Consider the following 100584-nt stretch of genomic DNA (forward strand, 5'->3'; position numbering starts at 1 on the left):
TGATTTGAATCATCAAGCCAATGACTTCCAAGGCAATGTGGCATTGAATGTTTCGGGCACAACAGTTGTTGCTGATGCGAATGTGCTGAATGTGTCGGGTCAATTGAATGGCGCAGCGGAGTTGCGTGCACAGTCGATTGAACAAGACGGTACCCTGACCGCCAATTCCAGTGTCTTGCTGCAAGCCAATCATGTTGATCTGGGTAAGCAGGGCAACAGCTTCAACAGTCTGCTTCGTGTGGAAGATGCAAGCCAGGCAACTTTGAGCAGTGCCGGTACCTTGCGGGTACAAGGTGCAAATTTGGGTAATTTGAATCTGCAAGCACAAGAGGCCAGTTTGGGAGAGCTTGGTGAGTTGCAGCAGCTGGATATAGCGGCTGCTGAAGTTCGCCAAACAGCAGCTTTGAATGTGAAGGGTGATACACACCTGCGCAGTGACCGGGTAGATCTGAACAATTCAGAGAACGATTTTATCGGGAAAATTACGGTTCAAAATCCGGATTCCGCCAACGCAAGCGTGTCGATTACAGACAAAAATGATTTGTCCATGCAGGCTGAAAACCTCGCCCTGGCCGCACGCGTGTTAGGCAACTTTGAATTACAAGCCAACAATGTGGAGCTTGGTAGCACGCAAGTGGATGGTGCAAGCCAGATCGAATTGACTGGTGCATTAACCCAAAGCAGGTCGGTCATGTTGAATGATGCAAGCTTGACAGCAGCCCAAATCAGTTTGACCAATTCCGGCAACCGGTTCAATGGCAACACGCAAGTACAGTCAGGTGGTTCGGTTGCACTGGGAACCAGCGGCAACTTGAATGTCAATACCACCTCATCGACTGGTACTTTGGCCCTGAATGTAGGGGGTAATGCGGAAGTCAGCGGCATGCAGGTGCAGTTCGCGGATTCCCAGTTCGATGGTGATCTTGTTGTGTCTGCCAATCAGATTTCCCAGGTAGGGCGTTTGCAGGTTGGGGGCGATGCCAGGCTTGAATCAATCGGTGGCGAAATTGATTTGCAGCATGCAGACAACCGCTTTCGGGGCACGGTCAGTGCCAGTGCGGAGCAAACCCGTTTGTCGACCTTGGGCGACATGCAGTTGTTGAACCTGAACAGTCGGGGCGGGCAGTTGACCGCCGATGGCCGCATGCTTCTGCTGGGCACAATTGAGCAAACGGGTGGTGCTTTGACCTTCACTGCGAAAGGCGTGTCGCGACCATTGTCTTCTGCCGACATTGCTCTGGTCTTGCCACCTTCGCTGGATGTATTCTCCAGCAAAGAAGCGGTGAATCCATTCACAGGACTCGGTCGCATTACTGTGGCCAGCCCGATGATTCATCAACGTTCAGGGCAATTGCTCACCACTGCTGGTGCCACAACCCAGTTCGATTCACCTGAAAACGGTTCAATTGTCCTGACGCAGAATAACCAGATCAATGGTCAGGTCGGCGTACTGGCCGGGCGAAGCCACAATCAATCTTTCTCTTATGTGGCAGATCGTGGCGCGAGTCTGTTTGCAGTTAACAACGACGTGCGGTTGAATATTGGAGGGCAGGGTGCCGAGGCAGACTTGATTGCTGTTCGAGCGCGTGGCCTGGCCACACAGGGCAGTGAGGCGGTGATCCGTGCTCGGATGCCTTACAACGACCTTGCTGTGGGTACAGCGCGCTCTTACGCAGGCCTGACACTTTCGATACCCTTGGGGGGAGTGAATGGGCAACCGGGTGGTTTGGCCACATTTGGCGAATCGTCTGGTTCAGGTCAGTCGGCAGGTGCCGGTGCCATCCGGGTTGAAGTTGGTGACATCAATCGTCCGGGCTTGGGTGGTTTCCTCACAGTACTACCCTTTGAGGGAAGTAATCTGTTGCCTGGGCAAGTGGTTTACCTGGCGGGCCCGGAGCGCAAGGGCACTCAAGCGTTTTTCTACGATGGGGCACGCAGTCTGGATCGCATTCCCGTGGTTTACAACGGCACCTTGCTGTTGTCACCACAAGAAGCTGCCGCCTTGACGACTGCCCAAGGCGCTGTGGTATTGGCTCGCCAGGAGCAAACCCGTTCCGTGGTTCGCACTGAAAACGTGGCTGGCAAAATTATCAATGGTGTGGTGGCGGAAGTGGGCCCGGGCAGGCCTGCAACCGAGGGCGAGGGTGGTCCAACAAAGCCGGCCACTTGTGATGCAGAAGACTCAGGCCTAAGCTGCGCACCCTGATAATTTTGCATTAGGGACTTCCTGTGTAGCCACCACAGGGAGTCTGCCGCATACTTCGCTTTGACATTTTTAATTCAAAACCGGAGTAAGTTCATGAAAACCAAAGCCGTCTTGTCTGTAGATGACGTACAAGCCATTTTGACTGCCGCTCGTGCGGAAGCCGAAGCCAACAACTGGGGCGTAACCATTGCTGTGGCCGACGATGGTGGTCATTTGTTGGGCATGCTGCGTTTGGACGGCGCACCTCCCATGAGCGCACACATTGGCCCTTCCAAGGCCAAGTCTGCTGCCATGGCCCGCAAAGACACCAAAATTCTGGAAGACGTCATCAACAACGGCCGTACTGCCTTTGTAACCGCTCCCTACGTAGACGGGCTGCTGGAAGGCGGCGTAACCATTGTGGTCGATGGCCAGGTGGTGGGCGCTGTGGGTGTTTCTGGCGTGAAATCGGATCAAGACGCCCAAGTGGCGCGTGCCGGTATTGCAGCACTGAAGCTGTAATAGTTGCCATTCATGCAGTACAGAAAACCCCGGGCATTTGCCTCGGGGTTTTTTTATGCCGGTGCGCTCGTCTAAAATGGGCAGGTACTTACCGACACTGGAGCGCTATGAGCTATCAACCTAATCCGGTTCCCAATCAGGAAGAGTCCAACCGCACCATTGTTTTGGTGGCCTATGTGTTGGGTGCTGTGGGTATATTCACGGCGTTTATTCCAATCCTGATTGCTCTCATTATTTGTTATGTGAAGCGTGGCGAATCAGCGGGCACTATTTATTACAGCCATTACGACTGGCTTATTTCAACCTTCTGGATTGGCATGTTCTGGTTTGTGGTGGCCATGATCACCATGGTGTTTGGCGTGGGCTTTATTGTTTACGGCATTTTAAGTTTGTGGTTGCTTTACCGCTTCGTGAAGGGTTTGCTCCGGTTTAGTGAAAGGAAGGCGGTTGTTTAATCAAGCTGTTGCTGTGTTTGGCCGGTTTGCTGGCGTGTGCCTGCTGCTGTTGTTGCAGGCCTGTGCAGGTTTGCAAGAAGGTGGTTCGGACGCCTTGGTACTTGAAGATGGCACCGTATTTACCGGCTTCGAAACCGAAAAACCTGAGGTTCAAAAAGCGTTGCTGGCCCAGTTTCGCGAGTGGCGCGGCACACCTTACAAATTGGGCGGCAATTCAAAAGCGGGCATTGATTGTTCGGCCTTTGTGCAACAAACTTTGAATACCCATTTCAACATTACAGCGCCGCGCAGCACCACCCAACAAGTCAATATGGGTGTAGATGTAGGCCGCGATGCCATGCAGGTAGGCGACCTTGTATTTTTCCGAACAGGGTACACCACCAAGCACGTGGGCTTTTACTTGGGCGATGGCAAGTTTTTACACGCCTCCACCAAGGTGGGTGTCACCATCAGCCGGCTTGATGATTTGTATTGGCGTAAAACATTCTGGAAGGTACGCAGGGTGATGTGAAACACCTGCCAACAAAAAACCCGCCAAACTTCGGCGGGTTTTTTGATGAGCGCACAGCGGGTTTATCGCTGCTGGGCCAGTGCTTCAATGCGCTGCTCAATGGGTGGGTGGCTGCTGAACAAGGCCATTACACCACCTTTGCCTGAAATACCGGATGCAGCCATGTTCGAGGGCAGTTCACCAGCCTGCATGCCGCCCAAACGCTTCAAAGCGGAAATCATGGGCTGCTTGTTGCCCATTAACCAGGCTGCGCCCGAGTCGGCACGGAATTCACGCTGACGCGAGAAGTACATCACGATGATGGAGGCCAAGATACCCAGCGTAATTTCCATCACGATAACGGTGATGAAGTAACCCATGCCCTGGCCACTGGATTCAGAATCGTCTTTGCGCAAAAACTGATCCACCAGAAAGCCCACCACGCGGGCCAGGAAAAACACAAAGGTGTTCACCACGCCTTGAATCAGCGTGAGTGTAACCATGTCGCCGTTGGCAATGTGAGCCACTTCGTGCGCCAACACAGCTTCGGCCTCTTCGCGGCTCATGCTTTGCAGCAAACCCGTGCTAACCGCGACCAGTGAGTTGCTTTTGCTGGGGCCAGTGGCAAATGCGTTGGGAGCACCTTCGTAAATGGCCACTTCCGGCATGGGAATGCCGGCTTTGTCTGCAAAGCGCTGAACTGTGCTGACCAGCCATTGCTCGGTGGGGTTACGTGGTGTTTCAATGACCTGCGCGCCGGTGCTCCACTTGGCTACTTTTTTGCTGATCAACAGGCTGATGAATGAACCACCAAAGCCCAATACAGCACTGAATGCCAGCAGCATGGTCAGGTTAAGCTGACCCCCGGCCATGAACTGGTTCAAGCCCAGCACATGCACGGTAATGCCCAGTACCACCATAATGGCGACGTTGGTGGCTAAAAATAAAACAATGCGTTTCATGATGCGTGATGTCCTTTCAACAATTGCAAGGGGGTCACCTGGTGAAGGGTGTGTTTCAGTTGGCGGCGAACAGCACGTGCTGCTGATTCAACCGCCTGGTCAATTGCGCTGAGCCAATGCGGCCCGGCGCTGTCTACGATCAAGGGCGCTTGCCCGTCGATTCGAATTTCAATCACACAGTTGCGCTGGTCGGCCTGTTTTGCGGAGTGCCTGTCCAGTTTCACGGTGATGTTTTTAATCTGGGTCGAAAGTCGATTGATGGCCGAGCGCACGCGGCGAAGTACGTACCTGCGCAGGGTTTCATCGATCTCGGGATGCCGAGCCACAATTTCAGTTTTCATGGTTGCGTCCTCCTTTCGGGGAAATAGACAGTTGAAGTGTACGCCGGTTCAATGTAAGAATAAATGGAACAATTGCTTAGTAAATATTCGAATAAATCGAAGGGTTAATGAAACTTACCGACCTGAACTTCCACCACTTGCGCTATTTCTGGATGGTGGCCAACACCGGAAGCCTGACAGCGGCGGCCGAGCGGCTTGGGCTGCGCGCGCAAACGCTTTCAAGCCAAATTACCCAGTTGGAACAAACTTTGGGGCGGGCTTTGTTTCAGCCGGTGGGGCGGGGTTTGGGGCTGACCGAGGCCGGGCGAATTGCTTTGCGCTATGCCGATCAAATTTTTCAGCTGGGCGAGCAAATGGCCGAAAGCCTGGGCGACGAGCAACTGGATTACACACTGCGTTTGTCGGTGGGCATTGCCGATGCCTTGCCCAAAACCGTGTCGTTTCACATGATTGAACCCATATTGGGCATGCAGCGCCCTGTGCGGCTGGTGTGCCACGAAGGTCGGTTCGAGGCCCTGTGTTCGGAGCTTGTGCAACACAGCGTGGATGTGGTGTTGGCTGAGCGCCCAGGCGGGCAGGGCACTGCACACTTGCAGGTGGCCAAGTTGCTGACTTACCCGGTGCGAATTTTTGCAAGCCCGGATTTGAAACAGAAGTACGAGGCGAACTTTCCACAAAGCTTGCAACACGCGCCTTTCCTGATGCCATCGCGCAACAACGTGTTGCGGCTGAAGCTGGAGCACTGGCTGGAAAGTGTGGGCGTGGAGGTGACGGTGGTAGGGGAGTTCGACGACCTCGCCTTGCTGGAAACGTTTGGCCGGGCTGGCTTGGGATTATTTGCCGTACCCGCCATGCTGATTGAAGACGTGGTGCGCGACCACACCGTGCTACACATGGGCGATGCGCAAGGTGTGGTCGAAGATTTTTTTGCATTCACCCACCCGCGCAACTTGAACCACCCTGCCTTGAAGCTGCTATTTAACGTCAACCCCAATACAAACCCGAATCGCCCCGATTAAACGCTTGCAGTACACTTCGACCTTCCCTGTCACTTCCCAGTCATTTTCCTGTACGGCGGCCTTCTATGTTTTTGCGCATTGTTGCGGTTATTTTTCCGGTGTTTGCGGTGGTGGCCCTTGGGTATTGGTATGGGCGGGTGAAAAAACCCGACATGAAATTTGCCAACCAGCTGAACATGGAAATTTTTGTGCCGGCGCTGGTGTTCTCGGCCTTGGCCAGCAAGTCGTTTGAAATTGAATCGTATTGGTTGCTGGCTGTGGGTGGTACCATTGTGGTGTTGGGTTCAGGTTTGTTGGCATGGCCTGTGGGCCGTTTGTTGGGAATTGATAGCCGAATTTTTGTGCCTCCCATGATGTTCAACAACTCCGGCAACATGGGCTTGCCACTGGCCATTCTGGCATTTGGTGAGGAGGCCTTGCCCGCTGCGGTGATGCTGTTTTTGGTGGGCAATACGCTGCATTACTCGTTGGGAACCTGGATGATGAGCCCCAATGCGCGCATTTTGATGTTGTGGAAAGAGCCCGTGATTGCTGCATCCATTGCGGGTTTGCTGGTCAGTGTGCTGAAAATTGAAGTGTGGGCGCCCCTGTATTTTGCGATCGACATGGTGGGCGATGTGTCCATTCCACTGCTGTTGTTCTCATTGGGGGTTCGCTTGACCCAAGCCGACTTTTCGGATGTGAAGCTGGGTGTCATTGGCGGTGTGTTGTGCCCACTCACCGGGCTTATTTTCGCAGCCTTGTGCGTGTGGTTGCTGCCTTTAAGCCCAGAACACACGGCGATGCTGATTGTGTTCGGTGCCCTGCCACCAGCGGTGCTCAGTTTTGTGTTTGCTGAAAAATACGGCCTTCAGCCTCAACGGGTGGCTTCACTGGTGATGATGGGGAACCTGATGAGCCTCATCTTCGTGCCGATGGCCCTGTATTGGGTACTGTGAACCATTGCCCGGGCTGGGCATGCTCACCCAAACCCGTTCACTTCTCGGCAGGCGCAAGGTGGCATTGGCGAGCAGGTCCGGGTATTGGGCCAGGTCAATGACCAGCCTTTCCTTTCGTGGGTCGTTGTAAACATGGCCCAGTGTGGGCCCGGTTCGCATGCCCAAGGCGGTGAACTCGGGTGTTTTCATCCACAGGCCCAGTGGCAACAATTCCATGGTGTTGTAAATTTCGCCAATTTTTTCAGCTGGCAATGTGCCCACATGCACTTGCAGGTAAGGCCCCAGCGGCGAACGCAGTACGGTTTTAATGGCTCGCAGTTCGGTGCTTAATTGCAGTGGGGGCAGTGCGCTGCCCAAGGCAATGCGAATGGTGTTGTCTTGCAGCTTGACTGCGGTCTCGTCAATTTTGATAAAGCTGCTGAGTTTTAACCCGGCGTAATCAATCAGCGGCAACATGGACAGGCCAAACATGCGCACTTCGGCGGGTGTGAATTCCAGGTGCTGTTTGTCGCTTGAAATAAGCAACGGGCCGCTGAGTTTGGCAGGCAACCAGAACAGTGGAATGCCAAAAATTTCAGGTTTCACTTGCAGCGAAAGCTGCAAATGAGGCTCGCCAATTGTGGTGTTGACTTGTCGAATTGGGCTGCCCTCGAAGTTGAACAATGCTTTGTTCATCAGGGTATTCATGGCGGCTTCGCTCAGCGAAATCTCGCCCACATGCACGGTTTGTTTGGCGATCGGCAGTTGGCCAAGGTCGGTGGATTGAGTGCTGGCCAACAGTTTTTCAACACGCAGTTCAATCCCCTCGCGGGACAGCAGCGTGGCATGGTGCACCGCCAGGGTCACAGCCTCTAGCCCGGAATTCAAACCTTCAAGTTGGGCAATCGCAGCCTCTCCAGTGTTGAGCAAGGCCGTTTCAGCGGGGTTGAGCAGCCCTTCCTGGGCACTGATCCACAGGGCACCGTCGGTGCGAAGCTGCACGGTGCTGGTGCTGATTAAACTGTTCAAATCGTGCAGTGCAATGGGCAAGCTGCCATTGCTGATGCCTGTGACCAAGGTGGGCTGGCCCGCCAGCACCATGCCTGCAGCACGTAATTCGCCGCCGTGTGTGTACACAAAATTGGCGGGACAATCGGCTTTGCAATAAAAGGGGGGTGCCGGGTTGGCCTGGCCCAATAACACGGTGACTTCCCCTTGCCCCAATTGCACGGCATTCAGTTCGAAAGAAAGTTTGGGGGCGGGTAGCACTTGATCAAGCCGAAGCACCATGGCCTGACCTTGCAAAGCCACGGCCTTTGATTTCATGTCGATCAGCGATTGCAACTGAATATTGGTGGCCAGCAAGGCTTTGTACAGGGGTACGCCTGCTACCTTCAAGGTGCGCGGAGTTAAGGTAATTTCTCGCGCGTTGGCCACGGCGGGTGTGCCTTCCATGGTGAATGGAATCCACAACCCCAGCCTTTTAATATCGCCGGTAATCAGCATGCCGTCGGTTTGCGTGGTCACCTGCCTGATTCGCAAGGGCGCCTCGCTGGCTTGCAGTTCTGCCTGCACAAGTGCCTGCAATACGCTGTCGGCAATTCGAAGGTGCGCATGGTCCACGTTCACTTCATAGGCCGCCAGGTTTTCGAGCGAAACAGGGGTGTTGGGCTGTGCGGCGGCAAGCGTGCAGTGCAAGCTTTGAATATCGAATCGAATGTTGTTGGCCAAGGCCAGCCGGCTGTTGCGCACCTGTACCAAGGCCTGTTCGCTGGGCTGCCAGGTGTTTGGAAGCGAAATGCGCCAGTCCTGAACTTTTTCCAGTGTGTCGGCCCACGCATTGGGGGCCTTGTACAGGGTGAATGCAGCAAATGCGAGGGTCGCCAACAGGCGTGCTTGACGCTTCATCACGGTCGGTTAGAGTGAATTTGGGGTGGAGTGTAGCCGGATGTGGCTGTTTTTACTGGAATTGTAGTTCTAGGTGTTGTTATTTGGGTTTGTAGCCCCAAACCTCGTTCAAGCGGTTTTCGCGGCCACAGGTGGTTTTGTAATACTGATAGCGCAAGGGGTTTTTGCGATAAAAGTCTTGGTGATATTCCTCGGCCACATAAAAGGTTTGGGCGGCTTCAACCGTGGTGTAAATGGTTTTGAATTTGCCGGTACCCAGCAATTGTTCCTTGCTTTGTTTGGCCTCGCGGTGCTGTTGTTCGTTCAGGTAAAAAATAGCCGATCGGTATTGTTCGCCCACATCGCAGAATTGCCGGTTTTCAACAGTGGGGTCAATATTGGTCCAAAAGGCTTTCAACAGGGTGCTGTAGCTGATTTGCCGGGGGTCGTATTGCACCCGCACCACTTCAACATGGCCGGTGTTGCCTTGGCTCACCTGCTCGTAGGTGGGGGAGGCAGTGCGCCCGCCGGTATAACCGGAATCAACCGATTTCACGCCCCTGATTTTTTCAAATGCTTCCTCCATGCACCAAAAGCAGCCGCCTGCGAATATGGCCTGTTCAAGTTGCTTGGCGTGCGCCAGGGGCAAAAAGCCTGAAAGCCCCAACAACAAAGTTGCAGTGTTACGCGACCAAACCACCCAAGCCATGCAAGTACTCCTTGTGCAACATTCAAACTGATTGTGATGCCAACCACGGTTTTGCTTTCAATCAGACCCGCTTTTTGAAATAATGTTCACCCCTTGCCAGAAATATCAGTGAAATCATGAGTTTGTTGCCACACGAGTTGGAATTGCTAGCCCCCGCACGCGACGTTGAAATTGGTCGCCAGGCTATTCTGCACGGCGCAGACGCGGTTTACCTTGGTGGGCCAGTGTTCGGCGCGCGGGCCAATGCGGCCAACTCGGTGGCTGATATTGCAAAGCTGGTGGAGTTTGCCCACCGCTACCACGCACGTATTTTCACCACCATCAACACCATTCTTCACGATGCAGAGCTTGAAGAAGCCCGCAAACTGGTGTGGCAGTTGTACGACGCAGGTGTGGATGCGCTGATTATTCAGGACATGGGTTTGCTCGAGATGGATTTGCCCCCCATTCAACTGCATGCCAGCACGCAGTGCGACATTCGCACGGTGGAAAAAGCAAAGTTTTTGGCTGACAGCGGATTTTCGCAATTGGTATTGGCGCGCGAGTTGACCGTTGAAGAAATTACCGCCGTGCATGCGGCGGTGGGCAATTCCGCCACCATCGAATATTTCATTCACGGCGCCTTGTGCGTGGCTTTTTCGGGGCAGTGTTACATTAGTCATGCTGAAACTGGCCGCAGTGCCAACCGTGGAGATTGTTCGCAGGCCTGCCGCCTGCCCTACACGCTGACCGATCAAAGCGGTGCGGTGGTGGCCTTTGACAAACATTTGTTGTCGATGAAAGACAACAACCAAAGTGGCAATCTGGAGCATTTGATTGATGCGGGTGTGCGTTCTTTCAAAATTGAAGGCCGTTACAAAGACATGGCCTATGTGAAAAACATCACGGCCCACTACCGAATTTTGCTGGATGAAATCATGGAGCAGCGCGGCGAGTTTACCCGCGCGTCCAGTGGCACCACCCGCCACTATTTCAGGCCCGACCCCGACCGCAACTTTCACCGTGGCTCAACCGATTACTTTGCCAGCGGCCGGAAAATTGACATTGGCGCGTTCGATTCACCCAAGTTCATTGGCCAGCCGATTGGCCATGTGGTGGCCGTGAACGACAAAAGTATTGATATACAAACCAGCGACGAACTGAACAACGGCGATGGCCTGAATTTCATGCGCAAACGGGAAGTGGTGGGCTTGCATGTGAACCGCGCCGAGAAGGTGTTTAGCAAGGGCGTGCACAGCAAAGGCGACGGACAGGCCGTTTACCGCGTTTTCCCGAAAGACCCGATCAGCAGTTATGGTGGCCTGAAAGCAGGTTTGCCCATGCACCGCAACCGCGACCATGCCTGGGACATGGCGTTGACCAAGGAAAGTGCCGAACGCCGCATTGGTGTGTGGCTAACCTTGACCGAGTGGATGGAGGGCGATGTACTGAAGGGCTTGCAATTGAGCTTGACCGACGAAGATGGGATTGCCACCACCGCGCAAGTTGACATGAAGCTGGAACAGGCCAAGCAGCCCGACACTGCCGTGGACAGCATTAAAACCCACCTGGGCAAGTTGGGCGGCACCGATTATTCGGCTTTGGGTTTGAATGTGCATTTAAGCCAACCCTGGTTTGTGCCCGCCAGTACCTTGAATGGCATGCGCCGTGAGGCGATTGAAGCCTTGAATGCCGCGCGAATTGCTGCCTGGCAACGCCCGCTGCGCAAGGATCCTGTGCAGCCCTATGTGGAATACCCGGAAAAGTCGTTAAGCTTCCTGGCCAATGTTTACAACGACAAAGCGCGCGAATTTTACAAAAAACATGGTGTGCAGATGATTGCTGCTGCTTATGAGGCGCATGAGGAAGCTGGTGAGGTTCCTGTCATGATCACCAAGCATTGTCTGCGATTTTCGTTTAATTTGTGCCCAAAACAAGCCAAAGGCGTAAAAGGTGTTCAGGGTCAGGTGAAGGCCGAGCCCATGGTGCTGGTCAATGGTGATCAAAAGTACACCCTGAAATTCGATTGTAAACCCTGTGAAATGCACATCATAGGTAAAATGCGCAAAGACATTTTCAACAGCCCGCCCCCCTCGGTGGTGCCGATCACTTTCATGAAGCGCAAGCCAGCGTGAGCGTTTAACCACGTTTCCGTGCCGTGATATTCGATTTCACGGGTACGTCAAATTTTTGTCATTTATTTGTCATAATTCTTGGATAACCTTGTAATTCTGCGTGAAACTTTCTGCTGGATTAATTACTTATTAATATGTCCGATACTTCGACGATCAAGGCCCCGGCCAAACGGGGCGACGCCATCTTCGGCGTGTTAACCAGCGGTGCATCTGTTTTCACATTGTTGATGCTGGGTGGAATCATTGCCTCTTTGGTGGTCGCTTCATGGCCCACCATCACCGCATTTGGTTTTGACTTCCTGTTCACCGCCAACTGGGACCCCCCCATCGACGAGTACGGTGCCCTGGTTCCCATTTACGGTACTTTGGTTACTTCGTTTATCGCATTGATCATCGCTGTGCCCATCAGTTTTGGTATTGCATTGTTCCTCACCGAACTGTCCCCGCCTTGGTTGCGTCGCCCATTGGGAACAGCGATTGAGTTGCTGGCTGCGGTGCCTTCAATTGTTTACGGCATGTGGGGCTTATTGGTTTTTGCGCCTATTTTTGCGAAATACGTTCAGGCGCCCTTGAATGCAACCGTGGGCGAGATCCCTGTGATCGGCGCACTGTTCTCAGGCCCGCCAATCGGCATTGGCTTGCTCACTGCTGGTGTTGTTCTTGCGATCATGATCATCCCCTACATTGCCGCTGTGATGCGCGATGTGTTTGAGGTTACCCCGGTCATGTTGAAGGAAGCCGGTTATGGCATGGGTTGCACTACCTGGGAAGTGGTCTGGAAAATTGTGCTTCCCCACACCAAAGTGGGTGTGATTGGCGGCATCATGTTGGGCTTGGGTCGTGCGCTGGGTGAAACCATGGCTGTGACTTTCGTGATTGGTAACACCAACTATTTGAATGACATTTCCCTGTTCTCTCCCGGCAACAGCATTACCTCCGCCTTGGCCAACGAGTTCGCTGAAGCAGATGCAGGCTTGCACACTTCCGCCTTGATGGAATTGGGCTTGGTGTTGTTTGTGATCACGTTCTTTGTGTTGGTGGCATCGAAGTTGTTGCTGGCCAAACTGTCGAGCAACGGGAGATAAACCATGAGTAGCATTTACACCGACCCGACCTCCATGCCAAAAGAAAACGCAGTCACCACAGTGGCCACCGATGAGAAAATGCGCATCAAAATGCAGTCCAAGCGAAAGCTGCTGAACACCGTGGCATTGACCTTGTCTTTGGCGGCAATGGCCTTTGGATTGTTCTGGTTGATCTGGATTCTGTACACCACTGTAACATTGGGTATTAGTGGCTTGTCTGCACAGTTGTTTACCGAGATGACGCCACCGCCCAATGCGGAGGGTGGTGGTTTGGCCAATGCCATTATGGGCACCTTGCTGATGGTGGGTTTTGCCACATTGTTTGCTACACCCTTGGGTATTCTGGCGGGTGTTCATCTGGCGGAATCCAGGAAAGACAACAAACTGGCAATATCGGTGCGCTTCTTCAACGACATTTTGTTGTCGGCGCCTTCAATCGTGATTGGTCTGTTTGTTTACGCCGTGATGGTTCGACCCATGGGGCATTTTTCAGCTTGGGCGGGTGTAGTTGCACTGGGCTTAATTCAGATTCCAATCGTGATTCGCACCACCGAGAACATGTTGCGCCTGGTGCCAGATGCTTTGCGCGAAGCGGCTTTCGCCTTGGGTACGCCCAAGTGGAAAATGGTGATGGCTATTACTGTGAAGGCAAGCTATGCGGGTATTTTGACGGGCATTTTGTTGGGTGTTGCGCGTATTGCCGGTGAAACTGCACCGTTGTTGTTTACAGCACTGTCGAACCAGTTCTGGAACAGCGACATGATGAAGCCTATGGCGAACCTGCCTGTGATTATTTTCAACTTTGCACTTAGCCCGTTTACAAACTGGCAAGAGCTTGCGTGGGCGGGCGTGTTCCTGATCACCGCAGGTGTGCTGGTGTTGAACATTATCGCGCGTTCGCTGCTGAAGAACTCGAAATAACTGACCTTTGAAGGCCCAGACCATGTCTACGATTGACGTTGAAGAAAAGATCAAACTTGAAGTAAAAAACCTGAATTTCTATTACGGCGCATTTCATGCATTGAAATCGGTCAATTTGAGCATCCCTGAAAAGAAGGTGACCGCTTTCATCGGCCCTTCTGGATGCGGCAAGTCTACTTTGCTTCGAGTGTTCAACAAGATGTTCGCTTTGTACCCGGAACAGCGCGCTGAAGGTGAAATCTTGATGGATGGTGAAAACCTGCTGACCAGCAAGAAAGACATCGCCTTGATTCGCTCCAAGATTGGCATGGTGTTCCAAAAACCCACCCCGTTCCCAATGTCGATTTATGAAAACATTGCTTTCGGTGTTCGCCTGTTTGAGAAATTGTCCAAAGGCGAGATGGAAGAGCGCGTGGAGTGGGCGTTGACCAAAGCTGCTTTGTGGAAAGAAGTGAAAGACAAATTGCATCAAAGCGGCAATGGTTTGTCAGGCGGTCAGCAGCAGCGTTTGTGCATAGCCCGTGGTATCGCGATCAAGCCTGAAATTTTGTTGCTGGATGAGCCCTGCTCAGCCCTGGACCCGATCTCTACGGCCAGTATTGAAGAGTTGATTACCGAGCTGAAAGAAGACTATACCGTGGTGATCGTGACCCACAATATGCAGCAGGCGGCACGGGTTTCTGATTACACGGCCTATATGTATCTTGGTGAACTGATTGAGTTTGGCGTGACTGATCAAATTTTCTTGAAACCCAAAAAGCAGGAAACCGAGAACTACATTACAGGCCGATTTGGCTAAGTAACTTGCGGACCGGCTAGTTGCCAAGTATTTGAATTGTTTACAAGAAAACCACATTTGGCATCTCAAATGTGGTTTTTTGGCATTTATGTGATTGCCTTATTTCTGTCATGATTCTGAAATATTTGTTAGGCACTATAGCTTTACTTTAATAAGTGAGGTGAAAAATGTTCAATATTAAAACGATCGCTTCGGTGATTTCCGCAGGTGCCTTGGCCCTGAGCATGACTTCTGTGAACGCCGCTGAGATTACTGGCGCTGGCGCTTCTTTCCCAGCCCCTGTGTATTCAAAGTGGGCTGACGCTTACAACAAAGAAACTGGCAACAAGGTGAACTACCAGTCCATCGGTTCCGGTGGTGGTATCAAGCAAATTACTGCGAAAACCGTAGATTTCGGTGCTTCCGACATGCCTTTGGTACCTGAAGACCTGAAGGCCAAGGGTTTGATGCAGTTCCCAACCGTGATCGGTGGTGTTGTGCCCGTGGTTAACCTGCAAGGTGTTGCTCCCGGCCAGATGAAATTGTCTGCTGAAGTGTTGGCTAACATTTATTTGAACAAGATTACCAAGTGGAACGACAAGGCAATTGCTGCTTTGAACCCTGGTGTGAACTTGCCTGATATGGATATCAGCGTGATTCGTCGTGCTGATGGTTCAGGTACAACTTTCATCTTCACAAACTACCTGAGCAAAGTAAGTGCTGACTGGAAGAGCACCGTTGGCGAAGGTACAGCAGTGAAGTGGCCAGTAGGTTTGGGTGGCAAGGGCAACGAAGGTGTATCAGCTTTCGTGCAGCGTGTACCCGGTTCAATCGGCTATGTTGAGTATGCCTACGCAAAGCAAAACAAGCTGACACACACACAGTTGAACAACGCTGATGGCGTGTACGTACAACCTTCTGAAGAGTCATTCAAGGCAGCTGCTGCTGGTGCCGATTGGTCCAACAGCTTCTATGAAATCTTGACTCAGCAGCCTGGCAAAGCCGCATGGCCCATCACCGGTGCTACTTTCATCTTGTTCCACACTGAGCAAGCAGATGCGGCCAAGGCTTCTGAAGTACTGAAGTTCTTCAACTGGGCCTACGCAAAGGGTGACAAGTTGAGCTCTGACCTGGACTACGTTCCACTGCCAGACGAAACAGTGAAGAAGATTGAAGCTGCCTGGAAGACTGTAAAAGCAACTGACGGCAAGACAATCGTAATGAAGTAAATTTCAACTTCGGTTGATTTGGGAAAGGCCCCGGTTTAAACAAACCGGGGCCTTTTTCTTTTGGAGATGTCGGCAAAGTTGGTATTGAGCGCTCACGGATGCAAGGTTACGATACGTTGCAATAAATGCATTTGTTGTAATGTGCGGTTTTGTGAGTGCGCCAATGACTTTGCCCGATTATGAACAATGGACCCTGTTACTTTACTTGGTCGCCATTCCTTACTTTTTTGCAGCCATGGCCATTGAAGGCTGGGCCATGCGCAAAAAGCCTCAGGGCTTTTATGCTGGCTATGAACTGAAAGACTCCTTGTGTTCGATTGCCATGGGCGCCTTGAAGCTGGTAACCATGGGGCTGAGTGTGTTTTGGGCCTACCCCATCATGCTTTGGCTGTTTGAATACCGGGTGATGGATTGGAACATATCCACCTGGTGGTTCATCCCCGTGTTGTTGCTGGCTGATGACTTTTGTTATTACTGGTACCACCGCGTGGCCCACCGTTGCGCAGCATTTTGGGCAGAGCATTCCAACCACCACACCAGCGAGCGCTACAACCTGAGTACCGCATTACGCCAGTCTGTGTTGGGCCCCTTTTATACCTTTGTATTCTGGTTGCCTTTGCCCCTGCTGGGCATGGACCCTTTGGTGGTGACTTTTGCACACACGATAAATTTGCTCTACCAATACTGGATACACACTGAAACCTTCGAGGTGCATGGCTGGTTTGAAAAAGTGTTCAACTGCCCGCAGCACCATCGCTTGCACCATGCCAAGAATGAGGAGTACCACGACTGCAATTACGGCGGAATTTTGATTGTGTGGGATCGCTGGTTTGGTACTTACCGTGAATTCGTGCCGGGCGTGAAGCCAGTTTACGGCACACTGACCCCGGTGTTAACCACCAACCCGCTGAAGCAGGCGGTGGCCGGTTGGGGGCATTTGATTGGGAAAATGAAGGCAGCACCCGATTTCAAGAACCGGGTGCTTTGCTTGATCAAGCCGCCGGGTTGGGTGCCTGAGAAGTAACAGTCGAATTGTTTGAGCCAAAGGCCTTGTACAGAACCAGGGCCAACAGGCCGCCAATCACCTCAAACACCACATAAGCGGGTACATCGCCCGGTGCAATGCCGGCAAAGCTGTTAGAGAACTGCCTGCCAAAAGCGGCGGCGGGGTTGGCAAAAGAGGTACTGGAGGTGAACCAGTACGCCGCGCCGATATAACAGGCCACCATGCCAGAAACCCGTTCTGCCTTGGCCATTAAAATAACCAGCAACAGCCCAGCGGTGGCCACAATTTCACCGGTCCAGATTCCCCAGCCAGTGCGGGCTTTCTCGGAAAATTGCAAAAGCTCCATGTCAAACATTTGGTGAACCAGGATGGCGCCGAAGAAGGCGCCAGCCAGTTGCACGACGATGTAGGGCAACAGTTCAGAACCCGGTTGGCGTTTCAGTAAAACCATGCTGAGTGTGACCACCGGGTTGAAGTGCGCACCGCTGATGGGGCCAAATACTTCAATCAAAATGTAAAGGCCGAACACGGTTGCCAATGTGTTGGCGATCAATGCCACGCCGTTGTTGCCCTCGGACAGGTTTTCGGCCATGACGCCCGAGCCAATGACGATGGCCAGCAGCAGTAGGGTACCCAAGAATTCGGCACCCAAACGTTTGGGTAAGGAGTACATAATTTGATTAGCTCCGTGCGATCGCGGCCAGTGCGGCGTTTAGTTCTGCCGCGTTCATGCTGCCAAGGGGCAGATGAATAAGCTGCATCATCTTGAAGGCAATGGCTTGGCGTGTCAGCTCGAATGCGCGAGGCTTGTTTTCCTCAAGCTCATTGGATGGGTCGGGGTAGCCCCAGTGTGTTTTTACAGGGCTGCCTGGCCAATAGGGGCATTGCTCAGAGGCTGCGCTGTCGCACACGGTAATCACAATATCGATTTTCGGTGCGCCGGGTTCGGTGAATACATCCCAGCTTTTACTGGTGTATTGGCTGGTGTCAATGCCTACATTGGCCAAAGCCTGCAAGGCGTAAGGGTTCACGCGGCCGCTTGGTGCGCTGCCTGCGCTGAAGGCTTTGATGTTTTTGCCGTACTGCTGGGCAAGGTGGTTGAGCATGCCTTCAGACAGCACACTGCGCGCAGAATTGTGGGTGCAAAGAATGAGTACGTTGGTGCTCATGAAGTTACTTTTCCTATGTGTTCGACTTCGTGTTGGATGGCCAGTTTTTCAAGTTTTGCAATCGGCAATGCCAGCATCAATTCAATGCGCTTGCGCAGCAGCAGGCCCACATTGCGAAATTCTTGCAAGATGTGTTCATGGTTGCCTTCGGCTTTGGCAGGGTCGGGGGCACCCCAGTGGGCCACAATGGGTTGGCCTGGCCACACAGGGCATACTTCGCCAGCGGCCTGATCGCACACGGTGAATACGAAATCCATTTGCGGCGCGCCAGGTGCGGCAAATTCATCCCAGCTTTTGCTGCGCAAATTGCTGGTGTCCATTTCCCATCGTTGCAAAAGCTCAATGGTGTATGGGTTTACACGGCCTGCCGGAAAACTGCCTGCCGAATAGGCTTTGAACTGCCCATGGCCAAGTTGGTTCAGGATGGCCTCGGCCAGAATGGAGCGGGCGGAGTTGCCGGTACAAATAAACAGCACATTGAATTTCTTATCACTCATGGTGAGCCTCGTTGTGGTGTGGTGCAGTAACAGGTGTGCAATTTTGGCCTTCGCAGCAGTTCTCGGTGAGGTAGGAAATTACCCCATTCATGTGGGCAAACTGCGCGCTGTAAATCAGGTTGCGCCCGTCGCGAATGGGTTGAACCAAACCGGCGTTGCTGAGTTCTTTCAAATGGAAAGACATGGTGGCTGCAGGAATGTCCAGGCGCTCGCAGAGTTGCCCGGGTGTAAGGCCTGTGGGGCCAGTGACAACCAGGGCTCGAAACACGCGCAAACGAGAGGTGTGTGAGAGTGCCGCCAGTGCTTTGATGATGTCATTTTCTTCCATAATTCGATAATAATGGAAATATCGAATTATTGTGTGAAGGTTTTGTGACAAATGTAAAAAAGAGGCTGCTTTAAAGCGCCCGACCCAAGCGGGCTTGCTTGGCTCAGGCGGCCTTTTTGACTGCTGTGCTTTTTGCCGAGGTGTTCCGGGGCCTGCGGGTTTTGGGTGCTGGCGCTTCTACTTGTGAGTGGCCGCGTAGCCAGTCGGCCGCCTGTTTCCAAACATGTTCCCGAGCCTGGCTACCCAGAATAACCCCCATGTGCCCGCCGGGGGCGAGCAAAAAGGACTTGTCTTTCGAGGCCACCATTTTCAGGCTTTTCTTGGCCATGCTGGCAGGCACCAGGTGATCGGTTTCACCTGCAAACACGAGCATGTTGGCGGTGATGTTCCCCAGATCGGAAATTTGATCCCCAATTTTTACTTTGCCATGCGCCAGTTTGTTGTCCACCGCAAAACGAATCATGAAGTCGCGCACCACACCGCCGGGATACAGCATCATGTTGTTCAGGTAATCGGCCGTGGTGGTGTGCTGCTCTACGAAATCACGGTCATTCAGGCGGGTCAGCAGGTCCCAGTAGGTGGTGATGCTGGCCACCGGGGCTGTGAGTTTGAAACCAAGGCTGACCATCCAGCCGGGCGGGCTGAACAGGGTTGGGTTGATTCGGTCCAGTCTGAATTCGCTGTACTTGCGAATGAAACGTGCTGTGACGTTCAGTGTGTTGGATGCAAAGGCCATGATGTTTTTGCCGTCGCGCAGATCGATCGGGCTGGCCACCGTGACCAGGTTGCGAATGTGCTTGTCGTGCCCGTAGCCGGCGTACAGCAGGCACAGCAAACCGCCCATGCACCAGCCGAACATGGACAGTTCTTTGGAGCCACTGTGCTCGCGCACTGCTTGCAAAGCCTGACCCATCATGATGTTGCTGTAGTCGAACAGGCCCAGGTGGCCGTCTTTGCGCTCCGGTTTGCCCCAATCGACCAGGTACACGCGAAACCCCGCCTCTACCATGGCTTTCACCAGGCTGCGGTCGGGCATCAGGTCGAATGTTTCCGTGGTTACGCCCAGCGGGGGTACCAAGACCAATGGCACCGCGTGCTGGCGATTCGTAGGTGCCTCGATTTCGCCTTCGGCAAGGCTGGCTGAGGGGGTACTTGCTGTGGGGGCGTAGTAGCGTACGCGCATGGGCAAGTGTTCGGCAATCACTTCATATTCAGTTTTTCCTGACTGGATCAGGATCTCCTTGCGAAAAAACCAGTCCGCCGCATTGGTCGCGGTGTTGACGGCCAACTCGTTGATTTTCAGGGCGGTTTTGAATAGTTTTTTCACGGTTGCTGCGGTGCAAGGTTGGGATGGTCGAAGTTTATACGCACAGTGGGGCGTTTCGGATGAGGGTTTACTCTAAATACAGATTTCTGATCCCAACTTGAAGGTATGCCGCTGCTGTTTGTAGCCTACTCGGCATAGGTTGCTTGTGTCTCACAGTACAGGTTTATTGGGAACTGAACTTGAATGGTCACCGCTGCCCGAAAACTTGGCATTTCGGCTTGTTGGCTTGAGCCTGCACTAAGCCAAGCCCTCCAAAAGTAACGGTCGGGTCTTGGCTTTCGCGCCATGGCGCGATCGTTAGTCTCTGCACGCCAAGCCGGCAAGTTTTCTGACTGGTCATCGTGCGACCCATTGCAAGTTCAGCTCCCAGCACTCCCGTGCAGCGCTTCGCCATCACCACGCAACGAGAGATCGGAACCCAAGCCGATTGGGCCAAGCAAACCAGCAAGAGAGCAATCAGCCTTCCATGCTCGCCCAAAGCCCGCTCCAGATCCGCATGCCAGCCTGGTCCACTTCATCCACTGCACTTAAAAAACGCTCACGGGCCTGAACATTGACCCATTCTGCGGGTAAAAACGGGTCGTACACCACGTGCTTGATTGCGGTGCCGCCCAGCAAAAATGATTCACGGGCGGCCACTTCTGGCTCAAGGCTACCCGAGCGTTCGAGCCAGGTCCGCATTTTCTTTTCCAGCTGCGCGTAGTTGCCCTCCAGTTCGCGTGGGTTCCACAGGGTGGTAATTCGACGCTGAAGGTCGGTGTCGAAATCACGGGCTTCAAACACCGGCGCGTCTTTCTCCAGGCCCAGTTTGTACAGGCGATAGCGCACGCTTTGCAATGTGTCTTCAATGTTGTTGGGGCGTATGAACAGGTGTTCGTTCAACGGTTGAAAACCCAGCATCAGCAAGGCACGTGCACGCGCGCGTTGTTGTTTGGCCTCGCTGCGCGACAGTTTTTCGGCTTGCACCACAATGTAGCTGCCATCCCAGGGGCGAACCCGGGTACTGCGGGTGCGCCAGGCAGCCACATCGTCGGCCAGGGTGTGCGCATCGTCTGTGAGCTGGTAAAGGGCGCGGCCCGCCGATTCAATCAGGCCTTCGGCAGAAAGCCGCACCAGGGCTACGCGGGTGTTGTTCACACTGATGTCGAAAATACCGCAGGCGGCAATGGCCTGTTTGGCTGAAAGGGGGCGACCTTTGGATGCAAGCAACAGGTCGAGAATGAGGCTTTTGGCGGTGGGTTTGCGCACGGCGTGGTTGTTCTTTTAAGGCAAACCTGAAGTGTATGCAAGGCAGGCCCGACACGCAAATTTGGTGGCCTGTTTGTGCGATCATTGCCTCACCCAGAATAAGGAGACGAAATGATCAGGGCATGGATTTCCCGGACGGCCGAGCAAGCGCAGGCCGAGCTGGAAACTCTCGATGAGTCTGAGTTTGCCGGGCAGGATGTGGTGCTGAAGCTGCATTACAGTTGCCTGAACTACAAAGATGCGTTGGCGCTTACCCACACCGCGCCGATTGCGCGCAAGTACCCCATGGTGCATGGCATTGATGCGGTGGGCGAGGTGATCGAATCGAATTCAGACCAATGGCCGGTGGGCGCAGTGTGCCAGGTGAACGATTGGGGCTTGGGAGAAACGCATTGGGGCGGGCTGGCCGAGCGTGCCAGTGTGCCGGCACAGTGGATCTCACCGATTCCGGAAGGCCGAAGCGCCAGGTGGGCGGCTGCATTGGGTACAGCAGGCTACACTGCCGCACTTTGTGTGATGGCCTTGCAAGACCACCCTGTGAAACCGGAAGACGGCCCCGTGCTGGTGACCGGGGTAAGCGGCGGCGTGGGTACTGTGGCGTGTTTGCTGTTGCAGCATTTGGGCTATGAGGTGGTGGGTTTGACAGGTTCAATCGATGCCATGGGTGAGCCTGTGTCTGAATCTGCAGCCAAACACTTTGAGCGATTGCAGTTGGGGTCCACCCACCTGATTCACCGTGAGTCGATGTCGCGCCCGGGCAAACCTTTGCAAAAAGAACAATTCGCGGCGGTCGTAGACAGTGTGGGCAGCCACACCTTGGTGAATGCGTGCGCTCAAACAAAGTACGGTGGTGTGGTTGCAGCGTGTGGCCTGGCGCAGGGCATGGATTTTCAGGGCAGCGTGGCACCTTTCATTTTGAGGGGTATTACCTTGCGCGGCATTAACTGTGTGTACCGTACGCATGCTGAGCGGGACCGCGCCTGGGGCATGTTGGCCCAAGCCTTGAATGAATATGATCTGGATTTCATGATCAAGGAAGTACGCCTTGCACAGGCTTTGGAAAGTGCGCGCCTGGTGTTGGCCAATCAATTGCAGGGGCGTGTGGTGGTGAACTGTGCCTGAAAACCGGGCTTTGCCTTACCTGGCCCTGGTGTTGAATGCATTGGTGTGGGGTGTGTCGTGGTGGCCGCTGCGCGAACTGCAGGGTGAGGGTTTGCACCCGCTGTGGTCCTCTGCATTCACTTACTTGCTGGGTGCATTGGCCATGTTGTGCTTCATGCCCAAGGTGTGGGGCGAGTTTGTTCGTCACAAAGCGTTGTGGCTGCTGGCATTGGCGGCTGGAACCACCATGGTGGGCTTTAATTGGGGTGTGTCCATTGGCGAAGTGATTCGCGTGGTGCTGTTGTTCTACCTGATGCCAATTTGGGCAGTATTGATTGCACGTGTTGCCCTGAATGAACGAATTACCTTGAAGGCCTTGCTGCGTGTGGGTTTGGCATTCGCCGGTGCGGTGCTGGTGTTAAGTCCCAATGGTAGCCTGGGTTTTCCGCTGCCTTCAAACTTGGCGGAATGGCTGGGCTTGATGGGCGGCGCGGCGTTTGCGCTGAACAACATCATGTTGCGGCATCAAGCCGAACGCACCGCGCAGGCGCGTTTGTTCGCCATGTTCGTGGGCGGTATTGTTGCGCCAAGCGCGGTGGCTGCTTTATTGGCCCTGTTGTTGGGCGAGGGCAATGCCTTTGTGCAGTGGCCCGTGTTGCCCGGGTTTTACGGTGGTTTGGTGCTGTTGGCTTTTGCGGTTACCTTGCTGGTGGCCAACTACGGATTGCAGTACGGGGCATCGCGTTTGCCGGCCAATGTAACCTCGGTGGTGATGTTGTCAGAAGTGGTGTTTGCAACTTTGTCAGCCATTGTGCTGACCCAAGAAGTATTGACACTGCAGGTGGGAATTGGTGGTGCCATGATTGTGCTGGCGGCTGCTTTAAGCGCGCTTGAAAACAAGGACGCGCATTGATCGGGAGGAAAAACATGAATCATTTATTCAAGGTGGCCATGGCCACGGCGGCGTCTACATTGCGTGGCTGGCAAGGCATGGTAGTGACAGAACCTGCAGCCCTTCAGCCTGAAAAACCTTTGAAACTGTACGAGTTCGAAAGCTGCCCCTACTGCCGCTTGGTGCGTGAAACGCTGACCGAGTTGGCGCTGGACGCTGATATTTACCCCTGCCCCAAGGGTGGAACCCGGTTTCGCGCGGATGTGCTGGAGTTGGGTGGCAAGGCCCAGTTTCCATTTTTGGTGGATGACAACACTGGCGTGAAGTTGTATGAGTCAGCCGATATTATCGAATACCTGTACACCACCTATGCCAAGCGGGCTGTGCCGTTGCGTGTGAAGGCTGCGTTGCCGCAGGCGGTGTCCAGCCTGGCCAATTCGGCTTTGGGCCTGGGTGCTGGCACCAAGGTTCGTGCATCGAAAAAGCCTGAGCATATGTTGACGTTGTACAGTTTTGAAGCATCGCCATTTTGCAGGCCAGTGCGCGAAGTGTTGTGCGAGCTGGAGATTCCTTACCACTTGGTGAATTTGGGCAAGGAGCAGTTTGCGGACATGGGCGTGAATGGCGTGCATGCTGCCGTTGGCGAATACAACCCGGTGAAGGGTGGTAAACGCGAGCAGTTCATGGCCAAAACCAACAAGATGATGGTGCCGTATCTGGAAGACCCGAACACGGGCAAAGCCATGTTCGAATCCAAAGCGATTGTGGAGTACCTGCTGGAAACCTATGGCGGGTGAGGCTTATTTCGGGATGAAGAACATCACGGTCTCAGTCCAGCCCTCGGTGTAGTGGCGCAAATACACGTTGTAGTCGTTGCGTACACCGAGAATGATTTCAGGCACTTGCCAGAAATGGGCGGGGTCGTGGTACACCGCCACGGCCAGCTTGGGGTGGTCTTCCTGAATGTGCCATTTCATGCCGTCAAGCGCTTTGGGTTCTGCGCCTTCCAGGTCAAGTTTGATGAAGCTCACAGATTCTGTGACCCGATTGTCCAGAGCGTCCACCTCAATTTTTACACTGCCTGTTTCCGAAATTTTGCAGGCCGAACCGGCACCTGCGTCAAATGACAAGGTTTGCTTTGAATCAAACAAACCCACGGGGTGGAGGTGTATGTCCCTGTGTTCAGACAGCTTGGCCTTGGCATTGTCTAGTGTCGTTTCGGTGGGTTCAAAAAAGTGCACACCACCATACTGCGGGCATCGCTTGATGAATTCTTCGGTGGTATAGCCGTCAAAGCCGCCACCATCCACAAAAACCTCGCCGGGTGAAAATTTTACAAAGGGCTCGAAATATTGCTGGTCGGCTGTGTAGTCGAAAAACCGCATGGCACGCAGGTTGGCGTTCAAGCGAAATTCCATGATGCGGTTAAAGACTTCCCGCGATTCCTGATCAGCGAACAAGTCGCGCACCCATTCAAATTTCTCGGGGTGGGCTGCATATTCTTTTTGGGTGTCTGCCAAGGCTTGTACTTGCGGCAGCTGAAAATGACTGGCGTCGGCCACTGCGAAGTAATCCATCGACACCACACCATTGAGGCGCAGCAGTTTGTTCATGGCTGTTTTGGGGCGCGCCTGCGTCACGGTTGAAATCACCATGCTGCCAGCAGGCACCTGGCTCAACTTCAAGACAGGTTTGCCGAGGTATTCGGTGGCGGTGGTGTATTCGTCGATAAAGCCATCGAGGTTTGCACGGCTGGCCACTGAATCAGCAAACTCGTTAATGCCCAGTACATAACGTTTCTGGGTGGTGTTGCCAAAAAATTCCGCATGAAAGGCGGCGGCGTGGGCTTTTTGACTGAGTTGTTTCATGGCGAGGCACGTAAAAGGTGGCGATGAAACCAGTCTAAAGACAACGTTGACAGCAGTAGCTTCGGAAAAGCGAGGGAAAACAGGTGCTTATGGACTATTTTGAAAGAATGTCCCGTTCGCACCGCTTGGCGCGAACGGGCTGGGGCTTACTGCGCAGAAACGGTGTCTGTGCGAACGGCCAGGTTCTGAATTCTCAGGTCATTGGCCGCAGGTGTTTCCGCAGTGTTGAAAGGACTGGCATTGGTGAACTGGCGCAAGAAACGCGCAAATGCATCTTGCTCAGAACCCTTCGCTGCAAAGGTATTGCCCGCCGTGAATGTTGTGGGGTCGATTGGGTTGGCGGTGTCCAGGCTGAGCCGGTTCTGGTTGACCAACAGCGGGAACGGGTAGCTGTCGCCGCCCAGATTGGTGGTGCCGCTGATGTTGGCCAGGAAATTCAAAGTCACCAGCCTGAAAATGCGATTGGGGTCACCTTGAATTGCGCCATTTTGGACCACGATGTCATTGCCGACTTTCACTGTGCGAATCCGGCTGCCCGTTCCATCTGCGGCTGTGCCCGCTGCACCGACTGTGCGTGCGGTTCGGGTCGCATCAAAACTGAATGAGACACCTCCAATTTGTGGGAATGCCCCTGGCGTGGCGCCCGGAGCAACGCCGGAAACACCATGCTCCAGCAGTTCTTTCAAACGTGTCGCTGAAACGTCGATAACCACCAGCCCATTGTTAAAGCGCAAAGAGTTCTCAATGGCCAGTTGGGAAACTTCGCCTTCTTCCCGAATGCCGGGGTTGGCTGCAATCGGCTTGAATGTTGTTGTGGTGGAACCAGGCAGGGTTTCAATAAAACCGATGTCGGAGCGAATACCGCCACCGTTTTTCAGGGAAATGGCGGTGGTGGTATCAAACAGTCTTGCGTAGTTCAGATTGGCGTCCGAGGACAAATTACCCAGATTGGTCTCTTCTGAACGCACTGCTGTGCGGCGTCCTTCGAGGTAAACAGCGGACTCGCCGAATACATTGCCGTCTTTGGCAACGATCACGGACTGGAGTGCATCACGAATGGCCACAACCGCCGGGATTGGTGTTACCCCACCTGCGTTGTCATCGGTTTCGCTGGTGGCGTAAGCATCAGACACAGTCCGGTCGATGCGTTGCGGAATGATGCGGCCTTGCGCGTCAAAAGGTGCCACCAAACGACCCAAATACTTGTAGTCGCCATCCACGTTCACCAGTGCCACCGGGTTGGTTGGGGATTGAATGATGCGTGGGTATTCGCCTTGCGAGGCCTCTCCAGGGCGAAGACGGCTGTTGCCAAGGCGAGTATTGGAGCCACCTGCCACAATGATGTCTACATCACGCAGACCCGCGGCCAGTTGCTCTTCCACGCTGATTTGTTGCATGTGGGCCAGCAGGATGATTTTGTTGATCCCGGCGGCGGTCATTTCATCCACACCGGTTTGAATCGAGGAGATCAGGTTGTTGATCACCACGTTGTTGCTGCTGTCGCCGCCGGCAAATGTGATGCCGCCAGTTGACGTAATTTGCGGAAAGGTGGGTGAACTGGCACCAATCAATCCAATGGTTTCTCCATTTACCGTGGTGCTAACCCACCCAGTGACACGCCCGGCCGCGGCAGTGGCTGTTTGGCCATTTGGAACGATGAATGTGGGTGATGCATTCAGTGTGGCGGTGAAGTTGGGGTCGTTTGCAAAGTTGGCATTGAAGGACAGGTAAGGGAATCGGCCACCGTCCCAGCGAGTTTCAGTGCCGCCCGTGACGTTGCGGATGTCTGCACCAAAAATGGTCCGGAACTCAGAGGTGCCCAGGTCCAAATCATGGTTGCCCAGCGCAGAGGCCTGAACACCCATGGCGTCGAGAAAGGCAATGTCAGCCCGGCCAATCGAGGCTCGCAGCGTACTGATGCCACGCTGTGTACGAAACACGTTTTGCAGTGATGAGTCCTCGGAAGCAGAAAGGCGAGGACCAGGAATCAAATTGTCGCCCGAGCTGAGCACCAAGGTGTTGTTGGGCATTGCCGAGCGGAAGCTGTCAAGCAAACCCGACAGGTTGGCGATGCTGTTCAAGGCCACATTGTCATCTCCGTCCGCATCAGCGAAATGCAGCATCTGAAGGGTGAACGCGGCTTCAGGTGCGGGTGCGGGAGGAGGGGTGTCGTTGTCTGACGAGCATGCTGTCATCAAGGCCAGCAGAGATAGAACCCCGCCCGCCAATATTTTTTTGTGTGATTCGTACATGATTTGCTTCCTGGATGCTGCTGAAAAGACGGGCTTGGTGAGTTAACCCAACTGGGAGAAAGTCAGTAGCCTCAGTTTAGGCAGTCCAGGTTGCAGTTCGATGAATATTAGCCTAGCAAGTTTGGATAGATACTTTGGTATTCATGAAGGGTCGACTTGGGCATGGTTTGTTCGTGTGCGCAGTTACGCGCCAGCGTGTGGGCATATATTCGCTGCCAGTCGTGGGCTTTCGCCAGTTCTTGTTCAGTACGTGGAGGTTTCACGAACGACTTGGCAATTTGGAGCGGCCTGGGGCGAATCTCGAACTCATCGACCAATTCAAAGTCCGATTCGATATTTTCATGTTGAACACGCGAGCGATCATCGCTGCTGATTGGTGGCGTACCAAAGTACTGGCTGACAATTTTCCCTGGACTGATGGTGTATTTGCTGAAACCCAAACCCACGAAATGTTTTTCCGACCAGGCGGATATCTCGGGTTCAAATTCGCGAATGGACTGGCCGCCAGTACCTGTCATGACCTGCACGTAGCCCAATGGATTGGCCAATCCTAGCATCATGGGTTTGGAGCGCTGGTAGACATGGTCGTGGCCGCACAGCACCATGTCCACACCATAGCGCAGCAGGATTTGATCCTCCACTGCGATCAGCGTTGGGTTGCCCGGGGCGCGGCCCTCTTGGTCGGTCCAAATGGTGTAGTGCTGGAAGATGACAATAAAATCAATTTGACCTAGCGCACGTCTCAGTGCTGCCATGGCCAGGTCTGCCTCGAGTGCGGCCATTTCTTTCAGAATTTTTCCGTCTTCCAGAAAAGCGCCTGCGGTAAATCCAAAAAAATGAACGCGGTTGTAATCGAAGGAGAAAAACGAAACATCGCCTGGCTGGTTGAATCGGTTGTTGAACGCGTAGTCTTTGAAAGGAAGCAGGGGGACGTTGGCTGCCACACTGTCTTTGTTCTCATGGTTTCCAGGTACGGCCATGGTGGTTGTAGTGGCAAGCAAGGCCTGATTTTGATCAAACCACACATCCCAAATCGGCTGTTCGCCATTGGCATAGCTCAAATCGCCGGCCAACAGCAACAGATCGTGTTTGTGTCGAGGTTTCATTAGTTCCGCCGTCAGGCGCTGCGGCAGTTCACCAATGCCATGGTCGCCAAAGTGAACCATGGTCCAGGCTTCGTTGGCTTTCGGGGTTGGTGCAATGATGAATACATCGGACCAGCCGCCCATTTCAGAGCCGACCCTGTACCGAAAGGGCTGATCGGGGTCTATGCCGTTCACCACCACTTTGTGAGTTTGATTGTCCAACCCGGTCGTTTGGCTTGTGGAGGCAGTGGTCACATTGGGCAGAGGATTCTGCACGGCATTCCTCGCGGCCTCCATAGACATTCCTACGGGCACCGGTCCCCATTGAATCTCAGCGGCCGGACTGTCAAGCCCGTCTGTGAACCAGCATAAACCGCGCGAGGTGGAGGCGTCGCTGAACAATGAGGCATGAACACCGCGCGGTGGGTGACTGGCCGGGATCACAACTGGTGGTTCGACCGGATTTGGGGCAACAGGGTTGCCGGGTGATTCCGTCGGGTTCGTGGGGCTGGGTGTACCAGCGATCGCCGGTGGCGTGGTGTTGTCTGAACCACAGGCACCCATCAAGCCCAATACCGGAACGCTGGCACCCAGCTTGAGAAAGTGTCGTCGTTTTGTTGATGTCTTCGAATTCATGTGCGCTCCCCTGTTGCACTGTTACTCGTGAGTGGGCGTCACAGGTTCGAGGGATGATTCAGCAATACTAGTCAGAAAAATGTCATGAGTACGAATTGCTTTTTTGGTTTTGAGAGGTGCTAACATCCGGCCTTGATATGCCAATTTCAACTACTTGCCCGGTCCAAAAATGAATGAATCTTCGAAGCTGGCTGAAGAATTTCTAGATAGTCTTGATGAAGAGTTGGAGCTGTCGCTTGAAGATTTGTCGTTCGACTTGGCAATCGATTTGTCGCCAGAGCAACATCAAGCGAGAAGAAATTATTTCACTCACTTGTTTGCCCTGCAGCGCGAGTTGGTCAAGCTGCAAGAATGGGTTGTGGCGACCGGTCACAAACTTGTAGTGATTTTTGAAGGGCGCGATGCAGCTGGAAAGGGCGGCGCGATCAAACGGATTACCCAACGCCTGAATCCGCGGGTTTGCCGCGTCGCTGCGCTTCCCGCACCCAACAGCCGTGAAAAAACACAATGGTACTTTCAACGGTACGTGCAACATTTGCCAGCCGCCGGAGAAATTGTGCTGTTCGATCGCAGTTGGTACAACCGGGGTGGTGTTGAGAAGGTAATGGGTTTTTGCTCCGAGGCCGAAGTTCAGGAATTTTTCAAGACGGTGCCCGAGTTTGAAAAAATGTTGGTGGGTTCGGGGATTCAAATTATCAAATACTGGTTTTCGATTACCGATGAGGAGCAGCATTTGCGCTTTCAGGCTCGCATCCAGGATCCGATGAAACAATGGAAACTGAGTCCAATGGACCTGGAAAGCCGGAAACGTTGGGAAGCCTATACCAAGGCCAAAGAGGAGGTGTTGGAGCGTACACACACCGACTATGCGCCCTGGTGGGTGATACGGGCCAATGACAAAAAACGGGCCAGACTAAACTGTATTTCCCATTTGCTTGGCGCAGTGCCTTTTGAGGAAGTAGCCCAAGCTGGCGTGGAGTTGCCAGCCCGGGTTAGAAACCCGGACTATTACAGGCAACCCGTGCCTGAGTGGATGTACGTGCCCGAGGTCTATTGATTCATCGAGCCTAGAATGGGGACGAGGGAATAGGTATATTGATCGGCAATGCGCCGTCAAAACGGTTGCTGCCACGCTGCACGGTGAACGACTTGCGCATGGCCTCGTTTTCAACGCCAATCAGTGACTCGTCGGTGATGCTTTGCGCGTATTTCCACGTCACATTCATTTGTTCGCGTTGCATCTCGATGAGTGCGAAACCTTTGGTTTTCAGTTCGCTGTATTTGATGTGCGGGTTGAGCAAAGGCAACAGAGTGGACACCAGATCAGCTACTTCATCTGGAAAGCCAGAGGAAGTGACGGATGGGGTTACAATTTCCACGCCCAAGCTTCGCTGCAATTGATTGCCGCCAATCAGGGCAATCGGGTTTTCGTAAAGCTCAATGGCCCAACTGGTGTGAATGTCGCCAGTCAGCACCACCAGGTTTTCAATGCCGATGTCTTTGATCAGGTTGAATACGCGATTGCGTTCGGCCACGTAGCCGTCCCACTGGTCCATGTTGATGCTGACCAGGTTGCCCAGCAGTTTTTGATCCAGCAATTCCACTTGTGGCGCTTCCAGAATGTTCAGTTGACCAAACATCACTTGCTGTCCCAGCACAGTCCAAATGCTGTTTCTCTGCTTGGCTTCAAACATGCGGTCGCTAAGCCAGCGGCGTTGTTCGAACCCAAGCAGTTGTCGATCCGGATTGAATCGGTCAGGGTCTACCGCCATGATTTCAGCCTGTTTGTCGCGACCCACAATGCGGGTGTCCAGCATAATCAGGCTGCACAAATCGCCCACTTGAAAGTCACGGTAAATCACTTCACGCGGATCGGGTGCCAATGTATTTTCATCGCGCGGGAAGCGCTCGCGCAGCGGCATCCAGTTGTAGTAGGTGCGAATGGCTGTGGCTTTGCGCTCCTGGTAATCGCCCTCTTCTGGCTGGTGGTTCTCGGCCCCGTCCTTGTAAGCATCATTGGTAATTTCATGGTCGTCCCACACCGCGATCATGGGGTGTGTGGCATGCAAGGCCTGTAGTTCGGGGTCGGCTTTGTATTGTTGGTGGCGCAGCACGTAGTCTTCGCGGGTGACCATTTCCTTTTGTGGGTTCGGCGTTCGGGCAACACCGTTGCGGCTGAGCTCGGTACCACCGCCGCCGCCTTCGTACAGGTAGTCGCCCAAATGCACCACGAAATCCAGAGGCTCACGGCGCACCATCTCGTACACAGAAAACAAACCTGCCGGGTAGTTGGAGCAGCTCAGTGTTGCAAACTTCACAGATTCCACTTCCCCACTGGGCAGTGTTTTGGCATGCCCAATGCGGGATTTTTGACTGCCCGTCACAAAACGGTACAGCAAGGCCTGATTGCCGGTAAGCTCGGGTATCTGACCCTGCATGAAACGCGAGTTGCTGTACAGGGCTTGGTTACCCAAGTCCACTTTCACCGTGTAGTCGCGGTCGCGAAATGCGGTGAATTCACCCAGGCGATTGATTGGACCTTCTTGGAATTTTGAATTCCATTCGGTCATATCGGCCAGGGGTTCCTCCAACAGCACGTATTCCAGCATCACCGGGATTTGATCGATGTTGGTGTTGCGCGGGGAGAGGGCAGTCCACAAAATAACAGCTTCGGCGGTGGGGTCACCGCTGCTGACACCCCAGGGAAAAGCGCCAGCCGGGTTCAGCATTTGATCGACTGTTTCGCTGGGTGTAACCGGGTTACCAGGGTTACCGGGATTCGCCGTGTTGTCGGTGTTTGACCCGCCAGAGCCGCAGGCTACCAAAGCGGGCAGGGACAAGCCGGCCAGGCCGGTGCGAAGAAAATGGCGACGATCCATGCTGCATCCAGAAAAAGCGTTGGTTCTTCTTGATACTGCTGGTGTGGTCGGTTTGGTTTTGGAAGAACATGTCAGCGTGACTGGTCATGCAAGCGTCACAAATTATCGTCTGTCCCAAGTCCCCATTAACCAGTCCATGATGGGGTAGGTGATGTTGAAATTCTTGTGCGCCATGATCCGCTGGTCGTGGTGCGTGGTGTGCAGGCGCGCAAAGCGTGTGAATCCGGGAATGCGATGCACCCAGTGATCTTCTTTCAGGTGGTACGACAGGTGTAGCAACTCATAGTTCAGGTAATAGGCCATGCCGGTGGCCACCAGCAACAGGGCCACATTGGGGCTGAATAGCCAGGCCAGCAAAAAGCCCATGGGCACGAAAAACGCCACCACGAAAAAGCCCACAATGGCGATTGGAAACAGCACGGCTTTGAAGTCCTGGTGGCTGTCAATTTCCATGTGGGTGTCGGTGAAAAACTTGTGGTGTTGCAGTGAGTGCCTTTTGTACACAAAGCCCAAACCCTTTACTGGGCGGTGCATGGCATATTTGTGGCCTGCCCATTCCGCAAAATTGGCATACAAAAAGGTGGCGGGTATGGTTAACCATTCCAGTGCGCTGGGGGAATCAAGCCAGTAAATACATAGCGCGATCACGCCCAATCCCAAGGTCATTGTCATGGCCAAATGCAGGTAGCCTTGGTAACCCGCTGAAATGAATTCAGCCCGGTAGTTGGCCCGAACCGAGCGGACTGCTTCGTCTTGAGATTCTTTGGGCACAAGCTGTTTGACTTTGGCATGCATGGTATTACTGTCTCCCACATTATGAATGTTATTTTGTAATGTTAGATTGCCCCCGATTGCCTTCAATTTCAAGTGCTTTTGCAAGCACTTGGCTGCGCGCTGGTACACTTTATAAAAAACACTATTCCAAAAGCAGCCAAGGAGACCCACCATGAACGCACCGCTTTCAAGTACCCCACCCGCCCACATTGGCCAGAAGGAATGGCAAGCCCGCGTTGATTTGGCCGCAGCTTACCGTTTGGTGGCCATGCACAAATGGGACGATTTGGTGTTCACGCATATTTCGGCGCGGGTGCCCGGTGAAGAAGGCCATTTCTTGATCAACCCCTATGGTTTCATGTTCGAAGAAATCACCGCCAGCAGCCTGGTGAAGGTGAACATGAACTGCGAGAAAGTGGACAACAGCCCTTACGATGTAAACCCGGCTGGTTTCACCATTCACAGTGCAGTGCATGCCATTCGGCATGATGCCCATTGCGTGATGCACACCCACACTGTGGCCGGCGTTGCGGTGTCTATTCAAGAACAAGGTTTGTTGCCGATTTCACAGCAATCCCTGTTTCCACTCGCAGGCCTGGCGTATCACGACTATGAGGGTTTGGCCTTGCGCGAAGATGAGAAGGCCCGCTTGCAGGCCGACCTGGGCGAAGCCAACAACCTGATTTTGCGCAACCATGGTTTGTTGACCTGCGGTGCCACGGTGGCAGATGCGTTTTTGAACATGTTCATTTTGCAGCGCGCCTGTGAGGTTCAAATTGCGGCGCAATCGGGTGGCGCGCAATTGATTCCGATTGCCCAGCCGATTGTGGACGGTATCAAAGCAGCGGCTGCACAGGTAACCCGCGGTTTGGGTGGCAATATTGCCTGGCCTGCGCTATTGCGCAAACTGGATCGCGAGCAGCCGGATTACAAGAACTGACGATTAGGGATTGTTTCCACCAGTCACGGTGGAAACATACTTCGCCAGAATTTTCATTTGATCCACGGTCAAATGATCAACAAAAGGGGGCATGCCCCCTTTGCCGTTTTTCAGCGCATTCAACACGCGTTCTTCGCTGGGTTTGAGCACATCGAGCACCGGGCCAATTTTGCCCTTGGTGCCCGCATCGGCCAGGGTGTGGCAAATGGCGCAGGCCGGGTCGGCATCGGTTTGAAACAGTTTGCGACCCTGTTCAAGAATGGCGGCGTCGTCCATGGCGAAAGCATTGAATGTGCTCAGGCTTAACACCAACATGCAGCTGAATTTCACCATGGCTGAACTCCCTGTGTTTGATCACGCCCGTAATTTACGGGCTTTGAACAAGCCCCAACTGCTATCCAGAATATAGAAAAACAGGGCTTTCAGGGCGCTCTCGTTTGGGACAGGGTTTTTGCCTTTGCCCATGCGGTGAATTTGGCGGGTGTACCACTGAATTTCCAGCAAGCCAGTGCGGTCCACGGCTTTGACACCGGTAATCAAAGGCTTCACAGGGTGCAAGGCTTCTTTGTTGTCCAACAGGCGCTTGGGCAAATCGGGTTCAATGGCAATCGAGCGAGCAAGGCCAATCAAATCCACAGCACCGCTGTTCAGCGCTTCTTTCATGCCGCCCACGGTGCGAAAACCCCCAGTCAGCATCAGTGGCACTTTGCACACGGCACGTACTTTCTCCGTGAAGTCGATGAAGTAGGCCTCGCGCTTCACGGTGCTTTCCTTCTTGGGTTTTGCACTTGCACCCGTCATGGCGGGGGCTTCGTAGGTGCCGCCCGACACTTCAATCATGTCGATCCCGCGCGCAGTCAATTCCTGGATCACAGCCAGTGATTCTTCCTCTGAAAAGCCACCCTTTTGGAAGTCGGCTGAATTCAGCTTGATACCCACCGGGAAGTGAGGGCCCACTTGTTTGCGCACTTCGTCGTAAATGGCCAGTACAAAGCGACGGCGGTTTTCAGCGTTTCCGCCCCATTGATCGGTGCGCTGGTTGCTTAGCGGGCTTAAAAACTGGCTGATCAAGTAGCCATGGGCACCATGAATTTGCACGCCGTCAAAGCCAGCGTCTTTGCACACTTTCGCGGTGCGGCCCCAGCGGGCAATCAAATCAAGGATTTCAGTCTCGGTGAGCTCGCGCGGCGTGGCAAACATCATTTGCAGGCTTTTGTGGAAAGGCACTGCGGAAGGCGACACGGTTTCCTTGTTCATGCCTTTGGGGCACTGTTTGCCGGGGTGGTTGATTTGCACCCAGATTTTGCTGCCATTGGCCTGACCGGCTTTGGCCCACTGCTGCAACAAGGGCATGTCGCGGTCGTCTTCAATCACGACGTTGCCCGGCTCTGCACGTGCCCGGCGGTCAATCATCACATTCCCGGTTATATTCAAACCGATGCCACCGGCTGTCCAGCGCTGGTAGACCCGCACAATTTGTGGTGTAACCCGGTTGTCGCGCGTGCCCAAGGCTTCGCTCATGGCGGCTTTCACCAAGCGGTTGGGAACAGTGGCGCCGCAAGGCAGTGTCAGTGGGTCGCGAAGTTCAATGCGCATCGAGGGGGGTCTCCGGTGGTTCTAAATTGAAAATTATTATTGTCACATGGTAGCTTGGGTGCATGAAAAAAATTGAAGTCAACACACTAATTTTTACGGCTTTCGCCATGTGTGCGTTTGCGGCCAATTCCTTTTTTTGCCGTGCGGCCTTGGGCGCCGGGCAAATAGACCCTGCCAGCTTCACCGCCATTCGCCTGATCAGCGGTGCCATCACTTTGTGGCTGTGTTTGCGCATTCAAAACAAGGGCGGACAGCAGGGCAGTTGGGTGGGTGCCTGGGCTTTGTTTGGTTATGCGGTGCTGTTTTCCATGGCCTATTTGTATATGAGCACAGGCACGGGTGCGCTGATTTTGTTTGCCAGTGTACAACTCAGCATGATTGCCTACGCCGCCACACAGGGTGATCGGTTGAAAGGCTTGCGTGCTTTGGGTGCGGTGGTAGCGGCAGCGGGTTTGGTGTTGTTGTTGTGGCCACACCTGCAAACGCCGGCCTCGGTGCTGGCTGCTGCAAGTATGGCTTTGGCAGGCGCTTGTTGGGGTGTGTATTCGGTGGTGGGCAAGGGTTCCAAATCGCCTTTGGCTGACACCGCAGGTAATTTTTCCCGGGCAGCATTCCTGATGGTGTTGGTGTGGATGGCCGTGTACTTTTCCGCCAAGGCAGGTGTGCACATTCCCGGGGTTACCGTGGAGCGCGGCTTGGCTCTTTACACCGTGTATTTGCCAACGCCCACCGTGGCAGGCGTGTTGTTCGCCTTGGCCTCGGGCTGCCTGGCCAGTGGCATTGGTTATGCCGTGTGGTACAAGGTACTTCCCGCTTTGCCCACCACCTCGGCAGCCAGTGTGCAGCTGAGCGTGCCGGTGATTGCGGCGCTGGCGGGCGTTGTTTTCCTGAACGAGGCTGTTACCGCCACTTTGCTGGTGGCCATGGTCATGACGCTGGGCGGCGTGTATCTGGTTTTGCGCGCCAAGCGTTAAAGTCTTCTAAATTCAAATTGGCTGGACATTGAATCGATGAATGAAGTTTCGAAACCCAAAGATGAGAACACCAAGCCTGCAGGGCAAGCGGTGCAAACGCCTTCAAGCCTTTCTACTCTGGCCAAGCAGTTTTACCTGCAACACTGGGGCTTGCTGCTCAGTGCTGCCTTGGTGTTGGCGGTGGTCATCAATTTGTGGCCCGTGTTGGCGCCTTTCGTAGCGGCATTTGTTTTGGCTTATTTGTTGGCTGCCCCCAGCCGTTGGGTGCATGGCAAGTTGCGCGGGCGTATTCCCTTGCCGGTGTGTGCCGTGCTCACCTTTTTTGCGCTGTTGCTGATTTTCTCCAGTGTGGGCTTGTTGTTTATTCCGGTGGTGCTGACCCAGCTTGAACTGATTCAGAACAATTTGCCGCAGCTGATTGTGAACGTGAAGCGCACGGTGCTGCCTTGGCTCAACGAGGTGTTTGGTTTAACCATTTCTGTGGACAGCACGGAGATGAAAGACCGCATTGCGGCTTACATTAGCGAGAACCGTGGCACGTTGGCCGAGATCAGTACAAAAATTTTGCGCTCAGGTTCGCAGTCGGTTTTGGGCATTACCGGTTTTGTGTCGCTGACCGTGATTGCTACGCTGTTTATTCTTCCCGGCTGGACTCAAATTACCAAGCAGTTTCAGCAGGTGTTTCCGCCGCATTTGTGGAAGCGTGCAAAACCTTTGTTCAGCGAAATTGACTCCGTCATGACCGAGTACATCAAGGGCATGATGATCGTCATGTTGTTTCTCAGTACTTTTTATTCAATCGGTTTGAGTGTGGTGGGGCTTCAAAGTGGCTGGGCCTTGGGCATGTTGGCTGGCGTGTTGTGTGTGGTGCCTTATCTCGGTTTTGCGGTGGCTTTGCTGGTGGGCTTGTTGACAGCTGCGCTTGAATTACAGGGTTTCTTGCCAATTTTTCTGGTGCTGCTTGTGTTCGTGGTGGGCCAGTTTCTGGAAGGTTTTGTGCTGACCCCCTTGGTGGTGGGCGACAAAATTGGTTTGTCTGCACTGGCGGTTATTTTTGCCCTGGCATTTTTTGGTGCAATTTTTGGTTTGGTGGGTGTTTTCCTTGCGCTGCCGCTGGCTGCAATTTTCAAAGTGGCTTACCTGCACGCTTTTTCGCACTACGCGCAAAGCGATTACTACCGGCAGGCCCGGTAATGCAGACGAAAAAAAACCGGTGGGCTGCTCACTTCTCCCACCGGCTGTTCAGCCCAAAGTTTCTGTCACGAAATTGATTAAGCTGCGTTTGCTTTCAGCTGGCTGTTCATGCGGGCACGAATGGCGTTTGCAATCTCTGTGTTGGGCTTGCGGCCAGAGCCCTCAACAGACGCCACAAAATTGTCGATCTCGGTCAGGAAGCGGCTGTTGTCGTGCATCCAGGGGTGGAAGTCGGCTTTGAAGTAGTCCATGAACTCGCCATTGGCCACCGGGTTGCGCAATACGCCCACCTTTTTGCCCCACAACATTTTGGTCACGGTCCAGAAGCCTTTCAAATGGCCACCCTGGATTGTTTTGTCGGCAAACACCAAGCGCATGTGGAAGTAAGCCACCAGTGGCCAGAATATGGCAGTGGCCAACACCATTGCCAGGCGGCGGCTGAAACGGTTGTGCATGTTGTCGGGCAACACATGGTTCCACACGTCGTAGGCTACAGCCTTGTGCTCGGTTTCCTCATAGGCGTGCCACATCCACATTTGCTTGTAGGCGGGTTCTGATTTCTCGCCCAGTACATCGGGGTTGCGCAGCAGTTGGTCGGCCATCAGCGCGGTGTAATGTTCCAGCGCAATCGTGCCAGCCAGGGTAAGGCGTTTGCCCAGTGTTTTCTTGATGAAGGCCAGAAAGCCCCACAGGAAGTTGTCCAGCTGGGATGCAGGCAGGCCAGCGCGATCCAGCATCTCGTTGTATTCAACGTGCTCGCGGCTGTGCATGGCTTCCTGCCCGATAAAGGCCACCACTGCTTTTTTCAATTCGGGGTCGGTGATGTCGTCGCGGTAGTTGCGCACAGCATCCATGAACATGCGCTCGCCAGCCGGGAAGAACAGCGAGAGGGCATTCATGAAATGGGTCACGTGGGGACCTTGCTCATGCCAATTGGATACCTTTTCTTCAGGCAAATTCAATTTGACATCGCGGCGTACAGGCATGATGTTCTTCATGGTTTGACTCCTACACTTGTTTTATTGTTGTTGCCACGTTTAACCGTGACATTGCGCAATGTAACAATAAAATTTCATGTCCACAATAGCAAAACCTGAGTACCCATTCTAGAAAACACTGCGGGTTTACCCTGAACCTGCTGTGTTATTCCTGCGTGCCAAGTGTGCCTTTGAAGCGGTCTGGAATAGGCGTAGAGCGACCTGTTTCCGGGCTGACCCACACCATTTTTGCGCTGCCGGTTGCCACCAGAACTTCGGGCGCATCGGTGCGGCGCATCTCGTACTTCTGCACCAGGCTGCTGCGGCCCACCTCGCCCGCAAGCACCTTGATCTCCACCACGCCGGGTGCTTTCAGTTCTTTCAGAAAGCTGCATTCGGTGTGAACGATCACGACATACGCGGGGTTGTTGTCTGCGCTTTCCGGAAATAGTGCTATCCATTCCACGCGGGCTTGCTCAAAACAACGGAAGTACACAGTGTTGTTCACATGGCCAATCTGGTCCATGTCGCCCCAGCGCAGTGGCACAGTGGTGGTGTAGATTTCTTTCATGTTTTATCGCTGGTTGCGTTGTTCGGTGCGCCACTGCCATGGGGCAAGCGGTGCGGTTTGTTGCCACAGGCCTTTGCGTGCATTGCGGGCCTGGTCCTCCGCAGCTTCGTACATCACACGGTCTTCACTGCTTTGGCTGCGCGCAAATTCCCGGTACCACCAGGCTTGCCCGGCTTCAATGGCTTTCAGGTTGATGTCGGTTTCACCATCACACAAGCGCTGCTGGCACCCTTCTACGGGCAACACCACTTTGGCCACTTGCCGTTTGTAGCGGTCCGTGTTGTTCACCACGATCTTCACGTTTTTATTCAACACCTGCTCGGTGAGCCAGCGCCTAGATTGTTCGCCACCTGCCTGGTTTAATTCAGGTGCGTCCACTGCATGCATGCGAATTTTGTGGGTGGCACCGTCAAGGTTGCGCACCGTAATGGTGTCACCGTCAGCAACACGGGTCACCGTGGCCAGGTAAAAACTGCCCGAGGTGGCCGAGCCGGGCTGGTTTTGACTTTCTGAGGCAACGGGGCCACCAATGCCAATGTCTGGGCCGTAGGGGCTGACGTAATAACCCAGCAGGGCCAAAACCAGAGCCAACACTTTAAAGATCATATTGGGTTTAAGAATGTTCAAGGTTAAGATGGCTAGCGAGCCAAACCACGATTTTAAAAAACAGCCGAGAGTACCATGGACAGAGTAAACCTGCAGTTCAACAGCGACAACACCGTAGCCACCGTGGCTTTAAACCGCCCGGAAAAACACAATGGCGTGGACTGGCCCATGCTGAAAGAAGTGCGCAAGGTGCAGCAACAATTGGCCAGGCACAAAACCCTGCGGGCTGTGGTTCTGAAAGGCGAGGGCCCGTCTTTTTGTGCAGGGCTGGATGTGAAGTCGGTGATGAGCAACCCGAAAACTGCTGTGGTGATGTACGCCAACCTGTGGTTGCCCATGCGCAATATTTTCCAGACCTGGAGCATGGGCTGGCGCGATCTGGGCGTGCCGGTGATTGCGCAAATTCACGGCAACTGTTTTGGGGCAGGTATTCAATACGCCATGGGCGCAGACATTCGCGTGTGCACACCCGATGCGCAATTGTCCATTCTGGAGGCCAAATGGGGCTTGGTGCCCGACATGGGCGGTGCTGCGCTAGTACGTGAATTGTTGCCGGTTGATGTGGCCAAGGAGTTGACCATGACGGGCCGCGTGCTTAGTGGCCTGCAAGCCAAGGAACTGGGCTTGGTGACCCATGTGGTAGAGAATCCGGAAGAAAAAGTGCAGGCCTTGGTGGAGGAAATGTTGACTCGCTCCCCCGATTCTGTGGCGGCAAGCAAGTTCATGTTGCAACGGATTTTTGGTATTGACGAAGCGGCGCATTTGACCCAGGAACGACGCTGGCAGCGCCGCGTGCTTGGTTTTAAAAACCAGCGTATTTCGGTTGTGAAAAACAGCAAACAGCCCACCATGCCGTTTGCCAAACGACAAATTCGTTGAAATCTCGGGGCGTGCCGCATCCAGCGGCGCACTTCATGCAGTAACAACAGATTCGGGAATAAAAAACACAACACGGAGACATGCCCATGAAGGCCCTGACCCCCAACGACCAATTGTTCTTGTGGCTGGAGCGCCGCAATCAGCCTATGCATGTGGGCGGGCTGGTGTTGCTGAAACCACCCAAGGGCCAAAGCACAATCGATTACGTGCACAAGGTGGTGGCCGACATGCGCACCTACACCCAGCCGGTGGCACCGTTCAGTTTGCGTTTGAAGTCGCGATTGGGTATGTGGTTTTGGGTGGAGGACGATGAGTTTGACCTAGAGGCACACTTCATTCATTTGTCGCTGCCCAAGCCAGGCCGCATTCGCGAATTACTGGAGTTGACCTCCAAGCTGCATGCCGCGCCACTGGACCGCGCAAAGCCCCTGTGGGAAGCGTATGTCATCGATGGTCTGGAAGACGGTCGCGTGGCTTTGTACACCAAGGTGCACCATGCGTTGGTGGATGGTGTGGCCTGCATGAAAATGTTGCAGCGTTCCATGGCCGATAACCCGGAGATCATGGACATTCCGCCCCTGTGGGCCAACCCGAATTTGCGTGGGTCGGTTCAACGTTCTGAAGCCTCGGAAGGTTTGGTGACCATGCTGGGCCAAGTGCTGGATACCGCCAAAACCCAACTGTTCAGTCTGCCCAAGGTGGTGAAAGAAGTGGGGCGATCCTTGTGGCAAACCAGTGTGGCTGATCCTGACTTCGTGTCGGTCATTCAAGCGCCACGCAGTGTGTTGAACCGGCGTATCACGGCCTCACGCAGGGTAGCCGCCCAGTCGTGGTCCATGGAGCGCATCAAGGCTTGCGCAACCGGCCTGAACATGACTTTGAACGATGTGGTACTGGCCATGTGTGGCTCGGCCTTGCGTTCTTATTTGAGCGAATTGAATGCATTGCCTGCCCGCCCGCTGGTGGCGATGGTGCCTGTGTCGCTTCGAAAAGACGACACAGCGACTGGCAACCATGTGGCCTTGTTGCTGGCCAACCTTGCCACCGACACCGAAGACCCCGTGGAACGGATTGAGACGATTGCGCGTTCAGTGAACCATTCCAAAGAACGGTTTGCCAGCATGAATCAAACTGAAATCATGAACTACGTGGCCACCATGATGGGCATTAGCGGGTTCAACATGCTGACCGGTTTGGCACCCAAACTGCAGGCTTTCAACATTGTGATTTCGAATGTACCGGGCCCCAAGCACACGCTTTATTTCAATGGTGCCGAGGTGGATGGCGTGTACCCGGTCTCGCTGTTGCTCGATGGCCAGGCTTTGAACATCACCTTGAACAGCTATGCGGGCAAGCTTGAATTCGGTTTGGTGGCGTGTCGCAGAACCATGCCTTCCATGCAGCGGCTGTTGCAGTTTCTCGAAGACGGTCTGGTCGAGCTGGAGGAGGCGGCGGCCAAGGAAGCCAAAGCCAATCTGAAAAAGCGCAACGCGGCTTGAGGTTCAGTCCTCGCTGTAACGCGAGGCCATGGCAATACCAAACAGGAAGGGCCAGCGCTGGAATGAGTCGTACATAGCCTGGTCCTGTTGAATGTCTTGATACATGTTGTGATCAAAGCCCTCCAGCTGTGCGCTGAGTGCATAAATGTCATGTGCCATGTCGGCCGGTGGCATGAACAGGGCTGGTGGTGTGTTGGGGTCAAACTGTGCCATGGCTTTATTATCCCCCTTGGCTGGATGCCGCAATGTTTTGAACCGGGCCCAGCATTTTCCATGCGGCTCCCGGGGCCTTGATCCAATACGACCCCTGACTTTCCATCACAGTGATGTTGCCTTGTTGGGATACAAACCGGGTGTCGGGCAGGTCGCTGAGCAGCACCGGCCAGGTTGGCTTTTGCTGTTGCTCGGCTGGTTGTGCCAGCCAACGTGCCAACAATTCACTGAGTGCTGTGTAACTGACCGACTGCTTCACCGTTACAGGCCCGGTGCTTGTTGGCGTGTACCCGGGCGCAATCCAGTAGCCAAATACAGGCACTTTGGTAATGGCGGGTGTTGGCAATTCACGCAAGCCCACCAGTTGTCCAAATTCACCCGTCAATCCAGCGCCGTGTTCGGGTACCACCACCACCAACGCCTTGCGTTCGCTGCGTCGAATTTCCCCAAGTACGGATTGAATGTCATTCAACATCCGCTCCAGGCGCAAGGGGTAACTGTTCAGGCTGTTCAGGTTGCTGTTGGGCAAACGGTTGCCGTCGTGCAAAGTAATGCTGTTGTAGTAATAAGCCACTGCGGGCCCGCTTTGCTGAACGCGTTTGTTCCACCATGCACGCAGGTAATCACCATCGCGACCCACGCGTGAGCCATCAAAGGCTTGTACCCCCGCAGGCACTTCGTCATGGGCCACCAGTTCAGTGGCTTTGCCGCCCAGGTTTGTTTTAACAAGTTTCGAAAAGTCTTGAAAGCGACCATCGTGATTCAGCCCCATCTCCACTTCAAAGCCTACATTTCGAAGCTGCTCAAACAACATGCAACTGTTGTTGGGTGTGCTGTAAAGTGCATCGTGCGGTGTTTGCCCACATTTTCCGCGCAACAGGCGAATGGCTGCTGGCCCCGAGTAACTGGTTGCCGAGTTGAAGTTCTCGAACACAAAATCGGCTTGCCGAATGGCAGGGTGTTGGCTCTGTTTTGCATACTGCAGGTCGGCCCAGGACAGTGAACAGATTTGCAGCACAATTACATCGAAATCGGGACTTGCCACCGGTGAAAAGGGTGCCAATGCAATAGTGCGTTGCCGGTCAAAAAAACCAGCGAGTACTGCACCCGGGCCAGCACCCTCATAGGCATTGTCCCGAAGTTTGGTTTGACTTTCCTGGTCACGGGCTACTCGCAGTTTCTGAAAATCCAGCTGACCCAGAGCCAGCAGTTCGGCAGGTGACAAATTTTCACGGGTTTGAGCTTGAGGTTCAAGCACAGCCGCGGTTTTACTTGCTTGAGTTTGTTGTTGAATAAAAGGCAGCGTTTGAATCCCGAGGATGCACACAAGCCCAAACCCAACCCAACTGCTAATGCGTATGTACCGGTCGAGCACCCGAACCACCATGAAACCAAGTAGCGCGCTCCACAGCATCCAGGGTTGAATGGTGCGTTTGAGCAGTTCCCACAAATAGTCGAGCGAGAAGCCGAACAACGCCTTGATTTGATCAACCAGCGCCAAGGACACCACCAAACCCAGTTCGTGCAGCAGCAAGGCAATGGCTGGGCCAGTAAACACCAGATAGCGCAGCACCTTCATCAGCTGTTTGTTTTGATAGGCTGCGGGGTTGGTGGCAATCAGCAAGGCAAACAGGCCCAAATTCCAAAGGGGGCTGAGAGTCAGTTGCCCCGCAAAGTGCAGGCCGAACTTGATGAGAAAATAAAGGTTCCACAACAGCATGGCCCTAGTTCTCCCACTTCTCGGTTTGGTTCTTGTTGCCCATCAGGCGATTGCCCAAATCAACAGCACCGTCTTTTAACCAGGCAAACAGGCGTAGATAGCCGATCATGCCTTTTGCAAACACGTCTTTCAGGCCACCCAGTGCGCGGTCACGGGTTTGGTCTTCTTGCCAGTTCAGCCAGGCGTCGGCGCGGCCAAAGGTACACTGAATCAATTGTGTCTCTTGTTCCGGGGTTAGGTTGGTGAACAGGGCTTCAACCTGTCCGGTTTCGGTGAAGTGAATTTTCGCTGGGAACAGAAATTCTCGGTCGCCCCGGTGCAAGCCAACCTGCACCTGGCTGAATTCGCTGATGCCAGTGGTATCGGCCACAGCCAATGTCAGCCCCGCTGCTGAATATTCTTCGGTGTAGCAACTGACTGTGTAGCCGCCGGGCAGTTTCAAAAAGGCAGGCATCACCATGCGCACACGGTGGTGCACATGTTTTTGAACCGACTCGGTTGCAACACCCACGGCCGCACCCAGAATGGCCAGGTTGAAACCGCACCACAACAAGTTCATCAACACGGTGCCTGTTTCATGGGTATTGAACACAAACAGTCGAAGCAAGCCCACGGAGAAACCAAGCACATTGATCAAGAGCAAGATCAGGTAGGGCTTCGCAATGTTGGCATCGAAATAGCTTTTCTCGATCAAGCCGCCTTTCGAGGTGACGTTGAACTTGCCCAGTTTCGGATTAATAAAGGCCAGCGTAGTCGGCAGAATGATGTACCAGGACAACACGGTTTCATACACTTCAGACCAGAACGATCGACGGTATTTGCCCTGAATCACCGAGTTGGTGTAGCTGGAAATCATCAACTGTGGCAAGGCATAACTGAGAATGGTTACTGCCGCAGCATTGATCAGGTGTTGTTCAAAAAACAGGTATGCCATGGGCATGACCAGGAAGATCATGCGGGGGATACCATAGAAAAAATGCAGCATGGCGTTGGAATAACAAACGCGCTGAAAAAGGTTTAACCCCTTTTTGAACATCGGGTTGTCCGTGCGGAAAATTTGCGCCATGCCGCGTGCCCAGCGAATGCGCTGACCAATGTGGCCCGCCAGGGTTTCAGTGGCCAGGCCCGCTGCCTGAATATTGTTCAAGTACACACTGTTGTAGCCCAGGCTGTGCAGTTTAAGGGCGGTGTGCGCGTCTTCAGTCACGGTTTCTACCGCAATGCCACCCACTTCCAGCAATGCTTTGCGTTCAATCACCGCGCAGCTGCCGCAGAAAAATGAGGCGTTCCAGTAGTCATTGCCGTCCTGAATCAGGCCGTAGAACAAAGAGCCCTCGTTGGGCATTTGCCGAAATGAGTTGAAGTTGCGTTCGAACGGGTCGGCCGAGAAAAAGTGGTGGGGCGTTTGCACCAACACGCATTTGGGGTCGCGGCTGAACCAACCCATGCTGGTTTGTAAAAACGAGCGTGTGGGTATGTGGTCGCAATCAAAAATGGCGATGTACTGGCCATGCGTGTGTTTCAAGGCATAGTTGATGTTGCCCGCTTTGGCATGAGAGTTGTCCGGGCGTGAAATGTATTCAACACCAGCTTGTTTTGCAAACTCTTCAAAGGCGGGGCGGTGCCCGTCGTCCAGAATGTAAACCGTGATTTTTTCAAGTGGCCAGTCCAAGCCCTTGGCGGCATAAACCGTGGGGCGAACTACCGACAAAGGTTCGTTGTAACTGGGAATGAACACGTCCACGGTGGGCCAATCATTCAGGTTCAACTCCAGCGGCATGGGTTTGCGTTTCAAAGGCCATGCAGTCTGGATAAAACCGAAAATCAGGATAATCCAGGTGTAGGCTTCGGCTGCAACCAGGGTGTAACCCAGAAAAATTTCAGTGCCGGTTTCAAGATCAAGCGAACTGGTGAAGCGCCAAAACACATAACGTGCCAGCAGCAACATGGTCAGTGCCATCAGGCACAAGTTGGCAAAACGTTCAGGCAAGCGCTTGAACAACATGGCAAACAGATAACACACCACAATAAAAACCCACTGCCCGGCCAATGGCAGGGAGGCTTGCGCTGTGAACAGAAACAAGGTCAAGGCAGAAAGGCCCAACGCCCAGCGTAACCATTTGAAGCGCACCACAAAGTGGCTGGCGTTTTCAATACGCTGTTCAAGCCGGGCGGCGCGCACGGCATAGTCGGTGAACTTGCTAAACAGGGCACGCACTGCCCGGTAGGGGCGCTGAATCATTAGTTTGAACAGATACGCTATGGGGCTTAGCAAGTCGTGCAAAGCCACGACAACAATTTGAAACACGAAGCCTGGCAGACTTCGGCCTTGTCGGCCGTTCGATGCTTCAAGCGCACTGTTCAAACTGTTGGGACGTAACCAAAGTGCCTGAAAAAGGCGCAACAAACGAACCCGGGTTTTCAGGTTCGGAAATTCGCGCAGGTCCAGCAGGCGCTCCAGTCGGTTGATCCAGCTTGATGAGGTACTCATCCGATCTCCGCGTCGATCCAGTTGCACAGCTTTTGCTGGTCTTCCACCAGCTGTGAGCGTGGCGCGTAGTCGGCCAGCGCCAGGCCGGCGGCCAGGCTTTCTGCCAAGGCCTGGTCTTCATGCAAATAAAATGGCAACAGGCGGTGGCTTAGTTTCATCTTGCACAAGGTCCACAAATCCAGGTGCAGTACTTTGGCCGAGTCGAAGCGATTCATGAGGAAGTACGATGCGCCCCGGCTTTCCAGCAAATGTGGCAACAGTGTATCGATGCCCAATACGGAGGCAGAGTCTGGAATCAGGGTAATCAGGTTAAGATCAGACAGGGCCATCACTTTCTGGCACCAGGGGGCGGGCCAGCGCGGCAAGTCGATGATCACCACAGCATCGTCAGCAAATTCGTCTTGTTGAAACAGATCTGTCAGGCGTTGGGGCTGCTCCATCAACACGCGGTCTATAGCCAATTGCTGTGCCACGGACACTTCACCGAAAGGCAACAACTTGAAACTGGCATTGGTGGTGTTTAACGCCTGCCTAATCGGTTCGCCCTGCAAGATGACATGCGCAAGGCCGCGAGCGCTGCGACTGGAGTAGCCCAATTGAAATTCAATGTTGTTGGCCGGGTCAGCCTGCACCAGCGTGACATTGCGGCCCAACATGTTGAGCTGGGTGGCTGCGGCAATTGCAAGGCTGGTTCGTCCTGCCCCCCCAGTGGGAGACACCAAAGCAATAATGATCATGCGTCCTCTTTGTCATCGGGGCTGGCAATCCACTTGCCATGCCGCACCAACTGATCACAGTCGTCGGGCAGCTGGTTGTTGCTCCAGTTTGCCCAGTCACTTAGCCAGATTCGGGTTGTCGGGTTTTTCATCATTTTTCCCACCAACAAAATGGTGAGCAAGACACCCAGCAACAAACCACTCACGATCAGCGCAAACACTATCATTTTGCATCCTCGCTCAGCAGTGCATTCAGGCGTTGTGTCCATGGGCGATTTTGGTTCAGGGCTTCCGGGGCTTCATCCCACAGCTCCGCCAATTTCACTGGCTTGTTTTCGTCGACGCCCATCAGGTCTTGTACCGACAAAGGTTCCAGTTCTTCGTGCAAATCGGCAAGCAACTCACTTTGGGTTTCTTCACCCAAAAACTGAATATCGCCACTGAACAGCACGGGCAGGTTTTCCCGGAAACACGATTCAAGCCAGCCGCGGTAGCTGGCCTCATCGGGCTCACTGGTCCAAACTTTCAGCAGGTAAATTGCTTCCCTGGTGGCCGTGAACACACAGGTGGCCTGCGACCAATTGGCTAGGCGCAATGCGGTTTGTGCGGTCATGTGACGCATCAGGGAAAGGCGTGTCAGCGTGCAGTGCATTGACCATCGTTTGGCCAGTTGCATCATCATCAAACCCTGCGCTGCGAATGTGGGGTTGGCCACTACAGTCAACAGGCCAGGCATGAACACTTCGTGCAAGTCTCGGGCAAACGTGTTCTGGTGATTGTCCGTGGCGGTCAGGTTCATTTCTGGTTTGTTCACCTGCCCGGTGCTCAGGCCTAGCCAGGTTTCAATGCTTTCGTCTTGTAGCCACACAGTGTCCGCACCCATACGCAGCAGCACTGACGCATCTTGTGCTGTCATTTCGCCGTGTGCCTGTATGTGAATTCCGTGTTGTTGGTCCGTGCCAAAACGAAGGTTGTGGCAGGTTTGCGCCAGTTGTTTCAGGCTACCCAATACCCCACTGTCCAGCACATGGTGCATGGGCAGTTTTGACAGCGCCGTTGTGTCGTTCCACAAGTTGGTTTGCAAGCCCCACTGGCTTGGCCACCAAGGGCGAAACTCGAATTCGCCAAGATCGCTGACATCGGCCAGTCCGTCGGCAAATGTGCTCCATTCGGGCAGGTCACCTTGCACAGTGGTGACTACATGGGCCTGTGCATGGTGAGCCCATTGGTGCAGCAGGCGCATTTGCGCCAGCGGGTTTTGCCGGTTCAAGGGTTCGTCGCTGTCGTCAAACCAAAGTTCCGCATGTTCAATCACGACCAAGGCCGGCTTGAGTACACACAGTGTGTTCAGGGAACGGCAAAGTTGGCGAATGCCGTTTTTCGCATGTCCTTTGGCCCACAAGTTTCGAACTGAGACCACATCCAGACCTTTTGGGGCGCCAGCGCGTTTGAGCAAATAAGGTTCAAGCAGGTTGCGCACCTCGTTTTTAGGGCTTGCTGTGAGCCACAGGCACGACTTGAATGGTGTTTCTTCTTGCGAGTCCAGCCAGTGTTGCACCAGGCCCTGCGAAAAATGATTCGCATGGGGCGCGCGCACAACGTAGGCTCCGGGCTTGGGCAAGTCAATCATTCAAAACCTCGAGTAAGGTGCAACACCTTCTGGTGGCACGCTTAATTCGAAAAAATCACCAAACGAATACTTCAAATAAAGTTGCAAACGGTCAGGGTTGTAACCTTCAGATCGGTCGATCTCAAAATAACCGCCCACCACAAAGTTTTTTAACACCTGGCGTTCAAGTGCAAGGCGCAAACCGGTGCTGGTGCCGCCACCCGGGCCACCAATTTGCAAGGTGGGGTTGCCTTGTGCTGCAGCGGCAGCGGCAAGTTCCGGGTTCAGCGGATAAAGCGCAGTGTCGTCTTCTCGTGATTCACTGGCACCCACGCGGGCCTGGGCCTGCCAGGACCAGCCATTCACATTGCCAGTCCAGGTAATGGGAAATGTGAGCGAACCAAATGCCTGGGGGCTGTAGTAACCGCCTTGTCCAAACGTGTAAAAGCGCAGGTTCTTTTCGAACGACCACAAAAATAACGACGCACCAATTTCTACCTCATGCCCCGGGCGCTGAAACACGGTTTTACCCACAATGCCTTGCAGGTTGTACTCGGTGTTGTCGGGTATGTTTTTGCCGGTAATCAGGTTGGCCCGAGCAATGCCAACAAAGTCAAGAGTGGGGTTGAATGCCTGGTAATACACCGCGCTGACACCGTTGCGCCGTGCGCCCCCCCAGCGCTCACCAGTTAAGGGATCGATGGCCCCCGTGGTCGACAGCACGCTGCCGTTGACCATGCGCCGCGCCACTTCAAGCCGCAATGAACCTTCACCCAGGCTAGTGCGCCATTGCACACCACCCACCCAGTCATTGACCGGGTAGTCGCCCACCGTGGTGCCCAAATCAACCCGGTATTGTTCGGTTTGTACACCCACACCCACCACATGGCCTTTGTAGTTTTGATCCAGTCGGTCGCTGGCGATGGCTGGGTCGGTGGGCAGTGTGGTGCCCAGCTTTGCAAAGTTACTGGCGGTGGCGGGGTTCACGCGGCCCGAATTCGCATTCAGTGTGTCTGCGCGCAAAAACAGAGTGCGTTCAAAATCGAGTGGCAAATCCAGTTGCAAGGGGATTTCGTCACTGTCGATGCGGGACACACCTTCATCGCCGTCAATAATTGCGTTTTCATACGACATCCGCAAGCGCACCTGTCGTTTGCGCTGAAGATTTTGTTCCAGTGCCTGCACCTCCGGTTCGGCTCGCCACTTGGGTGTTGTGCCAATTGAATTGGCCAGCGCATTGAACTCGCCATTCCTCTCTTGCGCACGCAAGCCATCGAGGTACTGGCCATATTGCACCCGCTTTGCCAGTGCAGTCATGCCCTCAGTCCAGTTTTCACGGGGTACGGCATCAATTAATTCAATGGCGTCATTGCCACGGTCCTGGCGAGCGGCCAGCAGCGCAGCTGCAAATCGCATTTCCTGCCCTTTCTCCTGCGCCAGGCCTTCATCCATGACTCGCCGGGCAGCCTGTTTGCTGCCTGCATCGCCTTGGTCATCCAGAAGGGTGGCCAGGTCGTAGCGAAACCAGGGGTAGCTCGGGTTCAGGTCTACTGCGTTTTGTAGCAGCCGGGCTGCCTCAGTTTTGTTGCCCTGATCAATCTGCTTTTGTGCATTGTCAGCCAGTTGTTGTCCCTGTTCGAAGTCAGAAAGTACCGGGGCTGTGGGTACTTCAGGCTCTGCAGGCGGGGGGGGCGCAACTTCGGGTGTTGTTGGCTGGGCTAGAGCTGCCGGTGCGGGTTTTGTACGGTTGGTATTGGCTGGGCGGCGGGGGGGTTGCGCGGCACCGGGTGTTGGCGTTTGTGCAAGTGTGCTGGCACCAGCACCGCCCAGTTCAGCAAGCAGGGTTCTGTAACGGCGGTCGTCCGGGTATTGCCTGGCCAGCTCGGCCACTTGCTCGCGGGCGTAGCTGCGGCCTTCCGGGGTGCGGTTCATCAAGCGATATATTTGTACTGCAGCTTCACCCAAGGGTGGCTGTGGAAGCAATTGCCGAAGACGCTGTGGCAGGTTGGCAGGAACTTGTTCGCTGTCTGCGATATAACGCAACTCTGCAAATTGCTGCCGCTTGTCGGATGCCAAGGCAATGGCTTGTTGTAACTCAATGGAAAACGGATTGTTTCCGTGTACCAGTTGCAGTTTGCCCAGCCACACATTGGCTGCCTGCACATCGCCACGCGCAAGATCAATCAAGCCTTGCCAGCGCAAGGCCGACGCGTTGGTGGGTTCTATCAACAATATTTTGTTGAAAGACTGCACCGCCAAATCGAAGCGAAAACGTTCGTACCAGTACACCCCTTTTTCACTCAGCGCACGAATATTGGTTTGCTGCGTATTCACATTGGCATGCACTGGCGTTGGCAATATCATGGGCATTGCCACAAAGCTGGCTTGTATTGCCCATGCAAGCGTGCGGGCCCGCAGGCCATAAGTTGATTTGCACTTAGCCACAGCTTTTAACCTCTTTGCCTCGGGGTAATAATTCGCCCAAGGAATTGAATCGATAAAACTTGTCCATGTACCCTTGAGCAAACAGGCTCAAGGCGCCGTTGTAGTAACCGTATTTCAGCCACGCTTCCTTGTTCGAAGTTTTCAGGCTTTGGGTGTGAAATTTTTTAGCAAGCTCGGGCATTCCGACGGCTTGAAGAAAAGGTGCCATGCTGGCCTGAAAACCGGAAGGCCCACGCTCTGTGGAAAATTTTCCAGTCATTGGTTCAAACCACTCAGGCATGTTCTGGCGTTTTAACAGCAAGGCCGCCAAGGGCGACAGTTGTTTCAGCAAGGGCGCTGTGGTGGGGTCGTTTTCGCTGCTCATGGCGATCCACAGATAGGTGCGTATGGCGTCATAATCGCCACGTTGCTCATCGTCGGGCAAGCTCATTTCGCCGTTGTTGTACAGCACCCAGTCGGGATACTGGCCTGTGCGGCCGGTGTCCAGCAGCAGTTTCTGGCTGGCCAGGTAAACTTGGGCCCAGCGCGAGTCGTCTGCCCAGGCATTGGCAAAGCGGGCCATCATGAAAGGCGGCAGATAGCTGGGGTTAAGTTTCACCGCACCATTGTCCAGCACAAAGCCGGTGTGGCCTGGCAATATGCTTAAGCCCAAGCCGCTGACTTCCATACTTTCTTTGTTCAGAATCAAATCACCCAATGTGCGCGCTTTGTCGGCGTAGGTTTGGTTACACCACACGCGGCTGGCTTCAAGCAGGGCGTAGGCAATCCACAGGTCGGCATCTGATGCACTGTTGGCATCAATCACGCCCCAGCTTTCCCCTTTCTTGCCCCAAATCCATGCGGGCAATTGTTTGCCCATGTCGCCGGCACTCAGGTTGTTCTCAGTCCAATTCAATATGGCGTCAAACGCCTTTTGGTCTTGTGCCACCAAGGCAAAGAACAGAGCGTAGGATTGCCCCTCTGACACGGTGCGCAGGTCTTCCTGACTTCGGTCAATCACGCGCCCGTCCTCGCTGACAAACGCGCTTTTGAAACCGTCCCATGCAGGCCAGGCCTGCGCGGGCGTGGCGTTGCATGCTGCGGTAGCAGCAAGCAGTACTGCGCCCTGCCCCAGGCGTTGCAACAAATTGCGCCACAAGGCCATGGTCAATTGCCTTTTGTGCGGCGCGATGCCCGGCCAGACAACCAGCCAAATGCAAGAATCGCCAAGATCACCCCAGCCAGGGCACCACCCACTGCAATCAATGCGGGGTATTCTGAAAACGCAATACGCAAACGCAACCACCAAGGCAGAGCGCCGCTGATGTATGTTTCTCCCAGGCTGTAGCTTTGAATGTCATCGCCACGAATCAGGCTCACGCTGCCTTTGATTTTGGCAACGTCGCCATAATCCGACAGGGCAGCCACTGCGCGCTCAAAACTGTCTTGGTCGGTGCCCGTTACCACCAGCCCGGCTTTTTTGGGTGCAAGGTGTGACTCAAATCCCACAATCGCACCCAGCGAGCCTGCGGTTTGAATCAAGGCACGCGCGCTGTCGCTGGGTTGTAATTCCGTATCGCTTTGCCACAAACCCTTCAGCCACTGAATGGCTGGTGGCAGGCCCATGCTGCGTTCGGTGGCGTTCAATACCATGGGCAAATTCATGTTGGCATTATTCAGCCAATCCAGGCGATCACTGGTGCCCATGGCCAACCAGTTCTTGGTTCCAATGCCTTCGGGCTTGTCAGAAACAATCAGGGTGGTGCGAGTGGCAGGCAGACCTGTCCACTGTCCAAACAGGCCCATCACATTCAGGTAGGAACGAATTTCAAGCGGTGTGGGATTGGCGGGCAGCACAATCGCTGTGTCCGACAGGTCTGCCATAATGCTGAAGGGATAACCACCGTTGGCAAAGGCGGTCAAGTTCGGCATGCGGGTGTAGTGGGGCAGGTTGGAGAAATCCAGGGTTGATTCCGGATCGATGGATCCTCTGGCTACTTGCGATACCCGCGTGCAAGAACCACCACCTTCGGCCATAAAGCCAAATGCAAAGGCCAGTTCGTTGTTGCCACCCACGCGGAAAGCTGGAATTTGTAGCGCCTCTTCACTGGTCAGTTCAGCCTGGCCCAACAAATCAATATTGATTTTGTTTTGCACTTGTTCCGAGCGTGGGGCAAGACGGAAGGATTGAATCAGCGAGTTATTGATTTCAATGTTCAGCAGCGAATCGTTCCAGCGGGAAGGCGCTGTGTAGCGGTATTTCAAATCCATGGGGATATTGCGGCCTGCCCAGCTGAACAAGTCGGGTGGAAGGCGCAAATTGAGGCTGGCGCGTGGCTTGTCAGAACTCACTTCCAGTTGACCAGGAAAATCAATCAGCTCGGCAAAGCGCACAGGCCGGTTGGTGGGCACATAGCGCGGCGCGTCGTAAGGCTTGCGCGGGGCGCCCAAGTCCACTTTCTTGATCAGGGCCTTCTGGCCGCTCAGCACTTGGCCTTCAATCACCAGGCCATACACGGCTTGCAGCAGCTCCTCGTCGCTGCGGCCCATCACGTACAGGTGTTTTATCCAAGGGTTTTCTTTGGCACTCACAATCATCAGTGAGGGGCCTTCAATGTCGGCCTCGCTCATGCCTTCAGGCATTTTTTTGCCTTTGGTCAGAATAATGGTGTGGCGCGTTGGTGACGCAGCTTCAAGCAATTCAAACTCAGCCTGGCGGTAAAAGGCTTGCGCACCCATCCAGGAGGCCAAAATACCCGCGGCTTTCATGCTGGCTTCGGTTTGTTCCACGGGCAGCACAAGAGGCAACCGGAGCTTGCGGTTGTCTCGAGGATCGAAAAAAGGCGCTGGCAGCAGCGCCAGGTCGTTCACCAGATTCAGCGGTGTTGAGCCAATGGTCAATGTGCTTTCCGGGCGAATGTCAAACCGCAGGGTGGGGTTGCCCGGGTCCACGCACTCACTGTCGTAGGTGCCGTCGTATTCCACGCGAATGGTTGCAAAATCGGAAAACAGCAACGGGTCCAATTCAATTTCAACAGTGTGCGGTACACCGGCGCGCGCTACACTCAGCTGGGACAAACCTGAAAGCTGGTTGTTGACATACACACGCACAAAGGATTGATCGTGGCGCATACCTTGTGGGTAAAGCACCCTCAGGCTAAGGCTTGCGCGGGTTACCAATTCGTCCAGGCGAATGCCTGAATTCAAGTCCACAAAGCGGTTGATACCACTCAACCGAACCCCGTTGGGCTGTCCCATTTGGGCAAATGTCAATGTGCGGGTTCGCTCAACGGCAGGCGCAGTTTCCTGGCCGGTTGATACCGTAGCTGGTTCTCCTCTTTCTTGTGAGTACCCTGTCAGGCAAAATAGAAGAAACGCTGAGAATAGTATGTGTCGCATAAGTGGGTTCGCCGGTCGACTGGAATATAAGAACAGGTTTTTAATAAATGCCTGCTTAAATCACTGTATTCAAAAATATTTGATCAATATTTATCAATATTTTAAAAAGTATGCAGCATAGTTCGACACGTTATCCTATTGTTTTTGTATATGCTCAATTTCTAGGGCTTGTTTTATATAATTATTGCGTGAAGTGTCTAAAAGAGCACACTTTAAGAAAAGAGAATTAACAGTTTAGGGCGAACAACATGGTTTCGACAGAAGAGGTGGGGGATATTTTCGTACTGCGCGTAGACGCGGTTCGATTGGACAGTGCCGTGGGAACCATCATCCGAAATGCGGTGGTGTCCAAACTGGACCTGACACAAAAATTCGCTTTGGACATTGGGGCTGTCAAGCTGGTGGACTCTGGTGGTTTGGGGTCTCTGGTTGCTCTGCTGAAAAACATCACCAATCATCAAGGCAAGCTGGCCTTGGTGGGCATGAACAAATCTGTGCGAATGATGTTTGAGCTTTCGCGCATGGACCGACAATTTTCCCTGCTGGAAGACATGCCCAAGGCAGTTGCCTTTCTACAGCAGGCCTGATTCACAGTGACGGAACACGAGCCCAACAAACAGCTACCCCGAATCCTGGTTGTTGATGATTCGGTGGTTGAGCGAAACTTGTTCGTTCACATGGTGGCCAAGTGGGGTTATCCAGTTGAGTTTGCAGCCAGCGGCCAGGAAGCCATCGAACTCGTTGAGCGGCATCGCTTCCAGTTGGTGCTGGCCGATTGGCAAATGCCCGGCATGCAGGGCACTGAGCTTTGCGTTGCCTTGCGCCAGCTAGACCTTGGGCAGTACACCTACATTATTTTGATGTCAGCCCAAAATGATGAGGAGTTTCTCATCAAGGCGCTGGATGCGGGCGCGGACGACGTACTCACCAAACCCGTCGATGGCAATGAACTGGAAGCGCGGTTGCAGTCTGCAGTCCGCCGTATTGAACTTCAAGCCCGGCTGGCCCGAAAAACCAATGAACTCGCGCATGCCCACGATGTGATTGCGCATGACCTCCGTGCCGTATCCGGCCTTCAGCGCAGTTTTCTGCCCGAGGCGCAAAGTCCGTTTCAGGGCCTGAACTACCAGTGGTTGTCGGTGCCTTCCAAGTATGTGTCCGGTGATCATTTGCAGGTGTTCGAGCTGCAACGCGACGTGTATGGTTTTTACCTGCTTGATGTGTCCGGTCATGGCATACCTGCTGCCGTCAAGTCCATGCAGCTGGTTCAAATGTTTGCAGACCGCTCTGCCACCAGCATTGTGTTTGAAGGACGTTTGGGATCGGACGGCCAGCGTTTGGTCTCGCGCCCTCGCGATGTTGTGGCGCGCCTGAACCGGCTGTTTCAGCAAACTGAATCAGACCTTTCTTATTTCACCATGATTTACGGCGTGTTCAACACTGCCAATCGACAGGTGTCCCTGTGCCAGGCTGGCCACCCTTCGCCTTTGTTGTTGTCAGCTGGAAAACCAGCCAATGTGCTGGGCAGCGGTGGGTACCCAGTGGGTTTGTTCGATTTCGATGACTTTGAGGACATTGAGCTGACACTGGGCAATGAAGACGCCCTCATTTTGTATTCCGACGGTGTCACTGAAGTTTTGTCGGCCAGCTCCGAAGCGTTTGGAGAAAAACGCCTGCTCGATTTTGTCAATCAGCAAAGCAGTCAGGGGCGTTGGTCTGATTTGCCCGAGCGCATTCAAATGCGGGTTCAGCATTGGGGCGGCTCGGTCATTGAGCAAAAGGGTTTTGAGGACGACGTGTCTATTCTGATGCTTGCCCCGCGCCCTGGTGTATTGGACCAGCGTGATGTGGTGGATGCGGACCGGCAGGTGCCCGAACTGGTCTTTCGCTTGCAGGAAATTCAGGCCAATCTACCCAGCTCTTTGCCTGCGAACGCGGGCAAATCGATTGTTATTGTTGATGATTCCCGCAGCTTTTTAAGAATTTTCGAGGCCATGTTGCACAGTTGGGGTTACACCGTGCATTCCGCCAAGAATGGCCATGAAGCGCTGGCCCTGATTGAAAAACATCAACCCGATTTTGTGCTCACCGATTGGGACATGCCGGGCATGAGCGGTATTGAGTTGTGTGAGCAAGTGCGTGCGCAAAAACAAAATGCTTACACGTACATCATCATGATCACCGGTTACGCAAGCCGGGACGACCTTTTAAACAGCTTGCGCGTCGGTGCCGATGACTTCATGACCAAGCCGGTCAACCCCAGTGAGTTGAAAGTACGCCTGAAAACCGCCGAGCGAATCGCAGATTTGCACACGGGCTTAGAGCGCAGACACACCGAGCTTAGCCAGCTGTATGAAGCCTTGCAACGTGACATGCGTGAAGTGTCACGAATTCAACGGGCCCTGTTGCCCAAAAGCAAGCAGTACCCCTGGCCATTTGCAATTCAAACCATTTACCAGCCACAGGGTTATGTGTGTGGCAAACAAATGGGTTTGCTTGAAACCCAGGCCAATGAGCATGGTTTTTTCATGCTGAACATGGCTGGCCAGGACACGGCAACAGCGTTGCAAACCATGGCGTTGGCAAGGTGGTTTTCAATGGCCCGTGCCACGCGCGTGTTGTTTCCCGTGGAGGAAACCAGTTCAAAAATTCGGCGTTACCTGGCCAGCCCCGAGCAGGTGCTGGCCCAACTTTCAAGCATTTCGCCGTCCCTGAAAGACGAGCCTCCACAATTTGACTTGCTCTATGGCTTGATCAATCTTGACCAAGGTACCTTGTTGGTTGCCGGTATTGGCGATTGGGCTATGGTCATGGCGCAACCTGGCTTGGCACCCGCATTTTTGGGCACGCACGGCGAGCCGGGGCAGGCCCTTGGTGTTGGGCAGGTCATTTATCAAGGCGTGATCGCCCCGGGCAGCCGACTTTATTTTTACCCGCGGGAATGCGCAAACACTTTGGGCGTACCCGATATCCAGGTTTGGCAACAGTCCGTGTTGCTCGACGACACACAAGGGGATGTGCTGAGCCGGGAGTTTTCCCGCCTGCTGGATTCGGGTCGCAATGAAGTAGATATCGTGGGTGACCTGTCATTGCTTGGGATTCAGTGGCGTGAAAGTTTTGAAGTGCAGCGCCTTGCCTTGCCTTCTGCGCGGGTATCTGAATTGGCCGATGAATTTGTGCAAACTGGCTTGACCCTGCAAGACGAGTTTTCATCGCACGAGCATGCCTTCAAATTGGGCGAGTTCCTGAATTACACTGCATTCACTGCTGTTGCAGATACCGTGAACATCGGTGTATTGAGCCGTGCAGTGCGGGCATTTGTAGAAGAGTTGGCCTACACCGAGGAGGTTTGTTACAACACCGATCTCGTGGTGTCTGAGGCATTGACCAACGTCATGTTGCACGGCTTCAAAGACAAACGCCCCGAGCCTGCGCAGCTTACTGTGCTGGCCTTTCAGCACGGAGTTGGGGTGTTGATTGAAGACTGGGGCAGCAGTATTCCAGCCCATGTGCTCAGCAAAATGCACCATGAGCATTCTTTTCAAGACGATTTGAGTTTGGGCGACTTGCCTGAAGGAGGCATGGGTCTGGCATTCATGCGCATGGTGTCGCGGCGTTTCGTGTACCAGGCCAAGCAGAATCAGCGCGGCAATCGCTTGTTGTTGCTGCTGTAAACCCGCCGGTTCAGTTTTTGTTGTCGCCCGTGGCCGGTGCCTCTGGTGGTACCCAGCCAGTGGGTTGAAATGCAGGATTGTTCGGCATTTCCTCTGCCATTTTGTCGATCAAGCCCACAATTCGTTCATCCACAAATTTGCTGGCCGATTTTTGCAGGGCCCGTGACACTTCCGATTCAATCGCCGTCATGGCCAAGGGGCGAATTTTCCAGATCAATTGCGCCAGCCTGGGCAATTCTTCCTTGGGTGGCAGGTTGTCGCCGTATTGGTCCAGTTCTTTCACAAACAGCGAAACGGCTTGGTCGCAAAAGCTTTCAAGATGGCCACGCAGCGACGCAATCAAATCCAGCAAGTCGAGTAAGGGCAAACCGGCACTGGCCATTTCCGCACCAGCATGCAAAATTTTCGGGCTGGGTGCACGGTAACGTAAACCATCGGGTTCCAGCAGGCCAAGCTCAATTGTTTTGGCCAGGGCACCACGGCTTAAGCTGGTGCCAAACAAGGTGGCCAAATGCACCGGGTTGTAATTCTTTGGTATTTCATCTGTCCACGGGCTGGTAATTGCATGCGTTAAACCCAACAGCTGGCGAAGGTCGTAACCCTTGTCAATGGCGTCCAGCATTTCCTGAATATTGCTCAGGGTGTAACCGCGCCCCAACATTTGCCCAATCAGCTTGAGTCGCGACAAATGGTCTTCACTGTAAAAACCCACGCGCCCACGTTTTTCGGGCGGGGCCAACAGGCCCCTGTCTTGATAGGCACGTACATTGCGCACTGTGGTGTTGGCGGTGCGCGCAAGTTCATCAATGGTGAACTCGCGACCCTGCCCACTGGTGGAAGTGTCTTTGTTTGCCGACGATTTTTTGAAGCGGAATGAAACCATTTAAGAATTGTAACCAAATGTGAGAGTATCTAGCCAACCAAGCTTGACGCAGTACGCGATTATGAACAAAACCCTACTTGTTGCGCTGGGCCTTTTCGGCTTGGGCAGTTGGGCCAACGCCCAAGACATTCAAAACAAAACCCTGGACGAAGAGGCACTTCGTGCCTGCCTGTTTCTTGAAGACGACCAACTTCGCCTGCGCTGCTTTGATGATGCCACAGGCAGAAGCCTGGTGGTCAAAGATGGTTCCGCTCCTGAAGCAGCCGCGGCCATTGACGGGGGGTTGTTGTTGTACAAACGCAGCGAAGACACCACCCTGAGCTGGCTGGATCGCCGCTGGGAGCTGGCCCCTTCAGCCAAACGAGGCACTTTTTCCATACGCCCGTACCAGCCTGTTTACCTGTTGCCGGTGTATCACAACAAATCACCGAACATTCGCCCCACCAGCCCGAACCCCGCCAACACAGTGCAGCCGGGTGATGCGCCCGAGAATCTCGATCGCAATGAATTGAAATTTCAGCTCAGCCTGAAAACCAAGGTGATGGAGAACATGTTTGGTGACAATGGTGATTTGTGGTTTGGCTACACGCAGTCCAGCCGTTGGCAGGTTATGAACCAGGACATTTCCCGCCCTTTTCGGGAAACAAATTATGAACCAGAGCTGATTTTCACCTGGCGCTCCAGCTGGAGCGAGTTCAGGGAGGCCACTGGTTGGGAACCTCGCCTACTGGGCTTGAGCCTGAATCACCAGTCCAACGGGCGGGCCTTGCCACTGTCGAGATCCTGGAATCGCTTGATCGGCATGGTCGGGTTTGAGCGTGAAAACACCATGGTTCAATTCAGGCCCTGGTTGCGCATTGCCGAAGATGCCGCCGAAGATGACAACCCCGACATCAGCGATTTCATGGGCCGTGGCGACATGTTGCTGGTCCACAAACACAATGGCCATGAATATTCCCTGCTGACCCGCCATAACTTTCGCGGTGGCGATGAATCTCGGGGCGCTGTTCAATTTGACTGGGCATTCCCGCTCACCAGCAACTTGCGTGGTCATTTGCAATATTTCACCGGTTATGGCGAAAGCCTGATTGATTACAATTACAAATCCGATTATCTGGGTATTGGTTTGTCTTTGGTGGGGTGGTATTGAACGTGTGGTTGAAGTGTGCTTTTGTCGCCTGCCTTTTGTTCACCGGGGTGGCGCAGGCCAATGAGCCCGTTGTTTTTGTCCTGGCCGCCACTGAGAAGGTGGTGGTCACCAATCCGAAGGGTCAACAACAATACAGTGCCCTTCCCACCCAACGCCTGTTGCATGGTCATACCATTGCAGTGCCCAAAGGGCAGCGATTCTCTGTGTTGATCTTGAACACCGGCAATCGAAGGGTCTACAACGGACCCGCCCGGCTCAAGGTAATTGCTGACACTGTTCGCGTGTTGAGCGGGCCAGCTGTGAAAGTCTTTCCTCTGGAGCAAGCCCATCTGGATTTGGTTGATCAATGGATTAATCTGTATACCCGCCCGCGCGGTGTGTTGCCAGTTAAAGGCGACAAAGCTGATAAAACCGAATCGGCCGAAAGTGACGCACTTCGCGTTTTGCAACCCATCGACGGATCGCTGCTGTTGACCCGTAATCCGGAATTTATATTTCAGGGCGATTTGCCGAGAGAAGGCAACTTGATGTTGTTTGATTCAAGAGGCAAGCGATTTTGGGTTGAACCCCTGGAGAGCGAGTATGTCAGTTTGCCGCCTGCCGCAAAATTTGAGTGGGGCCAAAGTTTTACCTGGGAAGTACGGCGCCTGACCGGTGGCCGCGTGGTCAGTGGCAGTTTTCACATTGCCAGTGAAGAAACCGCGCGCAGTTTGCTGGAGGCACGGGTGCCGGACACTGCAGGCACTTTGCCCGAGGCAAAGCTGTTTTATGGCATGCGCCTTCAACTGGCCAAGGCCTACAAGGAAGCCGATGAGGTGTGGGCGTCTTTGGGCATGGTATTGACCGCGCAGGGGCAACCCAGCCGAATTCGTCCTTAGTCGCTGCCGGGTAAATCCCTAGCCGTCCAGTTCTTCCCAGCGGGCATACGCTTTCAGCAGTTCATTTTCCAGGTCAACCATGCGGGCTTGCGCGGCAGTCACTGTGCTGGCTTCTTGCTGGTAAAAATTAGGGTCACCAATTTTTGCCACCAGTGCTTCCTGTTCTGTTTCCAGTTTCTCGATCAGCGCGGGCAGCATTTCGAGTTCACGTTGCTCTTTGTAACCCAGTTTTTTAGTCTTCTTGACAGGTGTTGGTGCAGTAGCTGCAACTGTCGGTTGTGCAACGGCGGGTGGGGCAGGTGGTGCAGCGTTGGGCGTGTTGGTCTTGCCCACATTGGCCCAGGGGTCGGTGGTGCGTTGGCGCAACCAGTCGTCATAACCGCCCACGTAGTCGCCCACCACACCATCGCCTTCAAAAACCAGGCAACGGGTCACAATCTGGTTCAAAAATTCCCGGTCGTGGCTCACCAAAATCAGCGTGCCCTGGTAGGCCATCAGTTTTTCTTCCAGCAACTCCAGGGTTTCAATGTCCAGGTCGTTGGTGGGTTCGTCCAGCACCATCACGTTCGAGGGTGTTGAAAACAACTGTGCCAGAATCAGCCTTGCGCGTTCTCCACCCGACAAACTGCGCACGGGTTGGCGGGCGCGGTCGGGTGTGAACAGAAAGTCTTGCAAATAGCCGATCACATGCTTGGCCTGCCCATCGATGGTAATGAATTCCTTGCCTGCACCAATAATTTCAACTGCGGTGTCTTCTTCATTGAACTGGCTGCGCAACTGGTCGAAGTAGGCAATCTCCAGTTTGGTGCCCAACTTGATGTGGCCTGAATCGGGTGGCAACTGCCCCAGCAACACTTTCAGTGCAGTGGTTTTGCCAATGCCGTTGGGGCCGAGGAAGCCGATTTTTTCACCGCGCAAAATGGTGTTGGTGAAGTTGCGCAAAATTGGCAAGTCGCCCAACTGTTTATTGATGTCGGTCAGCTCAGCGACTACTTTGCCGCTGCGTTCAGCCTCCTGCACCTGTACTTTCGCACTGCCCACCACATTGCGTCGATCTGAAAACTGTTTGCGCATTTCCATCAATGCGCGCACGCGGCCTTCGTTGCGGGTGCGTCGCGCTTCAATGCCACGGCGAATCCACACTTCCTCTTCAGCCAGTTTTTTATCGAACAGCGCGTTGGCCTTTTCCTGGGCATGCAGAAATTCCGCCTTGCCTTTCAAAAATCCCTCATATCCGCCCGACCAGCTTTTCAGCATGCCGCGATCAAGGTCGCACACCCGTGTGGCCAGCTTTCGCATGAATGAACGATCGTGACTCACGAAAATCACAGCACCTTTGAACTGGCGAATCTGCTCTTCCAGCAATTCAATGCTGGGAATGTCCAGGTGGTTGGTGGGTTCATCCAGCAACAGCACGTCGGGGTTACTCACCATGGCTTTGGCCAGCATCACCTTGCGCTTCATGCCGCCCGACAACTTGGCAAAGGGCAAGTCCGCAGGCAACTTCATGCGGGAAAGCATTTGATCCACTTCGCTTTCCAGATGCCAGCCGTGGTGCTCGCCCAACTCATGTTGTGCTTCTTCAAGCACTTTGGCCTGAGCGGGTGTCAAAGAGTCATGATCCAGCGGACCCAGTGTGCGGCTGATGCTGATGTGTTCGCCCAAGGTACCGAAGCCTTGTGCCACAACATCAAAAATGGTGTCGTCGTGTTCCTGGGGCACGGCTTGTTCAAGGCAGGTCATGCGCAGGCCGTCCTGTTTAATCACCAGGCCATCTTCAGGCGTGGTTTCGCCCGTCAGAATGCGAAACAGTGTACTTTTGCCCGTGCCGTTGCGGCCCACCAAGGCCACGCGCTCACGTTCCTCAATTGAAAAATCAACCTGATCCAGCAGCACAGTGGTACCTATCCGGTACGTGGCGGCTTTTAAGCCCAACAACATGGTTATTCCTTTCGTATTTGTCTGGTGGTGGCCAGTGCCAATGCACAGCACAGGGCAGCATCGGGGGTGAACTGCCAGGCGTTGATTGCTTCAACGCAGGCATTGGGTTTCATTAACTGAAATGCACCCACTTCGCCATCGCGGTTTTTGGGGCGGCGCCCCGGCTTTAACTGGCCATGAAACAGAATGACTGTTTCGTAATGCCAGCCACCATACAGCAAGGGGCGGCTTAACACCAGTTCATGGCAGTTTAAAGGTTCAATCCAAGCAAAATCGTCTGAATTCAGCCCGGCTTCCTCCTCCAGTTCCCGCCACAGTGTGTTGTCAATACTCTCAGCGCTTGCAATACCGCCTGCTGCCAGGTTATCCAGCATGCCCGGGTTTTCGTGCTTGGTCGCGGCGCGCACACCTGTCCACACGCAACCTTTGTGGTTCTCAACATGCACATGCACTGCTCGGCTGCGAAATCCCAGCGTTTTGAACAAAGCCCGCTCGGCCGTGGCCAACACCTGTCCTTGCCTGGTTAGCAACAATTGTTCTTCATTGCGCCAGCCCGGCACCAGGCCCATGGCTTTCAGCATGTTCCCAGCAGTGGCCAGTTTGGCGCTCAGTGCTTGTGGCCCTTCTGTATGTTTGCACTCTATGCCCTGGCCAGTGCTCACGCAGACCAGGCCCGCTGCATTGAAAACTTTCTCAAAGGTTTGCTGGTGTTGGGTGTCCCAATGGCCCAGGTGCTCGCCATTGAGCAACCATGGAATAAATTGTCGGGCCAGCGCACTGGTGTTGTCTCGCCAGCGGTTGACGAAGGGTTGAAACTGAACTGGCAATGTGTTTAGCAACCAGGCTTTGCTCGCATCAATCATGGCAAGGCCTTCAGGTTTGAATCAGCTTTTTGGTGTTTTGAATACTCATCAAAATACCGGCACCCATACCCAGTGTCACCATGGCGGTGCCACCGTAACTCATCAAAGGCAGAGGTACGCCCACCACAGGCAAAATACCGCTGACCATGCCAATGTTGACAAAGGCGTAGGTGAAAAAAATCAAGGCCATGGCACCTGCCATCAGGCGTGAAAACAGGGTGGGCGCGTTGCCGGCGATCACCAGGCCCCGAATAATCAGGCAGGTGTAGAGCGTTAATAGCACCAGGCAACCCAGCAGGCCGAATTCTTCTGCGAGCACCGCAAAAATAAAGTCGGTGGTGCGTTCGGGAATAAATTCCAGGTGGGTTTGGGTACCCTGTAAAAACCCTTTGCCGGTAAATCCGCCCGAGCCCACGGCCACTGTCGATTGAATAATGTGAAAACCTTTGCCAAGCGGGTCTTGCGTGGGGTCTAACAATGTGAGCACTCGCTGGCGCTGGTAATCGTGCATCAGCGTCCAGAACAGGGGCAGACTGGCCAAAAACAAGCCGGTGAGCCAAGCGATCACTTTCCAGGACAGCCCTGCAAAGAAAATCACAAAGAAGCCCGAGCCCAATACCAGCAGTGCTGTACCCAGGTCGGGTTGTTTCAGAATCAAAATACCGGGAATGGCCAAGATAACCGAAGCCACTGCGAATTCACGCCAGCCAGACACATTCTCCCGTTGTTGGAAAAACCAGGCCAACATCAGTGGCATGGCAATTTTCATAATCTCCGACGGTTGAATCCGGATAAAACCCAGGTTAAGCCAACGTTGCGCACCTTTTGAAATGTCGCCAAACAGCTCAACAGCAATCAGCAAAACCACGCCCACCACATACAGCGGCACTGCGATTCGCATCAAAAATTGGGGTTTCAGGTTGGCGGTTACCCACATCACCAAAAATGCAATCAGCAAGTTGCGTGAGTGGTCGATAAATCGCCCCTCGAAATCAAATGCTGCGCTGTACTGGGTGATCAAGGCAAACACAACCAATGACAGCAAAATCGTGCTGAGTACCGGGTCAAAAACGGTCAGGAATGGCTTGATTCGCGGCCAAATGGGTTCACGTTGAATGGCGCGGTTTCGGTTCACGGCAGAGACTCTCCGCTGATTGTTCGATCGGCAGCCTGTTCAGCAGCCTGAGGTAGCGGCAATACAATCGAGGGGTCGTTCTCCGCTTCAATTTGCCAGTAAGTGTCGAGCACTTTTTTAATGGCGGGTGCGGCAGACTGGCTGCCAAACCCCCCGTTCTCAACAATTGCAGCCAAGGCAATTCGAGGTTGTTCCATGGGTGAAAACGCTATAAACCAGCCGTGGTCTCGAAGGCGTTCGGCCGAGGCAGCACGGTCTTTGTAGGTTTCGCCCTGCTTTAGTCCAAACACCTGTGCAGTTCCTGTTTTACCCGCCACTTCATAGCTTACGTCCCTGAAAACGCCGCGGGCCGTGCCTTCAAGCACCGCGCCTCGCATGCCCAGTTTGACTGAATCAACATGCCGTTGTTGCAAGTTTAGCTGTTTAAAAGCTTCCAGTGGTTTTTCAGTCACCTGGCCGCTGACCGGGTTCTGGAAGGCCCGAACCAGCCGGGGTGTTGCGTTCATGCCGCCGCTGGCCAGCACCGCTGTGGCGTGGGCCAATTGCAGCGGGGTGTAGTTGTTGTAGCCTTGCCCAATCGCCACTGAAATGGTCTCGCCCGAATACCAACGCTGCGCTTCGGCCTTCTTGAAAGCGCCTGCTTTCCATTCCCGAGAGGGCAGCACACCCGTGCGTTCGCCGTCCAGGTCGATGCCTGTGCGCGATCCAAAGCCAAAACGGCCCATGAACTCCGAAATAATGTCGATGCCCATCTCGCTGCCCAGCATGTAGTAGTAGGTGTTGCACGACTCGGCAATCGACTTGTACATGTCCACCATGCCGTGTCCGCCAATTTTGTCGTCCATGAACCGGCGTGAACCAAAATCAAAATAGCCAGGGTCACGCAGCGTGCTCGATGCGGTGCGAAAGCCTCGCTCCAGCGCGGCCAGTGCCATAAAGGGTTTGAAGGTAGAGCCTGGCGGATAGGTGCCCGCCAAAGGGCGGTTCAGCAATGGCCGGTCAATACTTTCGTTCAGCAATTTCCAGTTTTCGGAATCAATGCCTTCCACGAACAGGTTGGGGTCAAAACTGGGTGCGCTCACCATGGCGAGAATGTCACCGTTGCGCGGGTCAATTGCCACCAGGGCGCCACGTTTGCCCTCCAGGGCTTTCTCGGCCGCTTCTTGCAGGCGAATATCGATGGACAACATCAGGTTTTCACCCGGCACCGCAGGTGAGCGTGACAGCACGCGCACGGCCCGCCCGCCCGCCGAGGTTTCTACCTCTTCAAAGCCCGTTCGCCCATGCAGCTCGGTTTCATAGCGCTTCTCAAGGCCGTCTTTGCCAATGTAGGCAGTACCCCGGTAGTTGTTGGTTTGGTCCAGTTCTTCGATCCGTTCCTGATCCCTTGCAGAAATACGACCGATGTAGCCCAGCAAGTGCGCTGCATGGGGACCGTATGGGTACTGACGGAAAAGGCGAGCGCGAATTTCCACGCCTGGAAAGCGGAAGCTTTGTACCGCAAAACGGGCCACTTCTTCATCGGTGAGGCGTGTGCGAATCGGGATGGACTCAAACCGTTTGGATTCAGCGCGCAGTTTTTTGAACCGTCTGCGGTCCAGTGCTGAAATTTCGACAATCTTGCCCAGCTCGTCGATCATCTCGTTCAGATTGTCGATTTTCGAAGGCGTGATTTCCAGCGTGTAGGCCGAGTAATTGTTGGCCAGTACCACCCCGTTGCGGTCCAGAATCAGACCCCGGTTCGGCACCAGCGGCACAATCGTGATTCGGTTGTCTTCCGCTTTGGATTGGTACTTGTCATAGCTGATCACTTGCAACCATAGCAAGCGTGCCACCAACACCAGAAACAACAGCACCACAAAGAGCCCGGCCAGAAACAACCGAAACCGGAACTGTTTGATGGCTTGTTCTGGGTGGTTAAACTCGGTCATATCGGGCGGTCGTTGTCACGGTTTTCTGGCAGTTTTTGTGGGGCCAGCAGCAAGAACTGTGTCAGCGGCCACAAGGCGGCTGTCAGTACGCTCTCCGCGAATATCCAGGCGCCCGGGAAGGTGCCGCCGAACATCACCCGAATAATGACTGTGATGGCTTGGGCCGCCAGCAGCAAGGGAAAAATGTGGGCCGCTTGCATCATCGGGGAAAACCACATCACCCTGCGGTGAATGGTGATCGCGAAGTAAGACAGCAGGGTGTAGGCCAGTGCGTGTTCCCCGAACACGCTGGCCGAATGTACGTCGACTGCCGCGCCGAAGCACCAGGCCACGCCAATTCCGATTCGTCGCGGTTGCCGAATGTTCCAGAACACCAATACCAAAGCCAATAAATCGGGCGTAACCCAATTTCGGTCGACTGGAATGAATTTGAACAGCAAGGCAGCCATCAACGAAAATGCAATGAACCAAGGGTTTACCGGGCGCAAAATTTCGGAGTTGCCGAATGGATTAATTCCCATTGCCAGCCTCCGTTGTGTTTGTCGAGGTGGGGGCGGTGGCTGGTACTGGGTTGTTGGTGGGCGGGCTGGCCGATTCTGTGTTCGGTGCATTATTCCCCGGCATGGGTGCACTGGCGGCTGGCTGCGCATCGTTTGCAATTTTTTCGCGGAAGGTGTCGAGCACCAGCACAAACCGGTGTCGCTCTACGCCAGCAATGGGTTCACAGAAAATACTGGCAAAGGCATAGCGCGAATTTCGTTCGACCCGAATGACTCTCGCCACAGGAATTCCTCTGGGGTATACGCCGTCAAGCCCCGATGTCACCAGCAGGTCATTGTTTTCAATGTCAGCGTTGGCCGCCATGAAGCGAAGTTCAATCAGCCCGCCGTCCAGCCCGCCATAGGCAACGCTGCGAATGCCATTCCTCAGGTTTTCAACGGGAATAATCTGTTCTTTGTCGGTGATCAGGCTAACCTCGGCCCGACTCGGGAAGGCGCGGGTGACCTGGCCCAGCAAGCCCAATTCGTCGATCACCGGCATGCCTTCTTTGACACCCTGAATCAAACCCTTGCCGATGATTATTTTGCGCGAGAACGGGTCGCGTGCATCGCTGACAATTTCGCTGAGAATGGAGCGCTTTACTTTCAGTGTGTTGCCCACGTTCATCAATTTGCGCAGCTTTTCATTTTCCTGGCGCAGGGTTTCAAGTTCGTGCAGGCGTTGTTTGTCTTGAAGTTGCTCGAGAATCAAGGTTTTATTCTCGGATTGGAGTGTGTCCAGCGATGTGGCGTAGTCCACACCAGCCTGACTCCATTCGATGGGCAGGCTGGCAATTTTTTGCAAGGGGTAAAGCACCGTGCCCACTGCTTTGCGCACCACTTCCATGGCGGCAAAGCGTGAATCGAGAAACAACAAACCCACCGAAAGCGCGACAAAAAAGGCCAGCCGCACGCGTGCGGATGGACCTTGTTTGAACAACGGTGGTGGTGTGTACTCCATAGGCTTTTAGCCGGTTCAATGCTGGCTATGTAACAAGCCGGAGTTCGAACCGTTTTAAGTTACTTACTCACTGGTGAAAATGGTGCCCAATTTGTCCATGCGTTCCAGCGCAAGACCGCAGCCTCGAACCACGCAAGTTAGCGGGTCTTCGGCCACGTGCACCGGCAAACCGGTTTCTTCCATCAGCAGCCGATCCAGGTCGCGCAGCAAAGCGCCGCCGCCGGTCAGCATCATGCCGCGTTCGGCAATGTCGGCACCCAGTTCAGGCGGGGTTTGTTCCAGCGCAGACTTCACTGCCGAAACAATCGCGTTCAAGGGTTCGGTCAACGCTTCCAGAATTTCATTGGATGAAATCGTGAAACGGCGTGGAATGCCTTCCGACAAATTGCGGCCGGTCACTTCCATGTCTTTCACTTCTGAGCCGGGGAATGCTGAACCGATCTGCTTCTTGATGGCTTCAGCCGTGGGCTCACCAATCATCATGCCGTAATTGCGGCGAATGTAGCTGATGATGGCTTCATCAAATTTGTCGCCGCCCACGCGCACGCTGCCGGCGTACACCATGCCGCCCAAGGAAATAATGCCCACTTCAGTGGTGCCGCCACCAATGTCGACGACCATGGAGCCCGATGCCTCAGACACCGGCAGGCCAGCGCCGATGGCTGCGGCCATGGGTTCTTCGATCAGGTAAACCTGAGAAGCACCCGCGCCCAACGCGCTTTCGCGAATGGCACGCCGTTCAACCTGAGTAGACCCGCAGGGCACGCAAATGATGATTCTGGGGCTGGGTGAAAACAGGCGGCTTTCGTGAACCATTTTGATGAATTGCTTGAGCATTTGCTCGGTCACGGTGAAATCGGCAATTACGCCGTCTTTCATGGGGCGAATGGCCTCAATATTGCCAGGCACCTTGCCCAACATTTGCTTGGCTTCAAGGCCAACCGCCGTGATGGTTTTTTTGCCATTGGGGCCACCTTCCTGGCGGATGGCAACCACAGAAGGCTCGTCGAGAACGATGCCCTTGGTGCGGGCGTAAATTAGCGTGTTGGCCGTGCCCAAATCAATGGCCAAGTCGTTTGATAAGTAGCTGCGTAGAAACCCAAACATGGTGATGTTCTAACCTGTGTTGTGTAGTTGGAGAGCTGCCAAGCCCGCGAAGCTCAAAGTTGTCTAGAAGTTGTCCGGTTCGCCACTATTTATGGGACTTCACTTGTCAAGTGGCATAACTACCGATGATAACCTATAAAATAAGCAGACTTTGATCAACACAGACTTTCACCAAGCGGCTTTTGCATCATTTAGAAGCGATGCTCAGGCCTGCTGGTCGGCGGAGAAAATTTATGTCCCTTGATTCCGGACAAATTGCAAAAATTGCGGCCTTGTCGCGCTTGAAAGTGGCGCCCGAGCAGGCTCAGGTCCTTGAGCAACAATTGAACAACATCATGCAACTGGCCGATCGCTTGAGCAGTGAAAACACCGAAGGCGTTGAGCCGTTGGCGCATCCTCTGTCGCTGATTCAACCCATCGCGCTGCGCTTGCGCGAAGACGCCGTGACTGAGGCCGACAATCGCACCGCCAATATGGCCAACGCACCGGCCGCCGAGAAAGGCCTGTTTTTGGTGCCCAAGGTCATTGAATGATCGTTTATCAAGAATTCAGTCCTCCTAATTTAAGAAAATCCGATATTGGAATGTGGTTTTAAGCATGTCATCCAGAATTCAAAGTATTTCCCAGCTGCGCGCCTTGCTGGACGAGAAAAAAACCAGTGCCGTTGAGTTGGCGCAAGATGCTTTGCGCCAAGCTGGTGAGCAGTCCAGGTTGAACGCATTCGTGGACATTCGCGATGACCTCACCCTGCAACAAGCCAAGGCCGCTGACGCACGCATGGGCGCGGGTGAAACCGGTGCCTTGTTGGGTATTCCCACTGCGCACAAAGATATTTTTGTCACCCAGGGCTGGACCAGCACAGCGGGCTCCAAAATGCTGGCTGGCTACCAAAGCCCTTTTGACGCCGAAGTGGTATCGCGTTTGAACGCTGCGGGCGCAGTGAGCATTGGCAAATTGAATTGCGATGAATTTGCAATGGGTTCATCGAATGAAAAAAGTGCCTATGGCCCTTGCCTGAACCCTTGGGACACCTTGGCCGTGCCGGGTGGTTCGTCTGGCGGTTCAGCTGTGGCAGTGGCCGCGGGTGTAGTGCCGTTTTCAACCGGTACCGACACAGGTGGTTCCATCCGCCAGCCCGCTTCACTGTGTGGCATTACCGGTATCAAGCCCACTTACGGCAGTTGCAGCCGCTACGGCATGATCGCTTACGCCAGCAGCCTGGATCAAGCTGGTCCCATGGCACACAGCGCACGTGATTGTGCTTTGGTGCTCAACACCATGGTGGGCTTTGATGCGAAAGACAGCACCAGTGTTCAACGGCCAACTCCGGATGAAGATTTCACTGCCAGCTTTGGAAAGCCCCTTCGCACTGGTAATGCTGCAAAGCCACTGGCTGGTGTGCGCGTGGGTTTGCCCAGCGAATTTTTTGGTGAGGGTTTGGCTGCCGATGTGCGTGCACCGATCGACGCTGCATTAAAACAGCTGGAAGCCATGGGCGCCGCGCTGGTGAACATCAGCTTGCCGCGCACGGAGTTGTCCATTCCCGCGTATTACGTGATTGCGCCTGCTGAAGCCAGCTCTAACCTGTCGCGTTTTGATGGTGTGCGTTACGGCCACCGCGCAGCCGAGTACAGCGATTTGAAGTCCATGTACGAGAATTCGCGCAGCGAGGGCTTCGGCCTTGAAGTACAGCGCCGAATTATGGTGGGTGCGTATGTGTTGTCGCATGGTTATTACGATGCGTATTATCTGCAAGCCCAGAAAATTCGCCGCCTCATTGCGCAAGATTTTCAAGCTGCTTTCCAGCAGTGCGATTTCATTGCCGGTCCGGTTAGCCCCACGGTTGCATGGAATTTGGGCGAGAAGTCGGCTGACCCGGTGCAAATGTACCTGGCCGACATTTACACGCTCAGCACAAGTTTGGCTGGCTTGCCCGGCATGAGCGTGCCCGTGGGGTTTGGCGACAAAAATCGCCCTGTCGGCATGCAATTGATTGGCAATTATTTCAAGGAAGGGGAATTGCTGGCGCTGGCTGACCATTATCAAGCTGCCACCGATTGGCACCTTCGTACACCGTCTTAAAAAGGGATCGCACCATGCAATGGGAAATTGTGGTGGGTCTTGAAACCCACACCCAGTTAACAACCGAATCAAAAATTTTCTCCGGTGCAAGCACTGCTTTTGGTGCAGAGCCCAACGCGCAGGCCTGTGCTGTGGATTTGGCACTGCCTGGTGTGCTGCCCGTGATGAACAAAGCGGCAGTTCAACGCGCCATTCAATTTGGCCTGGCAGTGGGCGCCAAAGTGGCCGAGCAGTCGTTGTTCGCCCGCAAAAACTATTTCTACCCGGATCTGCCCAAGGGTTATCAAATCAGTCAGTTTGAAATTCCGGTGGTGCAGGGCGGTACGGTCAGCTTTTTGCTGGGCGATCAAATGAAAACAGTACGCTTGGTTCGCGCGCATCTGGAAGAAGACGCGGGCAAAAGCCTGCATGAAGACTTCGCAGGCCAGTCGGGCATCGACTTGAACCGTGCAGGTACGCCCTTGCTTGAAATTGTGACCGAACCCGACATGCGTTCGGCCGAGGAGGCAGTGGCCTACGCCAAAACCCTGCACACACTGGTTACGTGGCTTGGTATTTGCGATGGCAATATGCAGGAAGGCAGTTTCCGCTGCGACGCCAACGTATCGGTTCGCCCCAAAGGCGAAACCAAGCTGGGCACACGCTGCGAAATCAAAAACCTGAACAGCTTCAAGTTTTTGCAAGCCGCCATTCTTTATGAAGCACAGCGCCAAATCGAGATCATCGAAGATGGCGGCACAATCAAACAGGAAACGCGACTTTACGACCCCGATCGCAACGAAACCCGATCCATGCGCAGCAAGGAAGATTCGGAAGACTATCGTTACTTCCCCGATCCCGACCTGCCACCGCTGATGATTTCTGCGCAGTGGGTTGAGCAAGTGCGTGCCGAAATGCCCGAATTGCCTGGTCAAAAGCAGGCGCGTTACACCGCTGAGCTGGGTTTGAGTGAATACGATGCGGTGACGCTCACAGCCAGCCGCGCCATGACCGATTACTTCGAGGCGGCGCTGGCCGCGGCGGGCGCAGACAAAGCCAAGCCTTTGGCCAACTGGTTGTTGGGCGAGTTCTCTGCAAGCCTTAATCGTGACGACAAAACCCCAGCGGAATCGCCAATTGCTCCCGCCCTGATGGCGGCTTTGGTGAAACGTGTGGTAGATGGCACTTTGAACAACAAAACCGGTAAAGTGGTGTTTGCTGCTTTGTGGGACGGCAAGTACAGCGATGTTGATGCTTGTATCAAGGGCGAGGGTTTAGAGCAAATCTCCGACTCGGGTGCTGTTGAAAAAATGATCGACGACGTACTGGCAGCGCACCCTGGGCCAGTGGCCGAGTACAAAGCCGGTAAAGAGGCGTCATTTAACTTTCTGGTGGGGCAGATCATGCGTGCAGCGCGTGGAAAGGCCAACCCGGCGCAGGTGAATGAGATTTTGAAAGCCAAGTTGAGTGCGTGATTCCTTCGCCAACCCGACTGGGTTGCCTGCTTCCTCACTAAAAACCGCCTGATCAGCGCGCCATCCTCAAAGCGGATAGTCGTAATCCGCAATCAAGGGCGCGTGGTCTGAAAACTTCTGGCCCTTGTGCACATTTACTTCGCGAATCAGGTCACGCAACGCCGGGCTGACCATTTGGTAATCAATTCGCCACCCCACATTCTTGGCATAAGCCTGCCCGCGGTTGCTCCACCAGGTGTAGCAACCGTCCGTTTCTTCCGGGTACAGCACACGGTAGGCGTCCACCCAACCACGTTTTTCAATCACATTGCCAATCCAGGCACGTTCCTCGGGTGTGAAGCCGCTGTTCTTTAAATTGCCTTTCCAGTTTTTCAGGTCAATTTCTTTGTGAGCGATGTTCCAGTCGCCGCACAATACAACAGGCTTCTTTTTGCTTTCAAAATCATCAAAAATTTGCCCAAAATGATCTAAAAACCGGAATTTTGCTTCCTGTCTTTCTTCGGAGCTGCTGCCGGATGGAAAGTAGATCGACGACACAATCATATTTTCGAATTCAGCCGTCACCATACGTCCTTCTGCGTCGAATTCCGCATTATTCAGCCCGTAAATTACATTAAGTGGTTCTACTTTGCAGTAAAGGCCAACACCGCTGTAGCCTTTTTTTTCTGCGGCCTGAAAGTAGCCTTTGTACATGCCGGGTTGTAAGTGCTCAGGGCCAAGGTCCGCCAGGTGGGCCTTGATCTCTTGCACGCACACCACATCGGCCTGGCTTTGGTTCATCCAGTCGAAAAACCCTTTTGTGTGGGCAGAACGAATTCCATTCAGATTTGCTGAGATAATGCGGGTCATTGTGTGCAGTCAGTTTTTTAGGGATTGATCGTGGTCGATTCAAATCAAAATTTGCAAGTTCTTTCCGACCAGTTTTTGCAGTTTGCGGTCGAAAAGCAAGTGTTGCGCTTTGGCGAATTCAAAACCAAGGCGGGCAGAATGTCGCCGTATTTTTTCAATGCGGGTCTGTTCAACACAGGCTCGTCGTTGCAAAAGCTCAGTGAATTTTACGCACAAACCTTGCTTGAGCAAACCGCAGAGCGTGGAATTCAGTTTGACATGCTGTTTGGCCCTGCTTACAAAGGCATCCCATTGGTGGCCGGAGCCACCATGGAAATGGCCCGCCGCGGGCGTGATGTACCTTACGCATTTAACCGTAAGGAAGCCAAAGATCACGGTGAGGGCGGTTCTTTGGTGGGTGCGCCACTGGAAGGTCGGGTTGTGATTGTTGACGATGTTATTTCAGCAGGAACATCGGTGCGTGAATCTGTTGAAATCATTCGCGCCAATGGGGCTGAACCTGCTGCGGTGTTGATCGCACTGGATCGCATGGAAAAAGGCATGCGAGACGGGCAGGACACCCAGCATTCAGCCGTTCAGGAAGTAGAGCAGTTGTACGGAATCCCGGTTCTGGCCATTGCCAACCTGCAAGACTTGTTGCGTTACTTGCTTACCCGCCAGGCTGCCAACGTTCGCCTCGCGGGCTGGTACGAGAAGGTGAAGGAATACCGTAGCCGTTACGGCGTATAAGGTCACCCAGAAAAAAGCCGCACCACTTCGTAAAGCTGGTGCGGCTTTTTTTTATGAAACAAACCCGTTTACAACACAACCGATACCAATTCATGCCCTGAAAGGGCCCGGTAAATGTTGTCCAGTTCGTCCTGGTTGTTCACATACACGGTGCAGGTCAGGCTCAAGTAGTTGCCTTTGCTGCTGGGGCGCATGTCAACGCCAGCTACATCAAATCCAGGGCTCATGCTGAGCAATAAATCGCAAATGACCTGCGAGAACTCCGGCACGTTCTTTCCCATCACTTTGATGGGAAAATGTGTCGGAAACTCAATCAGGCTTTTTTTGCCTTCACTGGGTGTTGGTGTGTTCATTGTTTACTCTTCAAACCACAATTTGGCGGAGTCCACCATACGGCCGAACAGGCCAGCCTCTTCAACCGTAGACAAGGCCAGCAGCGGCACTGTACCGATGGTTTCGCCGTTCAGTGTTAGTTTCAGTTTACCCAGTTCGGTTCCGGCCGGAATCGGAGCAATCAATGTGCCTTTTTTCTCGACCGTGGCTTTCAGTTGTTTGGCCATGCCGCGTGGCACGTTGATCAGCAAATCTTTGTTCACGCCAAGTTTCACTTCCTTGGCTTGTCCTTTGTACACCTCACTGGTGCTGATGGCTTGCTTGGCGGAGTACAGCTTCACGGTTTCAAACATCTGATAACCGTAGTTCATCAGCTTCAGGCTTTCCTGTGTGCGGGCCTGGTCGGAGGTGGTGCCCAGCACCACGGAAAGCAGGCGGCGATCAACGCCGTTGGGCAATGTGCGATTGGCTGAACTGACCAGGCAATAACCGGCCGATTCGGTGTGCCCGGTTTTCATGCCGTCCACGGAGGGGTCAATCCACAGCAGGCGGTTGCGGTTGGGTTGGCGAATGCCGTTGTAGGTGTATTCCTTGGTGGAATACATTTTTTTGTAGTATTCCGGAAAGTCGGTGATGATGCGTTTGGCCAAAATGCCCAAATCGCGGGCGGTGGTGTAGTGCTGTGGGTCGGGCAGGCCAGTGGAGTTCTTGAAGTTCGTGTCCGTCAGGCCCAGCCGTTTGGCTTGCTGATTCATCAGCGTTGCAAAGTTGTTTTCGTCGCCAGCCAGCAGTTCTGCGATTGCGCGGCTTGCATCGTTGCCCGATTGCACAATCACACCGTACAGCAGCTCTTCAACAGTCACAGGCTTGTTCGGTTCGATAAACATGCGCGAACCTTCGGCTTTCCAGGCGTAGGGCGACACGGGTACTTGCTGATCCATCCGAATTTGCTTGCTGTCGAGTGCAGCAAAGGCCATGTAGGCTGTCATCAGTTTGGTCAGTGATGCGGGGTCGAGGCGTTCACGGCTGTTGAATTCCGCCAGGGTTTGACCGGTGGTCAAGTCGAGCAGCATGTAGCCTTTTGCACCGATTTCGGGTGGAGGTGGCATCACACTGGATTGGGCAGCGGCTTGCGTGGCAACTCCGATACCAAGCCCCAGAACCAACGAGAGTTGACCCACATGGCGTTTGAATCGGGAAATTCCTGAATTAAACAAGTAAAAAGCTCCTGTACTAGAAATGGGGAAGAAAAGTGGCTTGGCGTTCAGCTTGGGTAATAACGCACAACCAGCTCTTTGAGTTGAGGCAGTTTGCCGTGAAAAAAATGTTCCACTCCTGGCATGACCATCACCGGCAGGTTTTGTTCACCCGCCCAGCGTAAAACATCTGTAAGCGGCACTGTGTCATCGACTTCACCATGAATGACCAGTGTATTGTCTGGCACCGCAGCTACTTTAAAGCGGCTTGTGGCAGTGCCCACCAGCACCAGTTTGCCAATATTCGTTCCGGCCTCGCGCAACCGTTGCGCGCCATGGCTGGTTACAAAGGCGCCGAACGAAAAGCCAGCCATTGCAATCGGCTCATTTTGTAGCTCGGCAGGCAGCAGAGTGGCGCGGGCCAATTCGGTCAACTGAACCAGATCGTCCGTTTCGCCTTGTCCGTTGTCGTGCCCTCCCGCGCTTTGACCTACGCCTCGAAAATTAAAACGAAGCGTTACATAGCCCATTTGAAGAAATGCACGGGCCAGTGTTTGTACTACTTTGTTGTCTTTGGTGCCGCCGAACAAGGGGTGGGGGTGCGCAATTACGGCCAGCCCGCGCAATGGGGCCGCAGGTTCATCAATCGATACCTCGATTGGGCCCGCCTGACCGTTCCACAACTCATGTCGGGTTTTTGGATTCATGGCAACCGCAGGCGTTCGACAATTTCGCCGCCCACCAGGTGAGAGTCAATAATTTCATCCACGTCTGATATATCCACATAGGTATACCAAACGCCTTCCGGGTACACCACCATCACTGGGCCTTCATCGCATCGATCAAGGCAGCCAGCCTTGTTCATCCGGATTTTTCCTTGCCCGTTTAAGCCCAGTTTCTTGATCCGTTCTTTGGCATGCGCGTGCGCCGCAGACGCATGGCAGTCCGCACAGCAACTCTCATTGTTGGGGCGTTGGTTGGTGCAAAAGAAAACATGTTTCTCGAAGTAGCTCATGGCTGGTTGAATCCGCGTGAGTGCTCAGGGTATGGGCACTATTATCGCCGAAAACGTCGCTCGGGCAGGCTCAAAAAAGTCAAAACAGTCAGTGCTAAGATTGGCCACAATTCACTCACCCAGCGCCCGGCTTCTTGCAGGCTTCGGAAAATTGCCAGAATGCCGCTGCCCGGATTGCCCAGATCGGGGTCGTATACCCCGGGCAGCAGCAAGGTGATCAGCCACCCGCCCAGCAGGTGCAGTAGCCCGATTCTCGCCATGTGGTGGGGCAGCACCTGCATCATTGAAATGGTCAGTGCCACAACAAAGGCTATCAGTAAGCCCAGGCTGTTGGCCTCAAACCAGCGTTGACCCAGGTAAGTCCAGGCCGACACTGGAGCCAGCACCAGGTAATCAAGAAGTCGAATGAGCAAGGTCAATGCAATGAGTACAATCAGCAAGCGTGTTCGTGGCGAGCCCGCCTGTGTTTGTGCCAACCCAATCATCCAGGCGCACATTAAAAAACAGTAATTGATGAATGTCGGTGCGATGGTTTCAATTTTCAGCAACACTTCCAGCGGTATCCCAAACGGCGTGCTGTGTTGCAGTGGGCCCGGAATTTCAAGCAGGTTCCCCAGCCAAAGCCCGGTGCTGAATGTGGGATTTTGTGGCGGCAAAATACTGAGGAACCAAAGGCTAAGCAAGCCCATGCCTATCCACGCGCGTTGAATTAGCCAATGCTCAATTCGGCGGTTCAGCAGTGGCGCAATTCGGTGGTGTGCGGTCACGTAAATGCCCAACAACACACCCAAAGCGCCCCCAATTGTGTTGGTGACCAGGTCCATTTTGGAAGGCACGCGGCTTGGCAAAAATGTTTGCATGGATTCCAGGGCAAGCGAAATAAATGCACACACCAGCACAACGAGTATTTTGTCGAATGTTCGCGGCTGTCTGTTCAAGCCCAGCAGCATCAGGAAGCCCAGTGGAATGTAGCCTCCAATGTTGATAAACACATCGGCCCACAATACTTTTTGATGCACAGGAATCCAGGGGCCAAATAAAAACTCAAAAGGCCCGATGCCAATGTGTCTCCAATCGCTGTAGGGGAAGAGGCTAAGGTGAATCACAACGCACGCATACAGGCTGGCAAACATGAGAATCCCGGTGTAGGGGGTTCGTTTCAGCAGGCTGGAGTGGATTGGCGGCATGGCGTTTGAGCGATTCCTTGGTTTTGTGTCCCGTTCGGAGGTTAAGATGAGCAAAATTTCGCAACTAGCCCGAAGTGACCCGCATTCGATGTTAACCCAAGCCGATGTGCACTGGATCGAACTCGATTCAGTCGACTCAACAAATGATTACCTGGCCCGCGCTTACCAGCAGGGGCGGGTATCCGGCCTGAATGCCGTGTTGGCGCACATGCAAACCGCAGGCAGGGGGCGTGCAGGGCGGCAATGGCGCGCGCAGCCCGGCGCAAGTTTATGCCTGTCTATGGGCTTGCCTATGGCTGGGCAGCAAATGCCTTTTTTGCCCCTGTGTGTGGGTGTTGCCGTGGCGCAGGTACTGGAGCATTGGCATGTGCCTGTGCGGCTGAAATGGCCCAACGATTTATTGGCAGATCAGCAAAAATTGGGCGGTGTGTTGTGCGAATCTTTTCAAACCGGGCAGGGTGCAATCACCGTGGTTGGTGTGGGGCTGAATATTCAGGGTATTGACGTTCCCGAGGCATTGTCTGGTCTGGGTGCTGCAAGTTTGTCGAATTATTTGCCTGCCCCGAGTTTACCCACCCCACGTGAGCTAGCCGAGGCGGTCGTGTCATCGATTTTAATGCGGATCGAGGCTGCCAGTGTTCAGGGCATCGACTCAATTTTTGCCGAGTTCAGCCGACGGGATGCGTGGCTGCGCAGCCAGGTACAAGTTGAAGACCAAGGTGTGGTGTGTTTCGCGGGTGAGGCCATGGGCATCGACCGGCAAGGCGCGTACCTGGTCAATACCGAGCACGGCTTGCGTGCGGTTCATGCAGGTGATTTGTCCTTGAGGGTAAGGCCGTGACCAACGCTGGGAATTTGTTGTGCATCGATGCTGGAAACACCTTTGTAAAGTGGTGCTTGCACGCTTGCGTCAATGTCCGGTTTGAGCAGCCCTCGGCTTTTTTTAGTCACGCCACTGCTGAATTCAAACCTTTCTCCGGATCCTTGAGTGCTTTGCAACAGCATTTGGCACCCGGTTTGAATTCGACCCATGCAGTACAGGCGGTTTTGCTGAGCAATGTCTTGGGCCCAGATTTCGAACAGTCCGTGCGCTCAGTGTGCGAAGCGGCTGGCGTACCTCTGCATGTATTGACTGTGAACAGGCATGCTGAGATTCAGTCTGCGTACGAAACCCCGGCGACTCTGGGCAAAGACCGTTGGGCAGCATGCATGGCGCTCATGGAGGTGAGCCAGGTCAAGGTCAATTTGCTGGTTAGCTTTGGCACAGCCACCACCCTGGATGTGGTGGTTAAAAATACCCATTGGCAGCACTTGGGCGGATTTATCGTGCCGGGTGTTGAAACCATGTTGCGCAGCCTGAATTCAAATACAGCTGAATTGCCCAAAGTGCAGTTGGACAGTACCGGCACAAACAGTTGGCCTGTCAGCACGCAGCAGGCGATTGGCAGGGGTGTGGGGCGTATTCAAAAAGCAATGGTCGATTCCGTGGCTGCCCAGTTACAGAGTGAATACGGCAGCCCCCCGGCCATCTGGCTGACGGGTGGTTTTGCACCCGCCATGCAGGTTCATTTGCCGCAGGCTACCCTGCTTGAATACGCTGTATTCAAGGGCCTGGTGCTTGATTATCGTTTGGCACAAAAAGGTGCAACAGCATGAATGGTTGGCGTGTTCTGGCTGTGTTGCTGCTGCTGGGTAATTTGGCGTTGCTGGGTTTTGGCGTTTTAACAGGCAACAGCTCGCAAAAAGCAATAGATTCTCCGGGTTTACGTGCCGAGTGGGTTGGCGTGGAGCGGCCCTGGGATCAGCCCGTGGAAGTGATTCGTGCGCCCGCACCTGTGGCTCCTAAGATTGATTTGAAACAGGGGCAGGCCCAGCTTGATACAGCCATTGAAAATGCCAGCAAACAGGTTTTTGAGAATCCGAAAAGTACCCAGGCATGTTGGTTGTGGGGCCCCTTGTTGCAAAGTGAGTCTGCACGGGTTCAAGAGGCTTTGCTGAATTGGGGTGGCGAAACGGATCGACTCGAGCGCCAGGTGCCTGTGGGCTATGTGGTTTACTTGCCGCAAGACATTGTGAACAGCGGGGTGGGTATCGATCAACTCTCGGGCAAGGGTATTGCCGACATGTTCTACATCACTACGCCGGGGCCTTTGCAGGGCACCATTTCACTGGGATTGTTCCGCGACCTGGATCGGGCGAATGCCCAGAAGGCTGATCTGGCGCGACGTGGCGTCGAGGGTGTCCAGATCCGGGAGCGGTTGGGCCCGGTGCGCGTGTTTTTTGAACTTCGGGGAAATGCCTCGCAAATCGAAACTGTGCGCTCGGTGTTTGAGTTGAACAGAAAGGGTGAGCTCAAGCCTTGTGAGTTGCCAACAGGCGGCTGAGTTACAGGTTTCCGCTTCGGTCCTTGTCCAGAAAAACCTGCGCAAATTGTGTGTTCTCGGCATTCACACCTTTGCTCCAGCAAATTACTTTGAATGCCTCGCCCATATCGGCTTCATTCAGCAGGGTATTCAAATTCTGGCGCATCAATGCACCGCGTGTCGAGTGGGTAAATTCCGGTTGTTTTTGTGCCAACTCAAGAATGCCGTGTGCCAATAAAAACTCGCCTTGGTGCGCGTACCCTTCAAGCTCGCCACCGCAGCTTGTCAGGGCTTCATAGATTGCGCTGAAGTTCACATGGGCGGTTAAGTCCTGCTGCCCCACGTTCACCAGAAAATCATCATGTGCAGTGTGGCGGCTTGTGGCGCGCAAAGTGCCCTGCCTGCGTGTCGGGTGATAGTACATGGCTTCGTGAAAACCATAGTCAATCATCAGCGCAAGGCCGTTCAGACGCTCCGTGACTGTTTTTACCCATGCAATGCTTTGCTCCGCAATTTCCGATTCGTAACCTTCTGGCCATGGCCCGTGAGCATCCTGCAACTGAGAAACCAAGGCAGCGAAGACCGGGTCGGCCGGTTTCCACACCCAGTGCAACTCACCATTCAGGTGCTGTACCCACGCTTCCTGCGAATTGCCTGCTTGCCATTTGAATCGACGAACCGGTGTGGCATCCAGCACCTCATTGCCTAAAACCACCCCCTGGAGTTCCGCAGGCAGCTCGCCCAGCCAACGCACCTTTTGTTCTACCTGCGGGCCATGCAGTGCCTTTAACTTGGCCAATTGCACAGGCTTTAATCCGGCCGAGACATCCACAATGTTGTATTGGGTAATCAAATCGCCAGCCGCTTGAAGAATGTCGCAAGCCAGTTGCCCGGTCCCGGCCCCAAATTCATACACCACACCATTGCAGCGGGGCAGCACCTCCCGCAGGGCCTTGCCCAGTGTTTGCCCAAACAGCGGGCTCAATTCCGGGGCGGTAATAAAATCGCCCTGACGACCAAAAATTTGCTCGCCTCTTGCGTAGTAGCCATATTGGGGATCGTAAAGCGCAAATCGCATGAACTCGTCAAAGCGAGTGGCTTGATTAAAATTCGACAGCATGAGGCAGGTCTGGTTTAGAATAGCGGGTTCTTTTAAAAATCAAAGCCTTGAAGTAAACCCTGGTTTGCTTGATGGTCGTTGTTCACTGATTTTCCAGATTCTAACCGATGGCGCACGAATGACACATGCCAATCCACAATTTGCCCTTGTAACCGGGGGAGCCAAGCGACTGGGCAAAGCCATCTCGCTTGAACTGGCGCGTGCCGGTTGGTCTATTGTGCTGCATTGCCGTTCATCACTGGCAGAGGCCCGTGACACCGCGGCTCAAATTGAAGCACTGGGTGTGCACTGCGTGGTGGTTCAGGCTGATCTTGAGCAGCCCAGCGAAGTTGAAGCGTTGTTTGATGCCGCAGAAAAAGCGGGCCCAATTCGGTGTGTTGTCAACAACGCCTCGTTGTTTGAATTCGACTCTGGCGAAACTTTTCAGCCCGAGCTTTTTCACCGGCACATGGCCTCCAACCTGGCTGCGCCCATTCAATTGGCCAAACGCCTGTATCAGCATGTGCCCGACAATGAGCAGGCGGTGGTGGTGAATTTGCTGGATCAGAAACTAAAGAACCTGAATCCTGACTTTCTCAGCTACACGCTGACCAAAGCCGGGCTTGAAACAGCCACAACCATGCTGGCCATGGAATTGGCCCCGAAAGTGCGTGTGGTGGGTGTGGCACCTGGGCTCACCTTGATTTCGCACCTGCAAACTGATGCGCAATTCGAGAGTACCCACCGAATTTCGCCCTTGAACAAATCCTCCGAGCCTCAGGACATCGCCAGCACGGTCTTGTTCCTGGTGCAAAGCCGCGCAATTACTGGTACCACCATTCTTGTGGATGGCGGGCAGCACTTGGTGCCCATGGCGCGCGATTTCAGCATGATGACACCATGACAGACTGGTTCTTTGATCCCCGCCTGGCCGACTGCCGTCGCGTTTTTATTCGCGACTTCGATGTGTCCGCCGCAATTGGCGTGTTCCCCCAAGAGTTGGGGCGTACGCAGGCTGTGCGTATTAACATTGATTTTTGGGTAAAGTGCGCATCCACCCCTTCCGAGCGCGACTTGCTGGTCGATGTGGTTGATTACGATTTCGTTCGACCAGGAATTCATGGCCTCATTCAATCGGGCCACATTGGCCTGCTTGAAACCCTGGTGGACAAAACCTTGGCGCTGGTGCTGGAGCATCCCAAGGTGGTGGCCGCCCGCGTACGCGCTGAAAAATCCGAGGTTTACCCCGACTGCGAATCCGCAGGTGTCGAGGTATTCCGCTTCAAATCCTAGAAAGCTGTCAGACCATGCAAACCATCACGATTTTCCCCAACAAGGCTGAACAAAAAGAGGCCTTTGAATTCAACAAGCTGGAAAAGCGCCTCACAAAGCAAGTGGGCCAGGCCATTGCCGACTTCAATATGATTGAAGAGGGTGACAAAGTGATGGTGTGTGTATCGGGCGGCAAAGACAGCTATGGTCTGCTCGATATTTTGTTGTTGCTGCGTCAGCGTGCGCCTATCAACTTCGATATCGTCGCTGTGAATCTGGATCAGAAACAGCCTGGTTTTCCCGAGGAAGTGCTGCCGAATTACTTGCGTAGCATCCATGTGCCGTTTCACATTGAGGAACAAGACACCTACTCGATTGTGAAACGAGTCATTCCCGAAGGCAAAACAACCTGTTCGCTGTGCTCGCGTTTGCGTCGTGGCATTTTGTACCGCGTGGCGTCTGAACTGGGCGCCACCAAGGTCGCTTTGGGGCACCACAAAGACGACATATTGCAAACCCTGTTGCTTAACCTTTTTTATGGTGGTCGTATCAAGGGTATGCCTCCCAAACTGGTCAGTGACAACGGAGAGCACACAGTAATTCGCCCACTGGCTTATTGCCGAGAGCGCGATTTGGCCCGTTATGCCGAAGAGAAGAATTTCCCGATCATTCCCTGCAATTTGTGTGGCAGTCAGGAAAACCTGAAGCGCAAGGAAATGGCCGCACTGCTGAAGCAGTGGGAAAAGCACAACCCCCGATGGATCGCCAATCTGTTTACCTCGCTGTCAACTGTGGTGCCTTCGCACCTCATGGACCGCAAGTTGTTTCCGTTTGAAACCATTCGCCCTGGCGTAGCACTTGAAGACGGTGCCGGTGACAAAGCGTTTGATGCGGATGACGAGTGCTAACTCACTTCAAAAACAGCTTGTATGCCGGGTTTTCGGTTTCATTCACCGCCGGGTAGCCAAGTTGTTTCACAAATTTGTCGAATTCAGCGTGGTCTGTAGGTGGAACCTGAATGCCTACCAAAATACGGCCATAGTCGGCACCGTGGTTTCGATAGTGAAACAGGCTGATGTTCCAGCCCGGGTTCAAGGCGGTTAAAAATTTCGTCAATGCCCCAGGCCGTTCCGGAAATTCAAAGCGGTACACGAGTTCATGGTCGGCCAAACTGGACCTACCCCCAACCATGTGGCGCAAATGCAGCTTCGCCATTTCATCGTCGGTCAGGTTCAGGGCGTCGAAACCCGATGCAATAAAGCGCTGCTGCAATTCATCTGCCTGCGCACGGTTGCCAATTTGAATGCCCACAAAAATATTCGCTTTGGCTGAATCCGACATTCTGTAGTTGAACTCAGTCACATTGGTGGGACCCAACAAGTCGCAAAACTTTCGGAAGCTGCCGCGTTCTTCCGGCACAGTGATCGCAAAAATCGCTTCACGTTGCTCACCCACCTCAGCGCGTTCAGCCACAAATCGCAAGCGATCGAAGTTCATGTTGGCGCCACAAGAAATTGCGACCAGTGTTTGGTTTTGCAAACCCATTTCCGCAGCATACTGTTTCAAGCCAGCCACAGCCAGTGCACCTGCGGGTTCAAGAATACTGCGAGTGTCCTGAAAAACGTCTTTGATTGCAGCGCAGGCTTCGTCGGTGGTCACCCGCACAATGCCGTCCACATACTTTTCGCACAGTCGGAATGTTTCTTCGCCCACCAGTTTTACTGCGGTGCCATCCGAGAACAAACCCACTTCCGCCAGGGTGACGCGTTTGTGCTGTTCCATGCTCTGCGCCATGGCATCGGAGTCCACGGTTTGTACACCAATAATTTTGATGTCCGGACGCAACTGTTTCACATAGGCACCTACGCCAGCTGCCAGCCCACCCCCGCCGATCGCGATGAAAATGGCGTGTATCGGACCTTGATGCTGACGCAAAATTTCCATGCCCACAGTGCCTTGGCCCGCAATTACATCAGGGTCGTCAAAGGGGTGTACAAAGGTCAGGCCTTTGGCTTGTGCCAATTCTGACGCATGTCCGGCTGCATCGCTGTAGCTGTCGCCAAACAGCACCACATTCACCCAGTCACCCCCAAACCGTTTTACTGCATCAATTTTCAAGGCGGGGGTGGTAGTGGGCATCACAATGGTGGCCGGGCAGCGCATCCTGGCGGCAGAGAGTGCAACGCCTTGCGCATGGTTGCCGGCAGAGGCAGCAATTACGCCACGTTCCAGTTGCATGGGGCTGAGGTGGGCCATTTTGTTGTAAGCACCGCGCAGCTTGAAGCTGAACACCTCTTGCATGTCCTCACGCTTGAGCAACACCTCATTGGCAGTGCGAACCGACAGGGAATGTGCGCGCTCCAATGGTGTCTCAATGGCCACGTCGTAAACCTTGGCGGTCAGTATGCGTTTTAGATAGTCAAGACCCACAAAGCACCTATTTATTGCAGATTTTTAAGCAAATTTCGAGCTTTTGCCCATGAAGGCTACACTTTACAGCATGAGGGCAATCCCAAAAGCCGGCTTGCGCGTTTGGGTCGCATCTGCAGGTCGCCTTCGGGCATAATTTAGGCTCAGTTTCTCAAGGACAGGTTCGAACCCCCAATGGCATCTACGAAATCATCTAAACCCAAAGCAAAACCGCAAGCTAGAAAATCTCTTGGCAACACCATTCCCGCGTTTGTGTTCGGCATGGTGTTCGGGCTTTTGATTGCGTTGGGTGTGGCTTTGTTTGTCAGCAAGTCACAGCTGCCATTTTCCGGTGCTGAAACTCAGGGTGCCGTGCCCAATGTATCTCCGGGCCCAGGCAACAGCCCCCCTGATCCCAACAGCGCCATTTATGGCAAAGCAAACGCCAACCAGGGCAATGTGGTTACCATCGACCCATTTCAGCAAGGCACGGAACCTCAGACAGGGGATGCCACTCCAACTGAACAAATTGAACCTGTGGCCCAAACCATTTACTTTCTGCAATTGGGCAGTTTTCGCAATCGTGAAGACGCTGAACAATTGCGGGCTCAGCTTGCGTTTGTGGGCACTGAATCCGAAATTGCCGTGGGCGAGGTCAACGGCAATGTTGTAAACCGCGTTCGTGTGGGGCCATTTGGCAGCGCGAATGAAGCCTATCAGGCCCGAATTCCCCTCACGAAAGGCGGATTCGAGGCAACTGTGGTCAAGGAGTAAACAAGTATGAAACGTCGTGAATTGATTCAAAGTGCGGTGGCATTGAGCGTGATGGGTGCTTTCGGTGGCTTGTCCCCGGCACTGGCCCAAGATGCCGGCGCATTCCGAAAAGCACGCCGGGAGGTTCCACGTTCCACACTTGGAAAAATCGATGTGGTCGAATTCTTCTGGTATGGCTGCATTCACTGTTACAACTTTGAGCCCAAAGTAAACGCTTGGCATAAAAAGTTGCCCAGTGATGTAGTCTTCACGAAAATCCCCATCGCTTACCAAAGTCAGCGTGTCAATTTCCAGGGTCATCAGCGCCTGTATTACACACTGGAAACCATGGGCAAACTCGACATGGCCCACAGCAAAGTGTTTGAAGCCATGCACAAAGACAAAAAGCAGTTGGCCAATGACGAGCAGATTTTCGATTTTGCTGAATCGATCGGTTTGAAGCGCGAAGAATTCGCCAATGTATTCAAATCGTTTGGCGTGAATGCTAAATGTGCCCAGGCCAAAACCATTTTCGAAGCTTATGGCGCAGATGGCGTTCCCACCTTGGGAATTGATGGCAAATTCTTTACTTCTGCGTCCATCGCCGGTTCTGAAGACAATGCCATCCGAGTTGCGGAAGCCTTGATTCGACGACAGCGTCAGGCCTGAAGCGCAGGGAGAAAAAATGAGGGAGGCATTTATGCGCAGTGGTGTTTTTAGGTTTGTTTCGATTGCGTCACTGTCATTGATCCTTGCTGCGTGTTCCAGCGTTCCGCTTGACAAGCCGGTCTCGCCGCCCCCGGCGAAAACCGTGGCCAAGCCCTCTGTTCCCCCACCGGTCAAACATGAAAACTGGGAGCCCGCGCCTCAGGGCGGTGGTTATTATCTGGACGATGGTCCCGGCGATTTACGCCCAGCCAATCTTGATGACTTGCCCTCCGCCAGCCCCCAGCTTGAACCCATTGCAATTCGTAATACCCGGCCTTACACCGTGATGGGGCAAAGTTTCACGCCGCAAACATCACTTGAAGAGCCCTACAGTCAAAAAGGTCGTGCCAGTTGGTACGGCAAGAAATTTCATGGCGCGAAAACCGCCAATGGTGAAATTTACGACATGCACCAAATGACGGCTGCGCACCCCACCTTGCCTTTGCCCAGTTATGCCAAAGTCACCAATTTGGCCAATGGCAAGTCCGTTATTGTTCGCGTGAACGACCGTGGCCCGTTTTTGCGGGGCCGAATCATCGATCTCAGCTACGCGGCCGCCTATCAGCTGGACTACATCAAGCAGGGCAGTGCTGAAGTGCTTGTCGAGAAGATGACACCCGATGCAATCGCTCAATACCACGCTGAGAAGAACGGCACCGTGGTGGCAAAAAATGGCGCGCAAGTACAGCAGGTTGCACTCAGCAACCCGTCCACATTGGTGCCGGTTCACCGAGCACCCTTGTATCTTCAAATTGGCGCGTTCGGCAACAAAAACAACGCAGAGGCTCTGGTCTCGCAAGTTTCTTCCAATCATCAGGCTTTCGGCAAAGCCAGCCAAATTCTTTCTGAATCAGGCGTTCACCGCGTGTTGGTGGGGCCGTTCACCTCCATTGATCAAGCCAACGAGGCTGCAATCGAACTCAGCGCCTTCGTTCAGGTTCAGCCTGTCATCAAACAAGACTTGATCCTGCCCTGATTGTCCCCATATCGTGACATCAGCGCATACAGCGCAACACCCCAACCAAAGGATAGGCATGGAGCAATATCACGGCACCACTATATTGTCAGTACGCAGAGGAAAGCACGTCGCACTTGGTGGTGACGGGCAGGTTACCCTGGGGCATATCGTGGTCAAAGGTTCGGCCCGAAAAGTAAGGCGTCTTCACCACAACAAAATTCTGGCGGGTTTTGCAGGCGGCACCGCCGATGCTTTTACTTTGTTCGAGCATTTTGAAGCCCAACTCGAGAAGCACCAGGGGCACCTGTTGCGTGCAGCAGTCGAGCTTGCCAAAGAATGGCGCACTGATCGCATGCTTCGCAGGCTTGAGGCCATGCTTGCCGTGGCGGATGAAAATCATTCCCTGATCATTACCGGCAATGGCGATGTGCTTGAGCCCGAACAAGGCTTGGTCGCGATTGGCAGTGGCGGTGCCTACGCACATTCCGCGGCGAAAGCCCTGCTTGAAAACACCGAGCTTTTGCCCGAAGAAATCGTCAAGAAATCCCTGACCATTGCAGGCGAACTGTGCATTTACACCAACCAACATCACACCATTGAAGTGTTGGGTGCCCCTGAAGCATCTGGCAGCAAAGGTTAATACCATGACTCAACTTACACCTTCAAACATTGTTGAAGAGCTCAACAAGAACATTGTTGGCCAGGATGCCGCCAAGCGTGCCGTCGCTGTGGCGCTTCGCAATCGCTGGCGCCGCATGCAGGTGCCCATGCCCCTGCGTCAGGAAATTACGCCCAAGAACATTCTCATGATCGGCCCAACCGGTGTGGGTAAAACAGAAATTGCCCGTCGCCTGGCCAAGCTCGCCAATGCGCCCTTCATCAAAATTGAAGCCACCAAATTCACTGAAGTTGGTTATGTGGGCCGCGACGTGGACACGATCATTCGTGACCTGATTGAAATTGCTCTGAAACAGGTTCGAGAAGAGGCTCAGCTTGGCGTGGTCGAAGAGGCAAAGTCCGCCGCCTTTGACCGGGTGCTGGATGCACTGCTTCCCCCCGCCCGGGATTTCGGCTTCACCGAGAAAGCCCCCGAGCCCGATGAAAACCGCACGCGTATTCGATTCCGGGAAAAGTTGTTCGCTGGTGAGTTGGATGACAAGGAAATCGAGATTGAGGTGGCGGCCGCTTCGCCCTCACTGGATGTAGTCGGCCCACCCGGCATGGAGGAACTCACCGGGCAGTTGCAATCCATGTTTCAGAACATTTCAGGTGGCAAGAAAAAGCTGCGCAAAATGAAAGTGGCCGAGGCGCTGAAGGCGATTCAGGATGAAGAAGCCGCCAAGCGCGTGAATGAAGAAGAAGTGCGTGCCAAAGCGATCGCCAGGGTCGAGCAAGACGGCATTGTGTTTCTCGATGAAATCGATAAAATTGCGACCAAAGCCGACGGCCGGGGAACCGACGTGTCGCGCCAGGGGGTCCAGCGCGATTTGCTGCCGCTGGTGGAGGGCACCACAGTCAACACGAAGTACGGCATGATCAAAACAGATCACATCCTGTTTGTCGCCAGTGGTGCTTTCCATTTGTCTCGCCCCTCTGATCTCATTCCTGAGCTGCAGGGGCGCTTTCCGATCCGGGTTGAACTGGAGTCCTTAACCGTTGACGATTTCAAACGAATCCTGACCAGCACCGACGCCTGTCTAACCGAGCAGTACAAAGCCTTACTGGCAACGGATGGGGTTGAGCTGGAATTCACCGACGAAGGTGTTCGCCGGCTGGCTGAAATCGCATTCACAGTGAACGAGAAAACCGAGAACATCGGGGCCCGCCGCTTGTACACCGTCATGGAGCGCCTGCTCGAGGAGGTGGCATTCGAGGCCAATGGTCAGCCCAGGCCTGTGAAAATTACAGCCGAGTTTGTCGACTCCCGGCTGGGTGAGGCGGCCAAATCCGAGGATCTTGCCCAATTCATTCTCTAGAATCCGTCGATCGGCATTCTCGCCACCGTTGTCCGGGTAGATTCGCTTTAAAATGCCTTTTGTGCCCAGATTCTACCCGGACAATTCATGACCACAGACAATCTCACTTCCGCCATCAAAGCCAAAGTTCTGTCCGAGGCTTTGCCCTACATTCGCCGTTTTCATGGCAAAACCGTGGTGGTCAAGTACGGCGGCAACGCCATGACCGATGTCAATCTGCAAAAATCCTTCGCTCACGATGTGGTGTTGCTCAAACTAGTCGGTATCAATCCGATTGTGGTGCATGGCGGTGGCCCTCAAATCGATGAAGCCCTGCGTCGCATTGGCAAGCAAGGCACCTTTATTCAAGGCATGCGCGTTACCGACGAAGAAACCATGGAAGTGGTGGAGTGGGTTCTGGGTGGTCAGGTGCAGCAAGACATCGTCATGATGATCAACGAGCACGGTGGCAAGGCGGTGGGTTTAACCGGCAAAGATGGTGGGCTGATTCAGGCCCGGAAAATGAAGTTGGCGGACAAAAGCGAGCCTGGCAAGTTTCATGACATTGGTTTCGTGGGCGAAATTGCATCGATTGACCCCGCCATTGTGAAAGCCCTGCAAGACGACGCCTTTATTCCCGTTATCTCACCCATTGGCTTTGGTGAAGATGGAATGGCCTACAACATCAATGCCGACCTCGTGGCCGGAAAAATCGCCGAAATCCTGAAAGCTGAAAAGCTGATCATGATGACGAATACCCCCGGGGTGTTGGACAAAGACGGCAAGTTGCTCACTGGCCTGACTGCCAAACGAATCGATGAATTGTTCGAAGATGGCACCATTTCAGGTGGAATGCTGCCCAAGTTATCTTCCGCGATCGAGGCAGCAAAAAGCGGAGTAAACTCAGTTCACGTGGTAGATGGTCGTGTTCCGCACTGCCTTCTGCTTGAAATTCTGACAGACCAAGGCGTGGGCACCATGATTCGCAGTCACTGAGTTCGCAGTCACCAGGCCACTCAGCAAGGCAGTCCGCGTCAAACGCAGGGGGAAACATGTCGAACAAAAGAATACCCAATTTGTCGGTTACTGATGGATTTGATTTTGTGAAGAAAATCTGGGGAAGTCTGCCGATCCCCAGCGTGATGAACCCAACCACTGATCTCGATGAGCTTGACAAGCGCATCTCTGATCTCAAAGCAGTTGAGCAATGGCTCAATGTCAACCTCAGTATGTTGCGGGCCACCATTCAGGGGCTGGAAGTGCAGCGCGGCACCATTGCCACCATCAAATCTTTCAGCTCCAATCTGGGCTTGGGTGGTGACCGAGTCAGCGATGTCAATCAAGCTGTAAACGAGGAAATCATTCGGAACGCCATGCAGGCCGCGGTTGCGCCACCACCTGTGCCTCGTGTTGAGCCCGTTGCACCCAAAATTCCCGATCCCGAGCCCGCCGCGCCTGCTGCTGCAAGCGATGCGGCTGCGCAAGAATCCTCGAAGGCCATTGTGTCAAATGCCACCGCTTGGTGGGGGTTGTTGCAGGACCAGTTCAACAAAGTGGTTGCCACTGCAGCCATGGCAAGTTCCGGTGCCGAAGCCAGTCCCAATGCAGCTGAACCATCTCCAAAACCTGCCAAGCCCAAAGCCAAGCGTGCGGCCACGCCCCGTAAAAAAACCTCAAGCAGCACCCGCCCCGCGCGTACAAGGACATAGATGTTTCGTTTTGGCCATGCCACACACCCCAACTGGAGAGAGGCACTTGAACTCGTGTTGGTGCAGCTCGAAGGCCAGATGCAACTGGAGCAGTTCGCAAGCGATATTTCCCGGCCTCAAAAGCTGGGTTTGATTTACGCCACAGAAGCCTTCGCAGAAAACATGCCTCAAATTCTTCAGGGTTTGCGCCAGCGAACCAATATCAAGGAGTGGGTTGGCGGTTTGGCGCCTGGCGTGTGCAGCAGTGGAGTGGAGTATTACCAAGAGCCTGCACTGGCAGTCATGCTGATGGAGTTCCCTGCCGATTCTGCGCGAGTTTTTTCAGGCAAATTGCCATTGCCCAAACCTGGCACAGTGACTGCGTCGGGGCGGGAAGCCATGTCCTCCGCGCTCATTCACATCGATCCGCTCACTGAGGACATTGACGATCTGCTCGATGATCTGTCGCTTAAAGTCAGTACTCGTCAAATTTTCGGTGGTCTTGTCTGCGCAGGTACGGCCAATACCCACATTGCCCTTGAACCCCTGTCCGGTGGTGTGTCTGGCGTGGTATTTGCCAGTGGTTTGCCTATCGAAGTACGCATGACTCAAGGCGTTCAAGTGGTGGGCATGGAGCATGAAATCACCGGGCTTCGCGGTAATTTTGTCGAAGAACTCGATGGTTTGCCGGCGCTCGATGTACTGCTCGCTGATTTGGGTTTGCAACCCGACTCGGACGAAGGTGATCCCGCAAGCCAGGCCGCCGAGGTGTTGGCCAAACGTTTTGCTCATGGTTTGTTTGTCGGTCTCACTGACCGTGCACTTGCTGAGTCCATTGCGCTTAAGGGTTACACGGCGGGTCGCTCCGAGGCGCACCAGTTGAAAGTACGTCCCGTGGTTGGAATGGATCCCAACAAAAAATCCCTGGCTGTTGCTGAAGATTTCAAGTTGGGCGATCGATTGTCTTTCTGTACTCGCGATGAAAATTCTGCGCGGGTCGATTTAACCAGAATGTGTGCAGAACTGCGCGAAGATCTCGACGCGCCGGCACCCAAACTCAACGAACTTCAGGCCGCTGGTTTTTCTGGAATCCATTCTCAGCGCAAACCTCGCGGCGCGGTGTACATTGCCTGCAATGGTCGTGGCGCGGCATTGTTCGGCCTGCAAGGCGTTGAACAGCAAATTGTGCGAGAGCAATTGGGGGACATTCCCCTGATTGGTTTTTCAGCCAACGGCGAAATTTTCCGTGGTGCTTTGTACGGTTACACCGGTGTGCTGGCTTTATTTTTCTAAATTTGATTATTGACATGAATATTTTGATACTCGCAGCAGGCAAGGGCACCCGCATGAAGTCAGCCTTGCCCAAGGTGTTGCACCCGGTGGGTGGCCAGTCCATGTTGTGCCGGGTGGTGGGTACCGCTTTGCAATTTGAAAACCCACATGTGGTGGTCGTGGTCGGGCACGGTGCCCAAGCGGTTCAGCAGCATTTGTCTCACCAATCAGGCATTCTGTTCGCCTCTCAGTCAGATCAACTGGGTACAGGCCATGCGGTTCAATGTGCAATCCCGGCCTTGGCCGATCATCCTGTTACCCTGATTTTGTATGGTGACGTCCCCCTCATTCAATTCGAATCTTTGCAGCCCTTGGTTCAGGCCGCGAAAGCCGGGCAGATGGGCTTGATGACCTTGCATATGCCCAACCCAAACGGTTACGGCCGCATTATTCGCGATACCGAAGGTGCAGTGGTTGGCATAGTCGAACAAAAAGACGCAACTCCCTCGCAGCTCACTATCACCGAAGTCAACACCGGCATTCTTGCTTGCCCCACCGCGCAGTTAAAAAACTGGGTAGGCAAACTGAGTAACAACAACGCGCAAGGCGAGTATTACCTCACCGACATCATCGCGATGGCACATGAAGATGGGCTGCTGGTGCGCACCTGTCAGCCCACGCACAGTTGGGAAGTGTCGGGCGTCAATTCCCGAGTTCAACAGGCCGAGCTTGAGCGTATCTGGCAACTTCATCAGGCTGAAGAATTAATGATCGAAGGTGTGCAGCTGCTCGATCCCGCCCGGATCGATTTGCGCGGCACGCTGCACTGTGGCGCAGATGTATCCATCGATGTTGGCTGTGTGTTTCAAGGTCAGGTCACCTTGGGCGATGGGGTGTCCGTCGGCCCATATTGCGTGCTCAACAACGTCAGTATTGCGGCGGGTACCCGTATCGAAGCCTATTCCCATCTCACCGATGCCACCGTGGGCGAAAAGGCGGTCATTGGTCCCTACGCGCGTCTGCGCCCTGGTGCCAAATTGGGCAATGAAGTGCACATTGGAAACTTTGTCGAAGTCAAAAATGCCAGTATTGCCAACCAGTCCAAAGCCAATCACCTGGCCTACATTGGCGACGCACAAATTGGTGAACGGGTGAATGTGGGTGCAGGCACCATTACCTGCAATTACGATGGTGCCAACAAGCACCTCACCATCATCGAAGACGATGTTTTTATCGGCTCAGATACCCAATTGGTCGCACCCGTGACGGTGAAGAAGGGTGCCACCCTCGGCGCGGGAACCACCCTCACGAAAGACGCGCCCGAGAATGCACTTACCGTGTCACGTGCCAAACAAATCACGATCACGGGCTGGAAACGCCCGGTCAAATCAACCAAAAAATAAAGGAATACCTCACACCATGTGCGGAATCGTCGGCGTACTCTCAAAAACCAACAGCGTGCCAGTGTTGATTGATGGCCTGAAAAAACTTGAATACCGCGGATACGACTCAGCCGGGCTGGCCATTCAGTCCGATCTCGATCATTCCATTCACCGTGCGCGCAGCGTGGGTCGTGTGGTTGAGCTCGACTCCAGTACCAAAACCCTGAGTGCACGAATGGGCATTGCTCACACCCGTTGGGCTACACATGGTGTGCCCAGTGAGCGCAACGCACACCCTCACATCAGTGAAGGGCGGGGTGTTTCAGTCAGCGTAGTTCACAACGGCATTATTGAAAACCACGAGGAAATCCGCAAGGCGCTGACTGCTGAAGGCTACGTTTTTCAGTCCGACACCGACACCGAGGTCATCGCCCACCTCACCCACAAGCATTTGGTTCAGGGGCTTGAGTTGATGGCAGCCGTGCAGGCCACAGTAAAAAAGCTGGAAGGTGCTTTTGCCATCGCGGTTATTTGTAACACAGCACCGCTGACCTTGTTGGCTTCCAAGAAAGGTGCTCCTCTCTTGGTGGGGCATGGCGAAGGTGAATACTTTTTGGCTTCCGATGCTTCGGCACTCGTGGCCTACACCAAGCAAATTACCTACCTGGAAGAAAACGACGTGGTGCAGTTGCACAGCACCGGGGTTTCATTCTTTGATGGCGCAGGTCTTCAGGTTGAGCGGCCCATCATCGAAAGTCAGCTTTCGGCTGATGCCGTGGAACTGGGCCCCTACGCCCACTACATGCAAAAGGAAATTTACGAACAGCCTGGCGCAATCGCAGCCACGCTGGAAATGGTCAGCAATGCATCTGCCGTAAAACCAGAATTGTTTGGCGCAGAGGCTGGCAATATTCTACCGGGCATTCAGCAAGTGCTTATTCTGGCGTGCGGTACCAGCTACCATGCTGCGCTGGTTGCGCGCTATTGGCTCGAATCGATTGCCGCCTTGCCGACCAATGTTGAAATCGCTAGCGAATACCGCTATCGCACCAGCGTCAGTCTGCCTAACACATTGGTGATCACCATTTCGCAATCGGGTGAAACAGCTGACACCCTTGCTGCGCTAGAGCACGCCAAGTCTCAGGGCATGGTTAATGCCCTGTCCATTTGCAACGTACCTGAATCTGCACTCATTCGCGCCAGCAAACTGAAGTTCTTAACACGTGCAGGCCCTGAAATCGGTGTGGCTTCAACCAAGGCATTCACCACGCAACTGGCTGCGCTTTTCACTTTCACGCTGGTCATGGCCAAGCTGCGTGGAAAACTCACCGCCGAGCAAGAAAAAACCTTACTCACGCAACTGCGTCATTTGCCCTCGGCCATGCAAAACATTCTGGCACTCGAGTCTGAAATCAAGGCCTTGGCTGCCAGTTTTGCAGAGAAGCGCCATGCGCTCTTTTTGGGGCGTGGCGTGCACTATCCCATTGCCATGGAAGGCGCGTTGAAGCTGAAGGAAATTAGCTACATTCATGCTGAGGCTTACGCTGCTGGTGAATTGAAGCACGGCCCCTTGGCCCTTGTCGATGCCGACATGCCAGTGGTTGCCGTAGCCCCCAAAGACACTTTGATCGAAAAGTTGAAGTCAAATTTGCAGGAAGTTCGCGCACGTGGCGGTGAGTTGTATATTTTTGCTGACCGAGACACAAAGATCGAAAAAGCCGACGGTGTGCACGTGATCAATTTGCTTGATCACGCAGGGCACTTGTCCCCGATTTTGCACACCTTGCCCTTGCAGTTGTTGTCCTATCATGTCGCCTTGGTCAAGGGTACCGATGTGGACAAACCTCGAAACCTCGCGAAGTCCGTCACCGTCGAGTAAGCGACTCTGCTTCTTCGGCCTTGAATTTTTTCAAGGCCTGTTCCGAGCCTTGCATTCGACTTAAACCTTCGGCCACCCGGTGAAACAATCCGGGTGCCAGTACCAACGGCGCAATCGTCTTGGGCGCAATGATTTTACGCTGACGCTTCTCAATACCTCGGTACATGGCATCAATCACCTGCTCTGGTTCAATCGCACCAAAAGCACCCTTGTGCCCTCCCCAAAGCACGCCCGCATTCACTTCCTGAATCATGGCCGTATTGGTAAAGGTGGGGTGTACACAACCCACGTCAATGCCGTCCAATGCCAGCTCTTGGCGGGCCACATCCGCCAGCGCCTCAACTGCGGCTTTGGATGCTGCATAATGCCCCATTAAAGGCGTGTGAATTGCGGCAGCCAGAGATGAGATCACCTGCAAGTAACCTTTGGTCTCGCGCAGGTAAGGAATGGCAGCGCGAATGGTGTTGAATGCACCATTTACATTCACCTGCATCACCGCGTCAAAGTCAGCAGGGTTCATGTGCTCAATCGAGCCCATTTTCAAGATTCCAGCGTTCACCACGACTACATCAATCCTGCCAAAGCGCTCTTTGCACTCTGCCATCGCAAGCTCAAGATCAGCAGGCTTGCACACATTGGCCTGGCAGCCAGCAATTCCCTCTCCGCCCAAAGTTTCAACTTGCGCAAACACCGCCTCAGCGTTCAAGTCCACAATAAAGGCTTTGCCCCCTTTGCTGATCACTTTTGCAGCCAAGCCCGCACCAAGACCCCGAGCGCCACCCGTAATAAACACCACTTTGTTTTTCATATTCAATTCCAGAATGTCAATCAAAGGTTTTCAATAAATTCGATACAATCTGCAGCAAAGCGGTCAGGCGCTTCCTCCATCGGAATGTGGCCCACCTCTCGGTACACCTTCAGTTCCGAGTGCGGAATATCCCGATTGAATCGGCCTGCCATTTCAATGCTCACCCATCGGTCGTCACCGCCCCACACAATCAATGTTTTGCACCGAATCTCAGGCAAACGTTCTGAGCCTAGTTCTCCGTCGGTGAACACACCGACCATATGCCCCACAGCGCTTCGGTTCGGTTTGTGCATGAACAGCTCCAGGTACCTTTCAAGCACTTCTTTTTTCAGTTTACTTTTGTCGCCATATACATCACGCACGGCCATTCGCAGCAAAAATGCGGGCACTGCGTGTCGCGTCAGCCAGGCAATTGGTTTGATCGTAAACAGGGTGATGTAAATCGGCAGCGGTTGTTGATATCCAACAGCATCAGAAATGATCAAGCCACGCACCCGCTCCGGGTGTCTTTGCGCCTGGTCCCAACTTAAAAAACCACCAAATGAATTGCCGATCATCACGCATTTTTTAATCTGCAACTCGTCCAGCACCGCATCTACAAACTGCTGATAGAAAGCCACGTCCATTTTCCGAACGCAGCCTTGTTGGTCGAGCGCAGGCCCAGTCAAACCGAATGGTGGTAAATCGAATCGAATAATCCTGAATTGTTTGCTCATCTGCGCACACACATCACTCCATGTGTGCAGGCTGGCAGCAAAGCCGTGAATCATGACCACATCAGGCCCACTCCCCTCAATACTCACATGCACTTTCAGCCCCATACAGTCCAGGAAAATAGATGTGGGCAAGGCATGTTTCTCGATTAGCGTCCTTCTGTCTGGGCCAGCCCATCCGAATTCATTCAGCAATCTGTTCACGCGATGTCTCCTGCGGTTTTCGTTCAATACAGTGTAGAAGCCACACGTGCTGCTCGAACTTGATTACAATCAACGGTAGTTGATATTTCCGGACAAATCCTGCTCCTATGCAAGCTCGCCGAACTGTTGCCAGTGTAAAAATTCTGAGTGAGCTAGGCGTAAGGCTTGGCTCTACCCGCAGCGCGCTTCTCATGGGTTCCTCGATTTTGCCGGCCCAGCTGGATGATCCCCATCTCGAAATCGATCCTGATCAAGAGTTGCAGGTGATCCACAATCTGGTGCGCCTGCATGGCAAAGTACCCGGGCTTGGGCTAATGGCCGGCGCTGAATATCACCTGACCACCTACGGTATTTGGGGCTATGCACTCATCACCAGCCCAACCTTCAGACAGGCCGTCGAACTCGGTTTGCGCTATCTCGATCTCACGTTTGCATTTTCAAAAGTCGAATTGGTGCTGGGCAACGGCCTGGCATCCATGATCCTGTCGGTCGATCATTTGCCCCCGGCAGTGCGTTCATTTGTGGCTGAGCGCGATTGCTCTGCCATTCAGGTTTTGCAGCGAGAATTGTTTGGCGTCAGCTTGCCTTTGCGCGTTGTTGAATTCGCATTTGCACCCAATGCGCCCATGGCTCAATACGAAGCCATGTTTGGCTGCATTCCGCAGTTCAATGCCGCAGTTAACAGGGCCACATTCGACGATCAGTGGCTTAATTTGCCTTTGCCCAAAGCCAACGAGCACAGTGCCCGTTTCTGCGAGACTCAGCTTGAGAATCTGCTGTCACGCCGAATGCAGCGGGGCGGCGTGTCCGCCTGGTTGCGCAACAAATTGCTGGCTGACTTGTCGTCTTCCCCGAGCCTCGCGCAAATAGCCACCGATCACTTCATGACAGAGCGCACCTTGCGAAGGCGTCTGACCGACGAGGGTACCAGCTATCGCGATCTGCTGGCCGAAGTTCGTCAAACCATGGCCGAGGAACTGCTCAGCTCTACAGGGCTCAGTGTGTCTGAGGTTTCTGCCCGGCTCGGCTACTCGTCGCCCTCAGCCTTTATCCATGCTTTTCAGAAATGGCACAATTGTTCACCTCGCCAGTTTCTGGATGCTCGATCGAAGCAGATAGAGCGCCACCAGTCCGGGAATGGCAGCCACGGTTGAGAACACAAAAAAGTCGCTCCATCCATAGGCCGCCACCACATACCCGGCAGGGGCAGCCAGGTAAACCCGTCCCATAGCCGCTAACGATGAAAGCAAAGCGTATTGTGTTGCTGAGAATTCCTTGCTGCACAGGCTGGTCAACAAGCCAACAAAAGCAGCGGTTCCCATACCCCCACACAGGTTCTCAACAAATACGGCACTGCCCATGGCCCAAATATTCGGTTCGATGAGCGACAACGCCCAAAATGACAAATTTGAAACCGCCTGAAATATTCCAAACAACATCAGCGAGCCATAGAGACCCATCCGTGTCATCAATGCGCCCCCCAGAAATGCGCCCAACAGTGTGGCGATCAGGCTCACCGTCTTGTTCACGGCACCCACTTCGGTCAATGTAAAACCCAATCCCTTGAGCAGAAATGCAGTGGTCAATGAACCCGCAAACGCATCTCCCACCTTGTAAAGCACAATCAACAGCAAAATCCAGATCGCCGCTTCTTTGCTCATGAAGTTGCCTGTCGACTCCCTCACAATGTCAAACAGTTTTCTTTTCGAAGCTCGCCTGGCCAGGTCCTCGGGTGTGTCGGCGGTGGGGCTTAAAGCAGTTATCACAGCGCAGGCGGCAATCAGCCCCGCCATCAACAGGTAGGTGCCAGTCCAGCCCAGGTACTCGCCAGCCAGTATCAATGCCAGTCCGCCTGAAACCAACATGGCTACCCGATAACCTGTTACGTAGTAAGCAGCGCCAAGACCGCGTTCAGGAGCGGGAAGCAGGTCCGTGCGGTAGGCATCAATCGCCATGTCCTGCGTCGATGAACAAAAGGCAATGGCCACGGCAACTGCAGCCACTGTCCAGGCAGAATGTGCGTCCACAAATGCCATGGCGGCAATCAGGCCGGCACAGGCCAATTGCATCAGCGCAATCCAGCCACGCCTTTGGTCAAAAAACCCAGGCTTCAAGTAATCGAGAAAGGGCGACCACAAAAATTTGTAGGTGTAAGGAAATCCCACCACCGCGTACAAACCGATGGTTTTAATGTCCACATTCTCGACTGCCAGCCAGGCTTGAAGGGTGCTTCCTGTCAGGGCCAGGGGTAGTCCACTCGAAAAACCAAGAATTAATATACAAATAAGACGGAAAGGGGGCATGGGGTGTTGACGTTGTTTAAAAAAGCATCCATAATCCGGGGTTCTCTTTTGGAGAGATGCCCGAGTGGCTAAAGGGGGCAGACTGTAAATCTGTTGGCTTACGCCTACGTTGGTTCGAATCCAACTCTCTCCACCAAGAATTCAAGCAGTTTAACCGAGTGCGCCCTTGAAAAGGGGCGTGCAAGGTGTGCGGGTGTAGCTCAATGGTAGAGCTGAAGCCTTCCAAGCTTAAGACGAGGGTTCGATTCCCTTCACCCGCTCCAGGCTTTAATAGAAAGTTGCTCATGTGGCTCAGTGGTAGAGCACTCCCTTGGTAAGGGAGAGGTCGGCAGTTCGATCCTGCCCATGAGCACCATACCGTTATAACCGCACTCCTTTGTTGGGTGCCCGCACCGAGGTCGTCATGGCAAAAGAAAAGTTTGAGCGT

94 protein-coding genes and 3 tRNA genes are annotated in these 100584 nt (G+C 53.8%); 49 read left to right on the plus strand and 48 right to left on the minus strand.

Annotation, left to right across the window (positions count from 1 at the left end; all coding sequences use genetic code 11):
• From B4C79_RS06340 to B4C79_RS06355, 4 genes are all read left to right on the plus strand, one after another.
• The coding region (locus B4C79_RS06340) for a hypothetical protein (RefSeq protein ID WP_291739325.1) at positions 1-2206 on the plus strand (2206 nt) is incomplete at its 5' end.
• 93 nt (positions 2207-2299) lie between these two features.
• A complete protein-coding gene (locus tag B4C79_RS06345; RefSeq protein WP_105027979.1) occupies positions 2300-2707 on the plus strand; it encodes a heme-binding protein in 408 nt (135 codons plus the stop codon).
• Positions 2708-2814: 107 nt separating this feature from the next.
• Entirely contained in the window at positions 2815-3162 is a 348-nt protein-coding gene (locus B4C79_RS06350; protein WP_105027980.1) for a DUF4870 family protein, read from the plus strand.
• Entirely contained in the window at positions 3155-3673 is a 519-nt protein-coding gene (locus B4C79_RS06355; protein ID WP_105027981.1) for an NlpC/P60 family protein, read from the plus strand. The genes B4C79_RS06350 and B4C79_RS06355 overlap by 8 nt, the downstream gene beginning before the upstream one ends.
• A gap of 62 nt (positions 3674-3735) precedes the next feature.
• Here B4C79_RS06355 and htpX read toward each other — a convergent pair whose 3' ends face one another.
• Together htpX and B4C79_RS06365 are read right to left on the minus strand one after the other, a co-directional pair.
• Positions 3736-4614: a protease HtpX gene (htpX, locus tag B4C79_RS06360; protein ID WP_291739324.1), complete on the minus strand. Its 879-nt coding sequence runs from the start codon at positions 4612-4614 to the stop codon at positions 3736-3738.
• A complete protein-coding gene (locus B4C79_RS06365) occupies positions 4611-4955 on the minus strand; it encodes an HPF/RaiA family ribosome-associated protein (protein ID WP_291739323.1) in 345 nt (114 codons plus the stop codon). The genes htpX and B4C79_RS06365 overlap by 4 nt, the downstream gene beginning before the upstream one ends.
• A 107-nt stretch (positions 4956-5062) precedes the next feature.
• On the opposite strand from B4C79_RS06365, the gene B4C79_RS06370 reads away from it, so the two are divergent.
• Together B4C79_RS06370 and B4C79_RS06375 are read left to right on the plus strand one after the other, a co-directional pair.
• Positions 5063-5974: a LysR family transcriptional regulator gene (locus B4C79_RS06370; RefSeq protein ID WP_291739322.1), complete on the plus strand. Its 912-nt coding sequence runs from the start codon at positions 5063-5065 to the stop codon at positions 5972-5974.
• 65 nt (positions 5975-6039) lie between these two features.
• Positions 6040-6912 (plus strand): AEC family transporter, encoded by an 873-nt coding sequence (locus tag B4C79_RS06375; RefSeq protein WP_291739321.1) that lies wholly within the window; start codon positions 6040-6042, stop codon positions 6910-6912.
• Here the strand turns inward: B4C79_RS06375 and B4C79_RS06380 are convergent.
• Positions 6844-8799 carry a hypothetical protein gene (locus B4C79_RS06380; RefSeq protein WP_291739320.1) on the minus strand — a complete coding sequence of 652 codons (1956 nt, stop codon included), beginning with the start codon at positions 8797-8799 and terminating at the stop codon, positions 6844-6846. The two genes, B4C79_RS06375 and B4C79_RS06380, sit on opposite strands and share 69 nt — an antisense overlap.
• A gap of 79 nt (positions 8800-8878) precedes the next feature.
• On the minus strand, positions 8879-9487 hold the full coding sequence (gene msrA, locus B4C79_RS06385) for a peptide-methionine (S)-S-oxide reductase MsrA (protein ID WP_291751093.1): 609 nt from the start codon (positions 9485-9487) through the stop codon (positions 8879-8881).
• Positions 9488-9603: 116 nt separating this feature from the next.
• Between msrA and B4C79_RS06390 the strand changes: the two genes are divergently transcribed.
• The 6 genes from B4C79_RS06390 (at position 9604) to B4C79_RS06415 (ending at position 16638) form a co-directional block, all read left to right on the plus strand.
• Positions 9604-11601, plus strand: coding sequence for a peptidase U32 family protein (locus B4C79_RS06390; RefSeq protein WP_291751096.1), 1998 nt, complete (start codon positions 9604-9606; stop codon positions 11599-11601).
• Between the two features lie 134 nt (positions 11602-11735).
• Complete coding sequence (gene pstC, locus B4C79_RS06395) at positions 11736-12686, plus strand: phosphate ABC transporter permease PstC (RefSeq protein ID WP_291741223.1); 951 nt, start codon at positions 11736-11738, stop codon at positions 12684-12686.
• Positions 12687-12689: 3 nt separating this feature from the next.
• The gene (gene pstA, locus B4C79_RS06400; RefSeq protein WP_371815423.1) at positions 12690-13607 is read left to right on the plus strand and encodes a phosphate ABC transporter permease PstA; all 918 of its coding nucleotides are present in this window, start codon (positions 12690-12692) and stop codon (positions 13605-13607) included.
• A 22-nt stretch (positions 13608-13629) separates the two neighbouring features.
• Complete coding sequence (gene pstB / locus B4C79_RS06405) at positions 13630-14406, plus strand: phosphate ABC transporter ATP-binding protein PstB (RefSeq protein WP_171097274.1); 777 nt, start codon at positions 13630-13632, stop codon at positions 14404-14406.
• A 176-nt stretch (positions 14407-14582) separates the two neighbouring features.
• Positions 14583-15614 (plus strand): phosphate ABC transporter substrate-binding protein PstS, encoded by a 1032-nt coding sequence (gene pstS, locus B4C79_RS06410; RefSeq protein ID WP_371815434.1) that lies wholly within the window; start codon positions 14583-14585, stop codon positions 15612-15614.
• A 163-nt stretch (positions 15615-15777) separates the two neighbouring features.
• Positions 15778-16638, plus strand: a complete 861-nt coding sequence (locus B4C79_RS06415) for a sterol desaturase family protein (protein ID WP_291740111.1) — start codon at positions 15778-15780, stop codon at positions 16636-16638.
• Here the strand turns inward: B4C79_RS06415 and B4C79_RS06420 are convergent.
• The 6 genes from B4C79_RS06420 to B4C79_RS06445 all read right to left on the minus strand — a co-directional run bounded on the left by B4C79_RS06420 (position 16607) and on the right by B4C79_RS06445 (position 21189).
• Positions 16607-17293, minus strand: a complete 687-nt coding sequence (locus B4C79_RS06420; protein ID WP_291740110.1) for an MIP/aquaporin family protein — start codon at positions 17291-17293, stop codon at positions 16607-16609. The genes B4C79_RS06415 and B4C79_RS06420 overlap by 32 nt on opposite strands.
• 7 nt (positions 17294-17300) lie before the next feature.
• Positions 17301-17789, minus strand: coding sequence for an arsenate reductase ArsC (locus B4C79_RS06425; protein ID WP_171097280.1), 489 nt, complete (start codon positions 17787-17789; stop codon positions 17301-17303).
• Positions 17786-18286, minus strand: a complete 501-nt coding sequence (locus tag B4C79_RS06430; RefSeq protein ID WP_171097282.1) for an arsenate reductase ArsC — start codon at positions 18284-18286, stop codon at positions 17786-17788. The genes B4C79_RS06425 and B4C79_RS06430 overlap by 4 nt, the downstream gene beginning before the upstream one ends.
• On the minus strand, positions 18279-18614 hold the full coding sequence (locus B4C79_RS06435) for an ArsR/SmtB family transcription factor (protein ID WP_171097284.1): 336 nt from the start codon (positions 18612-18614) through the stop codon (positions 18279-18281). The genes B4C79_RS06430 and B4C79_RS06435 overlap by 8 nt, the downstream gene beginning before the upstream one ends.
• Positions 18615-18717: 103 nt before the next feature.
• The gene (locus B4C79_RS06440; protein ID WP_171097287.1) at positions 18718-19941 is read right to left on the minus strand and encodes an alpha/beta fold hydrolase; all 1224 of its coding nucleotides are present in this window, start codon (positions 19939-19941) and stop codon (positions 18718-18720) included.
• 456 nt (positions 19942-20397) lie between these two features.
• A complete protein-coding gene (locus B4C79_RS06445; protein WP_171097289.1) occupies positions 20398-21189 on the minus strand; it encodes a PaaX family transcriptional regulator C-terminal domain-containing protein in 792 nt (263 codons plus the stop codon).
• A gap of 111 nt (positions 21190-21300) precedes the next feature.
• Between B4C79_RS06445 and B4C79_RS06450 the strand changes: the two genes are divergently transcribed.
• From B4C79_RS06450 to B4C79_RS06460, 3 genes are read left to right on the plus strand one after another with little or no spacing between them, the layout of a single operon-like run.
• Positions 21301-22311, plus strand: coding sequence for an MDR family oxidoreductase (locus B4C79_RS06450; protein WP_171097291.1), 1011 nt, complete (start codon positions 21301-21303; stop codon positions 22309-22311).
• On the plus strand, positions 22304-23203 hold the full coding sequence (locus B4C79_RS06455) for a DMT family transporter (protein ID WP_105027999.1): 900 nt from the start codon (positions 22304-22306) through the stop codon (positions 23201-23203). The genes B4C79_RS06450 and B4C79_RS06455 overlap by 8 nt, the downstream gene beginning before the upstream one ends.
• A 14-nt stretch (positions 23204-23217) precedes the next feature.
• Positions 23218-23979: a glutathione S-transferase N-terminal domain-containing protein gene (locus B4C79_RS06460; RefSeq protein WP_291742894.1), complete on the plus strand. Its 762-nt coding sequence runs from the start codon at positions 23218-23220 to the stop codon at positions 23977-23979.
• A gap of 3 nt (positions 23980-23982) precedes the next feature.
• Here B4C79_RS06460 and B4C79_RS06465 read toward each other — a convergent pair whose 3' ends face one another.
• The 3 genes from B4C79_RS06465 to B4C79_RS06475 form a co-directional block, all read right to left on the minus strand.
• Positions 23983-25050, minus strand: coding sequence for an FkbM family methyltransferase (locus B4C79_RS06465; RefSeq protein WP_291742896.1), 1068 nt, complete (start codon positions 25048-25050; stop codon positions 23983-23985).
• 146 nt (positions 25051-25196) lie between these two features.
• A complete protein-coding gene (locus tag B4C79_RS06470; protein WP_291742899.1) occupies positions 25197-27302 on the minus strand; it encodes a bifunctional metallophosphatase/5'-nucleotidase in 2106 nt (701 codons plus the stop codon).
• A gap of 107 nt (positions 27303-27409) precedes the next feature.
• Positions 27410-29023, minus strand: a complete 1614-nt coding sequence (locus tag B4C79_RS06475; RefSeq protein ID WP_291751725.1) for a purple acid phosphatase family protein — start codon at positions 29021-29023, stop codon at positions 27410-27412.
• Between the two features lie 169 nt (positions 29024-29192).
• Here B4C79_RS06475 and ppk2 point away from each other — a divergent pair, with 169 nt between their 5' ends.
• On the plus strand, positions 29193-30080 hold the full coding sequence (gene ppk2, locus B4C79_RS06480) for a polyphosphate kinase 2 (protein ID WP_171097302.1): 888 nt from the start codon (positions 29193-29195) through the stop codon (positions 30078-30080).
• Positions 30081-30090: 10 nt separating this feature from the next.
• Here the strand turns inward: ppk2 and B4C79_RS06485 are convergent, their stop codons facing one another.
• Together B4C79_RS06485 and B4C79_RS06490 are read right to left on the minus strand one after the other, a co-directional pair.
• Positions 30091-31902 carry an alkaline phosphatase D family protein gene (locus B4C79_RS06485; protein ID WP_291739877.1) on the minus strand — a complete coding sequence of 604 codons (1812 nt, stop codon included), beginning with the start codon at positions 31900-31902 and terminating at the stop codon, positions 30091-30093.
• Positions 31903-32004: 102 nt separating this feature from the next.
• Positions 32005-32697: a sterol desaturase family protein gene (locus B4C79_RS06490; protein ID WP_171097306.1), complete on the minus strand. Its 693-nt coding sequence runs from the start codon at positions 32695-32697 to the stop codon at positions 32005-32007.
• Between the two features lie 151 nt (positions 32698-32848).
• Here B4C79_RS06490 and B4C79_RS06495 point away from each other — a divergent pair, with 151 nt between their 5' ends.
• Positions 32849-33616 carry a class II aldolase/adducin family protein gene (locus tag B4C79_RS06495; protein ID WP_291739875.1) on the plus strand — a complete coding sequence of 256 codons (768 nt, stop codon included), beginning with the start codon at positions 32849-32851 and terminating at the stop codon, positions 33614-33616.
• Positions 33617-33619: 3 nt separating this feature from the next.
• Here B4C79_RS06495 and B4C79_RS06500 read toward each other — a convergent pair whose 3' ends face one another.
• A complete protein-coding gene (locus B4C79_RS06500; RefSeq protein ID WP_291714089.1) occupies positions 33620-33949 on the minus strand; it encodes a c-type cytochrome in 330 nt (109 codons plus the stop codon).
• Positions 33950-33970: 21 nt separating this feature from the next.
• Positions 33971-35212, minus strand: a complete 1242-nt coding sequence (locus tag B4C79_RS06505; protein WP_171097313.1) for an NADH:flavin oxidoreductase/NADH oxidase family protein — start codon at positions 35210-35212, stop codon at positions 33971-33973.
• 62 nt (positions 35213-35274) lie between these two features.
• Here B4C79_RS06505 and B4C79_RS06510 point away from each other — a divergent pair, with 62 nt between their 5' ends.
• Together B4C79_RS06510 and B4C79_RS06515 are read left to right on the plus strand one after the other, a co-directional pair.
• Complete coding sequence (locus B4C79_RS06510) at positions 35275-36186, plus strand: DMT family transporter (protein ID WP_291739871.1); 912 nt, start codon at positions 35275-35277, stop codon at positions 36184-36186.
• Between the two features lie 36 nt (positions 36187-36222).
• Positions 36223-37380: an AI-2E family transporter gene (locus B4C79_RS06515; protein WP_291739869.1), complete on the plus strand. Its 1158-nt coding sequence runs from the start codon at positions 36223-36225 to the stop codon at positions 37378-37380.
• Positions 37381-37457: 77 nt separating this feature from the next.
• Here the strand turns inward: B4C79_RS06515 and B4C79_RS06520 are convergent, their stop codons facing one another.
• From B4C79_RS06520 to B4C79_RS06530, 3 genes are all read right to left on the minus strand, one after another.
• A complete protein-coding gene (locus B4C79_RS06520) occupies positions 37458-38378 on the minus strand; it encodes a metal-dependent hydrolase (RefSeq protein WP_291739867.1) in 921 nt (306 codons plus the stop codon).
• A 145-nt stretch (positions 38379-38523) separates the two neighbouring features.
• Positions 38524-38928: an acyl-CoA thioesterase gene (locus B4C79_RS06525; protein WP_171097319.1), complete on the minus strand. Its 405-nt coding sequence runs from the start codon at positions 38926-38928 to the stop codon at positions 38524-38526.
• Positions 38929-38931: 3 nt separating this feature from the next.
• Positions 38932-39555 (minus strand): thermonuclease family protein, encoded by a 624-nt coding sequence (locus B4C79_RS06530; RefSeq protein WP_291739717.1) that lies wholly within the window; start codon positions 39553-39555, stop codon positions 38932-38934.
• Between the two features lie 54 nt (positions 39556-39609).
• On the opposite strand from B4C79_RS06530, the gene B4C79_RS06535 reads away from it, so the two are divergent.
• On the plus strand, positions 39610-40413 hold the full coding sequence (locus B4C79_RS06535) for a crotonase/enoyl-CoA hydratase family protein (protein ID WP_291739719.1): 804 nt from the start codon (positions 39610-39612) through the stop codon (positions 40411-40413).
• An 86-nt stretch (positions 40414-40499) separates the two neighbouring features.
• On the plus strand, positions 40500-41912 hold the full coding sequence (locus tag B4C79_RS06540) for a WS/DGAT/MGAT family O-acyltransferase (RefSeq protein WP_171097325.1): 1413 nt from the start codon (positions 40500-40502) through the stop codon (positions 41910-41912).
• A gap of 3 nt (positions 41913-41915) precedes the next feature.
• On the opposite strand, the gene bcsR is transcribed toward B4C79_RS06540, so the two are convergent.
• Genes bcsR through bcsB form a run of 9 tightly spaced genes read right to left on the minus strand, consistent with a single transcriptional unit; the run spans position 41916 to position 54484 of the window.
• Positions 41916-42125, minus strand: a complete 210-nt coding sequence (gene bcsR / locus B4C79_RS06545) for a BcsR/BcsP family cellulose biosynthesis protein (RefSeq protein ID WP_171097328.1) — start codon at positions 42123-42125, stop codon at positions 41916-41918.
• A 7-nt stretch (positions 42126-42132) separates the two neighbouring features.
• Positions 42133-43845: a cellulose biosynthesis protein BcsG gene (gene bcsG / locus B4C79_RS06550; protein WP_171097330.1), complete on the minus strand. Its 1713-nt coding sequence runs from the start codon at positions 43843-43845 to the stop codon at positions 42133-42135.
• Between the two features lie 4 nt (positions 43846-43849).
• The gene (gene bcsA / locus B4C79_RS06555; protein ID WP_291751731.1) at positions 43850-46336 is read right to left on the minus strand and encodes a UDP-forming cellulose synthase catalytic subunit; all 2487 of its coding nucleotides are present in this window, start codon (positions 46334-46336) and stop codon (positions 43850-43852) included.
• A complete protein-coding gene (bcsQ, locus tag B4C79_RS06560; protein ID WP_291739351.1) occupies positions 46333-47073 on the minus strand; it encodes a cellulose biosynthesis protein BcsQ in 741 nt (246 codons plus the stop codon). Before bcsQ ends, bcsA begins: the two co-directional genes overlap by 4 nt.
• Positions 47070-47279 (minus strand): hypothetical protein, encoded by a 210-nt coding sequence (locus B4C79_RS06565; RefSeq protein WP_105028015.1) that lies wholly within the window; start codon positions 47277-47279, stop codon positions 47070-47072. The genes bcsQ and B4C79_RS06565 overlap by 4 nt, the downstream gene beginning before the upstream one ends.
• Positions 47276-48682, minus strand: a complete 1407-nt coding sequence (locus tag B4C79_RS06570; protein WP_291739352.1) for a hypothetical protein — start codon at positions 48680-48682, stop codon at positions 47276-47278. Before B4C79_RS06570 ends, B4C79_RS06565 begins: the two co-directional genes overlap by 4 nt.
• Positions 48683-51106 carry a cellulose synthase subunit BcsC-related outer membrane protein gene (locus B4C79_RS06575; protein WP_291751733.1) on the minus strand — a complete coding sequence of 808 codons (2424 nt, stop codon included), beginning with the start codon at positions 51104-51106 and terminating at the stop codon, positions 48683-48685. It lies immediately after the preceding gene.
• The gene (bcsZ, locus tag B4C79_RS06580; protein ID WP_291739354.1) at positions 51099-52250 is read right to left on the minus strand and encodes a cellulose synthase complex periplasmic endoglucanase BcsZ; all 1152 of its coding nucleotides are present in this window, start codon (positions 52248-52250) and stop codon (positions 51099-51101) included. Before bcsZ ends, B4C79_RS06575 begins: the two co-directional genes overlap by 8 nt.
• A 2-nt stretch (positions 52251-52252) precedes the next feature.
• The gene (gene bcsB, locus B4C79_RS06585) at positions 52253-54484 is read right to left on the minus strand and encodes a cellulose biosynthesis cyclic di-GMP-binding regulatory protein BcsB (protein WP_291739355.1); all 2232 of its coding nucleotides are present in this window, start codon (positions 54482-54484) and stop codon (positions 52253-52255) included.
• Positions 54485-54732: 248 nt separating this feature from the next.
• Between bcsB and B4C79_RS06590 the strand changes: the two genes are divergently transcribed.
• Together B4C79_RS06590 and B4C79_RS06595 are read left to right on the plus strand one after the other, a co-directional pair.
• Entirely contained in the window at positions 54733-55071 is a 339-nt protein-coding gene (locus B4C79_RS06590; protein ID WP_171097341.1) for an STAS domain-containing protein, read from the plus strand.
• Between the two features lie 6 nt (positions 55072-55077).
• Positions 55078-58158: a response regulator gene (locus B4C79_RS06595; RefSeq protein WP_291751735.1), complete on the plus strand. Its 3081-nt coding sequence runs from the start codon at positions 55078-55080 to the stop codon at positions 58156-58158.
• Between the two features lie 10 nt (positions 58159-58168).
• Here B4C79_RS06595 and B4C79_RS06600 read toward each other — a convergent pair whose 3' ends face one another.
• A complete protein-coding gene (locus B4C79_RS06600) occupies positions 58169-59041 on the minus strand; it encodes a MerR family transcriptional regulator (RefSeq protein WP_171097344.1) in 873 nt (290 codons plus the stop codon).
• A gap of 61 nt (positions 59042-59102) precedes the next feature.
• On the opposite strand from B4C79_RS06600, the gene B4C79_RS06605 reads away from it, so the two are divergent.
• Together B4C79_RS06605 and B4C79_RS06610 are read left to right on the plus strand one after the other, a co-directional pair.
• Complete coding sequence (locus tag B4C79_RS06605) at positions 59103-60191, plus strand: phospholipase A (RefSeq protein WP_171097346.1); 1089 nt, start codon at positions 59103-59105, stop codon at positions 60189-60191.
• Positions 60192-60193: 2 nt separating this feature from the next.
• Entirely contained in the window at positions 60194-61069 is an 876-nt protein-coding gene (locus tag B4C79_RS06610; protein WP_291741759.1) for a hypothetical protein, read from the plus strand.
• Positions 61070-61087: 18 nt separating this feature from the next.
• Here the strand turns inward: B4C79_RS06610 and B4C79_RS06615 are convergent, their stop codons facing one another.
• The 7 genes from B4C79_RS06615 to B4C79_RS06645 form a co-directional block, all read right to left on the minus strand.
• Positions 61088-63010 carry an ATP-binding cassette domain-containing protein gene (locus B4C79_RS06615; RefSeq protein WP_291741762.1) on the minus strand — a complete coding sequence of 641 codons (1923 nt, stop codon included), beginning with the start codon at positions 63008-63010 and terminating at the stop codon, positions 61088-61090.
• A 2-nt stretch (positions 63011-63012) separates the two neighbouring features.
• Positions 63013-63873 (minus strand): NUDIX hydrolase, encoded by an 861-nt coding sequence (locus B4C79_RS06620; RefSeq protein WP_291741765.1) that lies wholly within the window; start codon positions 63871-63873, stop codon positions 63013-63015.
• 10 nt (positions 63874-63883) lie between these two features.
• Positions 63884-65008, minus strand: a complete 1125-nt coding sequence (gene rodA / locus B4C79_RS06625; protein ID WP_105028028.1) for a rod shape-determining protein RodA — start codon at positions 65006-65008, stop codon at positions 63884-63886.
• Complete coding sequence (gene mrdA, locus B4C79_RS06630) at positions 65005-66939, minus strand: penicillin-binding protein 2 (RefSeq protein WP_171097357.1); 1935 nt, start codon at positions 66937-66939, stop codon at positions 65005-65007. Before mrdA ends, rodA begins: the two co-directional genes overlap by 4 nt.
• The gene (gene mreD / locus B4C79_RS06635; RefSeq protein ID WP_105028030.1) at positions 66936-67460 is read right to left on the minus strand and encodes a rod shape-determining protein MreD; all 525 of its coding nucleotides are present in this window, start codon (positions 67458-67460) and stop codon (positions 66936-66938) included. The genes mrdA and mreD overlap by 4 nt, the downstream gene beginning before the upstream one ends.
• On the minus strand, positions 67450-68439 hold the full coding sequence (gene mreC / locus B4C79_RS06640) for a rod shape-determining protein MreC (protein ID WP_171097359.1): 990 nt from the start codon (positions 68437-68439) through the stop codon (positions 67450-67452). Before mreC ends, mreD begins: the two co-directional genes overlap by 11 nt.
• A 63-nt stretch (positions 68440-68502) precedes the next feature.
• On the minus strand, positions 68503-69546 hold the full coding sequence (locus B4C79_RS06645) for a rod shape-determining protein (protein WP_008248080.1): 1044 nt from the start codon (positions 69544-69546) through the stop codon (positions 68503-68505).
• Positions 69547-69779: 233 nt separating this feature from the next.
• Here B4C79_RS06645 and gatC point away from each other — a divergent pair, with 233 nt between their 5' ends.
• The 3 genes from gatC (at position 69780) to gatB (ending at position 73082) form a co-directional block, all read left to right on the plus strand.
• Positions 69780-70079 (plus strand): Asp-tRNA(Asn)/Glu-tRNA(Gln) amidotransferase subunit GatC, encoded by a 300-nt coding sequence (gene gatC, locus B4C79_RS06650; protein ID WP_105028032.1) that lies wholly within the window; start codon positions 69780-69782, stop codon positions 70077-70079.
• Between the two features lie 64 nt (positions 70080-70143).
• A complete protein-coding gene (gene gatA / locus B4C79_RS06655) occupies positions 70144-71628 on the plus strand; it encodes an Asp-tRNA(Asn)/Glu-tRNA(Gln) amidotransferase subunit GatA (RefSeq protein ID WP_291741780.1) in 1485 nt (494 codons plus the stop codon).
• 14 nt (positions 71629-71642) lie between these two features.
• Positions 71643-73082: an Asp-tRNA(Asn)/Glu-tRNA(Gln) amidotransferase subunit GatB gene (gatB, locus tag B4C79_RS06660; protein WP_291741783.1), complete on the plus strand. Its 1440-nt coding sequence runs from the start codon at positions 71643-71645 to the stop codon at positions 73080-73082.
• Between the two features lie 66 nt (positions 73083-73148).
• Here gatB and B4C79_RS06665 read toward each other — a convergent pair whose 3' ends face one another.
• Positions 73149-73931, minus strand: a complete 783-nt coding sequence (locus tag B4C79_RS06665) for an exodeoxyribonuclease III (protein ID WP_291741786.1) — start codon at positions 73929-73931, stop codon at positions 73149-73151.
• Between the two features lie 24 nt (positions 73932-73955).
• Here B4C79_RS06665 and pyrE point away from each other — a divergent pair, with 24 nt between their 5' ends.
• Entirely contained in the window at positions 73956-74660 is a 705-nt protein-coding gene (gene pyrE / locus B4C79_RS06670; protein WP_171097368.1) for an orotate phosphoribosyltransferase, read from the plus strand.
• Between the two features lie 68 nt (positions 74661-74728).
• Here the strand turns inward: pyrE and B4C79_RS06675 are convergent, their stop codons facing one another.
• Genes B4C79_RS06675 through B4C79_RS06695 form a run of 5 tightly spaced genes read right to left on the minus strand, consistent with a single transcriptional unit; the run spans position 74729 to position 78391 of the window.
• Positions 74729-75013: a YbeD family protein gene (locus B4C79_RS06675; RefSeq protein WP_291741789.1), complete on the minus strand. Its 285-nt coding sequence runs from the start codon at positions 75011-75013 to the stop codon at positions 74729-74731.
• A 3-nt stretch (positions 75014-75016) separates the two neighbouring features.
• The gene (locus B4C79_RS06680) at positions 75017-76210 is read right to left on the minus strand and encodes a D-alanyl-D-alanine carboxypeptidase family protein (protein ID WP_171097371.1); all 1194 of its coding nucleotides are present in this window, start codon (positions 76208-76210) and stop codon (positions 75017-75019) included.
• Between the two features lie 47 nt (positions 76211-76257).
• Positions 76258-76896 carry an alpha/beta hydrolase gene (locus B4C79_RS06685; protein ID WP_291741792.1) on the minus strand — a complete coding sequence of 213 codons (639 nt, stop codon included), beginning with the start codon at positions 76894-76896 and terminating at the stop codon, positions 76258-76260.
• Entirely contained in the window at positions 76893-77204 is a 312-nt protein-coding gene (locus B4C79_RS06690; protein ID WP_171097375.1) for a (2Fe-2S) ferredoxin domain-containing protein, read from the minus strand. Before B4C79_RS06690 ends, B4C79_RS06685 begins: the two co-directional genes overlap by 4 nt.
• A gap of 41 nt (positions 77205-77245) precedes the next feature.
• Positions 77246-78391: a VanZ family protein gene (locus B4C79_RS06695; RefSeq protein WP_105028039.1), complete on the minus strand. Its 1146-nt coding sequence runs from the start codon at positions 78389-78391 to the stop codon at positions 77246-77248.
• Positions 78392-78437: 46 nt separating this feature from the next.
• Between B4C79_RS06695 and B4C79_RS06700 the strand changes: the two genes are divergently transcribed.
• Genes B4C79_RS06700 through B4C79_RS06710 form a run of 3 tightly spaced genes read left to right on the plus strand, consistent with a single transcriptional unit; the run spans position 78438 to position 80775 of the window.
• Complete coding sequence (locus tag B4C79_RS06700) at positions 78438-79232, plus strand: biotin--[acetyl-CoA-carboxylase] ligase (protein WP_291741798.1); 795 nt, start codon at positions 78438-78440, stop codon at positions 79230-79232.
• Positions 79229-80047, plus strand: a complete 819-nt coding sequence (locus B4C79_RS06705) for a type III pantothenate kinase (RefSeq protein ID WP_291741800.1) — start codon at positions 79229-79231, stop codon at positions 80045-80047. Before B4C79_RS06700 ends, B4C79_RS06705 begins: the two co-directional genes overlap by 4 nt.
• Complete coding sequence (locus B4C79_RS06710; RefSeq protein ID WP_105028042.1) at positions 80044-80775, plus strand: hypothetical protein; 732 nt, start codon at positions 80044-80046, stop codon at positions 80773-80775. Before B4C79_RS06705 ends, B4C79_RS06710 begins: the two co-directional genes overlap by 4 nt.
• A 1-nt stretch (position 80776) precedes the next feature.
• On the opposite strand, the gene B4C79_RS06715 is transcribed toward B4C79_RS06710, so the two are convergent.
• Positions 80777-81874, minus strand: a complete 1098-nt coding sequence (locus B4C79_RS06715) for a class I SAM-dependent methyltransferase (protein WP_291741805.1) — start codon at positions 81872-81874, stop codon at positions 80777-80779.
• On the opposite strand from B4C79_RS06715, the gene B4C79_RS06720 reads away from it, so the two are divergent.
• The 3 genes from B4C79_RS06720 to ttcA are packed head-to-tail and all read left to right on the plus strand — an operon-like array spanning position 81873 to position 84033.
• Positions 81873-82757, plus strand: a complete 885-nt coding sequence (locus B4C79_RS06720) for an SDR family oxidoreductase (RefSeq protein WP_348676569.1) — start codon at positions 81873-81875, stop codon at positions 82755-82757. The genes B4C79_RS06715 and B4C79_RS06720 overlap by 2 nt on opposite strands.
• Positions 82754-83146: a dihydroneopterin aldolase gene (locus B4C79_RS06725; protein ID WP_008248053.1), complete on the plus strand. Its 393-nt coding sequence runs from the start codon at positions 82754-82756 to the stop codon at positions 83144-83146. The genes B4C79_RS06720 and B4C79_RS06725 overlap by 4 nt, the downstream gene beginning before the upstream one ends.
• Before the next feature lie 14 nt (positions 83147-83160).
• Positions 83161-84033 carry a tRNA 2-thiocytidine(32) synthetase TtcA gene (gene ttcA / locus B4C79_RS06730; RefSeq protein WP_105028044.1) on the plus strand — a complete coding sequence of 291 codons (873 nt, stop codon included), beginning with the start codon at positions 83161-83163 and terminating at the stop codon, positions 84031-84033.
• Position 84034: 1 nt separating this feature from the next.
• Here ttcA and ilvA read toward each other — a convergent pair whose 3' ends face one another.
• Positions 84035-85555, minus strand: a complete 1521-nt coding sequence (ilvA, locus tag B4C79_RS06735) for a threonine ammonia-lyase, biosynthetic (protein ID WP_291751742.1) — start codon at positions 85553-85555, stop codon at positions 84035-84037.
• A 174-nt stretch (positions 85556-85729) separates the two neighbouring features.
• On the opposite strand from ilvA, the gene B4C79_RS06740 reads away from it, so the two are divergent.
• From B4C79_RS06740 to glmS, 10 genes are all read left to right on the plus strand, one after another.
• Positions 85730-86308: an SPOR domain-containing protein gene (locus B4C79_RS06740; protein WP_171097389.1), complete on the plus strand. Its 579-nt coding sequence runs from the start codon at positions 85730-85732 to the stop codon at positions 86306-86308.
• A 6-nt stretch (positions 86309-86314) separates the two neighbouring features.
• Positions 86315-86956, plus strand: coding sequence for a thiol:disulfide interchange protein DsbA/DsbL (locus tag B4C79_RS06745; protein ID WP_291740148.1), 642 nt, complete (start codon positions 86315-86317; stop codon positions 86954-86956).
• A gap of 16 nt (positions 86957-86972) precedes the next feature.
• Positions 86973-87971: a septal ring lytic transglycosylase RlpA family protein gene (locus tag B4C79_RS06750; protein WP_168426881.1), complete on the plus strand. Its 999-nt coding sequence runs from the start codon at positions 86973-86975 to the stop codon at positions 87969-87971.
• 58 nt (positions 87972-88029) lie between these two features.
• Positions 88030-88593: an ATP-dependent protease subunit HslV gene (gene hslV / locus B4C79_RS06755; protein WP_008248037.1), complete on the plus strand. Its 564-nt coding sequence runs from the start codon at positions 88030-88032 to the stop codon at positions 88591-88593.
• A 4-nt stretch (positions 88594-88597) separates the two neighbouring features.
• Complete coding sequence (hslU, locus tag B4C79_RS06760) at positions 88598-89929, plus strand: ATP-dependent protease ATPase subunit HslU (RefSeq protein WP_105029778.1); 1332 nt, start codon at positions 88598-88600, stop codon at positions 89927-89929.
• A gap of 87 nt (positions 89930-90016) precedes the next feature.
• Positions 90017-90904, plus strand: a complete 888-nt coding sequence (gene argB, locus B4C79_RS06765; RefSeq protein WP_008248035.1) for an acetylglutamate kinase — start codon at positions 90017-90019, stop codon at positions 90902-90904.
• A gap of 56 nt (positions 90905-90960) precedes the next feature.
• Positions 90961-91617, plus strand: coding sequence for a PhaM family polyhydroxyalkanoate granule multifunctional regulatory protein (locus tag B4C79_RS06770; RefSeq protein ID WP_291739288.1), 657 nt, complete (start codon positions 90961-90963; stop codon positions 91615-91617).
• Positions 91618-92889 carry an FIST signal transduction protein gene (locus B4C79_RS06775; protein WP_105028050.1) on the plus strand — a complete coding sequence of 424 codons (1272 nt, stop codon included), beginning with the start codon at positions 91618-91620 and terminating at the stop codon, positions 92887-92889.
• Positions 92890-92903: 14 nt separating this feature from the next.
• Positions 92904-94271, plus strand: a complete 1368-nt coding sequence (glmU, locus tag B4C79_RS06780; RefSeq protein ID WP_291751753.1) for a bifunctional UDP-N-acetylglucosamine diphosphorylase/glucosamine-1-phosphate N-acetyltransferase GlmU — start codon at positions 92904-92906, stop codon at positions 94269-94271.
• Positions 94272-94287: 16 nt separating this feature from the next.
• Entirely contained in the window at positions 94288-96129 is a 1842-nt protein-coding gene (glmS, locus tag B4C79_RS06785) for a glutamine--fructose-6-phosphate transaminase (isomerizing) (protein WP_291751755.1), read from the plus strand.
• Here glmS and B4C79_RS06790 read toward each other — a convergent pair.
• Both B4C79_RS06790 and B4C79_RS06795 read right to left on the minus strand, forming a co-directional pair.
• Positions 96116-96937, minus strand: a complete 822-nt coding sequence (locus B4C79_RS06790) for an SDR family NAD(P)-dependent oxidoreductase (RefSeq protein WP_171097396.1) — start codon at positions 96935-96937, stop codon at positions 96116-96118. The genes glmS and B4C79_RS06790 overlap by 14 nt on opposite strands.
• Before the next feature lie 20 nt (positions 96938-96957).
• On the minus strand, positions 96958-97854 hold the full coding sequence (locus tag B4C79_RS06795; protein WP_146106625.1) for an alpha/beta fold hydrolase: 897 nt from the start codon (positions 97852-97854) through the stop codon (positions 96958-96960).
• Between the two features lie 107 nt (positions 97855-97961).
• Between B4C79_RS06795 and B4C79_RS06800 the strand changes: the two genes are divergently transcribed.
• Positions 97962-99008: an AraC family transcriptional regulator gene (locus tag B4C79_RS06800; protein WP_105028054.1), complete on the plus strand. Its 1047-nt coding sequence runs from the start codon at positions 97962-97964 to the stop codon at positions 99006-99008.
• Here B4C79_RS06800 and B4C79_RS06805 read toward each other — a convergent pair.
• Entirely contained in the window at positions 98934-100157 is a 1224-nt protein-coding gene (locus B4C79_RS06805; RefSeq protein WP_205882477.1) for an AmpG family muropeptide MFS transporter, read from the minus strand. The two genes, B4C79_RS06800 and B4C79_RS06805, sit on opposite strands and share 75 nt — an antisense overlap.
• 50 nt (positions 100158-100207) lie before the next feature.
• Here B4C79_RS06805 and B4C79_RS06810 point away from each other — a divergent pair.
• The 3 genes from B4C79_RS06810 (at position 100208) to B4C79_RS06820 (ending at position 100512) form a co-directional block, all read left to right on the plus strand.
• A tRNA-Tyr gene (locus tag B4C79_RS06810) sits at positions 100208-100293 on the plus strand.
• Between the two features lie 53 nt (positions 100294-100346).
• Positions 100347-100420: transfer RNA gene (locus tag B4C79_RS06815), tRNA-Gly, on the plus strand.
• Between the two features lie 17 nt (positions 100421-100437).
• Positions 100438-100512: transfer RNA gene (locus B4C79_RS06820), tRNA-Thr, on the plus strand.
• Positions 100513-100584 lie beyond the last annotated feature (72 nt).

The sequence above is a fragment of the Limnobacter sp. UBA7229 genome (assembly GCF_002473065.1).
Taxonomy (GTDB): Bacteria; Pseudomonadota; Gammaproteobacteria; order Burkholderiales; family Burkholderiaceae_B; genus Limnobacter; species Limnobacter profundi.

Bases quoted from the DNA above. Each gene is read 5' to 3' on its own strand.
- B4C79_RS06710 (WP_105028042.1), top strand. From the start codon at position 80,044: ATGAATGGTTGGCGTGTTCTGGCTGTGTTGCTGCTGCTGGGTAATTTG.
- bcsZ (WP_291739354.1), bottom strand. From the start codon at position 52,250: ATGGCCTTGTGGCGCAATTTGTTGCAACGCCTGGGGCAGGGCGCAGTA.
- B4C79_RS06715 (WP_291741805.1), bottom strand. From the start codon at position 81,874: ATGCTGTCGAATTTTAATCAAGCCACTCGCTTTGACGAGTTCATGCGA.
- B4C79_RS06520 (WP_291739867.1), bottom strand. From the start codon at position 38,378: ATGAAGAACATCATGCCTGTACGCCGCGATGTCAAATTGAATTTGCCT.
- B4C79_RS06750 (WP_168426881.1), top strand. From the start codon at position 86,973: ATGAGGGAGGCATTTATGCGCAGTGGTGTTTTTAGGTTTGTTTCGATT.
- bcsA (WP_291751731.1), bottom strand. From the start codon at position 46,336: ATGAGTACCTCATCAAGCTGGATCAACCGACTGGAGCGCCTGCTGGAC.
- B4C79_RS06645 (WP_008248080.1), bottom strand. From the start codon at position 69,546: ATGTTTGGGTTTCTACGCAGCTACTTATCAAACGACTTGGCCATTGAT.
- ppk2 (WP_171097302.1), top strand. From the start codon at position 29,193: ATGAATGAATCTTCGAAGCTGGCTGAAGAATTTCTAGATAGTCTTGAT.
- B4C79_RS06600 (WP_171097344.1), bottom strand. From the start codon at position 59,041: ATGGTTTCATTCCGCTTCAAAAAATCGTCGGCAAACAAAGACACTTCC.
- argB (WP_008248035.1), top strand. From the start codon at position 90,017: ATGACCACAGACAATCTCACTTCCGCCATCAAAGCCAAAGTTCTGTCC.
- B4C79_RS06720 (WP_348676569.1), top strand. From the start codon at position 81,873: ATGAGGCAGGTCTGGTTTAGAATAGCGGGTTCTTTTAAAAATCAAAGC.
- B4C79_RS06345 (WP_105027979.1), top strand. From the start codon at position 2,300: ATGAAAACCAAAGCCGTCTTGTCTGTAGATGACGTACAAGCCATTTTG.
- B4C79_RS06470 (WP_291742899.1), bottom strand. From the start codon at position 27,302: ATGTACGAATCACACAAAAAAATATTGGCGGGCGGGGTTCTATCTCTG.
- B4C79_RS06460 (WP_291742894.1), top strand. From the start codon at position 23,218: ATGAATCATTTATTCAAGGTGGCCATGGCCACGGCGGCGTCTACATTG.
- B4C79_RS06380 (WP_291739320.1), bottom strand. From the start codon at position 8,799: ATGAAGCGTCAAGCACGCCTGTTGGCGACCCTCGCATTTGCTGCATTC.
- B4C79_RS06370 (WP_291739322.1), top strand. From the start codon at position 5,063: ATGAAACTTACCGACCTGAACTTCCACCACTTGCGCTATTTCTGGATG.
- pstB (WP_171097274.1), top strand. From the start codon at position 13,630: ATGTCTACGATTGACGTTGAAGAAAAGATCAAACTTGAAGTAAAAAAC.
- bcsB (WP_291739355.1), bottom strand. From the start codon at position 54,484: ATGCGACACATACTATTCTCAGCGTTTCTTCTATTTTGCCTGACAGGG.
- hslV (WP_008248037.1), top strand. From the start codon at position 88,030: ATGGAGCAATATCACGGCACCACTATATTGTCAGTACGCAGAGGAAAG.
- gatB (WP_291741783.1), top strand. From the start codon at position 71,643: ATGCAATGGGAAATTGTGGTGGGTCTTGAAACCCACACCCAGTTAACA.
- B4C79_RS06475 (WP_291751725.1), bottom strand. From the start codon at position 29,023: ATGAATTCGAAGACATCAACAAAACGACGACACTTTCTCAAGCTGGGT.
- B4C79_RS06420 (WP_291740110.1), bottom strand. From the start codon at position 17,293: ATGTACTCCTTACCCAAACGTTTGGGTGCCGAATTCTTGGGTACCCTA.
- B4C79_RS06415 (WP_291740111.1), top strand. From the start codon at position 15,778: ATGACTTTGCCCGATTATGAACAATGGACCCTGTTACTTTACTTGGTC.
- B4C79_RS06695 (WP_105028039.1), bottom strand. From the start codon at position 78,391: ATGCCGCCAATCCACTCCAGCCTGCTGAAACGAACCCCCTACACCGGG.
- B4C79_RS06510 (WP_291739871.1), top strand. From the start codon at position 35,275: ATGAAAAAAATTGAAGTCAACACACTAATTTTTACGGCTTTCGCCATG.
- mrdA (WP_171097357.1), bottom strand. From the start codon at position 66,939: ATGACCGAGTTTAACCACCCAGAACAAGCCATCAAACAGTTCCGGTTT.
- B4C79_RS06685 (WP_291741792.1), bottom strand. From the start codon at position 76,896: ATGAATCCAAAAACCCGACATGAGTTGTGGAACGGTCAGGCGGGCCCA.
- B4C79_RS06775 (WP_105028050.1), top strand. From the start codon at position 91,618: ATGTTTCGTTTTGGCCATGCCACACACCCCAACTGGAGAGAGGCACTT.
- B4C79_RS06365 (WP_291739323.1), bottom strand. From the start codon at position 4,955: ATGAAAACTGAAATTGTGGCTCGGCATCCCGAGATCGATGAAACCCTG.
- B4C79_RS06800 (WP_105028054.1), top strand. From the start codon at position 97,962: ATGCAAGCTCGCCGAACTGTTGCCAGTGTAAAAATTCTGAGTGAGCTA.
- B4C79_RS06605 (WP_171097346.1), top strand. From the start codon at position 59,103: ATGAACAAAACCCTACTTGTTGCGCTGGGCCTTTTCGGCTTGGGCAGT.
- B4C79_RS06500 (WP_291714089.1), bottom strand. From the start codon at position 33,949: ATGGTGAAATTCAGCTGCATGTTGGTGTTAAGCCTGAGCACATTCAAT.
- B4C79_RS06805 (WP_205882477.1), bottom strand. From the start codon at position 100,157: ATGCCCCCTTTCCGTCTTATTTGTATATTAATTCTTGGTTTTTCGAGT.
- glmU (WP_291751753.1), top strand. From the start codon at position 92,904: ATGAATATTTTGATACTCGCAGCAGGCAAGGGCACCCGCATGAAGTCA.
- msrA (WP_291751093.1), bottom strand. From the start codon at position 9,487: ATGGCTTGGGTGGTTTGGTCGCGTAACACTGCAACTTTGTTGTTGGGG.
- B4C79_RS06570 (WP_291739352.1), bottom strand. From the start codon at position 48,682: ATGATTGACTTGCCCAAGCCCGGAGCCTACGTTGTGCGCGCGCCCCAT.
- glmS (WP_291751755.1), top strand. From the start codon at position 94,288: ATGTGCGGAATCGTCGGCGTACTCTCAAAAACCAACAGCGTGCCAGTG.
- B4C79_RS06490 (WP_171097306.1), bottom strand. From the start codon at position 32,697: ATGCATGCCAAAGTCAAACAGCTTGTGCCCAAAGAATCTCAAGACGAA.
- pstA (WP_371815423.1), top strand. From the start codon at position 12,690: ATGAGTAGCATTTACACCGACCCGACCTCCATGCCAAAAGAAAACGCA.
- B4C79_RS06615 (WP_291741762.1), bottom strand. From the start codon at position 63,010: ATGTTGTTGGGCTTAAAAGCCGCCACGTACCGGATAGGTACCACTGTG.
- gatC (WP_105028032.1), top strand. From the start codon at position 69,780: ATGTCCCTTGATTCCGGACAAATTGCAAAAATTGCGGCCTTGTCGCGC.
- B4C79_RS06350 (WP_105027980.1), top strand. From the start codon at position 2,815: ATGAGCTATCAACCTAATCCGGTTCCCAATCAGGAAGAGTCCAACCGC.
- B4C79_RS06565 (WP_105028015.1), bottom strand. From the start codon at position 47,279: ATGATAGTGTTTGCGCTGATCGTGAGTGGTTTGTTGCTGGGTGTCTTG.
- bcsG (WP_171097330.1), bottom strand. From the start codon at position 43,845: ATGCTGTTGTGGAACCTTTATTTTCTCATCAAGTTCGGCCTGCACTTT.
- pstC (WP_291741223.1), top strand. From the start codon at position 11,736: ATGTCCGATACTTCGACGATCAAGGCCCCGGCCAAACGGGGCGACGCC.
- mreC (WP_171097359.1), bottom strand. From the start codon at position 68,439: ATGGAGTACACACCACCACCGTTGTTCAAACAAGGTCCATCCGCACGC.
- B4C79_RS06390 (WP_291751096.1), top strand. From the start codon at position 9,604: ATGAGTTTGTTGCCACACGAGTTGGAATTGCTAGCCCCCGCACGCGAC.
- B4C79_RS06620 (WP_291741765.1), bottom strand. From the start codon at position 63,873: ATGATTGATGCGAGCAAAGCCTGGTTGCTAAACACATTGCCAGTTCAG.
- B4C79_RS06535 (WP_291739719.1), top strand. From the start codon at position 39,610: ATGGACAGAGTAAACCTGCAGTTCAACAGCGACAACACCGTAGCCACC.
- B4C79_RS06725 (WP_008248053.1), top strand. From the start codon at position 82,754: ATGACAGACTGGTTCTTTGATCCCCGCCTGGCCGACTGCCGTCGCGTT.
- htpX (WP_291739324.1), bottom strand. From the start codon at position 4,614: ATGAAACGCATTGTTTTATTTTTAGCCACCAACGTCGCCATTATGGTG.
- B4C79_RS06485 (WP_291739877.1), bottom strand. From the start codon at position 31,902: ATGGATCGTCGCCATTTTCTTCGCACCGGCCTGGCCGGCTTGTCCCTG.
- B4C79_RS06375 (WP_291739321.1), top strand. From the start codon at position 6,040: ATGTTTTTGCGCATTGTTGCGGTTATTTTTCCGGTGTTTGCGGTGGTG.
- B4C79_RS06505 (WP_171097313.1), bottom strand. From the start codon at position 35,212: ATGCGCATTGAACTTCGCGACCCACTGACACTGCCTTGCGGCGCCACT.
- B4C79_RS06450 (WP_171097291.1), top strand. From the start codon at position 21,301: ATGATCAGGGCATGGATTTCCCGGACGGCCGAGCAAGCGCAGGCCGAG.
- B4C79_RS06790 (WP_171097396.1), bottom strand. From the start codon at position 96,937: ATGAAAAACAAAGTGGTGTTTATTACGGGTGGCGCTCGGGGTCTTGGT.
- B4C79_RS06740 (WP_171097389.1), top strand. From the start codon at position 85,730: ATGGCATCTACGAAATCATCTAAACCCAAAGCAAAACCGCAAGCTAGA.
- B4C79_RS06770 (WP_291739288.1), top strand. From the start codon at position 90,961: ATGTCGAACAAAAGAATACCCAATTTGTCGGTTACTGATGGATTTGAT.
- B4C79_RS06515 (WP_291739869.1), top strand. From the start codon at position 36,223: ATGAATGAAGTTTCGAAACCCAAAGATGAGAACACCAAGCCTGCAGGG.
- B4C79_RS06665 (WP_291741786.1), bottom strand. From the start codon at position 73,931: ATGACCCGCATTATCTCAGCAAATCTGAATGGAATTCGTTCTGCCCAC.
- ttcA (WP_105028044.1), top strand. From the start codon at position 83,161: ATGCAAACCATCACGATTTTCCCCAACAAGGCTGAACAAAAAGAGGCC.
- bcsR (WP_171097328.1), bottom strand. From the start codon at position 42,125: ATGGCACAGTTTGACCCCAACACACCACCAGCCCTGTTCATGCCACCG.
- B4C79_RS06700 (WP_291741798.1), top strand. From the start codon at position 78,438: ATGAGCAAAATTTCGCAACTAGCCCGAAGTGACCCGCATTCGATGTTA.
- B4C79_RS06465 (WP_291742896.1), bottom strand. From the start codon at position 25,050: ATGAAACAACTCAGTCAAAAAGCCCACGCCGCCGCCTTTCATGCGGAA.
- B4C79_RS06540 (WP_171097325.1), top strand. From the start codon at position 40,500: ATGAAGGCCCTGACCCCCAACGACCAATTGTTCTTGTGGCTGGAGCGC.
- B4C79_RS06425 (WP_171097280.1), bottom strand. From the start codon at position 17,789: ATGAGCACCAACGTACTCATTCTTTGCACCCACAATTCTGCGCGCAGT.
- hslU (WP_105029778.1), top strand. From the start codon at position 88,598: ATGACTCAACTTACACCTTCAAACATTGTTGAAGAGCTCAACAAGAAC.
- B4C79_RS06525 (WP_171097319.1), bottom strand. From the start codon at position 38,928: ATGAAAGAAATCTACACCACCACTGTGCCACTGCGCTGGGGCGACATG.
- B4C79_RS06690 (WP_171097375.1), bottom strand. From the start codon at position 77,204: ATGAGCTACTTCGAGAAACATGTTTTCTTTTGCACCAACCAACGCCCC.
- B4C79_RS06675 (WP_291741789.1), bottom strand. From the start codon at position 75,013: ATGAACACACCAACACCCAGTGAAGGCAAAAAAAGCCTGATTGAGTTT.
- B4C79_RS06435 (WP_171097284.1), bottom strand. From the start codon at position 18,614: ATGGAAGAAAATGACATCATCAAAGCACTGGCGGCACTCTCACACACC.
- mreD (WP_105028030.1), bottom strand. From the start codon at position 67,460: ATGGGAATTAATCCATTCGGCAACTCCGAAATTTTGCGCCCGGTAAAC.
- gatA (WP_291741780.1), top strand. From the start codon at position 70,144: ATGTCATCCAGAATTCAAAGTATTTCCCAGCTGCGCGCCTTGCTGGAC.
- B4C79_RS06430 (WP_171097282.1), bottom strand. From the start codon at position 18,286: ATGAGTGATAAGAAATTCAATGTGCTGTTTATTTGTACCGGCAACTCC.
- bcsQ (WP_291739351.1), bottom strand. From the start codon at position 47,073: ATGATCATTATTGCTTTGGTGTCTCCCACTGGGGGGGCAGGACGAACC.
- B4C79_RS06495 (WP_291739875.1), top strand. From the start codon at position 32,849: ATGAACGCACCGCTTTCAAGTACCCCACCCGCCCACATTGGCCAGAAG.
- B4C79_RS06590 (WP_171097341.1), top strand. From the start codon at position 54,733: ATGGTTTCGACAGAAGAGGTGGGGGATATTTTCGTACTGCGCGTAGAC.
- B4C79_RS06745 (WP_291740148.1), top strand. From the start codon at position 86,315: ATGAAACGTCGTGAATTGATTCAAAGTGCGGTGGCATTGAGCGTGATG.